Raw genomic sequence first — 87,434 nt, 5'->3', positions numbered from 1 at the left:
ACTAAGAATATACAATCATCTGCCGAAGCTTCTGAAGCGTATATTCTCCGTTCGACTTGCATGTGTTAGGCACGCCGCCAGCGTTCATCCTGAGCCAGGATCGAACTCTCACGTTTAAAAGTTTGATCAGGCTAGAACTAAGCTTGGCTTTTGTTCTGTCCGTTATTTACTAAATCTTTGTTCTGAATAAATTCTCTTGGAATTTTTCAGGGTTGCATTACTGTTTATTTGTCAAGGTGCTTTGTTGTTGTGCTCTTCAGCAGCAACTCATTTAGTATATCGCAGCTTCAGATGTTTGTCAACAACTTTTTTAAATTATTTTTTCGACTTTCTGAAGTGTTCAGTTGTCGAAAATCCGCTTATTTACTGAGGTTGTCCCCTCCGCAGCGGGTAAGACAAAGTATAGCACTACTCATTTTACAATGCAACACTTTTTTTAATTATTTATAAAACTTTTAGTAAAAGCCTCATAAATAGTGGTGTAGAGCTGCATCAGAACCACTATTGTACTGGAGATTATCTCAAGATCGGTCACATATTCTATTAAATATATGATGGCTGCAGCTTCTACTGCGCCGAGAACTGCACCAAGGAATCTGTCCATTGCTCCAAATATTGGCACGTTCCTCATCTTTTTAAAAGCATCTCCTATAGCAGTCATGATCTTATAAACCAAAAACGCTACCAGCAAGTAACCTATCTTTGGAATTATCACTCCGTAATTCTGATTAAGTACACTTCCCGCGATATTAGTCACATAGTAAACAGACGCAAATGCCGCTAAAACAGCAATAAGGCCTGCAGCTTCCGCAAACAGGCCATTATTTTTACCATATGATATTCTCCAAAGAAACAGGCAGACAACAACTATTGTCAAAACCACTTGTGAAATATCAAAATTCATATTAAATCCTTACTTTAAAGTATAAGTATCAACACTATCCGCTGTCACAAGTATAAACTTGTTTCTTAGATTTGTTGGTACCAGTGTTCTTACAGGTTCTTCAAAAACACCTGCAAACTTGTCATGTCCGTTCATATCCTTAATAACGCACTCATCCTCGTTGTAAATGATGATCTGCTTATTGCTAAATATGATCTCCGAATAATCAATATCAAAGTATGAGGTAAGCGCCAGCTCTCCTGATGTGTTATACACCTGAAGTCTATAGGTTCCTTCTTCTGTGCTGTTAGAGAAAACAAGTCCAACATATGAATCGTTAAAATACACAGATCGTACCTGTTCGCTTCCTGTAAAGCTCTCACTGAGACTAACAGGCTTTTCTTCTCCGGAATAGAACATTATCCTGTCATCCGAAACAGCAAATGCAGATGAGGAATTCATGAACTGCACATAAGGAACAACAACTCCGGGATAGTCATAACCGCTTGCATAGTTATCAATTGAGTTCTGGCCTACCGAACCAAAGTTAAAAAACGCCACGCTTGTTTTAACTGTGCCATCTTCAGGATATATATAAGAAACGCAGACAAGTTCTCCGTTTGGAGATATGCTAACGCTTATAGGATATCCACTGTCTTTCATGGTGGTCTTAAAGTTAGCTATGGCATTACCTTTAGAATCATACAGATATATCCACGTAACATCTGTTCCATCAAGCACTACTGCCACGATACCCTGGGCTGATACACAAAAATCCCTGATAGGGAGATTGGTATCAATCTCGCCCATTGCACCGCCAGAGCTGTTCACATAGATATTATGTCCGTTATAGTCTCCTACCGCCACGATATTCTGGCATGTATGAGCTATTGGGTTCTGCATCTCATAGGTCTGATTCCAAAGGACTTTGCCGCTTTCGTCCATACAACTGATACCATCTTTACTGTACTGGACTATGTTTCCGCCAAGGCCTATAACTTTGGCATCAGCGCCATTTGTTATGCCGGCTCCCTGCGAAACAGTAGCTTCAGAATACTCCTTATCTCTCCAGCTTATATATATTGCAGCCACCAGCAAAATAACAATTGCTGCAACACTTACTGTTCTGAAAAAGACCGCCAGTTTATGGTTTCTGATCTTTTCTTTATATGAAGTCTCCCTTGTAAAAGATGTTTTATCATCTTCGGTATTATTTATTTTTCCGGCATAAGCGTTAAAATCTCTTACTTCCGCCAAAGCATTTCTCCGTTAACTAATAGATTATTTAGCAAAACTGATACACAGTCTCTGTATCATATTCCTTCTCAGGACCAAATACAGGCTGAGGGAATGATGGCTGGTTTATAGAATCAGGATAGAACTGTGTTTCCAGGCAAAAACCGTTTCTAGGTACATATGTTGCACCATCTTTTGCATTATTGGCCTTAAGGAAATTACCAACATAGAGCTGGAATCCTGGAAGTGTTGTAAAGCACCTCATAGTAATTCCTGTATCCGGAGAAGAAGCTACTGCAAACTCTTTGAGAGTGCCATCTGCTCCGTCCACTACAAAGTTGTGGTCATATCCGCCTACAAATTTAAGCTGTGCATCATCAGCGTTTACATCTCTGCCGATTGTTTTGCCTTCTGTAAAATCAAATGGTGTTCCCTTTACTGAAGCAATATCGCCTGTAGGAATTGCTGCTGAATCGATTACAGGTGTGTACTCGACAGCATTAAGTTTAAGTGTATGTTCAAGAATACTTCCTGAGTTATGTCCACCAAGGTTAAAGTATGAATGGTTTGTCATATTTATAAGTGTCTTTGCATCACTTGTAGCATGGTAATGAAGAGACAGCTCATTGGCTTTTGATAAAGAAACATTAAGAGTAAATACTCTGTTTCCTGAAAATCCCATATCGCCATCTGAAGACTCTAAAGTAAATTTAACTGAATTATCACTTTCTTCGCCCTTCCATACGCGCTTATGGAATCCCTTCTCCATATCTGTATGAAGATTGTTTGGTCCGTCATTAACAGGAAGATTGAACTCTCTTCCTTCTATACTATATTTTGCATTTGCTATTCTGTTAGCTGTTGGTCCGACTGTAGCTCCAAGGAAACAGTCATTTACAAAATAGCCCTCAAGATCTGCATATCCTAAGGCAACATCTACTTTATTGCCATTCTTATCAGGAACTATAATGTTTCTGATTATGCAGCCATAATCAAGCACAACAACTTCCATATTGTCGTTGCTGATATGATATGCGTGTACCTGCTCTCCGCTAGGTGCATTTCCAACAAGTTCTTTTCTTACTCCCATGATTCTCCTCCATTTTAAGTGCGATTATAGTTCTGTTCTTCCCTCAAGCGCTCTTAAAAGTGTAACTTCATCAATATATTCAAGATCACCGCCAACCGGAACACCACTGGCAATCCTCGTAACCTTTATCCCCGTAGGTTTAACGAGTTTGCTTATATACATAGCAGTTGTTTCGCCTTCAAGGCTGGAATTGGTAGCAACGATAACTTCCTCTACATCTTCTGTCTGAAGTCTCTGCATTAGCTCCGTGAGACGTATGTCACCAGGGCCAATTCCCAGCATCGGTGAAATTGCTCCATGTAAAACATGATATACCCCTTCAAACTTTCCAGTCTTCTCATATGCTGCCAGATCTCTCGCATTTTCCACAACCATGATGGTCTTGTGGTCTCTGTTTGGATTGTTGCATATCGGGCAGATGTCATCATCTGTCAGGGTACAGCAAACTTTACAATAATGCACATTTTCACGGGCATTTGTTATTGAGTCTGCCAGCTTCTTAACCCTGTCTTTTGGAAGATTGATAATATAGAAAGCAAGCCTTTGTGCAGACTTGCCCCCTATTCCGGGCAATGAAGCCAGTTCGTCGATCAGTCGGTTAATATGTCCGCTGTATAGATCCATTAGAAAGGAAATCCTCCGCCAAGGCCACCTGTCATCTTGCCAAGCATAGCTCCACTTGCTTCTTCAGCCTGCTTCATAGCTTCGTTGACAGCTGCTACGATCATATCCTGAAGCATCTCTACATCATCAGGATCAACTGCATCAGGTGAGATAACGATGCTCTTTACTGTTTTGTTGCCAAATACAGTTGCCTCAACTGCACCGCCACCGGCTTTTGCTGTGAACTCTTTTGTCTCAAGTTCTTTCTGGCTTTCCTCCATCTGGCGCTGCATTCTCTGCGCCTGTTTCATAAGATTGCTCATGTTACCGGGCATTCCGCCGCCCGGAAATCCTCCGCGTTTTGCCATTTGTTAATTCTCCTTTTCTTCATCCTCAGTAACTATATCAAAGTTTATAGCCTGCAGATTTACATAGTTTTCTTCAAATACAACCTGTGGCTCTATGAATCTGGTCTCAAATTCAACGTGTTTCCCAAGAGCCTGATCAAGCACATCCTGCAATTCCTCAGATGATGTACCATTTGAATATTTATCTGATAACTGCTTATTGTCAAAGACAATCTGCAGAATATCGTTGTTGCCAAGACTTAACCTTGCTTTCTGAAGGTAAGTCTTCATAGGGTTTTCCATTCTGGCAAGTATCCTTGGCCAGTCATTTACAAGTCTTTTTATATCTTCAGGAACTGCCCTGTCCAGGGTTTTCTTTTGTCCCTGGGGAACAGGTTTTCCAGCCGGAACTGCTGACGCGCCGGCCACAACAGCTACCTGACCTGACTGAATTCCTCTTAAAAGCTTGGTGTTCTCCTCATCGTGCTGCTCCAAAACTCTTAATCTGTCCTCAAGAGCATCTTCAGCTTTGTCCATCTGAGGTTTACACATTTTTATCAATGTTATTTCTATTAATATACGTTTTTGTGTTGCATATCTAAGCTGTGATGACAGCTCGGAAAAAATCCTGATATATCTGAGGATCGTATCTGTATCCGCGCCTTCAGCCTGCTCTTTTAGCGCTTTCAGATTATCGGAAGAGATGTCGATAACATCCTCCATCTGATCTGATGCCTGAACAAGCATGAGGTTTCTTAGATACCAGACAAAATCATTTACAAACTGATTTAATTCTCTGCCCTGTATAACTATGTCCGCCAGAATAGTAAGTGCCTCATTGGCATCCTGTCTATAGAGGGCATTAAAAAGTCTACTGAAAACTTCCGTATCAACAGCGCCAAGGACGCCGAGCACTTTGTCGTATGTAAGCTCCTGCCCATAGTTAAAGGCAAGGCACTGATCCAGGAGACTAAGCGAATCTCTCATGGAACCATCAGCAGTTTTGGCAATGTATCTAAGGGCTCGCTCCTCCACTGTGATACCTTCAGAATCCACAACTTCACGGAGCCTTCCCTCTATGGTATCGATGGTGATTCTGTGGAAGTCATATCTCTGACATCTGGACAAAATAGTGATAGGAATCTTTTGAACTTCTGTTGTAGCCAGAATGAACATAACATATGACGGCGGTTCCTCAAGTGTTTTGAGCAGGGCATTAAAAGCGCCTGCTGAAAGCATGTGCACCTCGTCGATGATATAGACTTTTCTTTTACCCTTTGTTGGGGAGTAGGAAACCTCGTCGATGATCTCTCTGACGTTATCAACACCATTGTTGGAAGCAGCATCTATCTCTATAACATTCATGCTGTTTCCTGCTGCAATCTCCCTGCACATCTCACATTCACCACAGGGGCTTCCGTCAACCGGATGTTCACAGTTGACTGCCTTGGCAAGAATCTTCGCAACAGAAGTCTTACCTGTTCCGCGAGTTCCGCAGAACAGGTAAGCATGTCCAACTCTGTCAGATTTGATCTGATTCTTTAGTGTTGTAACTATATGATCCTGTCCTTTTACATCTTCAAAGACAGGAGGTCTGAATTTTCTGTAAAGAGCTACATAACCCATTTAAAATAACTTCCACCTATAGCAAAACTTTTATAACAATTTAATCCCCAAAGCAGACACCAAGCATCTTGGCCTCTTTTATGATGCTGGCATCCGGTGATACATATTTAAGCTTTCCTGCTATTTCAGAAAGAGGAACCTTAACGATCTCTCTATTCTTGTAAGCTACCATATAGCCATATTCTTTATTGAGAATAAGCTGACCAGCCTCTGCGCCAAGTCTTGAAGCAAATACGCGGTCATATGGATCAGGAGCGCCGCCCCTCTGCATGTGGCCGGGAACAGTTACTCTTACTTCATGTCCGCTCTTTTTCTGGATAGCTTCTGCAATTTCGTAGGAAACTGAAGGGTACTTGTAGTTTGCCATTTTTTCCTTGTACTCTTTTTTGGAAAGCTTGGCATCCTTCTTGGAGATTGCGCCTTCAGCAACCGCTATGATAGTAAATCTGCTGCCTCTCTTATCTCTTGCTTCGATAGCCTCGCAGATCTTGCCAATATCGTAAGGGATCTCAGGTATCAGGATAACATCAGCTCCTCCTGCAAGTCCTGCATTGAGGGTGAGCCATCCAACCTTGTGTCCCATAACTTCTATGATAAATACACGGCCGTGAGAATCTGCTGTGGTATGTATGTTATCAATAACCTGTGTTGCAACGTCAACAGCACTCTGGAAGCCAAAAGTCATATCAGTTCCCCAAAGATCATTGTCGATAGTCTTTGGAAGAGATACCACATTCAGTCCCTCTTCACTCAGGAGGTTGGCTGTTTTCTGAGAACCATTGCCGCCCAACACCACAAGGCAGTCAAGCTGCAGTTTGTAGTAGTTCTGTTTCATGGCCTCAACTTTATCAAGACCGTTCTCATCAGGTTCTCTGATGGTCTTAAAAGGTGTTCTGGAACTACCTAAAATAGTGCCACCCTTAGTCAGAATACCTGAAAAATCATGGGAAGTAAGCATTCTAAAATCGCCGTAAATCAGGCCTTTATAGCCATTCTTAAAACCGTAAAACTCAACTTCCTCACCACTGTGCGCAATACACTTTACAACGCCGCGCATTGCTGCATTCAAAGCCTGACAGTCGCCACCGCTTGTCAACATACCGATTCTCATCATGTGAATAGGCCTCCTTTGAATAAATATGCTAAATTGCTATTTGTAATCGCACATATCAATGACAATTATACAAAAAAATGTAGTTAATGCCAAGTAATACGCGCGCCAGCTCCCATGCTATTTTCTAGTACTTTCTTCATCATCACGCTCATAAAATGTCACCGCAGAACCCGGAATCTTTTTACTCTCATAAGCGCAATTATCAGCTCTTTTGTATAACTCACCAAAAGAATACGAGTCAGTCGGGTAATAGATGGCAGCACCAACACTGATATCTATCTGCCTTCCCTGAAGTTTCTCAATGTCCATGTCATGTATGCTGTCTATAAGACGTTTCATGATAAGTTCGCCATCTTCTTTGCTGAAAACGCCTGGCATGTAAGCTGCGTACTCATCACCACCAAGTCTCATAACGATGTCTTTTTCCCTGAACAGGCGTTTCATCCTCTCAGCTATTCCGACAAGTACTTCATCTCCAACGTCGTGGCCAAAATTATCATTTACAAGCTTGAACTTATCTACGTCAAACAAGAAGAACATTCCACCGACATTTTTCTGCAAAAGGTCCCGGATCTTTCCTTCACCGCTTCCTCTGTTATTGATTCCGGTAAGCTGATCTGTTTCAGCAAGATACTGGTACTTATCTCTGATACGCTTTTCTTCATCGATTGTCTCAGTCGCAAATATTACACTGGTGACTTTCTCGTCCTGATCCCTTTCCGCCACAATGAACCTGCCACGATACCAGATATGATCATAGTTTAGAAATTCTAATGTAAGGGTCTGTTTGCCTGTCAGTCTATCATTCAATGACGAAAAATCCATAAACTCCTTCATCATCTCATATGATCTGTCTGCTACAAATTTACCCGTAAATTCCGCAACAGTTTCACGTGCGTGATGGCGTCCTTCCTCAAGACTACTGGCAATGCTATAGTCCCTGCAAAAGATTATTTCAAGTTCGTCCTTATCCAGATCAATTCTTACAATTGTCCCGTAAATGTTCGCCACAGCGTTAAGGTCTCTGGCGTTGATAAAGGATTCATGGTCCTTATGGTACTTCCTTTGATTTAGGACAAAAGAGATAACAAGTGCCAAAAACAGTACTGCTCCCAGCAGTGATGCTGTCTTTTTCAGTTCATCCATTTCAGCATTGGCATCTGTTATAGTAAGGACATTGAGATTATACAGTAGATGCCTTTGAGATACGATAAAGTCGTCATCGTTCCACCCATCACTCCTAAGCTGATATGTACTCTTTCCGCGATTATTTCTCCACGCCTTGTAAATTTCCCGTTGACACAGATCTTCTGACGTGGCGTAATCAACTCCCATTTCATCATCTCTGGAATTACAGATAACGACACCCGAATCGTCCATTATTAGGACCGTACGCGTCTCATCTTTCCCAATAAGCTTTGTTGTCATATCCTTAAAGGTAGCGTAATCAATAGCATAAGCAATAACGCTCTCCCCATCGTCCAGGAGCTTACTTACTGTAACCACGTAATCCTGAGTCCTAAGGTTATAATATGGGCCAACAAATACATATCTTCCTGCATTTTTGACTGCCTCGGTATACCATAAACGCCCGGTTGCATCGTAAGAACTATCCGGGTTCCAATTAACACCATCCAAAAATCTTCCATTAAATACTCCAAAGACACCTCTTGATCCTGTTTTTGTGGTTATTCCAAGGTTTTCAGATTCATATACAAGATAATCCCTGATTTCTTCCTCTGAAGCGCCTTTAGCCATCATGTATTCTGCCGAAGATGCGCAGGACTTAAGGGTATTATCGATATTACCCAAATATGTCAAAAAAGAGTCCGCTATATAACTGGTGGTTTTAGCACCTCTATACTCAATATTCTTCAGATATAGGTTTTCATAATTTGAATAAACCCAAAAGAAAGCCACTAGTATTACTACCGGCCAAAAGAAAAATGGGATTATTCTTATTATCTTTTTCTTGTTTAGCATAGACCCCCTTTTATAAAACGCACTTTTACACATACATTTTATAATGTTTTTACGCATACTTCTATAACAAAACACTAATAAAAATCGAAACAAAATATAAACCAATCCATTGACGCTAGTTTGCTAAAAAAGTATAATAAAAACCGCTGCAGATATTATGCAGCGGTCATATACGGAGTTGTACCCAAGTGGTTGAAGGGTCCGGATTCGAAATCCGGTAGGTCGGCTCGTCCGGCGCAGGGGTTCAAATCCCCTCAACTCCGCTTATATATTCAGTTCTTTTGGTGAGTATTATTCTTAGATACTATTTAGAGAGATCACCATCTCAGCAGCTTCAAGCATTGTCGTTCCCGAATTCATCGCACATTTCTGCAAATACTTATGTGCCTCAGGCTCAGTCATATGATGTCTTTCCATCAGTAGCTCTTTTGCCTTGGAGATAGTCTTTTTATCAGCTTCACTTTTATTCAGTCTTTTTTGCTTTGCTCTTTTACGGGAAAGAGTTACTCCCTCAATCATCATATTTATCGTAGAATAGAGATCTGCCTTGGAGAAAGGTGATGGCAAAAACATTAGTTTTTCTCCAAAATTGTCAAAGGGCGCTTTATCAGCAGACGCAACCATGAGCATCTGAAAATACCCGGGAAGGTCCTCTGCGAGGTCTGAATAGAGCATGTCACTTAAGCGGTAGCCACATACTATGACTCCGCTTCCCAGATCCTCCATGACTGAAAGCGCCTTTACACCAGTGGTGCAGGCAATGACATTGTCATATCCGCCACGCAGCAATATGCTTTTTATGTTCTGAGCATCCTCAGGCTTTGCAAAAGCTACGATAATATTCACCCAAACTGCCTCGATCAGAAATTATTGAGATACTTATCAATTTCCCATTTTGTTACACAGGTTCTGAATTCCTTCCACTCTGCCTTCTTGGCTGTGAGCACCTTGTTGTAGATCTCATCTCCAAGAACTCCTTTTACAAAAGAGTCTGACTGATATGCATAAATTGCTTCTCCAAGTGTCAGAGGGAGGACATCGAGCTCTTTTTCTGCTCCGCCATTTCTTGTGGAAACAGCTTCAGGTGGTGTCATTTTCTTTTCAATACCATCAAGACCTGCTGCCAGCAAAAGAGCTATGGCAAGATATGGGTTACAGGTTGCGTCGGGATTTCTTACTTCAACCTGAGGATTTAGGTCAAGATCACTTGATATGCGTATAAGTGCGCTTCTGTTTGCCGAATTTGAAGACCAGGATATATCAACAGGCGCATCATACCCGGGCACTAATCTCTTATAGGAATTTACAATAGGGTTAGTTATGAGAGTCATTCCCTTTACATGATAGAGAATACCTGCAACAAACTGTTTTGCAGTCTCGGACAAGGCTCCGCTTTCATCTGCAAAGATGTTCTTTCCATCTTTATCCTCTGCAATAAAGCTCATGTGCATTCCGGAGCCACTTATGCCTTCCACAGGCTTTGGCATAAATGTGGCATAGAGGCCATGCTTTTTGGCAATAGTCTTAACCGCCATTCTGAAAGTCATGACCATATCAGCCGCCCTTACAGCTTCTTCTCCGCCAAACTGGATCTCGTGCTGAGCAGGAGCAATCTCGTGATGTGAAGATGAAATATTAAAGCCCATCTCTTCAAGGTTAAGGATGATCTCTCTTCTGACATTCTCGCCCTGGTCGAGAGGCGCAACATCAAAATATCCGGCCCTTTCCTTGGTGCATGTAGTAGGCTGGCCGTTGTCGTCGTAATCAAATAAAAAGAACTCCGGAAGCGGATTTACCTTTATGTTAAGTCCCATTCCATTAGCCTTTTCAACTACCTGTTTTAAAACGTGCCTTGGATCACCTGAAAAAGGCTTGTTATCTGCAGTGTAGACGTTGCAGAACATACGGGCCACCTTTCCTGCCTGTGGTCTCCAAGGATATATCTCAAAGCTATCAAGATCAGGATAAAGATACATATCGCTCTCTTCATTTCTGACAAATCCCTCAACAGAAATTCCATCAAAGGCATACTTGTTATCAAGAGCCTTTTCAAGTCCGCTTGAAGGAATCGCTATATTCTTGGGAACTCCGAAAAGATCGCAGAACTGGAGCCTTATAAAAGCTACATCCTCTTCATCAACAATACGTATGATATCCTCTCTGGTATACTTGCTCATTTTTCCCTCCTAACAAAAATGGCGCACAAAACAAACGATTACTCAGATCATTGTTTTGGCGCCCTTGCCACTATGGTTATTATCATATTTTCTTTTTCAGGCAGTGTCAACGAATATTTTAGAAACTATACTTCAAAACAAGTTCGCTGATAACCCTGTAGGTTCCTCTTGGAACCGAAAACTCTGTTCCATCTTCCATAACAAGTGAAGCCTTGGTTATTCTCAGGACTTTTTTAAGGTTTATCATTACGTTTTTACCCAAAAGATAAAAATACGGAACATCACCAAGGTCATCCACAAGCATTTGCATTGTGCTCCTTACAAGATAGCTCTTTTTCTCAGTCAGGATTCTCTTGTAGTGGTCCTCCGACTGAATGTAAAGGATCTCGTCCACGGGAACTCTGCTCACTTCGCCGCTATCCCTCACTGTAAGGAACTTCACTTCCTCTTCCACACAGACCCTGTCCATTGCTGAAAAGAATTCCTCCTCAAGGATAGGTTTTTCCAGATAATGCACTGCGCGGATCCTGAACGCCTCTTTGTAGAAGGCATTGGAAGTAGTCATAAATATGATATGACCGCTATTGTCACGTTTCCTTATGGTATCAGCAATTTCTATGCCATTCATCTTATCTATATATATATCCAAAAGATAAATGTCATAGCTCTCTTTTTCCATTGCCCCCAAAAGCTCTATGGATGAGTTAAAAATATCAAGCTTAAATTCCAGCCCTGACTTTGATCTTTTGTATTTTTCCAAAAGTCTGGCCGCCTCAGCAGCAGAGCTTTTTTCATCATCACATATTGCGACTCTGTACATTGCATCCCCCAATTATGTTCGTTTACGTTTTATCATGCATCGTACTCAGCGGATTCAACCACTTTTCCTGACTCCTGCTCTACTTTGCTGAAAATAACTTTCTTTGCTGCCTCATCATACTCTTTTTTGTATATATATCTGATTCCCTCTTCCACAACCTCACGGTCACCATACCACATAGGGCATTTAGAAACCAGCGGATCTGTACTTTGAGCCTCAAGCATGGCATTTGCAGCCTTTTCAGATATATTATAGGCATCATCATAAGTGTACTCAAAGTCTGCATAATCGCCGATCTCTGCGTTTTCTCTTCCGATGCTCTCAACATACTCTTCAGCGTAGCCTCGCTCCATCTTTTCAAGCTCGCTCATATCATCTTCTTCAATTGATATACATCTTGCCCACAGATCCTCAGGGAACATCTTCTTGATAGAAGGAACAAAGTCGCTTCCGTCTTCAGCCTCTTCATAACTCACGATAGTGTATTCCTTGGAATCATTCAAGACAAACGTGATAACTGTCGGAATAGCCCCGCTTCCTGCGCATTTAACAAAGTTTCCGTTTTGGAACTCATATTCACCATACATTGAAAGAACGTAGGCTTTAACCTGAGGCCCCTCTTCTTCACTGCTCATAAGGATATGGCCTTCTGCAGCAAGCTCGCCTTCGTAATAAACACCGGCATTGGACTTAAATATTGCTGATGAAATAGCATCGTCGAGAGCTGTTGGATTATCAAGGTCAACTTTGTTATAAGAAAGAGCTGAAAGCGCCTTTAATTCAAAGTCGTCGTATACACCCTCGCTACCCATAGACGGAACCACGGTTGCAATAAATGTAGGCATGTTGTCGTAGCTGATATCATCGTTTCCTGAAACTTTAATACCAGGAGTAACCTTCACCATCAGGTCATTACCTGAGTTTAAATAGTAGCTGATGTGATCACCAAGACAGATGTTTGTAACATTTCCCGGATTCTCAATACTGTAGAGCTTATTTCCGTCATAGTTAAAAGAGATAGTGCTGTCATCTGACTCTACAGAAAGCATTTCAAGAAGCTTATTCTGAACAAGAACAGGATCAACAACATAAATTATCTCAGCACCTGCTGAATCAATTGTAAAGAGATACGGAATCTCTGCATACACGCCATTTTCTGAAATAGCTTCGCCCACAAGCCACATTGTATTTTCATCAAAATCAGCATTTACCGCCGGGCATCTCCCATGTCTTACTTCAGGGAAAACTGTTTTAGTCTTACCAGATCCTGTAACGATCACTGTTCCATAGTCGTTATAGTCCTTGTTGCCCTCTCCGACACTGAGAAGATCCCACACGCTTACTTCCATGCTAAGGTCCCCGTAAACTCTCTGGAATCTGCTGTCACCAGGCAGATCTTCTATTGCCTCATCGTCAAGGATCTGAGCCATTTCACCAAAATCCTCATCTGAAATATGATCTACAGCCCATCCAAAATCCAGGGTTCCGGTAAGTTCAATAGAAGCTTTTGCAGTTTCTTCAGGCTCTGCAATGCTCTCCTCTTGTGATGAAGCATCAGTTGCACCATCTGTGTTCTCCTGCCTGCCGCAGCCAACAGCCAAAGATGATACTAAAGCTAAACTTATAAGTAATGCCAAAAATTTCTTTTTCATAATTCCCCTCTTTTCATAAACAATTAGACATCATTTCCACATGTCAGACAAAAAGTACATCATTGCTGCCCATGTATAAACTGAATAAAAATGTCCGTTATCATCAACTCCGTCTTTTAAGAGTTTACGCGCCTTTTCTTTTGTGACAAAAACAAATCCGTCAAAACATTCCTGTCCCAATGCTCCGTCCTGAGTCATTTTAGATAAGTCAGGGTCGCGCAAAACTACAGAAACAAGACCGTTACTTTCATCTGTCATTCCGGGAGTACTGAAAACAAGCGGGTTCACAACTGACATTTTGTCTATGCCACCTCTGACTGTGATTCCTGTCTCTTCAAATATCTCTCTTTTAGCTGTTTCAAGAAGCGGATTCTCTTTTGCCTTATCTTCAGGATCAACCAGTCCTGCCGGCACTCCTAAAAGAAATCTTCCGGTCGGATACCTGTATTCATAGGATAAAAGAAGCTCCGGCTCTTTTCCCTCTTTCTCAATTATTACAAAGCAGCTTACCGCATCAGGGATCATTTTTTTAAATTCTTCCTCAGTCATGGAAGCTGCAAGCTCTTCAATAGGTCTTCTGGAAGCATCGAAATAATGCTTTCCCTCTTCATAATGAAGGTCGTACAGTCTCAAAAACTTTTTGTCCAGTACTGTTTCTACCTGGTCTTTTTTAATGTTATATCCACTCATGGCAATTCTCTCTTTAATTTATTTTACGTAATAATGGCGGGCAATCCACTTGGAAAGGCCTTCAAGGCCCGGGTAAACAATACGCTCACTCATATTAAGCTGATCGAGCATATCTCTGACACGCCATCTTAATTTTTTATCAATAATATATTTGACTGTATCTTCTGTGTTGTCCGAAAGGAACTTCTCAATATCCTTGATTCCTGTTGGTACTACAGCGAAGAATGAATGCTGGTTTATTATCCTCTGATTCAGTGATGGGGGCTCGATTATTACCATTGAGGAATCGCCCATATCTGTATCATACTGTTTTAAGCTGTTTCCCGTCAGTTCTTTTAACATGTCCACAGTAAAGATGGTGGAATGCTTCCTGTTTACCGCGTACTTGTAAGGTTCAGGAAGGTGGTCAACAAGCTCTGACATATTGATCCTCCAGACCATGCAGTCATGCTTGTCCATTTCCTCAAGGTTTTCCTCTGTAGTTGCAAAGTTAAGTCCAACAAGGGCTGACTGAGTCCAGTCAAGAAGTCTTGTAGGAAGCCCGTAGTGCTGCCCGAGGATCATCTGTCTCCATACGGAATGGCCTATTGAAGGCTCATCATTTATGGCATATTTGGCAAAGTTTTCAAGTATTGCAGGCTCAAGCTGTTTTTGAAGGCCCTTACAGTTTCTGCTAAGGCTCGTGTACATCTTGAAGGATGAATCCGACATTCCACGATATACGTATGGACTTCTGTTCCTGTCAAGATCGGGCCTGTACTCCTGCTCTGTCAAAAGAGGCAACAGCTCTTCCAATGTATCTATATGTATCTCTTTTATCATCACATGTCCCTTTCAGTAATATCTCCAGTCAGAATAAGTATATCATAAAATGAAAAAACCCCACAGCATACGCTGTGGGGCATTACTTACTAAAGCAAAATTATTTAACTGTAACCTTTGTGATGTGTGGGTTAGCACCTTCGTACCAGTAAAGGAATCCTTCAACATCAACTACTGTGCCTGCTTCAAGACCACTTACAAGGTTGTAGAACTCTTCGTCGCTACCATTTAAGTAGTACTCAAGGCAGAAATCATAGTTAGCTCCATCCTTTGAAAGAGTAACATAGATGTCATCTCCAGGCTGCTCGTTCTTGAATGCAACAGACTCAACTGTCATATCCTTGAAAGATACAAGCTGGTTCTGAAGGTCAATGAGCTCATCCTTGCCAAGAAGATCTGTAGCATCCTTAGCTTCTGCTACAAAGTTACCTTCCTCGATCTCATATGTTGCATCAACGATCTCTACTTCACCAGACCACTCAGACTTAACACCAGTAACCTTGATCTTTGTTCCAGGTGTAAGCTTGTTGTAATCATCCTCTGAGCAAGCCATCTCGTAGATAAAGTAAGCGCCGTCCTGATCCTGTGTGTAGAATGTTGCCTTGTCTTCCCACCATGACTGCTTAGCCTGTACATAAGTCTCAACTACAACCTCTGTCTCAAGCTCTGCTGCTGCGAACTCAGCGTATGTCATAACGCCTTCTGACTTAGCATCATCTGCTACTGCCTCTGCTGCCTCTGATACTGCTTCTGCAGCTGCCTCTGATGCAGCTTCTGTTGCTGTCTCAACTGCCTCTGATACAGCCTCTGTTGCTGTCTCTGCAGTCTCTGTAGCTGCCTTGCTTCCACATCCTACGAATGAAAGAGCAAGACCCATTGTTAAAACTACTGCCAATGTCTTTTTCATAATATCCCTCCATTAAAAAAGTTATGAGACATCTACTATTGATGTCTAACAATACCAAACAAGGAAATTATACTAAATAATAAATAAAATACAAACACTTATTTGGTTTTATTCTTTAATTTATCTTTTAAGGCAAAAGTTCCTATAAGAACCCAGGCAATTACAAGGAGGCTTAAGAATGCCACCGATTCAGTTGGAAGTGGCCCGAGATCTTTTTTCTGGCCGCTATTTGCAGCGCCTGTGCTTCCCTGATCAAGATGATAAAGAGATTTCACTTCCTCATAGAGGTCATCAATGAATTTATCATCAACTGTTTTCTTTCTTCGAACCGCTTTGGTAACATTTTCTATAAGCTGTCCTGCCGCGTCTCTTACAGATGTGGAGCCATTAAACACCGGTGTGACAAAAGTGTTCTCAGTGTTGTTCATAAGGAGCTTCGCAGCATCTATTTTTACCTGATAATGCTCATTGTCATCAGTCCCGGCCTTGGCAATATAATCCTGATATTCAGGTGCATTCTGGGCCTTTAATGTGACAGGAACATAGCCTTCTGTCTCTGAGTAAGCAATCTGCACGTCATTAGTCAAAAGATATTGCGCAAAAAGCCACGAAGCAAGGACTTCCTGTGAGTCTGTCTTATTAAAGACACACACTGACGGTCCCTGTGAGATCATCCTGGGGTTTGACGGATCATACTGCGGAATGGTCATGACTTTTGTCTCAAAATCCACAAGCTTGTCTTCTGCAATATCAACAAGTGGCGCATCGCTTCCCATCCAGGTTGCACCTGCTGTTGAGTCAATAGCAAATATGCACTGTCCTGCATTTAAGAAGTTCGCAGGATATCCTGAAATCTTAAATGTGGAAAAAGCGCCGTTCTTTGTGTGCTCTGCTACAGTTCTAAGGATTTCTCTTGTGCTGTCATTAAAAAGTAAAATGTTCCCATCAGCATCTGAATAATCTGCTCCAAGCTGCTTAAGGCTCTGGATCATCATATTGTCTGTTGACTTATAGATAAATGGGATCATTACCTGCTGCCCGTTTATCTTGAAGGTTCCATCTGCATTTTTTTCCATGGCTTTCTCTGAAACTTCCCACACAAAATCCCAGGTAAGCGTCTCAGGAAGCTCATATCCAAGGGCTTCTACATAAGTCTTATTCACATAGCAAGCCTCAGTAGATCTCATATAGGGAATTGCATAGTGTTGATCCCCGATCATGCACTCATCCAAAAACTCAGGCACGATCTCATCAGCTCTCACTGAATCAAACTTAACCTCACTTCCGCCAAGTCCATATTTCTCATCTGCAAATAAGCCATCAAGCGGCACCACCGTATTACTTCCGGTCATATATGTTGCAATATGATCAGGATATGTGATGCAGACATTCGGTGTTGTATTAGTGGATATATTAGTTATTACATCGTTATATATCTTGCCATAATCGGTATACAGCCTCATATTTACAGTGATATTTGGATATATCTTTTCAAAATCCTCAATTGCTTTGTTGTAGATTTCTGTCTGAGTCTTGTTTGTGTCATTTTTTGCCCAGAAAGTTATTTCTATATTTTTACTCTCGTCGAAGTTCTCAGGAATCTCAAACTCATTTCCACCTTTTGAACCATGACACCCCGTCAACAAAATCATTGATAATATAGTATAAATAACCGTTCTCACTCTTATAGTCATAGTAACGTCTCCGTTCTGAAATAAACAAGGAAGTTAAGCTCTCGCTTCGCTCGCCTTAACACGTTCGCACTAGGCTCGAAAAAACCTCGCCAAGTGCTCTCAGCCCTTTGTCCCCCCTCGGGCAACTCCTTCCATGATCTTATCTCTGAAAACGAGGAACAGGACAACGAGCGGCACAGATATTACAACTACTGCGGCCATCATTGCCGGCACGTTTTCTCTCCCAAATCCGTTTTCCCTGATCTCCTGAATTCCATTGGAAACCAGGAAGTAATTCTGATCATCAGTAATAAGCCTTGGCCATACATAAGAGTTCCAGCACTCAATGACCTTAAGGATAGTTATGGTAACTATCGTAGGCTTGGAAATCGGGATCATAACCCTGAAAAGATATCTGAAATCCGAAGTTCCGTCGACCTTTGCTGCTTTATATAGGTTTTCAGGTATCTGCTCAAAATTCTCTTTTAAAAGATATATGTAGAACACTGAAGTAACTGACGGTAGTATAAGTCCCGAGAAGGTGTTCCTCATATTTAAATTTGTGATAGTAACAAAGTTTGTGATGATAACAAGTTCATTTGGAATCATCATAAGAGAGAGGAAAAGAGAAAACAAAAGGTCTTTTCCCTTAAAATCAAGCCTTGCAAAGGCAAATGCCGAAAGCACCACAACAACCAGCATCATGCCTGTGGTAACAACCGTGAAGACAATAGTATTAAAGAAATACTTTGCCAGGGGAACTGCGGTAAAGGCTGTTACATAGTTCTCAACAGTGGGACTCAAAGCTATGAACTTTGGAACATATTCAGAATTGTATGAGCTGTAGCTTTTTATGGAAGTAAGTATCATCCAGTAAAAAGGAAACAGCACTATGATAGCCCAAATTGAAAGAAGGGCATAAATTATCACATTTCTGGTTTTATTTTTCATTGATAGTACACCGTCTTTCTACTAACCATGAGATTTATGGTTGTAATTGTAAATACTATGGCAAAAAGAATGAGCGCCGCAGCTGATGCATATGATGGATAGCCACCGCTGTTTCCATAGAGCATGTCATATACATAGCCCACTATTGTGTTCATTCCTGCAGCATTAAGGTCGGTTCCAAAAAGAGCTACCTCATCGCTGTATGCCTTGAAAGCACCGATAAAACCTGTTATTACCAGATAGAAAACCATAGGGGATATCATAGGAAGTGTAATCTTGTAGAAAATTCTCCACTTTGGCGTGTCATCAACAACTGCTGCCTTGTAGTACATCTCATTTACTGATGCGAGAGCACTTGTGAGGATCAATATCTTAAAGGGCATTACGATCCATATTGTGTAAAAGCACATAACAAACATCTTTGCTGCGTAAGGACCATCAATAAAGTCAACAGATGGGCCTCCAAAAAACTGTATCAGGATGGATATAAGTCCGTCGGAATAAGCAGTCTTTTTAAAGAGGATCATAAATACCAGGCCTACCGCCAGAGTGTTGGTAACGTAGGGAAGGAAATAAACTGTCTGAAAGAAATCCCTCAAAGCCTTTATCTGACTAAGTTCAAGGGATATTAAAAGAGCGATTCCGGTAGAAAGCGGAACCGTAATTATGACTATGATAAAAGTATTCTTCAGAGCCTGGATAAAAAACGGGTCGTGGAGTACATATGAATAGTTGTAGAGTCCTGTTCCCCAGAAGCTCTGCGATGCAAAATTATAGCCTTCTTCAAATGAATAGACCAATACATCAAATAAAGGGTAAACCATAAATATACCCAAAAACAAAATTGCAGGCAAAAGACAAAGCCATGCAGTCAGGTTTTTCTTCATAGCCTTATCCTCTCTTCTGAACTTCCATCAAAAATAAATACTTTGTTTGGTTTAAGTGAAAATCTGACTTTGCCGTCATCAATCTTAACTTCATCGTCAGATGAGATTATTCCTCTTATCTTTTCACCTGTAAAATCAGGATGTGAAACAATAAGACTTGTATCTCTGCCCATTATCTCCCGGTTCACATAATCACAGGCAAAAGGTCCATTCTCATCAAGGATAAATCCTTCAGGTCTTATGGCAACATAGACGTCACCATCTTTTACGCCCTTTGCATCAAGAACAGGGGCCTCTCCAATATAAACCCTGCCCTCTTTGACCTTTCCTTTGAAAACATTTATCTGAGGTGTTCCAAGAAAGCTTGCGACAAAAAGGTTATCAGGATCATCATAAATATCCTGAGGTTTCCCCATCTGCTGCAGGACACCGGCCTTCATAACAACTATCATATCTGAAATACTCATGGCCTCTTCCTGATCATGGGTTACAAATACAGTTGTAATACCGGTCTCAAGCTGGATCCTCTTAAGCTCTTCTCTTGTCTGAAGCCTAAGTCTTGCATCAAGGTTTGAAAGGGGCTCATCAAGCAAAAGAACCTGCGGCATCTTTACAAGGGCTCTCGCAATAGCAACTCTCTGCTGCTGACCACCTGACATCTCGTTTGGACGTCTGTCCATTAGTTCTTCGATCTGAACAAGTTTTGCTGCCTCTTTTACCTTGGCATCCATTTCTTCCTTAGTCAGCTTCTTATCGCCTCTGAAGTTCTCAAGGGGGAATTTAATGTTTTCATAGACAGTAAGATGTGGATAAAGAGCATAGTTCTGGAATACAAGGCCGACGCCCCTCTTTTCAGGAGCAAGCTCTGTAACATCTCTCTCACCAAAGAAAATTTTTCCTTCCGAAGGTTTCTCAAGTCCACAAATAAGATTAAGAGCTGTACTTTTTCCACAGCCGGATGGTCCTAAAAGTCCGATGAGTTTGCCGTCAGGTATAGTAAAATCGAAGTCATTTACAGCAATTACATCGTCCTTTATTTTTTTGTTTCTGTTAGGAAATCTCTTAGTTAAGTGTTTTAAAACTATTTTCATAAATCTCCTCCTCCGCTTACATCTGATGTCTTACAACTTTATACTCATCGTTGTCCTGATAATAAGGGCACTCTGAGCGATTTCCGGACATCATGCGGTAGTAGTCATCTTCATCCATATTTACCATGCATGTATAGCATTCCCAGTCTTCATCGTATACATAATTGGCACATGTATCACAGATCATACAAAATCCTCTCTCATAGGGTTAAAGATATCCAAAAGAACTCCCTTTTCAAGGCAGACGCAGCCATGCTCAACACTGTTTGTCTTAAGCATTGTATCGCCGGCTTTAACAATTTTCTTTTCACCATCAATATTAAACTCAAATTTGCCGCTTACGACGTAAGTGATCTGAGTGTGTGGGTGATGATGAAGAGCTCCAATCGCGCCTTCTTCAAAAGTATTCTCAACGCACATAAGGTCTTTGCTGTAAGCAAGTACACGCCTTACCACACCATTTCCAAGGTCCTCTGCCTTTGCATCATCATGAAATACCCATCTTTCGTCTAGCATTAGTTTATCTCCTTTTTTAGAAATTCATTGCTTCTATATAATCACTGTCAAACTGATCCAGCTCTGCCAGCTGAATCACCTCAGAAATTTCAGTTATTCTTTTTATTTCCAAAAGAGCTTTTTCACCATCGCCCATAAGATCCTGCACCAGATATTTGATGCATCCCTTAAGAGAAGTGTTTCCCGCTGCTAAAGCTTTTGGCACCAATTCTTCAGGGAACATTTTGAGGTTCTTTATCCTGTCTATATCAATATGGGAGCCAAAGCCTCCTGAAATATAGACGCTGTCAGCATCACTTCCGTCTAAGATATTGACTATCCCCGAATAAATGGCAGCCTTGGCCAGCTGAACATTTCTGATATCACCTTGAGTTATGGTAATATCTTTTTCCCTGGTAAGAGGGTAGCCGCTGTCAAAATATTGGTCGCACAAAAGCCCCGTGTCATCCATAAGTCCGCACCTTAAGAGCTCTGCCACTGTTTCCAGGACTCCCGTTCCACAAAGACCTATAGGTTTGTCATTACCTATTATATCCAATTCGGGAAAAAAATCTCCTATATTTATATGTTTTATTGCGCCATTTATGGCAGGGACACCGCATGAAATCCCTCCACCCTCAAATACAGGGCCTGCTGCAGTTGATGTGGCATAAATCTTTGTACCGTCAAAATAAGCAATCTCGCCGTTTGTTCCAAGGTCTACCATAAGGCTCTTTTTGTCCGGGTCTTCTGCCATATCAAGGGCATATATCCCGGCTACTATGTCTGCCCCTACAAAGGCTGATATTCCGGGGAAAAGAATCACCTTATAGCCGGAAAGATCAGGGCTCAGCTCTTCTCCCGTAAAAACTTCAAGGTCAAGTGACTTTGGGCTATACGGGTATTTTCCAAGACCTGAAACGCTATAGCCTCTTAGAAGATGAAGCATTGTAGTGTTTCCTGCAATACAGATGGTGGTAACATCAGACTTTGCTTTCATCGAAAGCTCTTTTACCAGGCCACATATATCCTGGGTCACAAGCCTTTTTAAGTCATTGGCTGTCTCAGGATCAGATGCATTATCTATTCTGCTGATAACGTCCGCCCCGTACTTTCGCTGATGATTCACACATGATGCTGTGAGTGCCACTTCACCTGCCTGGTTTTTAAAGTCAAATCCCACAAGCGCCGCAGCGATAGTTGTCGTACCAAGATCAATGGCGATACCATAGGCGTCATATTTTTTATCTATGTCACCATCTATCACCTCGCTCTGAACATCTATCTGTTCGGCGTCAGAACATTTTCTTGTGCACTTATAGCAATTTCCCTTGCATCCATGGGCTTTATAGATATTTAGTTTTTTCTCGGAAATAAGTGTATTTTTCATCCACATAATTGTATCAGCATCAGTTATTTTGAGCAAAAAGAAATAGTATTTTGTTATGTTTTGTGCGAAAATAGTAAATGTCTATAAAATTATCAGACAACTATTGTTTTTCGTATGAAAGGAGAAAGTTATGGGGCTTATTCAGGCTGCACTTGTTGCAGGTGGTAATGTTTTAGCAGATCAGTGGAGGGAGTATTTTTATTGTCCGTCTCTTACAAACGACGTACTCCTTACAAAAGGTGAAAAGAAAGAAGGAAAAGGTTCAAATAAAAAGGGCTCTGAGAATGTTATTTCCAACGGCTCTATCATCGCTGTAAATGAAGGACAGTGTGCTGTTTTGGTTGATCAGGGGCAGATTACAGAAATCTGCGCAGAAGCAGGCGAATTCGTTTATGATACTTCAGCTGAACCTTCAGTTTTCTATGGCGACTTAGGCGAAAACATTGTAAACAGCTTTAAAGAATTTGCTAAACGTGTAGGTTTTGGCGGAAGTACTCCTAAAGACCAGAGAGTATATTTCTTTAATACAAAAGAGATCATCGGAAATAAGTATGGCACAGTTAATCCTGTTCCTTTCCGTGTTGTAGATACAAATATCGGACTTGACCTTGACGCAAGCATTAAGTGTCACGGTGAATACAGCTACAAGATAGTTGATCCTATCCTTTTCTATAAGAACATTTGTGGAAATGTGGAAGGTGAATACAGAAAAGATAAGCTTGATTCTCAGCTTAAGAGCGAGCTTCTTACAGCTCTTCAGCCTGCATTTGCCAAGATTTCTGCTATGGGAATCCGCTATAGTCAGCTTCCTGCTCACACAACAGAGATTGCTGATGCACTTAACGAAGTTCTTTCAGATAAGTGGACTAAGGTTTACGGAATAAAGATCTCAAGCTTTGGCGTAAGCTCAGTAGTAGCTTCTGAAGAAGATGAAAAGACAATCAAAGAGCTTCAGAGAGCAGGCGCATTAAGAAATCCTAATATGGCTGCTGCAACTATTGCCAGTGCTCAGGCTCAGGCTATGCAGGATGCTGCCAAGAACACAGCAACAGGTCCTATGATGGCATTTGCTGGTATGAACATGGCTGCGCAGGCTGGCGGAATGAACGCAAGTCAGCTCTTTAACATGGGAGCTCAGGCTCAGAATGCCGCTCCAGCTCCGGCTGCTGCCCCTGCATCTGATGCATGGACATGCTCATGCGGTGCTACTTCAACTGGAAACTTCTGCTCTAACTGCGGAAAGCCAAGACCAGCACTTAACTGGACATGTTCCTGCGGAGCTGTTAACACAGGAAACTTCTGCTCCAACTGTGGAACTCCAAGACCAGCAAACTAATTCTATGATCCATTAGAGGGAAATATGGCTTTACAAGAATATGAATGCCCCGCCTGTGGCGGGGCAATGGAATTTAATCCACATACTCAGAAATTAAAATGTCCTTATTGCGATTCAGAATTTGATGTAAAAGACTATGTTGCCAATCACAATTCTGAAAGTAGCGGAACTCCATCTGATACACAGGATGAAATGTTCATCTACTCCTGCGGATCCTGCGGAGGAGAAATACTTGCAACAGAGTCTCTTGGATCACTGAAATGCCCGTTTTGCAGCAACAATGTCGTTGTAAAGGAAAAATTCACAGGAGAATTTAAGCCTGACTACATCATTCCTTTTAAACTCACAAAAGACGATGCTGTAAAAACTTACACTGAGTATGTAAAGAAAAAAAGGCTTGTTCCAAAGGTCTTTTTAGAAAAAAATCACATTGATGAGATAAAGGGTGTCTATGTTCCCTTCTGGCTTTTTGATGCAACAGAGGAATACTCCGGCTCTTTTGAAGGAACAAAGGTAAGGACCTGGTCTGATTCTAAGTATATGTACACTGAGACCAAATACTATGACATCTCAAGATCAGGAAGCGAACAGTTCGAGAAAGTACCTGTGGATGGCTCCAAAGAAATGCCGGATGACCTTATGGAATCTCTTGAACCATTTGATCACACGACCATGGTTCCTTTTAACATGGGCTATCTTGCAGGATTTCTTGCCAATAAATACAATGTAACATCTGACGAATGCAAAGATAGAGCATTGCAGAGGATGTCTGCTTCTGCTACCGCAGATTTCAGGGCAACCATAAGCGGTTACAGTTCACTGCGGACTAAGCATGAGGACTGCAGCACCAGCAGCTCATCAAGCAAATATGCTCTCTATCCGGTCTACATTCTAAACACAACCTGGAATGACAAAAACTTCCTGTTTGCCATGAACGGTCAGACCGGTAAGTTTATAGGCAATCTTCCTATAAGCTTTACGCAGGCGCTCAAGTATTACATTCCTATTGGTTTTATCGCATCAATTATTTTTTACCTAATTTTGTATTCTACATTTTAAATTCAGAAAGATTGTTTAAGTATGAAAAAAATTAAGGGGTTTTTACTATTATCAATAACTCTTCTGATAATACCTTTATTTTGTATTACAGCACGGGCTGCTGACGAAGAGCTCTGGGACAGCTATGAAATTCCTTCCTCCAGGCAAAAAGAGCTTCTGCTTGATAAGGCAGATCTTTTAACTGATGGTGAAGAAACTGATCTGCTTGAGCTGCTTGAATCTGTCAGCCAAAAGAGGCAGTGCAACATTGTTGTTCTTACAGTAAACGATCACTCAGGCCCTGTTCAGGACTACGCGGATGACTATTTCGACTACAACGGCTTTGGAGCTGATTACAACGACAGCGGAATTCTGTTCATGCTCAGCATGTATGACAGAGAGTGGGCTATCAGCACTTCAGGAGAGGCAATTTATGCATTTACTGATTATGGCCAGGAAGAGCTTGTAGACAGTATGCTTCCATATCTTTCAGATGGAGACTATTATAGGGCATTCGAAACATATGTAAACATTTGTGATGATTACCTTGAAAGTTATGAGAATGGTTCCGCCATCGATGTAGATAACACATATCGCAGCAGAGGTAGCGGCATCAAACTGCTACTTATCAGCCTTCTGTGCGGATTTGGTTCGGCACTGATCCCTATCTTTTTTATGGGTTCCCAGCTTAAGACTGTTCACAGTAAGGCTAACGCCTCAGGTTATCAGTCACACCAGGGTCTTAACATGAGATCTCATGAAGACAGATACGTAACTACAAGAGTAACTCATACTCCTCTTCCAAAAGATAATGATTCATCAAGAAGTCACGGCTCAGGTGGCTCATCAATACATACATCAAGTTCAGGCCATTCGCATGGTGGAAGCCACGGTCATTTCTAAGAAATAAATTTTTTATCTTTTCTTTATTATCTGTATACTGTTCAAGAATTATCTCTTGGAAGTATACTATAAGTGTGATAATAGGAGAAGAATACGTGAGCGTATTAACCAGAGTAAGAACTGCTTTCCTATCGCTACTGGGCATAGCCTTAATTGTGCTCACAGTAGCGATTTTAGGAACATCAAAGTTTAATACTCCAAGCGAATTTGAGCTTGTCCAGCTGGATTCCGGCTGGACTATTTCTCGTGGCAGCGAATACCATTACATTGAGTCTTTAGTAAATTCTTACACGGGTCTTGCCAACAGAGGCGACAATATCGTAATCCGCACCAATCTCCCTGATCTTACTTCTTACACTGACGTGCCAATCGGCATCTGTTTCAGGAGTATTCTTTCTACTGTGGATGTTTATGTAGACAGCGCACTTGTATACTCATTTGGACATGACTATGTTGAGAAAGGCAAAATGGTTCCAAAGATCTACAATTTTGTTCCTCTTCCCAAAAATAGCAGTGGAAAAACTCTTCTAATACGTTTTACAGCACAGGAAAACAATGCTTTTTCCGGTTTTTCTCCGGTGTACCTTGGCACTTATAATGACATTTCAAACCAGCTTCTAGAGCCAAAACGCCTCTCTGTTGTAGTTGGTATCTTCCTTATGATGTTCGGATTTATCTTACTGATCATTTCTCCATTCATGCTTTTATCTTCAAGCAAAGATACAAGCATCCTTTTTAGCGCCACGACTTCCCTTGCCATGGGTATATATATCTTTTGTTTCAATGACTTGTTCTGGATTGTTTCTGATAATCCGTCTCTTTATACCTTCCTGGAATATTTTTCTCTTTTCATGATTCCGCCCAGTATTATCGGTTTTGTTCTCTTTAATGGAAAAGACCGAAATAAGAAAATTGTTACTTACGGATTTATGGGAAGCCTTCTGTTCGTTCTCACGGTTACAATGATGCATGTGTTCAACATCGCTCATATCTGTAATTTTGTTGTGTTATTCCATGTTACTGTCATTATTCAGGGTGTTTATATGGTAATAACCCTTAGTATGTCTTTGCGTAAACGTCTCATAGAAAAATCCGAGTTCCGTGGAGTTACCCTCTCCACTGTCTTCCTTGTAACAGGTCTTTTACTGTTTATGATCTGCGCGCAGGTAGATATTGTATTCTTTAATCTGCTCAAGTACTCTGCCGAAGGCGAGCAGTCAGCAACTATAAATTTTACAACTGTAGGTTCTCTGCTTTTTATGATATGTCTTTTTCTGAATTACTTTTATCATCGAATCGAGTACCTGAGCGAATCAAATGTAAAAGAAAAATTGGAAGGAATCGCTTATACTGACGCTCTAACAGGCATTGCCAACAGGGCAAGGTGTGAGCTCACTTTAGCAAAGCTCGACGGTAACTATACAATCATAAGTCTTGATCTTGATTATCTAAAATACACAAACGACAATTTCGGACACGCTGAAGGTGACCACCTTCTCAAAGGTTTTGCCGCTATTTTGAAAGAGAGTTTCACAGAAGCCCTCCTTATCGGAAGAATGGGCGGAGATGAATTTATAGTTGTTTTACCATACATTGATGAAGATCGCTGCGAGCGTGCCATCAAGTGTATGGTTGATTTAATGTGCTACAGAACAAGCAAAGAAGAACACATCAGATATTCCGCTTCCTGGGGCTATGCTACTAATAAAGAACTGACATTTAAAGCAGGTGCTACCGCTCAGGATGTTTATCTTTTAGCGGACACAAAAATGTACTCTATGAAAAACCAACACCACAATCAGTCCCTTGGAAGGCTCTATGATGATCTTCTAAAGAATTTCTCGCAGAAGGGAGGTAGCTCAAATGAAGCATAAACAGCATTTGATTCCTCTTATATGCGCGTTTTCAGTCCTTATTGCAATCGAGATCGTATGCCATATTTTCTTTTCATTTTCACCTAAATCTAAAATGGCACTTCTCGCAGATGGCTGGGAAATTGATATAAACGGTACCAAATATGAAGATCAGGAAATTAAGCAGTTTTATAAACTGTTATCTGCTCCTTTGGAGCGAGGGGATAAGCTAACTTTCAAGACTACTCTTCCGGATTTAGGCTTCCTTCCATTCCCGGCTATTATGTGGCGCAGCAAATACACAACAGTTGAATGTTATGTGGACGACCTTTTGGTCTATGAATATGCGCTTGATCTGTATGACTCAGTTTCTTTTATCGGTAAGCACTACAATTTCATCACACTTCCAAGAGAGTATCAGGGAAAAGAGCTGACTCTGAAGCTGACCGTATGTGAGCACAATGCTGCGAAAAATTATGAGGTTCCGCTATTTGGAAGTAATGAAGATTTAAAGGCAAAACTGATCCATGACAATATTGTAGTTATTGCAACAGGTGTATTCATGTTCATTTTCGGCATAACTTACCTGTTTATGTCACTTATTTTCTCTGCCGCTATTCCAAACAGTAAGGCCCAGATTCTGGAATCATTTCTATGTATGAATCTCGGCGCCTGGCTTTTGAGCTATTACAATCTGTTTTCACTTTTTTACAACACTCCATTGGAAACGCAGATTGAATTTTTCACGCTATATATGATAGTTCCGTATTTTTACCTGATACAGCTTTCTATACAGAAAATAACGCGAAAAGCAATGTTTTATGCTATAGCCATCATAAGCTGCATTATTCCTGCCTTTCAGTATTTGCTGCACTACGCTTTCAACATTCATCTGCGCACAACAAGGCCATTTTATTATGCCGACGCAATATTCGGTTTGGTAGTGACTATATGGTTTCTTAATAAAAACCTCAAAAAACATGATATTTCCAAGTCCGGAATGATACAGATGAATGGTATTACAGGTTTTGCGATTACTCTTTTTATCCATTTCCTGTCGTATCTTGGCGAGCTCTACAACATCAGAAGCTTGCATGTGCTTAATCGCACCATCATATGTTTTGGTTACCTTATACTCGTAGTTTCGATGTTGGCAAATTACCTTGTATTTATCACCTGGAACTATGCCCAGCGTCAGGAACATGACTCTTTGTCACACCTTGCCTATGCCGATGGTCTGACCAATCTTCCTAACAGAGCCAAGGCAGATAAAGAGCTTGAGGAGTTAAAAAATGAGACCAACGACTACTGCATCATCAGCATCGACCTTAATGGTCTAAAACTTGTAAATGATAAATTCGGTCATCCAACCGGTGACAAATACATCAAAGATTTTGCAAAGGTAATTTCTACTACTTTTGGTGAAAATGACTTCTGTGCCAGAATTGGCGGAGATGAATTTATTGCTATTGTTAAGAACTCTTCTACCAAGGACATTCCTTCAATGATCGACAGAATGATCAGCGCTCTGAATGTTATGAATGCGCTCTATTCTGAATACAAGAGAAGTGTAGCGACAGGATTTGCATTTCTTCATGAGTTTGAGGAAAACAACCCTCACGAAGTATATCTTTTGGCTGATCAAAGAATGTATGAGAATAAGAAGATCATGCACGAGCAGCTTGGTATTCATGCAAGACTGTAAAAAAAAACTGCGGAGGATTATGAATTCTTGAATGATGTATTCAAGATATTACACTCCTTCGCAGTTAAAATTTGGTATAAAGCTTTCGCTTGCAGTCTCTCCAACCTGGATAAAGCCATTGGTAAGCCCCATGTTTTCTGCATACTTTATGAGGCTGTGATATTCACTTCCACTGACTTTCCTGTCTATCTCAGGATAATCCTGTAATTCCCCATTTGGCGTAAACTGATTCATAAGACTAATGTATATACTATCTCCATATTTTTCATAGAGATATTTGATTATCATCTTGGCCTGGATAACTTTGCCGGGCATCAAAAGATGCCTTACGATAACGCCCTTCTTCATCAGGTGCTGGCCTTGTTCATCGTCCCAGAACAGGCACCCTGGCTGCTGCCTTACCATCTCATCTATTGCTGCCTTGGCAGCCTCTACATATCCCGGAGCTCTGCTGTATCTTATCGCATCTTCATTTTTGATGTACTTAAAATCCGGAAGGTAAATATCTATGAGACCTTCTAAGCTCTTTAAAGTCTCAACATTTATGTATGATGCTGTATTTAGCAAAAATGGGATTTTAAGCTTTTGGTCTTTGGCACATTCGATAGCTCTTTTCACTGTGGGGATGAACATATCAGCAGTTACAAGGTTGATGTTGTTTGCACCTTTTTCCTGTAATTCAAAGAAGATATCCACAAGCCTTTGTGGAGAGATGTATTTACCTACTTCTCCGCGACTGATCTTTTTGTTCTGGCAAAATACACAGCCCATATTGCAGCCTGAAAAGAAAACTGTCCCCGAACCGCTTGTGCCTGATATGCATGGTTCTTCCCACATATGAAGGGCGGCGCGACTCACGTGAAGCGTAGCTTTTTCTCTGCAAAAGCCTTGAGTACTTGTTCTGTCTACCCGGCAGTTTCTGGGACAAAGTGTGCAGGAGGTATATTCTTTAATTCTATTAAGATCCGACTCTATTATTGTTGATTTCATACTTTTTTGATTTATTACAGCGAAACAACCGAGCAGTAGTCTTTCCATATTTCATTTATATAGGCTTTATCGAGATGCTCTCCGATTATAATAATGGCATTTCTGCTGCTGGTAACCGGCTCTATCTTTATTTCTTTTTGCGTTGCATTTATTTCAACCTGCGCAGAATCTGAGGTTTTAACAAAGCCTTTTATTCTGATCACTTTTCCTGCTTTTTCATCATTAAGAAGCTTTGTGGCAGTTTCTTTTAAAAGCGTCTCTCCCATCTCCACATCAAAATAAAACAGTGGCTGATATTGAGAATCATCTATCTGCATCTTTGCATATGAGGAGCGGCGATATCCCGCATTTTCAATGGAGTCAAATTCATCCGGTGATAAACTATCAAAGGCTTTTGAATAAATGTCTTTTAACTGAAATCTGGCACTACAGCCATATTCTTCCATTGTTGCATTTATAAAAGCATGTATCTGATCGACATCTGTGGTTTCATCCACCTTGCTGATAAGGAGCTTTCCGGCCCATGCTATTTCTGACATAAACAAGTACTTTGATGTTCCTTCAAGAAGCAGTACTGATTCGGCGTCAACGATTGATATGACACTTCCAATCTCATACCATCTATCAAGAGGCTCATCATATAGCACATCAAAAAACTCATCAGCATCATAAATCCCCGATGGCTCAATGATCACTCTGTCGTATCCGCTCATTCCCATGGAAATGAGTTTGGTCCTAAAACGCCTTCTGTGAGCTTCTTTTCCGTCGCCTCCAACAATCATCTCAAGGTTACAATTATCCCCTAAAAGATCCTGAAGAAGAACCATGTCAATGTTTACTGCACCATAATCATTCTCAATTATGCAGATTTTTTCTCCCTTTGACATTAGGTATTTTGCGTATTCTCTTATGAATGTTGTTTTACCCGATCCAAGAAATCCGGTTATCAGATCTATTTTTACCATAGCTTTATCCCGATTATTCCGTACATACATCAGCAAAGGTGTATCTTACAACCTTCTCAATATCTTTTACCGCAACTTCCACCTGGTAGCCAACTTTTCCGGCTGAAAAGAATATTTCCTCATAGTTTGATGCACTTTCATGGATAACCGTAGGGAAGGACTTTTTCATACCTATAGGTGAGCATCCACCATGAACGTATCCTGTAAGCGGGAGCAGTTCTTTTTGAGGTATCATGGAAACTGACTTCTCTGATACTGCTTTCGCAGCTTTTTTAAGGTCAAGCTCCGCTTTTACCGGAATAACAAAAACATAGTACTGACCTGTTTTTCCCTGGGTTACAAGGGTTTTAAAAACCTTATCAGCGTCTTCTCCAAGTATCCCGGCTATTTCTTCTCCGCTAAGCCTTGCATCAGGCTCGTACATGTGACTTTTATAGGATATCTTTTTCCCATCAAGAACTCTCATTACATTTGTTTTATCGTCTTTGGCCATTAAATATCATCTCCAATTTCTCATTCAATTAGATCCAGATTCCCAGAAGCATCGATTCTAATCTCCATGTCAGCTCTTTTGCTGTGTTCGAGGCAGATCTTCACATTTGCCATATCGCTAAAATCCACAAACTTTTCAGCTTTCTCTCTTTTATTGCCGCTGGCTGTTTTTCTGTCGATCAGCCTTTTGCGAAGCATCTGGGGTTCTGCTGTCATTGAAATAGTATAGTCCGCATACTCAGAAATGTCACGCCAGCCATCATCATCAAGTAGAAGGTAATTGCCCTCAAGAAGAACTATATCGCCATCTATAGTGATTGCATCTTCAACCGGATTATGGAGCATTCTGTTGTACTCAGGCCACTTACATACAGCATTTTCTTTTAATTCTATGATTTTGTTTTTTAGCGCTTCAAGATCAAAGGTTATAGGTGCTCCCTTTATGTCAACCATAGGAATTTCTTTTCCATCAACTATAGTTGTATGAGAAGTTAAATACTCCTGCCTTCTATGGAATCCATCCATTCCCACTGCCTGTACCTTTTTGGTTGGGATGAGTTCTTTTGCCATGTATTCAAGGAAACTGACAAATGTACTCTTTCCTGCCCCTGGAGGCGCAGCAAGCATCACAAGGATGCGTCTTTTTTCTGAATCATGCAGGTCAGCCATATACTTTAAAAGCGGCTTTACTATCTCTTCTATCGTCTCATCGCTATATGCAGCATCAACATCTATTCCGTTAATGTTTACGTTATATTCCATGATATTTCCTCATCTATATATTAATATCTGAACTTTTTCTTTTCTAACATTTTTATTTTTACTATCATAATTAGTAAACAATAAACCGCCAAGTGCATACATATCAGCATCATCTCTCTTGGTTCAAAATAACTATTGCTTCCCACAGATTTGAGCCCATCAGTGATAGGCGGGAGTACAAAGTTCAAAATACTAAATGCTGATGAACAATCAATAAGTCCCTCCTTAGAGACTGCAAGCATGGAAATCGCTATTGCTCCTATTATCGCATCCCTTCTCTTTCTAAGAATTCTTGGGTGAAAAAAATCTCCTGTCATCATACCCCCGAGTCCACACATGAAAATATGTACCCCTCCACATGAAATATCTGCAAGTTCCATCTGCCTGTTAAATCTGCCATTATCCATCAAAAACAATATCGTAGGCACTAATGTCAGCACAAGTGTATAGCATAAATCCAATGTAATTAATAACAGTTCGCGCGAAAAGTAATAGCTATGAATGTCCAAACAATGCAGGAATAGCGTTTCTTCATATATATCATTCTCTTCACCATTCAAGTATATAGACAGAAACAGACATATAAAGTATATGAAAAGCGCAGACAGTAAAAAACTACTACATATACCATGCGGTGCTACAGAATACATTGCTCCGAGAAAAATCAGAGTGACAACTGTAGGAATCGTTAATGTAGAGCTTTTCTTCAGCATTTTTAACCTTAATCTATATATTTCAATCAAGTTTCTCAATCCCAACAATTTCCCAACCCTCATCGTATAGTTTTAGCACCATTTCCTTTAACACTGCTTCCTTTACCGTAATTTCATACCTATCACCATTACTTTTCATACCAAGCCAAGCTTGTAGCTTGGGGCATTTTCTAACATAGACCAAATATTGTAACTCTCCTGGGTTCTTTACTTCCATGAGTTTTCCTTTATCTATCGTATAGACCTTGTCAGACAACTCATTTATCAGCATCTTCTCATGACAAGCCATGAAGATCGTAACTCCCTTGTTCCTCAATTCATTCATTTTTGTTATAAACATTTTCTGAGAGTCTGCATCCTGACCTGAAAGAGGTTCATCAAGAAAAATCACATCCCTCGGTGCAAGAATAGCCTGAATAACTCCTACTTTTTGAAGGCTTCCCTTTGATAGTTTGTTTAATCTTGTTTTGATCATGGATTCCAAGTAGAATTCACTGATCAGTTCATTCACTAGCGAAAAATCCACTCTTTCTATCCTGGCAATGCCTTGAAGATAATCAATCATTGATATTTCCATACCTGGAAACTTTTCAGGTACATAAGCGAATTTAAGTTTCTTTTGATACACTATTTTCCCAGAGCTTAACGAAACAATGCTAGCTAATAGCTTAAGCATTGTACTTTTGCCACATCCATTATGTCCACATAATGCTATGGATTCTCCTTTGGCAAATTCATGTGAAATATTATTTATCACATACTTACCATCATATACCTTTGAGGCATTTTCAAGTGTAATTACTTTTTTGTTTAGACTCATAATTATTCTATGCCTTTAAATCATAATTATCTGGCTGCAACAAACATAAAAAATGCAAACTCTCATTTTTGGAGCTACATTCTCATGCTGTTATGTTTACCAATTCAAACTCTTCACAAATAACCTTTGCCTCTTCACTAAAAGGCATATTAATCGTTTCAAGTTCGCTCTCTAAGAATTCCTTATGAACCTGACGCCAGTATTCGAGACTCCTATCGCCTTCGCCCTCTTTATATGCGTGCTCTGCAGTTACATCCTTAAAAGGACAAATTGTAATCTTAGTTGTACGCACAATACAAACTGCATTGTCATTAGAATCAAGAATAATGCTGTACTCTCCAACCTTTGGAATTGGTTCATTTTCTACTGCATACATGTCGTAGGATGAACATGTTGCTGTTTTTGTTCCTTCGCACACAAGTGCTGCCAATTTATCTGGGGCATCAGAAAATGCCCACGCTTCGTATTCTCCTGATAATCCTGATTGTTTCCATAATTGTTCTGCTGTCATTTTTATCCCTTCTTAACTCTTACAGATTATTCGAACCTATTTCTATTCATTATTACATATTACTCCTTATTTTTTACTGACCATAATACAATTGCCACTAATGCGCCTACTATAATGGTAATAATCCCCTGTTCTCCACTGAGATATGGGACGTTTGCATTTGTACTAAGCGGCTGTAAATATGACTGGTCAACCAAATTGTGTGAAGCGTGTAATATAATTGCTGGAATAACACTGCCGCTAGAATTTCGTGACCAGCAAAATATCATTGTCAAAATCATTACTTCTATAAAGAAGCTAATTAGTCCATATATTATATTCACACTTGCCTGATATTGTCCGCTAAGAATTATAGGCATGTGCCATACCGCCCATATACTACCATTTATCAGAATAGCTTTTTTGGTTCCATATAAACGGGCCAGGATCGGGAATGCATAGCCTCTCCATCCCAGCTCTTCTCCTGCTGCAGTCACCATACTAAGAATCAGCATTGGAATAAATGCTATAAAAAGGACGCATATTCCCGGAATATCAAATGCGATTCCATTAGTAAATCTTTGCGCCAATTCATCAACACCTATTGTCGGGTCCTTCAAAATTGCCCATGAAAGCATATAAGAAGGTATAAGGTAAGCATTTGGAATCAGTATGGCCAACAGCAAATAACGTGGCTTAAACTTTTTCACTCCCAACGCATGTGCTTTAGGATAAAAGACTCTGCTACATATGATTCCGACAATTCCCGGAACCCACATGAGTATCAAAATAGTAGCCCTACATCCTGTAATTATTGTGATTCCTTCTACCACTGCACTTATTAGTAAGGTAATCACATAAAAAACAACAATACTTTTCTTGTCATTATTTGCTTCTATCATTAAAAACCTCTTTTATAAAATCATTCACATCATCTGACATCTCTTTTGCCTTTGTCCAATGCATATAATGCGAAGCATCATATGTTATGACAGATTGAATATCTGGATTCGTTATATAGGTTTCATATAGACTCTTGCTTGTTTTGCCATCATCACGTTGCTCTTTATCTGCATCATTGGTCGTAAAGAACAAAATTGGCATTGAATCAGGGTATTTCAAATCAAATGTTGCTTTTATTTTATTATCCAGATCATTATATTGCTCAATAACGTTTTTATTGGCTTCTATTCTGGCTGAAATTATTCTCTGCTCTTGCAGATTTTCTTCACTATACAGATTTGAACTATTATCTGATACAAACTGATTCTCATTCATCATTTGTAAAAGTCTTGTAAGTCCCGTTATTCTCATCAAATCCATAGCCATCGGCATATCCGCAGGGACTTCTTCTCCAAAATAGGATAACATAGCTGGCATTGTGCAATCTATGCCAACTACAGCCTCAACATATTCCGGATACTTGTTTGCAAAATAAATACTATCAAGCCCATATACTGAGTGTGCCATAAAGATATAAGGACCTTCTACGCCTGAAGCATCCAAGGCCTGTTTCAGTTCCTCACATTCATTTTCAATTGTTCTGGGCTTATCAGTAATATCACTGTAACCATATCCAAATGGCTCATATGTAATAACTCGATTATTTTTTGCAAGCTCATCTGCCAAAGGCTCAAAATCATATATTGGAGAAGTAGTTCCAAGACCAGGAAGCAGCACAATTGTATGCTCCCCTTCTCCTTGAATTTGCATGCTAATTCTTTTTCCACCCACTTCAACAAAACTGAATTGAGATGGATGATTTTTTTCCTCATCAATACAAGTAACTCTGTGATATATAAAAAACAAAACGCAGATAAACAATATCACAGCAATTACAATGCCAATTACTTTTAATATTCTATTTATAATTTTTTTCACACTAATACTCCGTTATCAGTTTTTATCCAGCAGGCCAAAATTCCTCAATAAACACTATCTCACCTGCCTCATTTCCTGTAACACGTAACTCCCCCGTACCATGCCACGAGTCTGTACTCATTCCCCACTCTCTTTCAGCAAAATTACCGTAATCAGACTTTATATCCTCTGATAGAAAAGTCTTAAAATCAACAGTGTCATATGTAAGGTCGTTATCTTTAACGGACTTTATATATTCTATCTTTGCATTTGCTGCTATTTTCACTTTAACCTGCTCATTGAATTCATGATAATCATAATCCTGTGTGTATTCCCCAGGCTCTTCTTCATCCTCTACACAAGCAAAGATATTTCCTTTACTATCCTTGCATGATTCGTCAAAGCATATTGTCAAAGAATCATTGCTCTTGGCTTCATCAACAGAATCATAGCAGCTATCTACAAAAAATTTTTTACCGTCTTGAATCTGCACACATTTAAAATCCCCCCATTCATAGGCAAGATGATCAATCTTTGGCAATTCGCATCCAACCTCGATGCTTGAAAACACCTCTTTAGTGATTACGACTGGTATCCTAACGTATGCAAAATCAAATGTACCTGTAAAGCTTCCGTCTTCGTTTTCCTCAATAGTAGAAGTATCCCATTTAAAGTGGTAGTCACAATCAGGATCAATCTTTAGAAGACCGCCATCTAAAGTTGTAAGCTTCTGAACATCATAGAGTTGATTTTCATTATCGACGTTTCCGACCCCTACATTTTCTTCAATTGTAACCTGCTCCGATTGAACAGTATTATCTGCTGCAGCTTGACCAGCTTCCGTTTCATTTGATATTTTTACCCCTTCAGCATTACTTTCTGATGCCGTGCATCCAACTAGTGATAATAAAATGCAGCCCATAAGCAATAAATTTACTATTCTTTTCATTTCAACCTCCATAACTTATTTTCACGATTGATAATGTTAGCACCCAAATGTCAAATGTGTTTTTTTACACTTAATTGGTATTTCATTACACACGCTTTGTCGTTTACTTTCAATAACTGGATTACTCAAAAAAAAGACAATCCTCCGTGAAGATTGCCTCTGTAAACATATTTATGGTTTTTACATTAATTCAAAATCATCCGCACTTTGAATGAATTATCGTTTGATTCATATTGAATGAAACCTCCCGTTTCTTCCACGAAAGACAGCACACTTTGGGTTCCGATGCCATGCCCAACTTCATTGGAGAATGGATATCCCTTTTCATTTAAAGGTACTTTTGAAGCACATGAATTCTCAATTTCTAAAAGCAGCTGCTCTTTATATACCGCTTTGATATGGATAAAACGTTTGTCTTCAGGTACATTTTTGCAGGCATTGATGGCATTCTCAAGCAAATTAGCCATTACAATTCCAAGGTGCAGATCATCCATAGAAATAGTTGCTGGAATACTAATATTAGTCTCCACCGATATATTATTCTTTTCTGCGGCATTTACATAAAACATCAGTGCCACATTGATAGTGGTATTATCACAGTATCTTTTGATTGTCCCTGGCTCCTCCGCCAACTGCTCCGAAAGATATTTCTTTGCTTCGTCCACATTCCCATCCTGAAGCAATGTCATTAAAAGCGCTTCAAAATGTCTCCTGTCATGTCGCAGTTTTCTATCCTGCTTCACAAATTCTTCTGCAAGCAACAATCTCTCCTTCATTGTTTTTGCAGCCAGCTGATATAGCTGAGCATCAGCTTTTAGCTTGTACTCTTTTTCTTTTAAATCTGTGGCATCAGAAAGCACATATATATCACCAACTACACAATAATCGTTATGTAAAACATTTTTCTCTATAACGTATATACGATTATCGAAAGTGTACTCATTATCACTAGTAATTGCCTCTGTCAGGGCCGATGGCAGATCTGCATTTGGCTCAATAATCTCAGGGAATATTTTCAATGCCAGCTTGTTGTAATACTTTACTTTGCCCACAGTATCCACAGCAATTATTCCCTCTGTCAAACCATCTATAATATAGTCCTTTGCCATTTCTATGAGGCTAAGCAGATTACACCTTACTATTGCCACATAAAGAAGTATAACCAGCACAATATTTCCTATAACAGATAGATCGAACACCTGAGAAATCGGAAGAATATGAGTGATTTGAATAATGTAAAAAATACTAAGTGATAGTATTGCCAAAGTCACAGTTCTAAAGCATTTCTTGGTAATTGGATTCTTCAATATCCTATAAGTGGAAAACAACATATAAAATCCAAAGATAATGTATAGCATTTGCATAAACATCAAAATATGATAAAAGATACCACAACCATGCTTTAGAACAAGTATGCCATTCTCATATACAGATTCAACCCAAGTGTAATAAAGACAATGCTTTCCTACTGTTAAGACCGAAATATAAATACTCGCATGCATAAAGAGCAGCACCTCTTTAGCGATTCGCGGAAAATTCACCTGGCACAATTCTATGGCAAACATAAAGAGTGTGTAGGCGATCCACACTCTCCCAGCATATGAAAACTTTACAGCCAAAACACGGGATTCTAGCGAAGTTGATTGAATCCCCAGCAAGTAGCCAATATTGTTTACAAGCATGGCCACACAGCAAAAGAACAAATACTGGTGCAGCTTTGACTTCATGTTCTTAAAAACTGTATAGCATTCCAAAAACAAAATAATGATACTGATGTAAAGAATTGAAACGACGTAGGTCTGCATTATTTTCCCTTTGTATTATTAAAGTCTATAATCCATATAAGCTGATGCTATTTCATCATAACGATTTCTAGAAACAGGAATAATCTCCTTGTTACGAAGTGCTATTTCATATTTCACCAATTTATCTATAGCTGCTATATTTACAACAATGGATTCATGGCATCGTAAAAACATGTCAGTCGGAAGTAACTCCTCGACATATTCTGCAAATCCGATTCGTAAGGTGGGAGTTGCAATTGGATCATTTGATAATAAATGGAATGTCACCTTGTGATTACTGCAATCAACATACATAATATCGCATATACGAATTGTGGCAAATCCGCCTTTGATTTTTACCGTGATTGACTGTTCATCCTCAGGCCCAATGTTAGAAATAGCCCTATTCAAAGATTGTTCCAGCTTATTTTTATCCACTGGCTTTAAAATATAATTAATAGGGCTAACATCATATGCCTCTAAAGCATAAGATTTTTCAGAAGTTGCAAAAATAATCTGGGCATTTTTTTGGGTCCAACGAACTTCTTTGGCTGCTTCTAAGCCAGTAAGCATGGGCATAACAATGTCTAAAATATAGATATTGGGATGAAAGGCCACACTCTCAGTTAGCATTAAATCTGGGTGAGTATACTTTCTCACATCTGCAACCAAATCATTTCTATTTATATAATCTTGAACAAACCCATATATTCTGTCGCAATCTGCTATATCATCATCACAAACAGCTATACGCAACATTTGAAAAATCCCCCTACTATTTATGCAAGCAAAATGGGAGCTGCCCGAATACAGACAGCTCTCAATAATAGTTATATATTATTTTCCTGATATAATCAATTCACCTGCCATACCAAAAAGTTCATCTACAGTTAATGTTGTATCGAAGGTCGTAAGACAGTAGTGAACGCCATCAACATCAAATGAAAGATTTGTGATCATCTGAGTTTCTTCCTGATCTGAACCATAGCTAATGAAGAAATGGTCATCATTTTCCATCCTGTCAATAAGTTCCTGTGATACCTGTCCTTCCATGCTAGGCGGAAGGAAAAGATATTCATCCAGGCTGTATTTTACGGCAACATCACCGACCATCCTCGTTTCCATAGACGTGTCTTCATAGCTTCTTAAGGTGCTTACCGGCTCGGCATTCAAGTAGATATCAGCCATTGCGTCTTTTGTATATGTGACGTTAACTCCTGAAATATCCGCAAGATCTGCTCCTTCCTCGTTATAATCTGACACATCAATGATTTCGGCGTTACTGAATGTAAAGCCATTGCTGAACTTTTTAACCGTAAGGACATCCATGCTGATAGTCCTTTCAAGTTTTGCCATATCCTCATATGCTGTAATCTCACTGCCAATCCTGTTGTGGCTTTCAATGCTCGAAACAATGCTACTTCCTGCAAATGCAGTAGTTCCAATGAGCATTACACATGCTACTGCAACGATACCTGCTTTCTTAAAGCTGAAACCTGCCTTCATAATCTTTCCTCCAATGTTCTGTTCTGAGTACTGCTCGCTTATCACGCGTAACATTTTTTCTTTAGCTTGTCCTGAGAAACAGAGTTCATTCATGGAGTGGTTATAAATCTCTTTTATCTGATCATTCATATGCTTCACCTTCCTTTAGTAAAAAACGAGAATTCTTAGATAATGAGTCCTTGAGCCTTTTCCTGCCTCTTGATAGATAATTGGCAACTACGGTTTCTCTTTTTCCAAGGATCTGGGCAATTTCTTTGATGGTATACTCTTCGTAATAAAAGAGGTGGATGCTTATCCTGTAATTTGCCGGAAGCTTTTTAAGCTCTTCTGTAAGAACAGACACCGGTTCCTCCGGTACAGCCCTTTCCGTTAACGCATCTAGTCCTATCGTATTTCTGAAGAAAGCACTCTTTCTCAGATCCTTGCACGCATTGATTGTAGTCCTGATAATCCAGGCTTTTTCATGCTCGCGACTATCAAATCTTTGGTGGGAGGACAGGTATTTCAGTATTACATTCTGGCAGATGTCCTCTGCATCATATGTATGGCGAAGGTAACTATAACTGATTCTAAGTATCATGTCAGCGTATGTTTCCAGTATCCGCCTTGCTTCTTTTTCCTCCATAACAAAACTCCCTTTCTGTTTTTTAGAAGGCCTTCTAACTATAATACGATTCTAACCGCAGAAATATATCACCTGAAAAAAAATTTTTTCAAAAATGTAACCATGACTTCATTACTTTTTGTGTAAAATAATAAAGCTGAACTTTTTATAGCTCAGCTTTTTTCATGCTTTGATTTCGTAGATACGTTTAATTTGCTTTCTTTCTTAGTCGTTAATTGTCGTTTGGCTTTCCGATATCCTCAATTAGACCGGTAACCAGATTCTGTAGTTCGTTTGCGCTCTTGTTGGTTATAACTGGTTTACCTGTTCTTTTTTCAACAGCAGCTCTAGCTTCTCCAGCTGCTGCACCACCTTCGTTTGCCACAATGCGGTTATCTTCAAAAGTCTCCGGTTTCTTCTCCTTTGAGATTTCTGCTGTAGTTGCCTCTGCAAGCATATTAAGCACCAGTTCCAAAGTCGACATATTATCCCTAAGATTCTCTTTCTTCAGGCCTTTGAGGTTCTTATATTGCCTTGTTGTCATTCCAGACCATGCCTTTGTAATTTCGTCTGTTAGAATAGCATACTCAACGCCCTTTTTGACTCCTCGCTTGTCCCACTCATCAGTAAGCTCTTTTCGCACCTGAATTGCCTGCAAACGTTGATTGATCCATTCTCTTGAATAGCCTTTCTTGGCATACGTTTCAAGGGCACGCTCTATTGTAAGCTCAGGATCTATTACTTCTTCCATCCTCTCTCGTCCTACCTGGGCAAGCCATAGCTTAAAGGGCTCTGCTTTCTTTGATGGAATCGACTGGATAATGCGAAGAAGCTGCTCCGCATTAGCAACATCTGTCAACCTCATTTTCCCATCCTGAGCTTTCATTTTCAACTGGTTACAATTTGTAACCAGTTCATTTCCTTCCTCTTTTATTCTCTTTTTCAGAACCTTCCAATAATTCCTGGCACCGTCTGTATCCGGCTGTTCTGTTAATATTCTGACCACATCAACAACAGAGAAATACCATTCCTCCTCTTCTTCTACCCACGCTGTCCTAATCGGCTGATTTTCAAATAACTGTATTTTATCATTCCCCATTTTTCTCATTCCTCATTATTTGACATTTTGTTCGAATGAAACGCATTATATCATCTGGCATGTCAATTTTACCATCATGTTTAATTATATAATCCTCTCCTTCAAAATAGTATTCTGTTTTGGTTGACGGTTCATACCATAACCCCCTTTCATATCAGCATTACAATATGTCTTTAAATATACCGCCAAAAGCATTGCTCATGTCCATCTGCACTCTATGCTTTCCCTTAGGATTTCGATAGACTTTAAAACCCATCCCTTTTATCACATCCAATAATTCCATGTACTTTTCAGAATCAGTCCAATACAATGTGTTCAGTCTGTTCTCCATATCTTTTATATTCGGTGCCATCGTTCGATTTCTCCTCATCCGCTCCAGCAAAACCTTCCCCCTCCAATGTCAGAGGATTTGCTTAGGTATCAAAATTTATTTTCTTATATACCATTGGTATGTGTTGATGGTATCATATTCCAATGGTATAATCAACAGATAACACCGAAATCAAATACTGTTTTCGAAGGAGTTTTCAGAAAGTATGAGTATTTCACTGAATATAAACAGATTAAAAGAGTGCAGAGAAAAACTTGGGATCAGCAAGATGGAAGCAGCCAAAAGAATGCAGCTCTCTCAACCTGCTTATCTGAGGTACGAATCAGGCGCCAGAACACCTTCTATACAGACTTTAGAAGTGATTGCTCAGGTTTTGGATACTTCCAAAGAATACCTGATGAACCTTACCGATGATTCCAGCCCCATATCCTATACCATATCAAGAGCATCAGATTCGGAACTATTCGAAATCATCAAATTATGCCAAAATCCGGAAAACGAAACGAGAAAACGGTTAATTACATACGCAAACAAAATAGCAGGAATAAGCTAAAAGAACAGACCTTGGAAAGGAGCCTCGTTAGTCCTTTTCAAGGTCTGTTACTTATGTTCTATTTAATTCTTTTAGGATAAAGCAGTTTACCTCGTGGAGGATAATCTGCTTTGCCCTATGACACATATGTCACTCGTCCAACAGTATTTTTCCTTTTTTTGCCTTTGCTTTAAGCCTTGCCATCTGTTCCTGCTCAATCTGTTGAATGCTTTTCTCAGGTGTAGGTAAATCTTCCGGCATAGTGCCACCGATTTTCTTTATGGCTGTTCTTACTTCCTTTCCAACATTGTAATGAATGCTTGTAGCATTCTCAGCTCCCTCAACTCTATCCTTGCGTAGCTTTTCTTCTGTTTGCGATATTCTGAATAAATTGGCAATCAATTCGGTACTGCCCATATAATCAAGAATCTTCTGTGTCTGTCCCAACGCGATGACTTCTTTGCGCGGGTCACCATTCTGAACGATTAAATAACATGCGTATCTTGACAACTCATAATCTTTTATCGGTTTGGACGTTGCTCCTGCATCCACGATTTTGCTGACCTCAGCAAAATCATCTAAAACACTGTGTCCACTATTCTCACAGGCAATCATCGCCCGCCCCATGCACGCAATGTGTGGTTTGAGAAAGCTATTTATAGAATCAATTTAGAATCACTATTAGAATCATTACAAAAAAAGAGCCGGGAGCAAACGCTCTCAGCACTTGATATTACTGGTTTTCTATGCACTTGCAAACCACTTGGAACCACTCACCCGTTATTCCAGTTCCCTAACTAAACCTATGTCTTAAACATTTTTTGTTAGGGTTTTCTGTTACGATTTGATTCCATTTGGGTTCAGCTGTCCATATTACATAGACTATATCAGCTAATGTTATCAAATTTTCATCACGGGAGTGTTATCAAAGCGACATTACATATATCTGACATGGATTCCACTCGTCCCACAAAGTCGGGAACACTTCAAACTCTTTAAACCCAAGGGACAAATAAAAATGATTGGTAGCATCATAATCTTCGTATCGTCCCATCTGAACCGTCTTAACCTGCATAAACGAATAACCCGCTTGCTTGGCCTTTTCTCTCGCCTGTTCAAAAAGTTTTCTTCCAATGCCCTTTCTGTGATAATCTTTCAGCACTCCCATAACACAGAGCTCAACGGTTTCTTTACCTGTTTCTTTAAGGCAAAGAAAACCTATAGGTTTATTCGAATCATACGCAGCAAAGAATGGCTGATCTGGACTTTCTTTTATGTACTGTTCTCTGGCTTCAGGAATTCCAAACCAGTCAGGTAATGCCTCTAGGATTTCTCTGGCAATTCTTTGTTTCTGATTAACTTCTTTCTCTTCTATAATTTTTATTTCTTTACTCATCATAGGCATCCCACAATTCCACAAGTATCCCTTCCTCGCATTTACCCCACATTTTCGATTTTCTAAATCATTTTCCTCTCTGAAACTGCTTGCCGAAGTTGTTAAGATAGTAACTGTACTCCTTGTGGCTCACGAAAATAAAAGCCCAGTGAGCGTTCTTCTTTTCCTTTCTCAGCAAAGCAAGATATTCTTCTCCACAGAAACTTCTGAATCTGTGATCCTCGAACATAATGATCAAAGGTTTATCTGTATACGCATCCGATTCTTCTTTTGCCTCCGCACCTGTACCATCCTCTATAAGGCGAAGAGGGATTTTCACAAGTTCAGACAGGAAAAACTCTGATCCGTCAGGTGTATCCATACCTTCATTGTCCAGATATATCCTTACCCATTCTTCACCTATACCGGCATCCGAATACTGCTTTGCGGAGTATATGGTGGGCGAATACTCCGGAAGTTTTATCTTCTTACCGTACACTATTTTCTTGATCGATTCCGGAGAGAGAAAAAACTCCTCCGCCAGTTCCATAATACCGGCACCTGCGCCATACCTGCTGCAGATGAGAGCATTTCTCTTATTCAGTTTTTCACGATAACCAGATGCTTCTCCCCAGCCCTTTGATTTTTCGCGCTTAGGTATATAGATGGCTTTTCCTTCTGCATACTTTTGCACTTCTCTCAAAAGGCTTGCTGGAAGAATATCCTTTGCATTTTCATATTTCATCTGTTCAGACCAGCCTGTTCATGCGTTCTTCCAGTTCATTTAAAGATGCGGTAATGGATTCGCAGGACTCAAGATCGTCTATGGATGCATGCCACATGAGTGTGTGCAGTCCCTTAAAATACGCCATGCACAGAAAACGTTCCTTATAGTTTTTTATATCAATCTTCTTTTTCTGGACATACTCATATAGCTTTTCCGGAACCAGTAAATATGGCTTATTCAGATCAAGAATCGCAAAATCCATTATAAAGTCCATTATACCGGCACGGCCCCAGTCTGCGCAGTAGGTTTTTCCCGAATCATCCACGATCATGTTGACAAAAAAGGTATTGTTATTTGCAAGGAATCTCTGCCCTTCGCAGTAGGGTGCATACTGCATGATCTTTGCAAATATCTTATCGAAATAATCTTTCTTGAGGAATGTTGTTTCAAACATCTGCGTCCAGTTATGCCAGTAGCCTTCCTGATCCTCGTTAAAGGTCTCACGGACAAATTCCTCGAATGTGGCAAATGGGGCTTTGTTGTCTTCGTCAAATTCCCCGTATCCGGTTATGGAGGAAACATCCGTATCGGCGACCTCAAAGATCATTTCGAAAAACTTCTCATATCCTTTTTCAAATTCTTCAACGGAAAGCTCGTTTGCACATCTGCCCTTGGGACTCATCTCTATCCGGTCTCCGGTCAGGTTTTTTATAAAAATATCTCTGTTCATTTTTATCATCCTTTCGTATCTGCTTATTTCCTGTTACTTGTATCGGCGCCTTACAAAAAGAATGATAACAGCCACCCCGGCAGCCTCATATAGAAAGAACTGTTATAACAAAACTTTACTCACCGCTTTATTGCTATCGCTGTAAACTCACCCGGGAGTTTTTCATTTTCCCATGAAGGATGTTCATCAAAACGCTCCAAAGTAAATCCGCTCCCGATGATAGAATTGATGATCTCGCTGATGGTGTACTTCCTGTAATGGCATTTCGGGATCTGCTTACGGATCTCCTCATCGTAAAACCTTGCGTGCGCCATCTCTCCTTCAAAGATATCTGTTGAGAAATAACTCATGGTTGGCTGCTGCAGCCCAAGTATATCGGAAATCTTCGTAAATGGATGGAAGTCACTGCAGATCATCTTTCCACCAGACTTTAAGAGTCCGTTCATAACGGTCATAAAAGCATCTATATCGTGGAAATAATGAAGAATCCCACCCTCCATAAAGACAACATCAAAAAAACCGGCATACTTGTCCATATCTATTTCCATGATGTCACAGACTTCATATCCAATCTTCACGCCTGCAGCTTCAGCAGTTTCCATGGCATATTTCTTATTGGCCTCGGATATATCAAATACTGTAACCTCTGCTCCCAAAAGAGCCAGTGGAATTGCCTTTTTTCCGCAAGATCCGCATATATTTGCCACCTTGACACCTTCAAAAGAATCAAAGTAGTTCGCATACTGCTTTAGCATCTTCCTGGGGTTTTCTTTATCCTTTGCAGCCCTTTCCTGCGGTGTCCCGGCGGTTCTTACCCAAAAGTCATATGCATCAAACTCCCAGGCTTTCTTATGTTGTTTACTGTATTCTTCCAAAACCGTTATCCTCCCGGCATTTTTTATGGACATTTATCCCTCAAGTTGAATTGCGCCATAACCTGCTAAACTAGATATTCTTTAATCATAGCCTTTATTATATTAGAACTGATGGCATGTTGAGAAGTCTCAAATGTCATGATCATATTTTTCCCCAGAAAGTATCCACTTTGCTCATATGACTCTATCTTACCTATGTTCTTGTTTGCATAAGATATGTTATCCATCATTCCGAAATGTTCCCATATATATTCCTTTCTAGTACGGATATTAAGGCACGTAAAATCTGGTCTTACAGTTCCAATGCCCTTAAGTGTAAATGGATATTCATACCTGTATGGAATCCCCTTTTGTTCCAGCATATTAGCTATTATCAGCTCAGATTTTGATCTTACCCGTATACCATTGTTTGAGATAAACTCTGTTACACTTTCGCTGAATCCCATTGGCTCATAGATTTCATTCTTCCAATTCTCAACATACATTTCCAAAGGTTCAATAATTGGTGTGACCAGTTTTTTCCTTGCGTCTGACATGCTTATATACACATTTTCAAGACTATTTATGTCATATAGCTTTAAAAACTGTAAAATATCATTTCTAATTATTTCAAGTTTCTTTTTAAGTGTCATTTCATAATCTCGCTGTGCAACTTTCTTTAGCTTGTCAATTTCCTCGATTCTCGCATACTTTCGTTTTTGTGTGAGTTTATCTACCCAGTAATACTGGTCTTTCCCGTTGCTCTTACTTATTGCAATACCACAATTGCTCAAGCTTTTTACCCTTAATGCATTCTTATCAATTTGGGTTATTAGAGCATCTATCTCCTGTATTTGTTTTTCCAATTCATCCTTGTAATTCTGCATCACTAAACTCCTTTTTCGAATCTACGTGACACCGCTTTATCTTTAGGCTATTATCACGTAGTTTCGCACTGATATTCTGGCATTTTACGTGATACTCCCCGTTAACAAGATTCTCCTCACGTAATTTTTTCAAAAATCTTTTCATTTCTACGTGAACCACAAGAATTAAGAGCAGTCTCTCACGTAAACAGCCTAAATATCATGCTTGTCACTACGTGAATAGTAGCTCAAAAAAGCCAATGCTCACGTAAGCCGTCTTCTTTTGCCCCTTATTTATCTATTATTTTGGGAATTACCAAGCTGTCCCAGAAAGAACAGCCATTTCAAAACGAACTTTGAAAAGAACTATCTTGAAATACAAGTGACAATATATAACAACACAGAAAAAAAGTAAAGAGATTTCTAACCGTATTGATTCCCATACGGTTATGCCTTAAGGATTAAACTCTGACGAATTCAGCCAGTATAACAACAGGGCCCTAGAAGTCGCATATATGCGCTTCCAGGGCCTGATATAATAACACTCGTTATCTTATTCTAACTCTACCGTTCCTGGTGGCTTACTTGTGAGATCGTACATTACGCGGTTAACACCTTTAACCTCGTTTATGATACGGCTCATGACTTTCTGAAGTACTGCAAATGGAATCTCTGAAGCTTCAGCTGTCATGAAGTCGACTGTCTCAACTGCACGGAGGACTACTGCGTAATCGTATGTACGCTCATCTCCCATTACGCCTACTGAACGCATATTGGAAAGAGCTGCAAAATACTGATCAGGAAGTTTCTCGAGTCCTGCGTTTGCAAGTTCTTCCCTGTAGATGAAGTCAGCGTCCTGAACAATTCTTACTTTCTCTGCTGTAACTTCACCGATAATTCGGATTCCAAGTCCAGGGCCTGGGAATGGCTGACGGAATACCAGGTATTCAGGAAGGCCAAGTTCAAGACCCGCCTTACGAACTTCATCCTTAAACAAGGAACGAAGTGGTTCGATTATCTCTTTAAAATCAACATAGTCAGGAAGTCCTCCAACATTGTGGTGGGACTTAATAACTACTGACTCTCCTCCAAGTCCTGATTCAACCACGTCAGGATAGATGGTTCCCTGCGCAAGGAAATCTACAGTTCCAATCTTCTTGGCTTCTTCCTCAAAGACTCTGATGAACTCTTCACCGATGATCTTACGCTTGCGTTCAGGCTCTTCTACGCCCTTTAATTTATCATAATAGCGCTGTGCTGCATTTACTCTGATAAAGTTGATATCAAAGTTACCGTTTGGTCCAAATACGCTCTCAACCTCATCGCCTTCATTTTTACGAAGAAGACCATGGTCTACGAATACGCATGTAAGCTGTTTTCCTATTGCTCTTGCAAGAAGCGCTGCAAGGACAGATGAATCCACACCACCGGAAAGTGCAAGTAATACCTTGCCGTCGCCAACCTTCGCACGGATTTCCTTAATTGTATTCTCTACAAAAGAATCCATTCTCCATGTTCCGGCTGTTTCGCAAATATTTCTTACGAAGTTATGAAGGATCTCTTTACCCTTTACAGTATGGAGAACTTCAGGATGGAACTGGATCGCATAAAGCTTTTTGTCCTCACAAGCGGCTGCTGCAACAGGGCAGTCAGCTGTATGAGCGATAATGTCAAATCCCGGAGCAACCTTGCTGATATAATCAAAGTGGCTCATCCATACTATAGTCTTCTCCTCTATACTGGCAAAAAGAGTATCCTTTGAGCCGTCTATAAATGTCTCAGTCTTACCATACTCACGGACAGGTGCTTTCTCAACCTTTCCACCAAGTACGTGCATCATTAACTGAGCTCCATAGCATAAACCAAGTACAGGAATTCCAAGTTCAAAGAGCTCTTTAGTATAAGTTGGAGCTCCATCTTCATAACAGGAATTTGGTCCACCTGTTAAAATAATTCCCTTGGGGTTCATCGCCTTAATCTGGTCGATAGGTGTGCGATAAGAATAGATTTCGCAGTAAACGTTGCATTCTCTGACTCTTCTGGCAACAAGCTGATTGTATTGCCCGCCAAAGTCAATTACTATAACTTTTTCTTCTGTAGCCATGCTTCCTCCATATAACAGAGTTAATAGTTACCATGTATTATCAAATATATCTTCTTACAGATATCATGGATCTGTAGTTGGCATTAGTAATCTTGATACCGGTTTTCTGAGTACTTGCGTGAACAATCTGTCCACCACCGATATATATTCCGACATGTCCACCATAATAAATAACATCTCCAGGCTGAGCATTTGCATATGAAACCTCTGTTCCATAAGATCCTTGAGCCCATGATGTTCTGGGAACCGATATTCCAAAGGCCTGATATACAGCCATTACAAAACCTGAGCAATCTGCTCCGTCTGTGAGGCTTGTTCCACCTGCTACATAGGGATTACCTACAAACTGGCATGCAAACTTCGCAATATTTGAACCAGTTGCACTTCCTGCTGCAGCGTAGCTTTTGGAAGAACCTGACGAATTATCATCATCATCGTCATCATCTGAATCTGAAGTTGTATCTGTGTATGTTGTTCCTGAAGAAGTTGTCCCGGTACCAGTAGAATAGCCGGAATTATCACCATCTTCATTTTCAGCATTGGCAGCTTCCTCTGCAGCTCTTCTTGCTTCCTCTTCTGCCTTTAGTGCTTCTTCTTTTGCCTTTTTGGTCTCTTCAACCTGCTTTTCTTTTGCTTCTATCTGTTTCTGAAGCGATGCTATACTTGATTGCTGGCTCTTTACCTGTGCTGTATAAACTGCAGCCTCCTGCTTTGCCTTGGCAAGCTTAACCTCATAATCAGCATATGTTGCCTTGTACTCAGCAAGCACTTCCTCCATATAAGCTTCTTCCTCTTCAAGCTCATATTTGGAAGTTTCAAGTTCTGCCTTTTCTTCTTCCAGCTGTTTGCCATATGCCTCAGCCTTTTCCTTGGCTGCTACATACTCTGCAAGTTTTATTCTGTCATACTCATAAAGCTGTTCAACGTATTGGGCCTTATTAAGCGCATCAGCGTAGCTTGTTGCAGTCAAAAGAATCTGCACATACGACAGGTTTCCCTTTTCGTACATAAACTTAACTCGCTGGACCATCGCTTCATAAAGGGTCTCTTCCTGCTTTTTGGCCTCATCATACTCTTGCTGTGTTATCTCGATCTGCTCTTGCGTCCTGTCAATGTCTTCCTTGATGAGCTCTATATCTGTCATAAGACCAACAATAACTGCATTGGTCTCATCAATTGCCTCTTTTGTTTCCCCTTTGGCTTCTGAGATACTGCCTATCTGACTGTTGGCATTGTTTAACTTGTTCTGGCTGTCTTTTTGTTGTGACTGGAGTGATTTCTGTTGGGACTCCAGTGCTTTCTGTTCTTGTTCAAGCTTATTCTGTTTTTGCTGTAAATCAGTACTGGTGGTAGCCCATACAGGGTCTGCCACCAGTAAACTCATAACAAGAGACATAGCTATTACTACAAAAAAACTACTTTTTTTCATACCTATCCCCCTTGCTCCTAATTAAGATTTTACTTCAATATCATTATACAACAATATTGACTTATATATGTGTCCAACTCTCAAATGATTATCAGAGTTCACAGTTACCAACTGTTCTTGGGAATGACTCAACGTCACGAATGTTACCCATTCCTGTAAGATACATTACGCAACGCTCAAATCCAAGACCAAATCCTGCGTGACGAACACTACCGTACTTACGAAGATCAAGATAGAACTGATACTCGTCCTTCTTCATTCCAAGTTCATCCATACGGCTCTCAAGAAGCTGAAGATCATCCTCTCTCTGGCTTCCTCCAATGATCTCTCCGATTCCTGGAACAAGACAGTCAGCTGCTGCTACAGTCTTTCCATCCGGATTAAGTTTCATATAGAATGCCTTGATTTCCTTTGGATAATCAGTTACAAATACAGGCTTTTTGAAGATTTCTTCTGTAAGATATCTCTCATGCTCAGTCTGAAGGTCACATCCCCATGAAACCTTGTAATCAAACTTATCATTGTGCTTTTCCAAAAGCTCAATAGCTTCTGTATATGTAATACGGCCAAACTCGTTGTTTACTACGTTGTTAAGTCTATCGATAAGTCCCTTATCAATGAACTCGTTAAAGAATGCCATCTCTTCAGGGCAGTGCTCAAGAACATAGCTGATAACATACTTAAGCATTGCTTCTGCTGTATCACAGTCGTCCTTAAGATCTGCAAAACACATCTCAGGTTCGATCATCCAGAACTCTGCAGCATGTCTTGTTGTGTTAGAATTCTCTGCACGGAATGTAGGTCCGAATGTGTAAACATTCTTAAATGCGAATGCATATGTCTCAACATTAAGCTGTCCACTAACTGTAAGGTTTACAGGCTTTCCGAAGAAGTCTTTTGAGTAATCAACTGCTCCCTCTTCAGTCTTTGGAACGTTGTTAAGATCCATTGTTGTAACCTGGAACATTTCTCCTGCACCTTCACAGTCACTTCCTGTGATAAGTGGAGTGTGAACATATACGAAGTTTCTCTCCTGGAAGAAAGAATGAATAGCATATGCAGCTACTGAACGTACTCTGAATACAGCTTCAAAAGTATTTGTTCTTGCTCTCAAATGAGGAATTGTTCTGAGGTACTCAAGTGTATGTCTCTTTGGCTGAAGTGGATAATCAGGAGTTGAAGGTCCCTCTATCTCAACTGAATCAGCCTGCATCTCAAATGGCTGCTTTGCATTAGGAGTTGCAACAATGCTACCTGTTACGATAACTGCTGCTCCTACATTGAGCTTGCTGATGTCTGCAAAGTTTGCAAGTCCGTCAGTATAAACAACCTGCAAAGGCTTGAAATATGTACCATCATTAAGCATGATGAAACCGATAGTCTTTGAATCACGAATATTTCTGATCCATCCACCTACAGTAACTTTCTGTCCTGAATACTTTTCCTGCTGTTCAAACAGCGCTCTGATATCAACTAATTCCATGGCGTCCTCCAATCTATGAAAAAGGTAAATTATTCTCCTGCTGGCTCAACGACATTAGCATTTTCTACAAGGAAGTCTAATACCTTCTCTGCCATCAAACCTTCTCTGTAAACTTCAGGGTCAATTGTTGCTCTGAAATCTTCGTATGAACTGTAAGCTGTTGTTGATGCTGTATCGTAAGCATTCTTAAGATATGCATCTATATCATCATCTGTAACTTCAATTCCTTCAGCCTTTGCAACTGCTGCAAACATAACGAACTGCTGTGTAGAATTTGTTACCATTTCTTTTAAATAATCATCACCTGAAAGAGCTGAACCTTCATTCTGGATCATCATATTAACGATATCGCTGGCTGTAAGCTGCTGTTGAACATACATTGAATACATGCTTGCGTAGTACTCAAGCTGTTCATTCTGCTGCTTAAGGTATCTGTTATAAAGCTTTTCAGGAACATCCTTAAACTCACAGTTTTCCATAACTTTTGTGAGAACTTCATTATCTACATTGTTATTGTAAGTATCCTTAGCGTCCTCTTCAAGTCCGCATCTGATGTATTCTCTTAAATCTGCAAGATTTGTAACTGCTCTGTCTTCGTAGCCTTCACCAATTTTGCTGAAATTAGCTCCAAGACCTGCTGCCCACTCATCTGTCATCTCATCTGACTGTACAGAGATGCTGTTGATTGTAACTGTGAAGATGACATCCTTGCCGGCAAGATCTGTAGCGCCATAGTTCTCAGGGAATGTAAGATTAAGATCTACTGTATCACCAATATTTGCTCCAATAAGACCGCTCTCAAAACCATCAATGTATGAGTTTGATCCAATAACAAGATCAGCACCCTGTGCTGTACCGCCGTCAAAAGCCTCTCCGCTGTCAGCATATTTACCTACATAATCGATATTTACTGTATCTCCATCCTGAACTGCTCTGTCTGTAACCTCAGTCATAGGTGGGTTGCTTGAAAAGATACTGCTGAGCTGGCTCTCAACATCTTCATCAGTAACATTTGGTGCTGCAACTTCTACTGTAACACCCTTGTACTCACCAAGAGTAACAAACTCTTCCGGGTTGATCTCTGCAAGTGTCATTGTCTCAAGGTTCTCAAGATTCTCTAAAGCTGAAATTGTAGGTGTTGTCTCTGCTGAACTATCTGAAGCAGCAACTACAGCCTCATCTGAACTAACTGAGCTGGTCTCTGACGCTGCATTTGTAGCTGTTTCTGTATTATTTTTTCCGGTGCAGGCTGTAAGTGATGCAACGACTAAAACTCCAGTCATTAATAATGCGATTTTGTTTCTCATTTCTAATTCTCCTCCAGTGAAATCGGTATAATTCCACCTTTCATAACATTTGTAAAAACAATATTTTTTATACTACCACACCTTACAAACAGATTAAAGTATTTTATTTGCTTATCTTCCTAAATAATGCTAAAATACATCTTGCTATATTTTTATTATTTGGAGGATTATATTTTGAGTACAGGGGCTATCGTTGCTATTGTTATTTCAGTGATTCTTATCGCTGCCATCGTTGCTTTGATCATAGTTGGTAAAAGAGCTCAGAAGAAGCAGGCCGAACAGCAGGTTCAGCTCGATGCGATGAAGCAGACGATCACTATGCTTATAATTGATAAAAAGAGAATGAAATTAAACGAATCAGGTCTTCCTCAGTCAGTTATTGAGCAGACACCTAAGCTTCTCAGAAGATCTAAACTTCCAATCCTTAAGGTAAGAGTTGGAAACAGAGTAATGAGTCTTATCTGTGACGAAAAGATTTATGATCAGGTTCCGGTTAAAAAAGAAGTTAAGGCTTCAGTTAGTGGAATCTATGTTACAGAGGTTAAGGGTCTTCACGGTAAGGTTCAGGCACCTGAACAGAAGAAGGGATTCTTTAAGAATCTCGTTGCCAAGGCTCAGGAAAAAGCCGGAGCTAAAATGGTTAAATAACAGTAAAAAGAAAAAGCTGGGACAGTTAAACTGTCTCAGCATTTTTTATTTCTATGATTATCATGGAATCCGACAAAACTTCGCCACCCATCTCAAGTTCATATTCAGCCATGAGTTTCATTTCCTCCTCATGTCTGATATTTATAAAATCAAAGCTTGTGGTAACTACTTTCATCTGCATTGTACCATAAGGTGTCTCATAAGCAGTGTCATACTCCAGCTCTTTTCCAAAAGCAAGCTTGGAGTTCATGTCTCCGCCCCTTGTAATCTCCATACTATTACCGTCGGATGCAATGCACACCTTGTTATGGACACATAGTTCACCGCTTCCGGTATCCTGTTTTTCATCATATTCTAATATCTTGCTTCCATCATCCAATACTTCATACATTCCCATGGAAGTTGTAACAATCTTTTCAGTCGGTTCACCTGGTCTTGAATGAATACCGGTAACATTTACATCTACATTCTTTTTCATGCAAAACACCTCAATCATTCCTCAGGATTTATTGGTCCTGATAAAAAGAGTTCTGGTGCAAGCCTGCTTTTATCTACTTCTTTTAATGCTGCCTCAGCTTTATTTTTGTCATCAAAAATAGCATAAACAGTTGGACCGCTTCCGGTCATAAAAGCTCTTATTGCACCGTTGTTTTCAAGGATGTTCTCTATTTTTCCGATTTCGTCATATTTACCGGCAGTCACAGGTTCAAGGACATTGCCGATAAGATCACACATCTCATGGATATCACCTTTTTCAATTGCTCTTTTAATACCATCAATATCAGGGTGATCCACGATTTCTTTACTATCCAGTTCTTTATATACCCAGCCTGTTGAAACATCAATTGCAGGCTTTGCAATTACTATGTAGCAATGCGGCAGGTCAGAAACCTTAGTCAGCTCCTCGCCTATGCCTTCAGCCAGCATAGTTCCGCCCATAATGCAATAAGGTATATCTGCTCCAAGATTTACTGCAAGTTTACACAGCTCATCCTTACTAAGGCCCAGGTTCCAGAGCTCATTGAGTGCGATATATGCAGCTGCGCCATCTGTACTTCCGCCAGCCATTCCGGCAGCAACGGGAATTCTTTTTACAAGATTAATATTCGCACCTTTTTTTACATTAAATTTATCCTGAAGCTGCTTGGCAACTTTGCAGATGAGATTGCTGTCATCTGTAGGAATCTTTGGTGAAGAAGCCGTCAAAACTATTTCACCTGTCTCGTTGTCTTCAAAATCCAATGTATCGAATAAATCCACGTTCTGCATTATCATGCGAACAATGTGGTAACCATCAGCTCTTTTACCTGTGACATCAAGTCCAAGGTTGATTTTTGCATACGCTTTGCGAGTTATTTTCATTAAAATCCGCTCCAATTCTACTTTTCTAAAATCTTCTCACTCATTATACATAAACTCAAGAAAAAAAATTAAAAAAAACGCTAAAGTTTTTAAAAAATCAGCCGATAAGAAGATTAGGTAAACTATAGTTTCGTTTCAGCGCGGTTTTTAGGGACCTACGCGGAAAAGGAGTTCTATATGGGCGTAAACGGAGTTACCGAGGTTACTAACAACATCGCAACCACCTATGCTTCTTCTGTCAATCCTTCTTCTGTAGAAGAAAAGAAAAAAGACGATGAAGTTAAGGTGAAAGCTGAAGCCGCTGCCGTATATGAGAAGTCAGATGAGGGAAGCGATAAGACCTCACAAGTATCTTCAAAAAATACGGACAGAACCCAGATCATTAAGCAGATGCAGGCTGACGTAGAAATGCGTAAGCAACAGCTTTTGGACATTGTCCACAAGATGATGGGCAAGCAGGCCAAAACCTATGGCATAGCTAATTCTGAAAATGACGAGGATTCTATGTGGAAATTCCTTGCAAAAGGAGATTTCACTGTAGACGCAGCGACAAAGGCACAGGCGCAGGCAGATATCGCCGAGGATGGCTACTGGGGTGTAAATAAGACCTCAGAAAGAATCCTTGATTTTGCCAAGACGCTGGCTGGCGACGACCCTGATAAGCTCGAAAAGATGAGAGATGCTTTCGAGAAGGGCTATGCACAGGCTGAAAAGACCTGGGGCGGAGAGCTTCCGGAAATTTCAAAGCAGACCTATGCAGCTGTAATGAAAGGGTTCGATGAACTCACCGGAAAAACAGACAGTGAGTAAGGACTAAGAGTTGCTAGTAATCGAAAAGGAAGAGCTACAACGGCTCTTCCTTTTCTTATGTCGGTTATTCAACTATGCCTCTGATACTGTTTATATCATCCACATTGTAGTTTCTCATATACTCTTCAATTCCATCTACAACTTTCCCTGTAAGATATGGATCATGGAAATTCATGGCTCCGACAGCTACTGCAGTTGCTCCTGCCATAATAAACTCTATGGCATCCTCTGCACTTGCTATTCCACCCATTCCTATAACAGGGATATTTACTGCTCTTGAAGCCTCGTAAACCATTCTCACGGCAACAGGTTTGATCGCAGGACCTGAGAGTCCGCCGGTCTTATTGGCAAGGGCGAATTTTCTTTTATAAATATCAATCTTCATGCCTGTTATGGTATTTATCAGAGAAATCGCATCAGCTCCTGCTGCCTCAGCTGCTTTTGCCATCTCTGCAATGCTTGTGACATTTGGGCTGAGCTTCATGATAATGGGTTTTTTGGATACTTTTTTTATCCTGCTTGTTATATCAAAAAGAGCTTCTTTCTTCTGACCAAAGGCAATGGCGCCCTCTTTTACATTAGGACATGAGACATTTATCTCAAGCATATCAACTCTTTCTTCATCAGAGAGTCTCTCAACCACTTCAAGGTAATCTTCTACAGACTTTCCGCAGACATTTACGATTACTTTTGTGTCATATTTTTTCAAAAACTCAAGGTCTCTGTCTATAAACACGTCCACTCCAGGATTTTGGAGGCCTATGGCATTTAGCATTCCACCGTATACTTCTACAACTCTGGGCGTGGGATTTCCCTCCCACGGAACATTGGCAACGCCTTTAGTAACTACAGCTCCGAGCTTATTCAGATCCACAAACTCCGCGTATTCCATTCCGGATCCGAAAGTTCCTGACGCTGTCATTACCGGGTTATTAAATTCTACTCCTGCTATCTTAACTTTTGTATTCATATCTACTCTCACAATCCTCAAATAGTTTCTTACATATCAAGATCATCTGCATCAAACACAGGTCCGTCTGTACAGATCCTGGCATTTTTCACATGAGAATGATCATCTACTTTTTTGGTCTTGCAGATGCAGCCAAGGCAGGCACCTACGCCACAGGCCATTTTCTCCTCAAGTGAAAGATACGCCTTGATCCCATTCTCCTGTGCATAAGCCTTGATTCCCCTGAGCATTGGCATTGGTCCGCAGGCAAAAATAACATCGCAGTCTATCTTGTTTTCTTTTAACGCATCAATTACATTGCCCTTGGTTCCTACGCTTCCGTCGTCAGAAGCAATGTAAAGTCTGCTGTATTTCTCAAATTCGTCTGAAAGGAATGTTTCGGAATTTCTATATCCCATTACTGTTATTACATCTGTGCCTTCTCCAAGTCTCTTAGCTGTTTCAAGAAGTGGTGGAACTCCAATTCCGCCTCCCATCAAAACAACTCTTTTTCCCTCTGCCTTTTCAAGAGGAAAGCCGTTACCAAGAGGTCCAAGGATCATCATGTAATCCCCCGGCTGATACAATGCAAATTCAGCTGTTCCGGTTCCAACTACTCTGTAAACCAGTCTGATAGCAGTCTTTTCCTTGTTTACCTCGCATACGCTGATAGGTCTGGGCAAAAGAGCTGCCTTATTTACTGTGTACACACCAACAAACTGCCCGGGACAAGTATCCTTTGCTATTTCTGTCTCAAGCCACAGATCAAAAATGCCATCTGCAAGCAACTTTTGGCTTAGTACTTTTGCTTCTTTTTTCATTTTCTTTGTCATGCTTTGTACACAACCTTTCCTCTGCATATTGTATAAATAATCTTTCCCGGTAATCTCTCACCAAGGAAGGGAGTATTTGACGATTTCGAAGCGCTCTGAACAAAGCTCCACTCTTCACCCGGGGCAAAAATAACAAGATCTGCCCAGCCGCCTTCTCTTATAGCCCCCGCATCAATCCCATATATCCTGGAAGGATTGATAGTCATTGCTTTCAAAAGCTCCATCAGACTAAGGTATCCCTTGTTAACCAACTCTCTTATACCAAGTGCAAGCGATGTCTCAAGTCCCGTTATTCCGCTTGGAGCAGCCTTTAAATCTTTTGCTTTTTCCTCTCTTGCATGAGGAGCATGATCTGTTGCGATCATTTCTATAGTTCCATCTTTTAAGCCCTCTATGATGGCCTGTCTGTCACTTTCAAGCCTGAGCGGAGGATTCATTTTTGCAAGAGCTCCGTATTTCAGCACCGCATCCTCAGTCAATGTAAAATGATGGGGTGTTGCTTCTGCATGAATCCTGATTCCTTCCTTTTTGGCATTTCTGATAAGTTCAACCGATTCCGCAGCGCTTATATGCTGAACAGTGATGCTTGCGCCTGTTTTCCTTGCTATGTCGATATCTCTTTTCACCATGGAGATCTCTGCTTCTCTTGGGGATCCCGCTAATCCGAGCTTCTCAGCCACATCTCCTGCGTTTATGCCATTGTCTGTTATAAATGAAGGATCTTCCTCATGAAGACTTATGACTTTTCCGACTCTTGCCGCTTCTTTGCAGGCTCTTTCCATAAGTTCTTCATCAACTATCGGCTTCCCATCATCAGTGAAAAGAACTGCTCCTGCGCCTATAAGTTCATCCATATTCACAAGTTCTTTTCCTGCCATGTTTTTAGTCACATTACCGCAGGTGTAGACGTTAATTCCGGTTTTGGCGCCTCTTTCCAGCACATCTTTGATAGTATCTGTATTGTCCATATGCGGGTCTGTATTTCCCATCATGACAACGCTTGTAAATCCGCCCTTTGCAGCAGCTTTTGCCCCGCTTTCGATGTCCTCTTTATAAGTAAAACCAGGGTCTCTGAAATGAACATGACCATCCACAAGTCCAGGTGCAACTATGCATCCTGCGGCATCAATTGATACCAGGGTATCTTCTGACTGCGCATCTGTCAGTCTATTTCCTGCTTCATCCTCTCTTAGCAGCATGCTCTCAGTAGCCATGTCATCGAGGCTTCCGCACATTCCAATCTTAGCGATCCTGTCTCCATCAACAAGCACGTCGCAAAGCCCGCACAATCCTGAAGCCGGATCCATCAGTTGTCCATTTTTAATCAGTAACATTTGCATCCCCTTGAATATGAATTTGTCCTTATGCTATATAATGCACTACCGGACATATGGTTTTCAAGTTAAAAATCCTCTTTCTATTTTTTATGAGCCGTGAGAAAATAGATGGTGGATTTATTAAGTACAAAAGAAAGGTAAATAATTTTATAATGATACGTTTAGTTCTCGCAGTTATATTTGTAGCGGTATTTTTAATAGTCAGTCTCCCTATTCAGGGAATCCTCTGGATCGTCGGAAAGTTCAATCCATGGGCTAAAAAGACTGCTTCACTTGCTATCGTCAGCTGGGCTTTCAATGTAGTTATTTTTATCTCCGGTGTCAAAAGAACTGTCATCGGTGAGGAAAATATTCCAAAAGACAAGGCTGTTCTTTATGTTGGAAACCACAGAAGCATTTTTGATATAGTTCTGTGTTATCCAAGAGTTCCTAATCCAACGGGATTCATTGCTAAAAAGGAAATCCTTAAGGTTCCGCTCCTTAACATTTGGATGATCTATATGGACTGCCTCTTCCTTGACAGGAAGGACCTTAAAAAGGGTCTTGAGATGATCCTTTCAGCCATCGAAAAAGTTAAGAACGGCATCTCAATCTTTATCTATCCTGAAGGTACCAGAAACAAGACAGATCAGCCACTTGGCGAATTCCACAAAGGAAGCTTTAAGATAGCTCAAAGAACTGATTGCCCCATCGTTCCTGTAGTAGTTACCCACACGGAAGATATTTTGGAAAAGCATTTTCCACTGATAAAGAGCACTCATGTGACTATCGAGTACTGCAAGCCTGTTGTTATGAGTGAGCTTTCCAAGGAAGATCAGAAAAATATCGATCAGTATGTTAAAAAGATCGTTGAAGAAACATATCTCAAGAACGTAAATTCTTGAAAAAATGGCGAGTGCTAAACTGCACTCGCCATTTTAATTAATTACATCTTACTTCCTTTTGTTCCGCCACCAAGGTGAACGCCTTCAAGGACGTTTGTCTCAAATGAATATACAACCTTATGGTTTTCTCTGTCTGCTTTAAGAGCCAGCTGTATCATGCTGTCTAAAAGCTGTTCATATTTAACTCCAAGAGGCTCCCAAAGATAGAATGAAAGTGATCCCGGAATTGTATTGATCTCATTTAAATATACTTTATTTGTTGCCATGTCGATCATAAAGTCAATTCTTGAAACTCCTGAGCATCCAAGGCAAATAAATGCGTCAACAGCCATTTTTCTGATCTGATCTCTCATCTCAGATGTGATGTCAGCAGGGATTTTTCTCTTAAGAGATGCCATTCCCTTTGAACCGCCGGTCTTTGCGCCGCCCTTAGCTGAGCCCTTTGCTCCGCCGATGTACTTATCTTCAAAGCTAAGGATATCATCAGAGTTGATAGGTTCCTCACACTCTGAAGCCTGTGCTGACTCATAGTCACCAAGAACTGAGCAATTAATCTCCTTAAGCTGAGTAATTGCAGGCTCAACAAGGATTTTCTTGGAAAATTCAAATCCAAGATCAAGAGCTTCTAATAAGCCCTCTCTGTTAGATGCCTTCTTTATACCGATACTTGAGCCAAGATTTAATGGCTTGATAATTACAGGATAATCAAACTGCTTTTCTATTTTTTCAACAAGTCCGTTAACGTCCTCGTAGTCCTTCCATGTATAGCACTTGCAGTCAAGAACAGGGATTCCGTTATCCTTTAAAACTGTCTTCATAACATACTTGTTCATACCAACTGCTGATGAAAGAACATCACATCCAACAACAGGAAGACCAAGAGTAGCAAGATAGCCCTGTAAAGTACCATCTTCTACGTTTGTTCCATGAACGATAGGGAATGCAACGTCGACCTGAGAAATAACATTATTTCCGAATTTCTTCATTGGATATCTCATAAGAGATACCTTGTCACCTTCTTTAACCCAGATAACCTGAGTACTCTTTTTCAAAAGTTCAGGAATATGTGTATATTCCTCTATCTTGTCCACATATTCTCCAACATAATAATCATTATTCTTTGTCATATAAACAGGGATAATGTCATATTTTTCCTTGTTGATACTGCCTATAGCCTGAATTGCTGAAATTATTGAAATTTCATGCTCAGTACTTTTTCCACCAAATAAAACTGCAACTTTAAGCTTCATAAACTGCCTTCTTTCCTAAAACTGTTATCATTTATTTATAATTATCCGGAAGATCATTTTCAAGCAAAATAACTTTTTCTCTTCCTGCATCTATCTCATACATAAGAGCTGTAGCTTCGCTTAGAGTATTCTTTACAAACAATCTCTCAGGATCAAAGCCCTTTTCCAGAGCTCCTGCCTTTATTGAAGCACTGTTCTTTTCTCCAACAAGAATTATGTAGTCGCAAACCTCAGCAGCCTGCCTTCCAAATTCTTTGTTGTACTCATCCTCTTTTTCACCAAGCTCAACCATTCCCGGAGTAACAAGGATCTTAACCTGGTCCTTAAAAAGAGAAAGTGTTTCAAGAGCTACCTTTGCTCCGTTTGGATTGGAGTTGTAAGCATCATCAAGTATGGATACATTACCGTGCTTATTGAGCTCAAGTCTGTGAGGAACGCTCTGAAGACGCCTTACAGCGATCTTAAGCTTGGACATTGAGATTCCAAGACTGTTGGCCGCAGCAATTGCACCAACTATATTCTCAACATTATGTCTTCCTACAAGTTTTGTCGTATATTCTGATGTCTCTCCACTTGGAGAAGTAACAGTAAAGGTTGTTCCCTGGCTGTTAACCCTGATATCTTTTGCCTGGTAATCGTTGCCATCGTTAAGTCCATAAGTGATGGCATCTTTATATTTCATATTGGCACGGATTATCTCATTGTCTCCGTTAACAAACTTAAGGTGTTTACCTTCTTTTTTGCCTTCGGCTTTTTCTTTTTCATCCACCGCATCAAGCAGCTCATATTTAGTGCTTATGATATTCTCAAGGCTGTGGAAAGTCTCAAGATGCTGATATCCAATAGATGTAACTATTCCGTCATCAGGATGAACGATATCAGTTATCTCTTTTATGTCATGAAGGTGACGAGCACCCATTTCACACACAAAAATCTCGTGAGTTGGCTTTAAATGCTCTCTTATAGTCCTTACAATTCCCATTGGAGTGTTGTAGCTTTCAGGAGTCATAAGAACGCTAAAGCCTTCTGATAAAAGTGTCGTAAGATAGTACTTAACACTTGTCTTACCAAAACTTCCTGTAATACCTATAATGCGAAGATTCTCATGTTCTCTAAGCATTCTCTTTGCATCGTCAATAAAGTACTGATTTATTCTGTTCTCTATTGGCTTATTTATAAGATTGGCAAGTGCAGGAACAAGCGGCAAAAGAGCCATGAAAAGAACCGCTGAAATTGCTGGAATTCCTGATATTAAAGCCCCAACCACAAGGAAAATTAACGCAATGACCACATAAGTGATGAATAGTCTTTTTACTCTGTCAGTAACAACAAATTTCTTTTTGGCAGGCTTGGGAAGATACGAAATAAGAAGAAATACATAGAGCGCCATCATTACCACAAATGATAAAAGCAGTACTCTTATTCCGTTTGCATCTGCTATAAGTGTGCAAATAACAGTCAGAAGAAATGCTCCGTGCGCCACAAGATTTCGTGGGATGGACCTTAAGAATCTGAAATATCCCTGAAACTGATAGCTTGATAGCTGGAGCATATGAGTGTAATACCTAAGTCCCAGCACTGCCATCACAAGAACAAGTAATAGTATTATTATATTTCCTATCATCAAAAACATGCTTTACCTCTTAATCAATGCCTAAAAAGCTTCCAAGAATCCTGTTGTAAAGATACGGATTATCAAGGAATGAGTAGTGTCCTGCGCCATTTATCACAGCAAGTCCTGCCTCCGGCATGAGCTTTTCCATTCGCTGTCCGTCAGAAAGCGGTGTCGCTGTATCTTTATCGCCCCATATCAAAAGAGCCGGCTGAGTTACTGATGGCATGTAAGGAACCAGGTCCTCATTAACTGCCATAACAAGACTCTTTCTCATAACAGGTGAAGCTGCAGCATAGTCGGCACTTCCAAATTTCTTCTGAAGTTTGTTAAGAGCATCAGGATCGATCTTTAGAATTCCGCTTTTTTCTATGAGGTTCTTATAAAAGTGATATCTCTTTGTGCGTTTCTTTTGCGCCTCGGTTTTTTCAGGAATAATTCCTGCCGAATCAGTAAGGATCACCTTTGGAATTGAAAAATCAGCCTTAATCCTTCCATCATGGATTCCGGACGCAAGCTTTATTATGATCCTGCCACCCATTGAATGTCCGAGGAATATTACCTCTTTTTCCTCCGGATAGAGCTTTTTGATAAATGCTAGAACAAAATCCACGAATGCATCAACGTTCATGGGCTCTGCCGGCTCGTCGCTCTTTCCAAATCCGGGCATATCCATTGCTACTACGTGATATTTGCTCTTGGCAAAAGCTATGACTCCGGCGAAAAGATCTATGTTAGATCCCCAACCATGGAGCATCACAAGTAATGGTCCCTGCCCTTCATCTATGTAATTTATGTTTAATCCATTAATATTTTTATTCATGACTCATCCATATTAACACCTAAGAAAGTGCCATGCAAATTAAAAGGTTGTCATTTAGATAGTAAAAAGTGGTTACTTTAAAACGCTTAGCATAAATATAAGCAGAGCATCGTTTCTCGGGTCATTTAAGATTCCGGATTTTCCGGCTTCATCCTGATAGGTCCTCTCGGTTGAATCCGTAACATAATTCATAGCATCCGGATTCATTCCCATAAGATAATGAAGATGGTTCTCTATGATCGTTGTGTATTCATGATTATATATGATGTGATCTGTAATGGTAAGGCATCTCATGTCGTATAAAAGATTCAGAAATCCTTCTTCCGACTCAAGGTCAGACACAAGATATGTACTCTCTGATGACTCATCAGCAATTTTACCAGACCTTTTCATAAGGCATTTCATGAGCTTACCGCACTGATCAACATCAACGGCCTGGCTTGTGGAAAGGTAAGTCACCGATCCGATAAAAACATCTTCATTACTGTTAAAGAGTTCATCAAAATCTGACTTTGTAAAAAATGCGTTGATCACATCTTTATAGGCATCACTGCCTGTTGCCCTATAGAGCTGAGTAGCTGCCTTAAAGGCCAGCGGGTCATCAGTTATGTTCTGATTCACCCTATAGCAGTTCCAGGCTTTATCTGCTGCCCTCAGGCAGGTTGTTGCAAATTCTGCGTCGTACTGCTGATAAAAATAACTAAATCTTGCCAAAGTAGCTGCAAAATTGATGGTTGCCTCCATTGAAACCGGGGTAACAACAACCGGATAATTTATGACATCTCCGCCCTTGCTGCTGTCTGTAAGGGCTGCCCCATGCTCTCCCCCTGTCTTATCATCCTGCATTTTGATAAGCCATTCCACTTCATATCTGACTTCATCCAAAATATCAGGAATACCATTGCCACTCTCAGGGATTCCCAGTTCATCTGTAAAGGCTTCCTCATCCATTTCATATGCTAAAAGAAAATTCTCAGCAATCTTGCTTCCAACATTAGTGTCCCTGTCTGCCTGCTCATCCATGTGCCATCCGCCTGTGACGTCGATCTGGATGCTCTCATCCTCCTGAAGTTTGGCTGCGTTTGTGTGGCAGGCACTGTGGCCACTTTCACCTGCATAATTTTCAGAAAGCGCTATTCCGCACCTGTTGTAATAGAATTTTTTGCAGGCTTCATCGAAAGTGTCCGAGACTGTGGTCTCAGCAATAGAAAAAGAATAGGATTCTCCAAGGTAATCTGCGCAAATGTAGTAACTTCCTTCTTCCACAAGATCCGTAAAATACCCAAGAGCATAGGATTCTCCAAGCTCCTCGTCATAGGTTTCTTTTAGGATAACGCCCTCGAAAGCCGGTGTACCATCCTCGATCCGATTCACAGTAAATGTTGTCGGTATTTCTTTTCCCCTAAATACTGCAACTTTATCAGAATCAGGTAAAAAACCTTTCTGATCCACCAGGATATTGGGCGTCTGGACAGGCGCCTCATAGTCAAAACTGGCTGTCTTTTTTTCACTTACTTCTATTGTACTATCACTAGAAGAAGCGCCGCAGCCTGCGGCGCTTCCTATAACAGCAGTAGCAACGACTGCTGCCAGTGTTTTCTTTTTCCCTCTCATAATAAGAAACATTATTTTACCCTGTTATAATTTATCAAGCATCCATCAAGAATAATCTGCCTCTCATCATCAGTCAAATTCCCCAGTCTCAATGAAAACTCTTTAAGTCCGTTTTCAGAAACAGCATATGCTTTAATTTCTTCACTCTTATTATATACGGCATCTCTGATTCCAGGTATAAAAATATAATCTTTATTTTTAAACGGAAGCTCTCCCTCGTCAATTATAAATGGTAACATTCCCCAGTTGATAAGGTTTGAACGATAACGCTTTGTAGCGTATTCATTGGCAATGTTAGCCCAGCCTCCAAGTACCTTCTGGCAAGAAGCAGCCTGCTCTCTGGCTGATCCGTCACCGGGTTTTACTGCAAATATTGTTGAACCAATTCCGGTGTTGGAATTATTAACATCAGAGAACTGAGCCTTTATGGTCTTTACTGCCTCTGCAAGCTCCTGATCAAGCTCTTCCATAGGAACATTTTCACGTCTCTTTATCTCCTGAGCGTATACTTCCTTAGCAAGACCCACATAAGCAGGATCTTTTCTTGAAAGTGTAAACTCAGCAAGTCCAAGAGGATTTGAACGATAAGATGATGTCTCGCCTGATGGAATAAGTTCATCAGTAGTTGTAACAGGATCATGGATCTCAGATACAACCTTCAAAAGGAGATTGTCTGTAAGGGCAACCATACTTGGCCAATCCTTGATGTTAGGTCCAAGCTGAAGCTCCACACTGTCATCTGCAACACCATGAGAATCAAATACTCTGTTTTTGTAGATAGCACTGTCAAAATGATATTTATATTTATTAAAGTCACCCACAAATTCTGTAGCAGGTGTAAGAACGCCCTTGTTTGCAGCTGTTGCAGCAATTGATCTGGCATCCATAAGAGCAACGGAAGCAATCTGTCCGCTCTGAACCTTGGAACCTTCTCTGTTAGGGAAGTTTCTGGTTGAATGTCTGATGCTGAATGCATTATTGGCAGGAGTATCGCCTGCGCCAAAGCAAGGTCCGCAGAATGCTGTCTTTAATATAGCACCTGACTCCATAATAGTTGCAGCCGCACCGTTTTTAACTATTTCCATATAAATCGGTGTTGATGCAGGATAAACGCTAAGTGTAAATCTGTCGTTTCCTATGAATTTGCCCTTGAGGATATCTGCTGCCGCACAGATATTTTCAAATCCGCCACCTGCACAACCTGCAATTATTCCCTGGTCAACCATGAACTTGCCATCTTTAAGCTTATTCATGAGAGAGAACTCAACCTTATCACCAAAGCTTACCTTTGCTTTTTTCTCTACATCAGCAAGGATATCAGCTGCGTTTCTGTTCACCTCATCAATCTCATAAACGTTACTTGGGTGGAATGGCATAGCGATCATAGGATTGATAGAGCCAAGATCAACCTTTACCAGGCCATCATAGTAGGCAACTTTTCCAGGTTTTAATTCTTTATAATCAGCTGCTCTTCCGTGGATATCATAGAAGTCCTTTATCTCATCATCGGTCTGCCATATAGATGAAAGGCATGTTGTTTCTGTTGTCATTACATCTACGCCAATTCTGAAATCAGCGCTAAGGTTCTTAACACCAGGTCCAACAAACTCCATTACTTTATTCTTTACATATCCATCGCCGAATACTTTTCCAATAATAGCCAGCGCTACGTCCTGAGGTCCAACCCCCTTCTTAGGCTCACCTTCAAGGTAAATAGCTACAACTCCAGGCATATCTACATCGTATGTCTGTCCAAGAAGCTGTTTTACAAGTTCAGGTCCGCCCTCACCGATAGCCATTGTTCCAAGAGCTCCATATCTGGTATGGGAGTCTGAGCCAAGGATCATGCTTCCGCCTGATGCCAGCATCTCTCTTGCAAACTGGTGAATTACTGCCTGATGAGGTGGTACATATATTCCGCCATACTTCTGTGCTGCTGTAAGTCCAAACATGTGGTCATCTTCGTTTATTGTTCCGCCTACAGCACAAAGAGAATTGTGGCAATTTGTAAGAACGTAAGGAATAGGGAACTTGGTAAGTCCTGAAGCTCTTGCAGTCTGAATGATTCCAACATAAGTGATGTCATGTGAAGTAAGCTTGTCGAATTTAACGCAAAGCTTATCCATGCTATCGGATGTATTATGCGCTTTCAGAATACCGTAACATATCGTATTTTCTTTTGCCTGCTCTTTAGTTACACCGTCAAAACCTTCTGCAGAAAGCTTTGCAGATGCATCATTATCATCTAAAACAAGTGTGGTTCCATTTAGTAAAAAACATCCATTTTCGTATGTTGTTACCATTGTTTTCCTCCTACCCTTTTTAACCGCTATACATGTATACAATTTTATAAGCGCTATTCTACCATAGATAAACACTACTTGGTAGGATATTTTTTAATATGAATCCAAAACTCGCTGAAGCTTTGCAGTAACTTCCTCGATTCCAGCCTCTTTTAGCTCTTGTCTGAAAATCGTCACCTCTTCTTCAGGTGTCACATCATACTGACCATAAGTTATCGCCGGAAGGTATTTGTCGAACACTTCTACTATGGATTTTATCTCTTTATTGATATCCTCTGTTGAAAAAGGAACGCTATCCCACGGGTACGAATAGGCATTTCTATCATATGTATCAATCAGATCATAATATTCATTCCAATTGTATGAGGAATCCTGGATTTCAAGGGCATCCCTTCTTCCCCACCAGAAATTCGTGACAATCTCATCTCTATCAGCATTATATCCGCTGGGCTTTTCCAATAATCCGTTTTTATTGACCTCGTATTGGACACCCTCTATTCCATAATTGATCAATCTGTAGCATCTTGGATCATTTCTTAGAAGGTCATATACCATAAGCGCTTTTTCAGGATTTTTAGATCCGCTGTAAACAGCCATTGCTCCGTGGAGAATACTGTTTCTCATCAAATTGCTGTTTTCTTCACCAAACCAGAAAAAATCCGTTTCTGCGTCAGGGATCATTACATCCATTGTAGGCTTTATTTCTGAGTAATACTTCTGTGTATGGTGCTGAACAACACTCGTATATCCAGAGAAAAACTCTTCTGTGTTATCCCCGGTAAATCTAAAGTCATCTCTCCATATACCACTTTCATCCCAATCCTTCATGAGTTTTGCATATTCCAAAAACTCATCACCTGTATAATAAGGAGAAACTATGGTTTTCAGATCATCGGTATAGGCTCCCCAGATTCCGTATGTGCTCAGTTCATAAATAGGCGCATACTTCCTTACGGACATAAGGTAGCCCAAAGTATGTATCACTGTCTTACCATCCGCATCCCAAGGCAACATATCAGGATGAGCTTTTTTCACATATTTAAGATACTTATCCAGATCTGACCATGATTTAACCCTGTCAAGCCCAGCCTCTCTGGCTAGATCTTTCCTGTATATAAATCCGTGATTTATCCACTGGGTATATTCATTCTCCGGAATCATATAAATACTTCCGTTGTATGAACATTTTTCCCATTCTTCTTTTTTTATGTTGGAATATGTTTGTGGACAGTACTCTTGCAACATATCTTTTGAAAGAGGTAAAAAGTTGCCTTTTATCGTATTCGGCCAGGCATCCAGCCAGTCGCTTCCGGTACCGACCAAATCCAGATCAACATCTCCTGAATCCAACGCAATATTATAATTTTCCAGATAGTCTTTCCAAGGAATGTAATAGATATCAAGCCTTGCATTCACTTCTTTTTCAAGAATTGAATTCAGTTCTTTTATTACTTCCTCAGTCCTTCCGTTAGATGGCTTTTCACCAATTGTTAAGTATGTAATAGTAACCGGGTTTTTGGTGTAGTCATTTTCTTTTGCTCCACAGGCTGCACATGCTATCAGCATCCCAAGAACAATTAAGCTAGTAAAAATCCTTGTTCTCACTAGAGATTTCCTTTCTGCTCCTTCAATGCCTTATTTCTTGCACGAAGTTCAACAAAAAAATCTTTTAATAGTTTGCTACACTCCTCCTTCAAAACTCCCTTTTTCACTGTAACCTGATGATTAAAATCCGGATTATTCAGAATATCCATTACAGAACCTGCGCAACCAGCTTTCGGATTTTCTGCAGCCATAATGACCTCCGGTATCCTCGCCTGTACAATTGCTCCCGCACACATCTGGCAAGGCTCCAAAGTAACATAGAGCTTACACTCCTCAAGTCTCCAATCCTTCATGACTTTAACTGCCTTTTTTATAGCTGTTATCTCTGCATGAGCAAGCGGAGTCTTGTCTGTATTACGCCTGTTGTATCCCCTTCCTATAATCCTTCCTTCATAAACAATAACGCATCCTATCGGCACCTCCCCAAGTTTATATGCCTTTTTAGCCTGCGCTATTGCAGCTTTCATATACTTATTATCTTCTTGTTCTTCGTTTATAACTCTTGATTTTGCTTGTAATTTCATAGTAGTAATTGATTTCTTTTTTTGTTATTATATGATATACATGTCATATTTTCACATGATTATTATATATTGTTTCAGAGGTCATATAAATGAAAATTTCCACCAAAGGTCGTTATGCCCTCAAAGTCATGATGGATATTGCTCTTCACGACAATGGGGAATTCATTTCACTTAAAGATATATCGAATCGCCAGAATATCACAGTTAAATATCTTGAACAGATTGTTTCTGGTCTTAACAAGGCAGGTTTTTTACTTAGTATGCGTGGAAACAATGGTGGGTACCGCCTGGCAAGAGAACCTAAAGATTGTAATATTGGCGATATCCTTCGAACTGTTGAGGGAAGCCTTACTCCTATCGAATGTGTTTCCGGTAGTGAAGGAAATCCTTGTCCATTATCGGATTCCTGTTCAACTCTTCCTTTTTGGGCCGGGCTCGATAAGGTAGTAAATGACTACATCAACAGCTATAGTCTTCAAGATTTAATAGATCAAAATTGACAATATACAAAAAACAAAGTATAGTAATAAAGCGGTTTTGTGAAGGGTGCATGTAGCAGTCCTTTTGTGCAGAATCGGGTCTTATGCAATGGAAATCTACGAACCGTGTCAGGTCGGGAACGAAGCAGCACTAAGTAGAACCTTCCATGTGTTGTAAGGTTGCCTTATTCTGCCTGAAGTCAACGTGCATGCGTCCTTCACAGAACCGCTTCTTTTTTACCTGTTTTCCAGGTATTTCATATATCCTATTACCATAAGAGCAATCTTAAATGTAAGTGCATCATCAAATTTTCTAACATCAAGTCCAGAGCTCTTTTCCAGTTTTTCAATTCTATAGACAAGTGTATTTCTATGAACAAAAAGCTGTCTTGAAGTCTCAGAGACATTAAGATTGTTCTCAAAGAATTTATTGATTGTATTTAAAGTCTCTTCATCAAGATCATCCGGAACTTCTTTTCCACCAAAAATCTCATCGATGAAAATTCGGCAAAGACTCTCAGGAAGCTGATAGATAAGTCTTCCAATGCCCAAAGTGTTATAGGCGTTTACTCTCTTTTCAGCATAGAATATTCTTCCAACTTCAAGAGCCATCTTGGCCTCTTTGTATGACTTACTCAAATCCTTAAGTTCATCCACTATAGTTCCGTAGGATACCCTTACATCGAGCATAGCCTCAGTGTTCATCATGTCCACAATTGTTGTGGCAATCTTTTGAACCTCTTCATATGTCTGAGACTTAGCAAGAGACTTTATCAATATAACGCTGTTCTCATCGACAGCAGTTACATAATCACCTGTATGTGGTGCATACATGCTTCCGAGAAGTTCCTGTGCAGTATTATCATTGGAATGCTTAACCTCGACCAAAATGATAACTCTTGGTACATTAACTTCTACCTTAAGTTTGCGTGCTCTGTTATATACATCAATAAGAAGCATATTATCAAGGAGCAGATTCTGGAAGAAGTTATTTCTGTCGTACCTCTCCTTATAGGCTACGATAAGATTCTGAAGCTGACTAACTCCAATCTTACCAACCATATATGCGTGCTCACTGTCACCTTTTGCTAAAAGAACGTAAGCCGGCTCACCTTCATCAAGTATCTTAAACAGATGAACATCTCCAATAACCTGTGAATCAACCGGAGATTGTGCAAAACTTGTAATTATTGAAATATCAAGTATATCCCGTTCAGTGGTAGAAGCTACAATATCACCATTTAAGTCCATAACACAAAGCTCAACTTTTGTAATTGCTCCTAACTCATCTATACTTCCCTTGATAGTCTGCGCAGAAATCATCTGTCTACCTCCTTGCAATATAACATAAGTATAACATAATGCATGAAAAAAAGGCTATCGCTCGCGCGATAGCCTTCCCATTTTTAATATTAGTTTGTGATTGTCTTCTCTGTCTCTTTGTCGAAGATGTGGATCTTCTCAACATCGAATGCAAACTTAACCTTATCGCCAGGTCTAGCTGTTGTACGAGAATCAACTCTAGCTGTGATAGGGAACTTATCAAGATCAAAGTACAGATAAACTTCTGCACCAAGAAGCTCGTATACGTTGATTGTTGACTCAAATACAGCCTTTGATGTGTTAACAACCATCTCTGAATCGTCAACATCTTCTGGACGGATACCGAATGTAACAGTCTTTCCAGCGTAGCCTCCCTCGATAACCTTCTTAGCCTTTGCAGGTGGAAGTTCGATTGACTGGCCAGCGATCTTGAGGCAAGCCTTGTCGCCCTGTACTTCAACTTCTGCATCAAGGAAGTTCATCTGAGGTGATCCCATGAATCCAGCAACGAAGAGGTTGCCTGGCTTATCATAGAGGTTCTGAGGTGTATCAACCTGCTGAACAACACCGTCCTTCATAACTACGATTCTTGTACCAAGAGTCATAGCCTCTGTCTGGTCATGTGTAACGTAGATGATTGTTGTGCCAAGTCTCTGGTGAAGCTTAGCGATCTCTGTTCTCATCTGTACACGGAGCTTTGCATCAAGGTTTGAAAGAGGTTCGTCCATAAGGAATACCTTAGGGTTACGAACGATAGCACGTCCCATAGCAACACGCTGTCTCTGTCCACCTGAAAGAGCCTTTGGCTTACGATCAAGGAGCTTCTCAAGGTCAAGGATCTTAGCAGCTTCTCTAACCATCTTATCAATATCAGCCTTTGGAACTTTTCTAAGCTTAAGTCCAAATGCCATGTTATCATATACTGTCATGTGAGGATACAGAGCGTAGTTCTGGAATACCATCGCAATATCTCTGTCCTTAGGCTCAACGTCGTTAACAACTCTGTCACCGATCTTAAGTGTTCCTGAAGAGATATCTTCAAGTCCAGCGATCATACGAAGTGTTGTTGACTTTCCGCATCCTGAAGGTCCTACGAAAATAATAAATTCTTTATCCTGAATCTCAAGGTTGAAGTCTTTAACAGCCTCAAAACCATTAGGATATACTTTAGTTACATGCTCAAGTGATAAACTTGCCATACCTTATATTCCTCCTAATTCATCAATAGCTTAATGCTATAAACAAGTATAGCGGCGGAGGTGTTTATTTACTATTCACTTATTTCACAAATATTTTACAATTCATTAGCAAAACTGACTAGCAATCAGGCGACTTTTCCACAATTCTGAAATATTGACGAAGAATCTAAAAATTCTATATGCAATTTGACCATTGCCTATTCGTGATAAAAGACTACCTGACCTGCTCCACGAGCTTTCGACTCTGTTAAAGCCGCTTTTGATGCAGCGAGAAGATTAGAGTATTTTTTACCATCTTTAGGAGCCACAGCTCCGCCAACACTCAAGTAAACTACTCCATCTTCATTTCCCTTCATGGTCTTGAAATCATGCGTGAGCATTACCATTGAATCAACTTGCTTTCTGATATCCTTTCCGGCACTTATATCTTTCATAAAAACAACAAACTCACCGTTGTCAAATGCGCCGACAACATCTGACACCCTGTATTTTTCAGATAGCTTTTTGGCAAAACCAACAATAACTGCATCAACACTATCTTCACCTTTTGCTATTCGCAGATCTTTTAGTCCATTAATATCGATAAGGAACATCAGGCCATATTTTCCCTCTGAGGAATCCAGATAAGAATTAATCTGTCTTTCGGTTGATTCTTCAGTCAAAAGACCTGTCTTGGTATCTCTGTCCTTCTTGTTTCTGTTTCTTTTGCTAAAAAATGTAGCTATAAGATGTCCCAAAAACAGACTTACGCAGAGAAGTACAAGAAGCACCATAACCCAAATATACATAGCATAATAATCATGAAGAGGCTCATCTAAGGCTCTGTTCATGTTCCTATAGCTGATAAGAGCTACGAGCGCACCTCCGGAAAGAGGCGCCGGTACTGTAATGATGTACCCGTAGTTAGGCATTTCTTCAAAAAATGGATTACGCTGAGCTATAGCATGCTGGAATTTGTTCTGATCAGAACCTTCCGGCAAAGCCTCCCAGATAAAATCAATGTCCGCATCATTATTGCGCAGTCTTTCTCCATACTCTGTAAGGATATGTCCTCTGACAGCAACCCACGCGCCGTAGTCGATAAGCTCCTGTTTTTCAAATATTCCTTCTGATAAACTCTCGATATTGAGAATAGATATAAGATACCCTTTGTTTTCTTGCGATAAATTCAATCCATTTACAAAGGCAACGCTTCTGCCACCAAAGGTATCTTCATTGATAACGAGCACGCCGGAGCTTCCAACATCAAATCCTCCGATAACCTGCTCAAAGAAACTATAATCAGATAAATCTACAGTTTTTCCGCGCTCATTATACCCTGCGCCTTCAGAATCACATATAAAAGATGTGTTGCTGTCGGTGCTATTCACTATATGCTCAAGCCAGCTCGTAATCACATTTTTATCTGAAACAAGATCATAGCCGGCAAGAGCCTTAGTACAGGCATCCTGATAATCACGGATCCTTATGTAATTTATATCTTTTTGGTACATCAATGAAGAAAGTTCTGAAGAGACTGTCTCATTAACATACGTGGAAATGCCATCTCTTAGCACTTCCCTGTAAGATTTAAAAACAATCCCCATAAAAACCGCAAACATAAGCACTATTGTAGCGCATGTTACCAGAGCTTTCTTCATTTGTCACCTCTAATCAAAAAAAGACAATCAGTTCTGCTCTTCCTCATCAAGCTTTTTGATAGCCGCATCGAGTTCTTCCTCTTCAGAAAGACTTTCTTCTTCCGGCTCAAAGCGCTTGAATGTTCCATTGTAGAGCATTGCATTTAAATAACTTGGTCCGGCAAATCCCAAAAGTATCAGTACCGGAACAGCTTTTAAGTCAAAGAAATAAAATACTACAAGCGGAATTCCAGAAATGATAGTCATAAGAATTGTCTTTGGGAAAGCAAGTATTGCCATAAGCAAAGAATTCTTTAAGGTTGCTGCATTTGTATTTACAAACTTGGAAAGGATTGGAAATACGTAAAGTGAAACCATATAAAGGAATGCACTCAGCGCAATGATCGCATATCTGTAAATTCCACTTAAATTATTCAGGATAAAGAAATCCAAAACAAGGATTCCGGCTATCGCAAATTTAATGATCTGAAGGATCATTCCCTGCTTAAAGTTCTCTTTGAAGGATCTGAAGTAGGTCTTTGTAATATAACTGTCTTCATCTCTTACGATTTTCAAAAGAACAAAATGCATAGCAGTACATGCAGGTCCTAAGATACTTGAGCAAATAATTCCAAATATCCATGCCCATAATACTGCGCTAAGGAAGTAGTTGTAATCAAGTTCAGCTCCATCAAAAAGAACCGGACCAAGTGCCGGGCCAAGGAAAAGAACCTGCTCAAAAATAAGTGGTATGGCAAATATCAAAGTAAGGATATTTACCCACATAACATCTGCGAGTCTTGTAAGAGCTCGCATCAAAGGACTCTCTAAATCAAAAATTTTTCCCATAAGTTAACTCCTCAAACAAAGCTTCATTGGTGTGAATCTGATGCCGTCGGCCGTCATTTCTTCAGCGACATCCTTAAATCCCCTTTTGTGGTAAAAACCAACAGCAATCGGTGCAGCATTGACTGTCAGTTCATCCACCCCCTCTTCTTCAAGAGCATACTTCGACACATATCTTACAAGCGCAGTCCCAATGCCATAATCATGGTAATCCCCGTCTACAAAAAGAAGTGATATGTGTTTCCGTTCTCTAAGAGAAATCATTCCAAGATATTTATCGTTATAAACCGCAACAAAAAGTTGATATTGCCCGGCGATAAACATCTTTCTGAGCATATCGTCATTTACAAAATTTCTGAAATTGGTTATTCCTTCTTCAGAATAATCAGGGGCGTCAAACCTTGCAAAAGTATCCCATGCAAGTTTCATCGCCCCATCCCAATCAGAATGGTAAGCACACCTTACCATTATTTTTGATCTGTCAATTTGCAGTGCCACTCTTTAACACTCTCATAATCCAAGCATACTGATCTTCGTATACTTTTTCTCTTCCAATCTCCTGCTGAAGTTCATGACGCATTCCGTCATAAATCTTAAGCTCTACATCTTTGATCTCAAGTTTATTTTTGTAAATATCGTAAAGTTTGCTAAATGCTTCTCCGTAACTTCCAACAGGATCTTCAGCACCACCTGTAATGAGAATAGGAAGGTTCTTAGGGATATCTTCCATTCTGTCAACATCCTGAATTCTTGTCAGAAGTTCAGCCATAGTCTTGAATCCGTTAAGAGTGAAAACGAAGTTACATCTTGGATCAGCAACATATTTATTAACGCTTTCTTCATTGTGTGAAAGCCAGTCAAACTTTGTCTTGTGATCAGGGATCTTCTTTAAATATCCCTTAAATGCCATGTTATTGATCATCTCAGAACGATACTTTGTTCCAAAAATAACCTGTAAAACACTTACCAAAGTGCTCAAAGACTTAACTGTTCCGCTTGGCATAGCAGCAGTTCCCTGAATTATCGCACCATTTATACCTGTGCCATAGCGTGTGATGTACTCTCTTGCCACAAAAGATCCAAAGCTGTGACCAAGGATAAATACCGGAACTCCCGGATACTCTTCCTGAGTCATCTTCTTTAATCTGTGAGCGTCACGTACAAGCACCGTTGCAGGGTCGTCTTTGCAAAAGAAACCATAGGTACCCTTTCCGGCTGCAACAGATCCGCCATGTCCTAAATGATCGTTCCCCATTACAAGTATGCCTTTTTCTGCCAAAAAGTTCGCAAACTCTTCATAACGATCAATGAATTCCTGCATTCCATGAATGATCTGCAAGATAGCTACCGGCTTATCTTCAGGTATCCATCTGACTGCATGGAGCATGGTCTGTCTGTCCCTTGATTTGTAAGTCAATTCCTCTTTGCGTACCATTGGAAAAACCTCCCCATAATTGTTTGTATACTTATATGATACCATTTATTCCAAAGCTTCGCTCGAAAATCATATTATCAGCAGATTTCTGCTCCTGATGGCATATCTTTTTCAGGTGTCATAAGGGCAAGATTTCCTTCTGCATCCTCTGCGCAAAGAAGCATTCCCTCTGACATTACTCCTGCAAGCTTAGCAGGCTTAAGGTTTACAAGAACCATTACCTTCTTGCCGACCATCTCTTCAGGAGAATAGTACTTTCTGATTCCTGATACGATCTGTTTAACCTGGCTTCCGATCTTAACCTGTGAACAAAGAAGCTTCTTGGACTTCTCAACTGCTTCACATTTGATGATTTCACCAACCTGGAACTGCATTGCTCCAAACTGGTCAAAAGTAATCTCTTCTTTTGCAGGGATATCAATAGCCTCTGCCTTCTCGCTCTCCTGTGCCTTTACAGGAGTTGCCGGAGCAAGTCCTGCCTTAGCAAGGTTCTTTGCAGCTTCAGCCTGTGTTCTCTCAAACTCTTCCTTCTGCTTCTTGGTTATCTCTGCAGCCTTCTCAAGGACATCCTTTAAATCCTTACGAGCAAAAAGCATCTCTGGATTCTCAGTAACTTTTGTATCATTCTTGCAAACGCCAAATGTACCAAGAGTATCAAAATCTCTATCAGGAGTATTAAGCTGCTCTTTTATCTTCTGTGCTGTCTCAGGCATAAATGGATCAAGAAGAGCTGCGCCAATTGAAATAGCTTCTACAAGGTTATAAAGAACTGTTGATAATCTGTCCTTTTTGCTCTCGTCTTTTCCAAGTACCCAAGGCTCTGTCTCATCAATGTATTTATTGCATCTCTTGAACAGTGCAAATATCTCTGTAAGTGCATCTGCAACTCGAAGCTCATCCATCTTTGCTTCTACTTTTGCATAGCATCCTGTTACAACAGCCTTAAGATCAGCATCTACTGCCTCTGTAACGTTCTTGTCAGCCACAACGCCGCCAAGATACTTATTGCTCATAGCAATAGTACGGTTTACAAGGTTTCCAAGTGTATTTGCAAGATCTGAGTTGAATCTTTCTACTAAAAGCTCCCATGTGATAACACCATCATTATCGAACGGCATCTCATGAAGAACAAAGTACCTTACAGGGTCTACGCCAAAGAGACTAACAAGGTCATCTGCATAGATAACGTTGCCCTTTGACTTACTCATCTTTTCACCGCCCTGAAGAAGCCATGGATGACCAAATACCTGCTTAGGAAGTGGCTCACCAAGTGCCATAAGGAAAATAGGCCAGTAAATTGTATGGAATCTTATAATGTCTTTTCCAATAAGATGAAGGTCAGCGGGCCACCACTTTTTGTACTCTTCTGAGCTGTTACCGTCAGCATCATAACCGATTCCTGTGATATAGTTTGTAAGGGCATCAAGCCATACATATACTACATGCTTTTCATCGAAATCAACTGGGATTCCCCATTTGAAAGACGTTCTTGAAACGCACAGATCCTGTAAGCCCGGAAGAAGGAAGTTGTTCATCATCTCATTCTTTCTTGATGCAGGCTGAATAAACTCAGGATGTGTGTTGATATACTCAATAAGTCTGTCAGCATATTTGCTCATTTTAAAGAAATATGCCTCTTCCTCTGCAGGATGAACAGGGCCGCCGCACTCCGGGCACTTTCCGTCCTTAAGCTGAGACTCTGTATAGAAAGCCTCACACTCAGTACAGTACATTCCCTTGTATGATCCCTTATAAATATCGCCCTGATCATAGAACTTTTTGAATATCTTCTGAACCTGTTTAACATGATCATCATCTGTTGTTCTGATGAATCTGTCATATGATGTATCCATGAGGTTCCAAAGACCCTTTATTGTGTCTGAAACCTGATCTACAAATTCCTTAGGTGAGCTGCATCCTGCCTCGATCGCTCTTGTCTCGATCTTCTGTCCGTGCTCATCTGATCCTGTCTGGAAATGAACATCAAATCCATCTCTTCTCTTATATCTTGCAATAGCATCAGCAAGCACTATCTCATAGCTGTTTCCGATGTGTGGCTTACCTGATGTATAAGCTATTGCAGTTGTAATATAGTATTTACCCTTATTCTGCATTAAATAAACCTCGTCTTTCTATATCAATTACCAGCACAAAAGCTCATAGCCTGTCTCAGTTACCAAAAGCTCTACTTCCCACTGTGCTGATGGCTTAAGATCTGCTGTATAAACAGTCCAATCGTTGTCCTCATCAATGAATATCTCGTTAGTTCCCATGTTTACCATAGGTTCAATTGTAAATACCATACCCGGAACCATGAGCATTCCTGTTCCCGGCTTACTTACAAAGCTTACAAAAGGTTCTTCATGGAAAGCGTTTCCACATCCATGTCCGCCAATCTCTCTGACTACAGTATATCCATTCTTTAAGGCATGCTGATGAACTGCATTGCCCATATCTCCGATAGGTGTCCATGGCTTAACTGCCTTAAGTCCCTCTTCAAGGCACTCTTTGGTAACATCTACAAGTCTCTTTTTCTCAGGAGAAACATCACCTATGCAAAACATTCGTGATGAATCAGAGAAATAGCCATCAAGTATAGTAGAACAGTCAACATTTATTATGTCGCCATCCTTAAGGATAATATCTTTAGATGGAATTCCGTGGCACACTTCTTCATTAATAGAGGTGCATACACTCTTAGGAAATCCCTCGTAGTTAAGATCTGCAGGGATTCCTCCCATCTTGGTAGTTGTGTTATAAACAATATCATCTATTTCCTGAGTGCTCATTCCGGCATGGATCTTTTCACCGATCTCATCCAAAACAGCCATATTTATGACTGCACTCTTTTTGATACCTTCAATATCCTTTTCAGTTTTGAAAAGACTTCTGTCAGGGATTATCATTCCCTGATGCTCGAACTGTATCAGTTTATCGTCAAAAGCAGCATGGCAACTCTTATATTTTTTGCCACTGCCGCACCAACAGGCATCGTTTCTTTCTAATCTTTTATACATAGCATTCCTTCTTCATAAAAACGATAATTTCACAAGTATAGTATGCCTTTTCAGGCTTTAACTGTCAACTTGCTGTTAACTATCTCCTTAACAGGACTGTTCCTTCTAAGGTAGTCAATCAAAAGATCCGGCATCTCATCAGGAAAGCTCTTTACTGTTTTGCTGTTTCCTATGCACGCATATCCGCCGGTACCTGTAGCTCTGTAATTGCTGGTAACAAGTGTGTATGTCTTATTGTCCTCAAGCTCAGTTCCATCAATCTTCCTTAAAAGAGTAACTCTCTCGCCGAGAGGCTTTGTAATATCCAGAACATACTCAAGTCCTGCATAGAAATCGTAGTTGTAATGCTCGATCTTAGGCTGTAAAAAGATATTTGAAATCTTAAGCTTTCCATCTTCATCGATTTCAAAATATTCAGCACATCTCTCAAGAGCCTGTTTGATTACAGCCTTTGTAACTTCTTTTACCTCAACAGTATTGGAGAACTGGTAAATTCCAAGAACGTCCCTTACTGTTATATCCTTCTTAAGTCCAAGAGGATCATTGGACAGACTAGTGCATGAGAAGTCAGCACCTGTATATTCAAGCTGCACCTGATTAAATATTGCAGCAACCTTACTTCCCTTTATGGCAACTTCAAGCTTTGGCTCAGGATCGATAGCCTTTTCAAGGCATCCGATCGGCTCATCGAGCCATTTCTGAATCTTTGAGTTGAGGTCATCCATGAAATCATGGGCTTTAGCGATTTCAGCATATTTTGCATCAGGTTCTTTTACCGGAACAAGACTTGATGTGATATCCCAGGCACCATCCTTCTTGTCAGCAAATACTTCGCAGTACTTCATAGCCTTTGCCGGTGGCTGAACACCGTAGCTGCCCTCTATGCTGATACCCTCAACAGCCATGTGCTGATGGCCTGTAAGAACAATGTCAAAACCAAGTTCTCTCATGATCTTGCATGCCTGATTCTCTGTAGTATCAGATAAAAGCTCTCCGGATGAAAGATCTTCCTCGAAGCCTCCGTGGTAAATGCAAACTGTTATGTCGCATTTATCCTTCATTATTTCAAGTTCTTTTTTTACTGCCTCAACAGGATCAGAAACCACGAGCTCTGTAAGGTGGTCCTTCTGTTCCCAGACATTAACGTATCCTGTAACAGCTCCTGTGATTCCGACTTTGGTGCCATCCTCAAGTGCATGAATCACATGCTTCTTTATTCCAAGGGCGTTTCTCTTATCCTCTACATTTGCAGAGATAAGTGTTGCATTCATAGCAGTAACAAAATCAAGGATAGCATCATAACCAAAATTAAAGTCATGATTGCCAAGTGTATAGTAATCAAGCCCCATAGCGTTAAAACCTTCTGCTGCAGGGTTGAAATCATATTCGTCCTTATGCTCTAAATAATAGGAAAGAAGAGGTGTTCCCTGAAGGGAGTCTCCTCCATCCAAAATGAGTGTATTTCCGTCTTTGGAAATTTGTGCAGCTATGCAAAAAAGCCCCGCATTCTCGGGGCAATTGGTAGCGTAGTTAATTGGATACACATGTCCATGTGTATCAGATGTAAAAATGATGTGCATTAATTAAAAAATCCTTTCATCTGCTGATTATAGCCTTGAAGTTATCTATATTCTCTGTTATGTTTCCTTTGAATATACTTGATCCAGCTACAATAACATTCGCTCCAGCGTCTATAACTTCTTTTAAATTGTCACAATTGATTCCGCCATCAACTTCCAGATCAGTTGAAAGACCTTTTTCATCTAACATTTGTCTGGTTTTACGGATCTTATCCATTGTTTCAGCAATAAATTTCTGTCCACCAAAACCTGGTTCAACAGTCATTATAAGAATCATTTCAACCTTGTCAAGATATGGAATGAGTTCGTTAACCGAAGTGCCCGGTTTTATGGATAATCCGGCTTTTTTACCATTTTTATGGATTTCATCAATTACTGCCTGTGGATTTGAGGTGGCCTCAAGATGGAAAGTTATAAGGTCTGCTCCGGAATCTACAAAATCCTTTATATACCTGATAGGATCTGTGATCATAAGATGCACATCAAAGACTTTGTCAGTTACCTTTCTTATACTTTTGATAACCGGCATACCATAGGAAATGGATGGCACAAATGTGCCATCCATAACATCAATATGAATATACTCTGCTCCGGCCTTGTCAGCTTCTGTGATCTGCTGTCCAAGCACGGTAAAATCTGCAGATAAAATTGAAGGGCTTAAAATTATCATTACTTAAGGAATTCCTTTACTGATGCGTATACACCCTCGCCGTCAAGTCCATACTTATGAACAAGTTCTGAAGCTGTTCCTGACTCGCCGAATGTATCCTGCATTCCGAGTTTCTTTACAGGAGTAGGTGCAAGTTCAGAAAGTGCATCGCATACAGCGCTTCCAAGTCCGCCTATAACGGAATGTTCCTCAACTGTTACAACTTTGCCTGTCTTCTTGGCAGATGCTGCTACAAGCTCTTTATCAAGAGGCTTGATTGTGCAGATATTGATTACTTCTGCTGAAATGCCATCTTTAGCAAGCATTTCTGCTGCACTTAAAGCTGAATCTACGCAAATTCCTGTAGCTACTATTGTAACATCTTTTCCTTCTCTGACAACATTTCCTTTTCCAATTTCAAATTTGTAATCAGGTCTGTCATTAATGATGCTGCATGCAGCACGGCCAAATCTGATATAAACAGGGCCTTCATGCTCAACTGCTGCACGTACGCAAGCCTTTGCTTCAATGTCATCAGCAGGGCACATAACAACCATTCCAGGGATTACGCTCATAAGAGCGAAATCTTCGTTACACTGATGGCTGGCTCCGTCCTCACCAACTGTGATTCCGGCATGTGTTCCACCAATCTTAACGTTAAGATGAGGATATCCTACTGAGTTACGAACCTGTTCAAATGCACGTCCTGCTGCGAACATTGCAAAAGAACTAACGAAAGGAATCTTTCCTGTTGTTGCAAGTCCTGCTGCGATACCCATCATGTTGCACTCTGCAATACCACAATCAATGTGTCTTTCAGGGAATTTCTTCTGGAAAACTGCTGTCTTTGTTGAAGCTGCAAGGTCAGCATCTAAAACTACAAGGTTAGGATACTCATCACCGAGTTCTGCAAGAGCATTACCATAACTCTCTCTTGTTGCTATTTTCTTTACATCGCTCATAGTGCTGCACCTGTCCTTTCTAATTCTTCCATAGCAAGCTTAAACTCTTCATCGTTAGGAGCTTTGCCATGCCAACCTACCTGATTCTCCATAAATGAAACGCCCTTGCCCTTAACTGTGTGAGCAATGATAGCTGTAGGCTGTCCCTTTGTATTCTTAGCTTCTTCAAAAGCTTTTCTTATTTCATCAAAATTATGACCATCAATGTTGATTACATGGAAGTTAAATGCTTTAAACTTCTCATCGATAGGATAAGGAGAACATACCTTATCAATAGGTCCATCAATCTGTAATCCGTTGTTATCTACGATTACGCAGAGGTTATCAAGTTTTCTGAATCCGGCAAACATAGCTGCTTCCCAAACCTGTCCCTCTTCAAGCTCTCCGTCACCAAGGAGTGTGTATACACGGAATGACTTGTTATCAAGCTTAGCTGAAAGAGCCATACCACAAGCTGCTGAGATTCCCTGTCCAAGAGATCCACTGCTCATGTCAAGACCTGGAAGATACTGCATGCTTGGATGTCCCTGAAGTCTTGAACCAAGTTTACGAAGAGTTGTAAGCTCCTCCTTAGGGAAATATCCTCTCTCTGCCATTACTGAGTAAAGGCCAGGAGCACAATGTCCCTTTGAAAGAACGAAACGATCGCGGTCAGCATTCTTTGTGTCCTTAGGATCGATATTCATTTCTTCGAAGTAAAGATAAGTGAAAATATCTGTTGATGACAGAGATCCGCCCGGATGTCCTGCCCCAGCTGCATGAAGTGCTGTGATAATACTTTTTCTGACTTCATTAGCTGTTTTTTGAAGTTCCTGATTGGTCATAATTATTTTTCCTTTCTATTTTTCTGCCCTCGCTAAGTGATTACTTTTGTCCATAATAAGCATTGGCGCCGTGTTTACGGTAATAATGCTTATCCTGAAGTTCTTGTGGAGCTGGCTTCACTTCCGGATTAATAGTTTCGCACCTATAGGCCATTTTTGCAACCTCTTCTGTAACTACTGCGTTATGAACTGCTTCATGCGCATCCTTGCCCCAGGTAAATACACCGTGGTTTTTGCAAAGAACTGCAGGTACAGCCACAGGGTCTTTTCCCATGCGCTCAAACTCATTCACAATAAGATGTCCTGTGTTCTCTTCGTAAGCAGATTCGATTTCTTCCTTTGTAAGACATCTTACACATGGTATCTCACCATAGAAGTAATCCGCATGAGTTGTTCCATAGCAGGGAATGCTTCTTCCTGCCTGAGCCCAGCTTGTAGCATAGGATGAATGTGTGTGAACAACACCGCCTACTTCCTTAAATGCTTTGTAGATCTCAACATGTGTAGGTGTATCGGATGATGGGTTTAATTTACCCTCAACCTTGTTGCCATTAAGATCCATAACAACCATATCGTCAGGAGTCATGGTATCATAGTCAACGCCACTTGGCTTGATAACAAAAAGACCGCTCTCTCTGTCAATCGCACTTACATTTCCCCAGGTAAAAGTTACAAGTCCATACTTAGGTAACAATATGTTTGCTTCATAAACTTTTTTCTTTAATTCTTCTAACATTTTTCTACGCTCCAATGTTTATTCTATTATCAGACCGCTAATTAATCTTCGTAATTATTGCGATAGGCTTATCAATTTATAACATTACTTTAATGAATCAACTGCTGCTCTCTCTATAGCCAGACCTGCGTTGTAATCTTTCATAAAATCGTCAAAGCCTGCAACATCTTCTTTATTTGGTTCGCAGGTCTCAACCTTTCCGCTTGCAAACACCTTATCAGCAAGATATTTTTCAAGAGTCTCACCATCGTTTTTCTGCATCATGAATCCTGCAAGGATTGCCTGTCCCCAAGGGCCACCCTCTCCAGCTGTCTCCATAAGTTTAATAGGAGTATTGAGCGCTGCTGCCATTACTCTGTCGCCAACGCCTCTTACCTTGAAGAAACCTCCCTGTCCAAAGAAGAAGTCTGCCTTAACATTTTCTTCTTTCATAAGGATGTCATTTCCTGCCTTTAGAGCACCAAGTGCAGTATAAAGATGTGTTCTCATAAAGTTAGAAAGATTGAATTTATCATCAGGTCTTCTCACAAACAGAGGTCTTCCCTCATTAAATCCTGTAATACTCTCCCCTGAGAAGTAGTTGTAAGCAAGAAGTCCGCCGCAGTCAGCATCACCTTCCATAGCTTTGCGGTAAAGTGTTCCATATAATGTGTCATCATCAATGTCTTTTCCGATTGCTCCTGCAAACTCTCTAAACAGAGATACCCATGCGTTGAGATCAGATGTGCAGTTGTTGCAGTGAACCATTGCAACCTGCTCTCCTGATGGTGTTGTAACAAGGTCAAGCTCAGGATATGCCTTTGAAAGGTCATGCTCCAAAACAACCATTGAAAATACTGAAGTTCCAGCAGAAATATTACCTGTTCTAACTCCAACTGAGTTGGTTGCTACCATTCCTGTTCCGGCATCTCCTTCAGGAGGACAAACCGGGATACCAGCCTTCAAATCTCCTGATGGATCAAGCTTTTTGGCGCCTTCTTCTGTAAGAAAACCAGCTCTTTCACCTGCAGGAAGTGACTTTGGAAGGATGTCAGAAAGTTTCCAGTCAAAAGAATATGATGCAACCAGTTCATCGAACTGCTCAACCATCTTTTTGTTGTAATCGCATGTTTTTGAATCAATAGGGAACATTCCGGAAGCATCGCCAACTCCAAGAACTTTTTCTCCTGTAAGCTGCCAATGAATATATCCGGCAAGAGTAGTAAAGAAATCAACTTTTGAAACGTGCTCTTCCTTATTAAGAATAGCCTGATAGAGGTGGGCAATGCTCCATCTCTGTGGAATATGATATCCGAAAACCTCTGTAAGTTTGTCAGAAGCTTCCTCTGTTATTGTATTTCTCCATGTTCTGAATGGCACAAGAAGGTTTCCCTCTTTATCAAATGCCATATAACCATGCATCATGGCAGAAAAGCCCATAGCCCCCACGCCCACCAGCTTAATGCCGTATTTCTTTTCAACATCATCTTTAAGACCCTTATAGCAATCCTGAAGGCCGCCCCAGATATCATCAAGTGTATATGTCCAGATTCCGTTGTCCAGCCTGTTCTCCCAACCATGTGAGCCGGATGCTATTGGATTATAGTCTTCATCTGTTAAAACAGCTTTGATTCTTGTAGAGCCGAACTCGATTCCAAGAAAAGTCTTCCCCTCTTCAATAAGCTTTTTTACGTCACCCATACCTTTTCTCCTTCTACCCCATTCTTTTACTTATATAACTAATATTTTAGTTTTTGGTAAACACAAGATAATTATATACGTATTCGCCTTTTTGTGTATATTTATTTCGCTAATTTTAAAAGAAGTTGCCCCCTTTTCGAGGACAACTTCCCACGGAAGTTTGACAGTCTAGCCTCATAAATCTTAGTTCATCATACCCCTCAAGCCCGCATAAAGACTGATATTTCAGTCTTATTTTTTTGTCAAATTTTATCACTTTATATGTGGCTATATGTAGCTATGTATGGTATAATAAGGGTTGGAGGATATAAGTATGAAACTAACAGTAAGCAAATCCAAAAACTCTGCATCATTCTATGTTCAGAAAACTATCAGAAAGTCAAACGGCTCTGTCACAACTGTTACCGTAGAAAAGCTTGGCAACCTTGATGAAGTAAAGGCAAAAGCCAAAGGGCAGGATCCTTACGCCTGGGCACAGGAATACGTC

General features: G+C 40.3%; 83 protein-coding genes, 1 tRNA gene, 1 other RNA gene and 2 pseudogenes. 13 read left to right on the top strand and 74 right to left on the bottom strand.

The window, feature by feature from the left end:
- Positions 1–436: 436 nt before the first annotated feature.
- The 8 genes from C4S54_RS14290 to C4S54_RS14255 form a co-directional block, all read right to left on the bottom strand.
- Positions 437–904 (bottom strand): CvpA family protein, encoded by a 468-nt coding sequence (locus C4S54_RS14290; RefSeq protein ID WP_103870115.1) that lies wholly within the window; start codon positions 902–904, stop codon positions 437–439.
- Between the two features lie 9 nt (positions 905–913).
- Positions 914–2,140, bottom strand: coding sequence for a DUF5711 family protein (locus C4S54_RS14285; RefSeq protein WP_103870114.1), 1,227 nt, complete (start codon positions 2,138–2,140; stop codon positions 914–916).
- A 28-nt stretch (positions 2,141–2,168) separates the two neighbouring features.
- Positions 2,169–3,209: an aldose epimerase family protein gene (locus C4S54_RS14280; protein WP_103870113.1), complete on the bottom strand. Its 1,041-nt coding sequence runs from the start codon at positions 3,207–3,209 to the stop codon at positions 2,169–2,171.
- A 24-nt stretch (positions 3,210–3,233) separates the two neighbouring features.
- Positions 3,234–3,833, bottom strand: coding sequence for a recombination mediator RecR (gene recR / locus C4S54_RS14275; protein ID WP_022775781.1), 600 nt, complete (start codon positions 3,831–3,833; stop codon positions 3,234–3,236).
- On the bottom strand, positions 3,833–4,180 hold the full coding sequence (locus C4S54_RS14270) for a YbaB/EbfC family nucleoid-associated protein (RefSeq protein WP_022775780.1): 348 nt from the start codon (positions 4,178–4,180) through the stop codon (positions 3,833–3,835). Before C4S54_RS14270 ends, recR begins: the two co-directional genes overlap by 1 nt.
- A gap of 3 nt (positions 4,181–4,183) precedes the next feature.
- Complete coding sequence (gene dnaX, locus C4S54_RS14265; protein WP_103870112.1) at positions 4,184–5,785, bottom strand: DNA polymerase III subunit gamma/tau; 1,602 nt, start codon at positions 5,783–5,785, stop codon at positions 4,184–4,186.
- A 40-nt stretch (positions 5,786–5,825) separates the two neighbouring features.
- Positions 5,826–6,899 (bottom strand): 6-phosphofructokinase, encoded by a 1,074-nt coding sequence (locus C4S54_RS14260; protein ID WP_103870111.1) that lies wholly within the window; start codon positions 6,897–6,899, stop codon positions 5,826–5,828.
- Positions 6,900–7,016: 117 nt separating this feature from the next.
- Positions 7,017–8,882 carry a sensor domain-containing diguanylate cyclase gene (locus C4S54_RS14255; RefSeq protein ID WP_160110777.1) on the bottom strand — a complete coding sequence of 622 codons (1,866 nt, stop codon included), beginning with the start codon at positions 8,880–8,882 and terminating at the stop codon, positions 7,017–7,019.
- A 174-nt stretch (positions 8,883–9,056) separates the two neighbouring features.
- Here C4S54_RS14255 and C4S54_RS14250 point away from each other — a divergent pair.
- A tRNA-Ser gene (locus C4S54_RS14250) sits at positions 9,057–9,145 on the top strand.
- Between the two features lie 34 nt (positions 9,146–9,179).
- Here C4S54_RS14250 and C4S54_RS14245 read toward each other — a convergent pair.
- From C4S54_RS14245 to C4S54_RS14185, 14 genes are all read right to left on the bottom strand, one after another.
- A complete protein-coding gene (locus C4S54_RS14245; RefSeq protein ID WP_103870109.1) occupies positions 9,180–9,728 on the bottom strand; it encodes an ANTAR domain-containing response regulator in 549 nt (182 codons plus the stop codon).
- Between the two features lie 14 nt (positions 9,729–9,742).
- On the bottom strand, positions 9,743–11,059 hold the full coding sequence (gene glnA, locus C4S54_RS14240; protein ID WP_103870108.1) for a type I glutamate--ammonia ligase: 1,317 nt from the start codon (positions 11,057–11,059) through the stop codon (positions 9,743–9,745).
- Positions 11,060–11,177: 118 nt separating this feature from the next.
- Positions 11,178–11,879 (bottom strand): LytR/AlgR family response regulator transcription factor, encoded by a 702-nt coding sequence (locus tag C4S54_RS14235; RefSeq protein WP_103870107.1) that lies wholly within the window; start codon positions 11,877–11,879, stop codon positions 11,178–11,180.
- A gap of 32 nt (positions 11,880–11,911) precedes the next feature.
- Positions 11,912–13,531 (bottom strand): hypothetical protein, encoded by a 1,620-nt coding sequence (locus tag C4S54_RS14230; RefSeq protein WP_103870106.1) that lies wholly within the window; start codon positions 13,529–13,531, stop codon positions 11,912–11,914.
- Positions 13,532–13,561: 30 nt separating this feature from the next.
- On the bottom strand, positions 13,562–14,221 hold the full coding sequence (locus C4S54_RS14225) for an NUDIX hydrolase (RefSeq protein WP_103870105.1): 660 nt from the start codon (positions 14,219–14,221) through the stop codon (positions 13,562–13,564).
- Positions 14,222–14,239: 18 nt separating this feature from the next.
- Positions 14,240–15,043, bottom strand: a complete 804-nt coding sequence (locus C4S54_RS14220) for an FRG domain-containing protein (protein WP_074891116.1) — start codon at positions 15,041–15,043, stop codon at positions 14,240–14,242.
- A gap of 100 nt (positions 15,044–15,143) precedes the next feature.
- Positions 15,144–15,950, bottom strand: coding sequence for a hypothetical protein (locus C4S54_RS14215; RefSeq protein ID WP_103870104.1), 807 nt, complete (start codon positions 15,948–15,950; stop codon positions 15,144–15,146).
- A 98-nt stretch (positions 15,951–16,048) separates the two neighbouring features.
- Positions 16,049–17,644, bottom strand: coding sequence for an ABC transporter substrate-binding protein (locus tag C4S54_RS14210; RefSeq protein ID WP_103870103.1), 1,596 nt, complete (start codon positions 17,642–17,644; stop codon positions 16,049–16,051).
- Between the two features lie 99 nt (positions 17,645–17,743).
- Positions 17,744–18,574: a carbohydrate ABC transporter permease gene (locus tag C4S54_RS14205; protein ID WP_022775764.1), complete on the bottom strand. Its 831-nt coding sequence runs from the start codon at positions 18,572–18,574 to the stop codon at positions 17,744–17,746.
- Positions 18,571–19,461 (bottom strand): carbohydrate ABC transporter permease, encoded by an 891-nt coding sequence (locus C4S54_RS14200; protein ID WP_022775762.1) that lies wholly within the window; start codon positions 19,459–19,461, stop codon positions 18,571–18,573. The genes C4S54_RS14205 and C4S54_RS14200 overlap by 4 nt, the downstream gene beginning before the upstream one ends.
- Entirely contained in the window at positions 19,458–20,552 is a 1,095-nt protein-coding gene (locus C4S54_RS14195) for an ABC transporter ATP-binding protein (RefSeq protein WP_103870102.1), read from the bottom strand. The genes C4S54_RS14200 and C4S54_RS14195 overlap by 4 nt, the downstream gene beginning before the upstream one ends.
- Before the next feature lie 16 nt (positions 20,553–20,568).
- Complete coding sequence (locus C4S54_RS16145) at positions 20,569–20,739, bottom strand: DUF6472 family protein (RefSeq protein ID WP_022775759.1); 171 nt, start codon at positions 20,737–20,739, stop codon at positions 20,569–20,571.
- Complete coding sequence (locus C4S54_RS14190; RefSeq protein ID WP_022775758.1) at positions 20,736–21,068, bottom strand: cupin domain-containing protein; 333 nt, start codon at positions 21,066–21,068, stop codon at positions 20,736–20,738. The genes C4S54_RS16145 and C4S54_RS14190 overlap by 4 nt, the downstream gene beginning before the upstream one ends.
- 16 nt (positions 21,069–21,084) lie before the next feature.
- Positions 21,085–22,443: an ASKHA domain-containing protein gene (locus C4S54_RS14185; protein WP_103870101.1), complete on the bottom strand. Its 1,359-nt coding sequence runs from the start codon at positions 22,441–22,443 to the stop codon at positions 21,085–21,087.
- Between the two features lie 124 nt (positions 22,444–22,567).
- Here C4S54_RS14185 and C4S54_RS14180 point away from each other — a divergent pair, with 124 nt between their 5' ends.
- From C4S54_RS14180 to C4S54_RS14160, 5 genes are all read left to right on the top strand, one after another.
- Positions 22,568–23,773: an SPFH domain-containing protein gene (locus tag C4S54_RS14180; RefSeq protein WP_103870100.1), complete on the top strand. Its 1,206-nt coding sequence runs from the start codon at positions 22,568–22,570 to the stop codon at positions 23,771–23,773.
- Positions 23,774–23,797: 24 nt separating this feature from the next.
- A complete protein-coding gene (locus C4S54_RS14175; protein ID WP_103870099.1) occupies positions 23,798–24,832 on the top strand; it encodes a hypothetical protein in 1,035 nt (344 codons plus the stop codon).
- A 21-nt stretch (positions 24,833–24,853) separates the two neighbouring features.
- On the top strand, positions 24,854–25,714 hold the full coding sequence (locus C4S54_RS14170) for a TPM domain-containing protein (RefSeq protein WP_103870098.1): 861 nt from the start codon (positions 24,854–24,856) through the stop codon (positions 25,712–25,714).
- Positions 25,715–25,809: 95 nt separating this feature from the next.
- Positions 25,810–27,588 (top strand): GGDEF domain-containing protein, encoded by a 1,779-nt coding sequence (locus C4S54_RS14165; protein WP_103870097.1) that lies wholly within the window; start codon positions 25,810–25,812, stop codon positions 27,586–27,588.
- Complete coding sequence (locus tag C4S54_RS14160; RefSeq protein ID WP_103870096.1) at positions 27,578–29,272, top strand: GGDEF domain-containing protein; 1,695 nt, start codon at positions 27,578–27,580, stop codon at positions 29,270–29,272. Before C4S54_RS14165 ends, C4S54_RS14160 begins: the two co-directional genes overlap by 11 nt.
- A gap of 48 nt (positions 29,273–29,320) precedes the next feature.
- Here C4S54_RS14160 and C4S54_RS14155 read toward each other — a convergent pair whose 3' ends face one another.
- The 16 genes from C4S54_RS14155 to C4S54_RS14080 form a co-directional block, all read right to left on the bottom strand.
- The gene (locus C4S54_RS14155) at positions 29,321–30,262 is read right to left on the bottom strand and encodes a radical SAM protein (protein ID WP_103870120.1); all 942 of its coding nucleotides are present in this window, start codon (positions 30,260–30,262) and stop codon (positions 29,321–29,323) included.
- Positions 30,263–30,276: 14 nt separating this feature from the next.
- On the bottom strand, positions 30,277–31,227 hold the full coding sequence (locus C4S54_RS14150; RefSeq protein WP_103870095.1) for a GTP-binding protein: 951 nt from the start codon (positions 31,225–31,227) through the stop codon (positions 30,277–30,279).
- A gap of 13 nt (positions 31,228–31,240) precedes the next feature.
- Positions 31,241–31,720: a Cys-tRNA(Pro) deacylase gene (gene ybaK / locus C4S54_RS14145; RefSeq protein WP_022775745.1), complete on the bottom strand. Its 480-nt coding sequence runs from the start codon at positions 31,718–31,720 to the stop codon at positions 31,241–31,243.
- A gap of 20 nt (positions 31,721–31,740) precedes the next feature.
- Positions 31,741–32,481, bottom strand: a complete 741-nt coding sequence (locus tag C4S54_RS14140; protein ID WP_103870094.1) for a nucleoside/nucleotide kinase family protein — start codon at positions 32,479–32,481, stop codon at positions 31,741–31,743.
- 20 nt (positions 32,482–32,501) lie between these two features.
- The gene (locus C4S54_RS15885; protein WP_146060002.1) at positions 32,502–32,888 is read right to left on the bottom strand and encodes a hypothetical protein; all 387 of its coding nucleotides are present in this window, start codon (positions 32,886–32,888) and stop codon (positions 32,502–32,504) included.
- A 328-nt stretch (positions 32,889–33,216) separates the two neighbouring features.
- Entirely contained in the window at positions 33,217–34,014 is a 798-nt protein-coding gene (locus C4S54_RS14130) for an ATP-binding cassette domain-containing protein (RefSeq protein WP_103870092.1), read from the bottom strand.
- Between the two features lie 82 nt (positions 34,015–34,096).
- Entirely contained in the window at positions 34,097–34,525 is a 429-nt protein-coding gene (locus C4S54_RS14125; RefSeq protein ID WP_103870091.1) for an ASCH domain-containing protein, read from the bottom strand.
- 59 nt (positions 34,526–34,584) lie between these two features.
- Complete coding sequence (locus C4S54_RS14120; RefSeq protein WP_103870090.1) at positions 34,585–35,406, bottom strand: CPBP family intramembrane glutamic endopeptidase; 822 nt, start codon at positions 35,404–35,406, stop codon at positions 34,585–34,587.
- Entirely contained in the window at positions 35,390–36,385 is a 996-nt protein-coding gene (locus C4S54_RS14115) for an alpha/beta hydrolase (RefSeq protein WP_103870089.1), read from the bottom strand. Before C4S54_RS14115 ends, C4S54_RS14120 begins: the two co-directional genes overlap by 17 nt.
- A 22-nt stretch (positions 36,386–36,407) precedes the next feature.
- Positions 36,408–37,313: a hypothetical protein gene (locus C4S54_RS14110; protein ID WP_103870088.1), complete on the bottom strand. Its 906-nt coding sequence runs from the start codon at positions 37,311–37,313 to the stop codon at positions 36,408–36,410.
- 185 nt (positions 37,314–37,498) lie between these two features.
- On the bottom strand, positions 37,499–39,118 hold the full coding sequence (locus C4S54_RS14105; protein WP_103870087.1) for a histidine kinase N-terminal 7TM domain-containing protein: 1,620 nt from the start codon (positions 39,116–39,118) through the stop codon (positions 37,499–37,501).
- Positions 39,119–39,136: 18 nt separating this feature from the next.
- Positions 39,137–39,856 (bottom strand): LytR/AlgR family response regulator transcription factor, encoded by a 720-nt coding sequence (locus C4S54_RS14100; protein ID WP_103870086.1) that lies wholly within the window; start codon positions 39,854–39,856, stop codon positions 39,137–39,139.
- A gap of 78 nt (positions 39,857–39,934) precedes the next feature.
- Positions 39,935–40,732 (bottom strand): hypothetical protein, encoded by a 798-nt coding sequence (locus tag C4S54_RS14095; RefSeq protein ID WP_103870085.1) that lies wholly within the window; start codon positions 40,730–40,732, stop codon positions 39,935–39,937.
- Positions 40,725–41,228, bottom strand: a complete 504-nt coding sequence (locus C4S54_RS14090) for an RNA polymerase sigma factor (protein ID WP_103870084.1) — start codon at positions 41,226–41,228, stop codon at positions 40,725–40,727. Before C4S54_RS14090 ends, C4S54_RS14095 begins: the two co-directional genes overlap by 8 nt.
- Positions 41,229–41,439: 211 nt before the next feature.
- Positions 41,440–42,306 (bottom strand): BRO-N domain-containing protein, encoded by an 867-nt coding sequence (locus tag C4S54_RS14085; RefSeq protein ID WP_330405694.1) that lies wholly within the window; start codon positions 42,304–42,306, stop codon positions 41,440–41,442.
- A gap of 160 nt (positions 42,307–42,466) precedes the next feature.
- The gene (locus C4S54_RS14080; protein WP_103870082.1) at positions 42,467–42,658 is read right to left on the bottom strand and encodes a hypothetical protein; all 192 of its coding nucleotides are present in this window, start codon (positions 42,656–42,658) and stop codon (positions 42,467–42,469) included.
- Between the two features lie 184 nt (positions 42,659–42,842).
- On the opposite strand from C4S54_RS14080, the gene C4S54_RS14075 reads away from it, so the two are divergent.
- On the top strand, positions 42,843–43,190 hold the full coding sequence (locus tag C4S54_RS14075; RefSeq protein WP_103870081.1) for a helix-turn-helix domain-containing protein: 348 nt from the start codon (positions 42,843–42,845) through the stop codon (positions 43,188–43,190).
- 129 nt (positions 43,191–43,319) lie between these two features.
- Here C4S54_RS14075 and C4S54_RS14070 read toward each other — a convergent pair whose 3' ends face one another.
- The 10 genes from C4S54_RS14070 to tig form a co-directional block, all read right to left on the bottom strand.
- Positions 43,320–43,784: a hypothetical protein gene (locus C4S54_RS14070; RefSeq protein WP_330405693.1), complete on the bottom strand. Its 465-nt coding sequence runs from the start codon at positions 43,782–43,784 to the stop codon at positions 43,320–43,322.
- A gap of 310 nt (positions 43,785–44,094) precedes the next feature.
- Positions 44,095–44,565 carry a GNAT family N-acetyltransferase gene (locus C4S54_RS14065; protein WP_200821081.1) on the bottom strand — a complete coding sequence of 157 codons (471 nt, stop codon included), beginning with the start codon at positions 44,563–44,565 and terminating at the stop codon, positions 44,095–44,097.
- A 67-nt stretch (positions 44,566–44,632) separates the two neighbouring features.
- The gene (locus C4S54_RS16405; protein WP_330405692.1) at positions 44,633–45,289 is read right to left on the bottom strand and encodes a CD3324 family protein; all 657 of its coding nucleotides are present in this window, start codon (positions 45,287–45,289) and stop codon (positions 44,633–44,635) included.
- 4 nt (positions 45,290–45,293) lie between these two features.
- Complete coding sequence (locus C4S54_RS14055) at positions 45,294–46,001, bottom strand: hypothetical protein (protein ID WP_103870079.1); 708 nt, start codon at positions 45,999–46,001, stop codon at positions 45,294–45,296.
- A gap of 119 nt (positions 46,002–46,120) precedes the next feature.
- Positions 46,121–46,876 carry a class I SAM-dependent methyltransferase gene (locus C4S54_RS14050; RefSeq protein ID WP_103870118.1) on the bottom strand — a complete coding sequence of 252 codons (756 nt, stop codon included), beginning with the start codon at positions 46,874–46,876 and terminating at the stop codon, positions 46,121–46,123.
- A gap of 65 nt (positions 46,877–46,941) precedes the next feature.
- Positions 46,942–47,742, bottom strand: a complete 801-nt coding sequence (locus C4S54_RS14045; RefSeq protein ID WP_103870078.1) for a hypothetical protein — start codon at positions 47,740–47,742, stop codon at positions 46,942–46,944.
- A gap of 532 nt (positions 47,743–48,274) precedes the next feature.
- Positions 48,275–49,825 carry a glutamine-hydrolyzing GMP synthase gene (guaA, locus tag C4S54_RS14040; RefSeq protein ID WP_103870077.1) on the bottom strand — a complete coding sequence of 517 codons (1,551 nt, stop codon included), beginning with the start codon at positions 49,823–49,825 and terminating at the stop codon, positions 48,275–48,277.
- Between the two features lie 40 nt (positions 49,826–49,865).
- Positions 49,866–51,254: a C40 family peptidase gene (locus C4S54_RS14035; RefSeq protein WP_103870076.1), complete on the bottom strand. Its 1,389-nt coding sequence runs from the start codon at positions 51,252–51,254 to the stop codon at positions 49,866–49,868.
- Positions 51,255–51,345: 91 nt separating this feature from the next.
- The gene (gene asnS / locus C4S54_RS14030; protein ID WP_022772384.1) at positions 51,346–52,737 is read right to left on the bottom strand and encodes an asparagine--tRNA ligase; all 1,392 of its coding nucleotides are present in this window, start codon (positions 52,735–52,737) and stop codon (positions 51,346–51,348) included.
- Between the two features lie 29 nt (positions 52,738–52,766).
- Entirely contained in the window at positions 52,767–54,044 is a 1,278-nt protein-coding gene (gene tig, locus C4S54_RS14025) for a trigger factor (protein WP_103870075.1), read from the bottom strand.
- Positions 54,045–54,218: 174 nt separating this feature from the next.
- Here tig and C4S54_RS14020 point away from each other — a divergent pair, with 174 nt between their 5' ends.
- Positions 54,219–54,692 carry a hypothetical protein gene (locus tag C4S54_RS14020; protein ID WP_022772381.1) on the top strand — a complete coding sequence of 158 codons (474 nt, stop codon included), beginning with the start codon at positions 54,219–54,221 and terminating at the stop codon, positions 54,690–54,692.
- 25 nt (positions 54,693–54,717) lie between these two features.
- Here the strand turns inward: C4S54_RS14020 and C4S54_RS14015 are convergent, their stop codons facing one another.
- Both C4S54_RS14015 and ispE read right to left on the bottom strand, forming a co-directional pair.
- Positions 54,718–55,170: a DUF1934 domain-containing protein gene (locus C4S54_RS14015; protein WP_160110776.1), complete on the bottom strand. Its 453-nt coding sequence runs from the start codon at positions 55,168–55,170 to the stop codon at positions 54,718–54,720.
- Positions 55,171–55,184: 14 nt separating this feature from the next.
- Positions 55,185–56,054 (bottom strand): 4-(cytidine 5'-diphospho)-2-C-methyl-D-erythritol kinase, encoded by an 870-nt coding sequence (gene ispE, locus C4S54_RS14010; RefSeq protein ID WP_103870073.1) that lies wholly within the window; start codon positions 56,052–56,054, stop codon positions 55,185–55,187.
- A gap of 177 nt (positions 56,055–56,231) precedes the next feature.
- On the opposite strand from ispE, the gene C4S54_RS14005 reads away from it, so the two are divergent.
- Positions 56,232–56,864 (top strand): hypothetical protein, encoded by a 633-nt coding sequence (locus C4S54_RS14005; RefSeq protein ID WP_103870072.1) that lies wholly within the window; start codon positions 56,232–56,234, stop codon positions 56,862–56,864.
- Between the two features lie 64 nt (positions 56,865–56,928).
- Here C4S54_RS14005 and C4S54_RS14000 read toward each other — a convergent pair whose 3' ends face one another.
- From C4S54_RS14000 to C4S54_RS13990, 3 genes are read right to left on the bottom strand one after another with little or no spacing between them, the layout of a single operon-like run.
- Positions 56,929–57,834, bottom strand: coding sequence for a dihydroorotate dehydrogenase (locus C4S54_RS14000; RefSeq protein ID WP_103870071.1), 906 nt, complete (start codon positions 57,832–57,834; stop codon positions 56,929–56,931).
- Positions 57,835–57,863: 29 nt separating this feature from the next.
- A complete protein-coding gene (locus C4S54_RS13995; RefSeq protein ID WP_103870070.1) occupies positions 57,864–58,646 on the bottom strand; it encodes a dihydroorotate dehydrogenase electron transfer subunit in 783 nt (260 codons plus the stop codon).
- Entirely contained in the window at positions 58,643–59,980 is a 1,338-nt protein-coding gene (locus C4S54_RS13990; protein WP_103870069.1) for a dihydroorotase, read from the bottom strand. Before C4S54_RS13990 ends, C4S54_RS13995 begins: the two co-directional genes overlap by 4 nt.
- Before the next feature lie 155 nt (positions 59,981–60,135).
- On the opposite strand from C4S54_RS13990, the gene C4S54_RS13985 reads away from it, so the two are divergent.
- Positions 60,136–60,867 carry a lysophospholipid acyltransferase family protein gene (locus tag C4S54_RS13985; RefSeq protein ID WP_103870117.1) on the top strand — a complete coding sequence of 244 codons (732 nt, stop codon included), beginning with the start codon at positions 60,136–60,138 and terminating at the stop codon, positions 60,865–60,867.
- 41 nt (positions 60,868–60,908) lie between these two features.
- On the opposite strand, the gene C4S54_RS13980 is transcribed toward C4S54_RS13985, so the two are convergent.
- From C4S54_RS13980 to tadA, 7 genes are all read right to left on the bottom strand, one after another.
- Positions 60,909–62,117, bottom strand: a complete 1,209-nt coding sequence (locus C4S54_RS13980) for a D-alanine--D-alanine ligase family protein (RefSeq protein WP_103870068.1) — start codon at positions 62,115–62,117, stop codon at positions 60,909–60,911.
- 31 nt (positions 62,118–62,148) lie between these two features.
- Positions 62,149–63,750: a Mur ligase family protein gene (locus tag C4S54_RS13975; RefSeq protein WP_242973830.1), complete on the bottom strand. Its 1,602-nt coding sequence runs from the start codon at positions 63,748–63,750 to the stop codon at positions 62,149–62,151.
- Between the two features lie 10 nt (positions 63,751–63,760).
- Entirely contained in the window at positions 63,761–64,552 is a 792-nt protein-coding gene (locus tag C4S54_RS13970; RefSeq protein WP_103870067.1) for an alpha/beta fold hydrolase, read from the bottom strand.
- A gap of 72 nt (positions 64,553–64,624) precedes the next feature.
- Positions 64,625–66,178 (bottom strand): glycoside hydrolase family 9 protein, encoded by a 1,554-nt coding sequence (locus C4S54_RS13965; RefSeq protein WP_103870066.1) that lies wholly within the window; start codon positions 66,176–66,178, stop codon positions 64,625–64,627.
- Complete coding sequence (locus C4S54_RS13960) at positions 66,178–68,469, bottom strand: hydratase (RefSeq protein WP_103870065.1); 2,292 nt, start codon at positions 68,467–68,469, stop codon at positions 66,178–66,180. The genes C4S54_RS13965 and C4S54_RS13960 overlap by 1 nt, the downstream gene beginning before the upstream one ends.
- A gap of 93 nt (positions 68,470–68,562) precedes the next feature.
- Complete coding sequence (locus tag C4S54_RS13955) at positions 68,563–70,074, bottom strand: extracellular solute-binding protein (RefSeq protein WP_103870064.1); 1,512 nt, start codon at positions 70,072–70,074, stop codon at positions 68,563–68,565.
- Entirely contained in the window at positions 70,074–70,598 is a 525-nt protein-coding gene (tadA, locus tag C4S54_RS13950; RefSeq protein ID WP_103870063.1) for a tRNA adenosine(34) deaminase TadA, read from the bottom strand. Before tadA ends, C4S54_RS13955 begins: the two co-directional genes overlap by 1 nt.
- 89 nt (positions 70,599–70,687) lie before the next feature.
- Here tadA and C4S54_RS16450 point away from each other — a divergent pair.
- Both C4S54_RS16450 and ffs read left to right on the top strand, forming a co-directional pair.
- Positions 70,688–71,074: pseudogene (locus C4S54_RS16450) on the top strand (RrF2 family transcriptional regulator); the annotation flags it as partial.
- Positions 71,074–71,314: signal recognition particle sRNA large type (gene ffs / locus C4S54_RS13940), an RNA gene on the top strand. The pseudogene C4S54_RS16450 and the gene ffs, both read left to right, overlap by 1 nt.
- On the opposite strand, the gene C4S54_RS13935 is transcribed toward ffs, so the two are convergent.
- From C4S54_RS13935 to C4S54_RS13870, 14 genes are all read right to left on the bottom strand, one after another.
- Positions 71,315–72,400 (bottom strand): PucR family transcriptional regulator, encoded by a 1,086-nt coding sequence (locus tag C4S54_RS13935; protein ID WP_103870062.1) that lies wholly within the window; start codon positions 72,398–72,400, stop codon positions 71,315–71,317. It lies immediately after the preceding RNA gene.
- Positions 72,401–72,489: 89 nt separating this feature from the next.
- Entirely contained in the window at positions 72,490–73,599 is a 1,110-nt protein-coding gene (locus C4S54_RS13930; protein ID WP_022772361.1) for an ABC transporter ATP-binding protein, read from the bottom strand.
- 197 nt (positions 73,600–73,796) lie between these two features.
- Positions 73,797–75,239 (bottom strand): GGDEF domain-containing protein, encoded by a 1,443-nt coding sequence (locus tag C4S54_RS13925; RefSeq protein WP_103870061.1) that lies wholly within the window; start codon positions 75,237–75,239, stop codon positions 73,797–73,799.
- A 27-nt stretch (positions 75,240–75,266) separates the two neighbouring features.
- The gene (locus C4S54_RS13920) at positions 75,267–76,067 is read right to left on the bottom strand and encodes a YesL family protein (protein ID WP_022772359.1); all 801 of its coding nucleotides are present in this window, start codon (positions 76,065–76,067) and stop codon (positions 75,267–75,269) included.
- 3 nt (positions 76,068–76,070) lie between these two features.
- Positions 76,071–76,493 (bottom strand): GNAT family N-acetyltransferase, encoded by a 423-nt coding sequence (locus C4S54_RS13915; protein WP_103870060.1) that lies wholly within the window; start codon positions 76,491–76,493, stop codon positions 76,071–76,073.
- 52 nt (positions 76,494–76,545) lie between these two features.
- Entirely contained in the window at positions 76,546–77,499 is a 954-nt protein-coding gene (locus C4S54_RS13910) for an alpha/beta fold hydrolase (protein ID WP_103870059.1), read from the bottom strand.
- Positions 77,500–77,576: 77 nt separating this feature from the next.
- On the bottom strand, positions 77,577–79,613 hold the full coding sequence (gene metG / locus C4S54_RS13905; RefSeq protein ID WP_103870058.1) for a methionine--tRNA ligase: 2,037 nt from the start codon (positions 79,611–79,613) through the stop codon (positions 77,577–77,579).
- Between the two features lie 27 nt (positions 79,614–79,640).
- The gene (locus C4S54_RS13900; RefSeq protein WP_103870057.1) at positions 79,641–80,516 is read right to left on the bottom strand and encodes a methionyl aminopeptidase; all 876 of its coding nucleotides are present in this window, start codon (positions 80,514–80,516) and stop codon (positions 79,641–79,643) included.
- A 50-nt stretch (positions 80,517–80,566) separates the two neighbouring features.
- Positions 80,567–82,096 (bottom strand): bifunctional metallophosphatase/5'-nucleotidase, encoded by a 1,530-nt coding sequence (locus C4S54_RS13895; RefSeq protein WP_103870056.1) that lies wholly within the window; start codon positions 82,094–82,096, stop codon positions 80,567–80,569.
- 16 nt (positions 82,097–82,112) lie between these two features.
- Positions 82,113–82,766 carry a ribulose-phosphate 3-epimerase gene (gene rpe, locus C4S54_RS13890; protein ID WP_103870055.1) on the bottom strand — a complete coding sequence of 218 codons (654 nt, stop codon included), beginning with the start codon at positions 82,764–82,766 and terminating at the stop codon, positions 82,113–82,115.
- Complete coding sequence (locus C4S54_RS13885; protein WP_022772350.1) at positions 82,766–83,707, bottom strand: transketolase family protein; 942 nt, start codon at positions 83,705–83,707, stop codon at positions 82,766–82,768. The genes rpe and C4S54_RS13885 overlap by 1 nt, the downstream gene beginning before the upstream one ends.
- Positions 83,704–84,531, bottom strand: coding sequence for a transketolase (locus C4S54_RS13880; protein ID WP_103870054.1), 828 nt, complete (start codon positions 84,529–84,531; stop codon positions 83,704–83,706). Before C4S54_RS13880 ends, C4S54_RS13885 begins: the two co-directional genes overlap by 4 nt.
- A 40-nt stretch (positions 84,532–84,571) precedes the next feature.
- Positions 84,572–85,267, bottom strand: a complete 696-nt coding sequence (locus C4S54_RS13875; RefSeq protein WP_022772347.1) for an L-ribulose-5-phosphate 4-epimerase — start codon at positions 85,265–85,267, stop codon at positions 84,572–84,574.
- Between the two features lie 84 nt (positions 85,268–85,351).
- Positions 85,352–86,947: a xylulokinase gene (locus C4S54_RS13870; protein WP_103870053.1), complete on the bottom strand. Its 1,596-nt coding sequence runs from the start codon at positions 86,945–86,947 to the stop codon at positions 85,352–85,354.
- 313 nt (positions 86,948–87,260) lie between these two features.
- On the opposite strand from C4S54_RS13870, the pseudogene C4S54_RS16470 reads away from it, so the two are divergent.
- Positions 87,261–87,434 (top strand): annotated as a pseudogene (locus C4S54_RS16470) (IS1634 family transposase); the annotation flags it as partial.

Source organism: Butyrivibrio sp. Su6 (assembly GCF_900108105.1).
Taxonomy (GTDB): domain Bacteria; phylum Bacillota; class Clostridia; order Lachnospirales; family Lachnospiraceae; genus Butyrivibrio.
The sequence above is the reverse complement of the archived record's forward strand: the minus strand, read 5'-3'. Positions and strand labels throughout refer to the sequence as shown.

Excerpts from the sequence above, each read along its gene's own strand:
- C4S54_RS14290 (WP_103870115.1), bottom strand. The coding sequence starts at position 904 with ATGAATTTTGATATTTCACAAGTGGTTTTGACAATAGTTGTTGTCTGC.
- C4S54_RS14280 (WP_103870113.1), bottom strand. The coding sequence starts at position 3,209 with ATGGGAGTAAGAAAAGAACTTGTTGGAAATGCACCTAGCGGAGAGCAG.
- recR (WP_022775781.1), bottom strand. The coding sequence starts at position 3,833 with ATGGATCTATACAGCGGACATATTAACCGACTGATCGACGAACTGGCT.
- C4S54_RS14270 (WP_022775780.1), bottom strand. The coding sequence starts at position 4,180 with ATGGCAAAACGCGGAGGATTTCCGGGCGGCGGAATGCCCGGTAACATG.
- dnaX (WP_103870112.1), bottom strand. The coding sequence starts at position 5,785 with ATGGGTTATGTAGCTCTTTACAGAAAATTCAGACCTCCTGTCTTTGAA.
- C4S54_RS14260 (WP_103870111.1), bottom strand. The coding sequence starts at position 6,899 with ATGATGAGAATCGGTATGTTGACAAGCGGTGGCGACTGTCAGGCTTTG.
- C4S54_RS14255 (WP_160110777.1), bottom strand. The coding sequence starts at position 8,882 with ATGCTAAACAAGAAAAAGATAATAAGAATAATCCCATTTTTCTTTTGG.
- glnA (WP_103870108.1), bottom strand. The coding sequence starts at position 11,059 with ATGAGCAAGTATACCAGAGAGGATATCATACGTATTGTTGATGAAGAG.
- C4S54_RS14235 (WP_103870107.1), bottom strand. The coding sequence starts at position 11,879 with ATGTACAGAGTCGCAATATGTGATGATGAAAAAAGCTCTGCTGCTGAG.
- C4S54_RS14230 (WP_103870106.1), bottom strand. The coding sequence starts at position 13,531 with ATGAAAAAGAAATTTTTGGCATTACTTATAAGTTTAGCTTTAGTATCA.
- C4S54_RS14225 (WP_103870105.1), bottom strand. The coding sequence starts at position 14,221 with ATGAGTGGATATAACATTAAAAAAGACCAGGTAGAAACAGTACTGGAC.
- C4S54_RS14220 (WP_074891116.1), bottom strand. The coding sequence starts at position 15,043 with ATGATAAAAGAGATACATATAGATACATTGGAAGAGCTGTTGCCTCTT.
- C4S54_RS14215 (WP_103870104.1), bottom strand. The coding sequence starts at position 15,950 with ATGAAAAAGACATTGGCAGTAGTTTTAACAATGGGTCTTGCTCTTTCA.
- C4S54_RS14210 (WP_103870103.1), bottom strand. The coding sequence starts at position 17,644 with ATGACTATAAGAGTGAGAACGGTTATTTATACTATATTATCAATGATT.
- C4S54_RS14205 (WP_022775764.1), bottom strand. The coding sequence starts at position 18,574 with ATGAAAAATAAAACCAGAAATGTGATAATTTATGCCCTTCTTTCAATT.
- C4S54_RS14200 (WP_022775762.1), bottom strand. The coding sequence starts at position 19,461 with ATGAAGAAAAACCTGACTGCATGGCTTTGTCTTTTGCCTGCAATTTTG.
- C4S54_RS14195 (WP_103870102.1), bottom strand. The coding sequence starts at position 20,552 with ATGAAAATAGTTTTAAAACACTTAACTAAGAGATTTCCTAACAGAAAC.
- C4S54_RS16145 (WP_022775759.1), bottom strand. The coding sequence starts at position 20,739 with ATGATCTGTGATACATGTGCCAATTATGTATACGATGAAGACTGGGAA.
- C4S54_RS14190 (WP_022775758.1), bottom strand. The coding sequence starts at position 21,068 with ATGCTAGACGAAAGATGGGTATTTCATGATGATGCAAAGGCAGAGGAC.
- C4S54_RS14185 (WP_103870101.1), bottom strand. The coding sequence starts at position 22,443 with ATGTGGATGAAAAATACACTTATTTCCGAGAAAAAACTAAATATCTAT.
- C4S54_RS14180 (WP_103870100.1), top strand. The coding sequence starts at position 22,568 with ATGGGGCTTATTCAGGCTGCACTTGTTGCAGGTGGTAATGTTTTAGCA.
- C4S54_RS14175 (WP_103870099.1), top strand. The coding sequence starts at position 23,798 with ATGGCTTTACAAGAATATGAATGCCCCGCCTGTGGCGGGGCAATGGAA.
- C4S54_RS14170 (WP_103870098.1), top strand. The coding sequence starts at position 24,854 with ATGAAAAAAATTAAGGGGTTTTTACTATTATCAATAACTCTTCTGATA.
- C4S54_RS14160 (WP_103870096.1), top strand. The coding sequence starts at position 27,578 with ATGAAGCATAAACAGCATTTGATTCCTCTTATATGCGCGTTTTCAGTC.
- C4S54_RS14155 (WP_103870120.1), bottom strand. The coding sequence starts at position 30,262 with ATGAAATCAACAATAATAGAGTCGGATCTTAATAGAATTAAAGAATAT.
- C4S54_RS14150 (WP_103870095.1), bottom strand. The coding sequence starts at position 31,227 with ATGGTAAAAATAGATCTGATAACCGGATTTCTTGGATCGGGTAAAACA.
- ybaK (WP_022775745.1), bottom strand. The coding sequence starts at position 31,720 with ATGGCCAAAGACGATAAAACAAATGTAATGAGAGTTCTTGATGGGAAA.
- C4S54_RS14140 (WP_103870094.1), bottom strand. The coding sequence starts at position 32,481 with ATGGAATATAACGTAAACATTAACGGAATAGATGTTGATGCTGCATAT.
- C4S54_RS15885 (WP_146060002.1), bottom strand. The coding sequence starts at position 32,888 with ATGGATAATGGCAGATTTAACAGGCAGATGGAACTTGCAGATATTTCA.
- C4S54_RS14130 (WP_103870092.1), bottom strand. The coding sequence starts at position 34,014 with ATGAGTCTAAACAAAAAAGTAATTACACTTGAAAATGCCTCAAAGGTA.
- C4S54_RS14125 (WP_103870091.1), bottom strand. The coding sequence starts at position 34,525 with ATGACAGCAGAACAATTATGGAAACAATCAGGATTATCAGGAGAATAC.
- C4S54_RS14120 (WP_103870090.1), bottom strand. The coding sequence starts at position 35,406 with ATGATAGAAGCAAATAATGACAAGAAAAGTATTGTTGTTTTTTATGTG.
- C4S54_RS14110 (WP_103870088.1), bottom strand. The coding sequence starts at position 37,313 with ATGAAAAGAATAGTAAATTTATTGCTTATGGGCTGCATTTTATTATCA.
- C4S54_RS14105 (WP_103870087.1), bottom strand. The coding sequence starts at position 39,118 with ATGCAGACCTACGTCGTTTCAATTCTTTACATCAGTATCATTATTTTG.
- C4S54_RS14100 (WP_103870086.1), bottom strand. The coding sequence starts at position 39,856 with ATGTTGCGTATAGCTGTTTGTGATGATGATATAGCAGATTGCGACAGA.
- C4S54_RS14095 (WP_103870085.1), bottom strand. The coding sequence starts at position 40,732 with ATGAATGATCAGATAAAAGAGATTTATAACCACTCCATGAATGAACTC.
- C4S54_RS14090 (WP_103870084.1), bottom strand. The coding sequence starts at position 41,228 with ATGGAGGAAAAAGAAGCAAGGCGGATACTGGAAACATACGCTGACATG.
- C4S54_RS14085 (WP_330405694.1), bottom strand. The coding sequence starts at position 42,306 with ATGGGGAATGATAAAATACAGTTATTTGAAAATCAGCCGATTAGGACA.
- C4S54_RS14080 (WP_103870082.1), bottom strand. The coding sequence starts at position 42,658 with ATGGCACCGAATATAAAAGATATGGAGAACAGACTGAACACATTGTAT.
- C4S54_RS14075 (WP_103870081.1), top strand. The coding sequence starts at position 42,843 with ATGAGTATTTCACTGAATATAAACAGATTAAAAGAGTGCAGAGAAAAA.
- C4S54_RS14070 (WP_330405693.1), bottom strand. The coding sequence starts at position 43,784 with ATGATTGCCTGTGAGAATAGTGGACACAGTGTTTTAGATGATTTTGCT.
- C4S54_RS14065 (WP_200821081.1), bottom strand. The coding sequence starts at position 44,565 with ATGAGTAAAGAAATAAAAATTATAGAAGAGAAAGAAGTTAATCAGAAA.
- C4S54_RS16405 (WP_330405692.1), bottom strand. The coding sequence starts at position 45,289 with ATGAAATATGAAAATGCAAAGGATATTCTTCCAGCAAGCCTTTTGAGA.
- C4S54_RS14055 (WP_103870079.1), bottom strand. The coding sequence starts at position 46,001 with ATGAACAGAGATATTTTTATAAAAAACCTGACCGGAGACCGGATAGAG.
- C4S54_RS14045 (WP_103870078.1), bottom strand. The coding sequence starts at position 47,742 with ATGCAGAATTACAAGGATGAATTGGAAAAACAAATACAGGAGATAGAT.
- guaA (WP_103870077.1), bottom strand. The coding sequence starts at position 49,825 with ATGGCTACAGAAGAAAAAGTTATAGTAATTGACTTTGGCGGGCAATAC.
- C4S54_RS14035 (WP_103870076.1), bottom strand. The coding sequence starts at position 51,254 with ATGAAAAAAAGTAGTTTTTTTGTAGTAATAGCTATGTCTCTTGTTATG.
- asnS (WP_022772384.1), bottom strand. The coding sequence starts at position 52,737 with ATGGAATTAGTTGATATCAGAGCGCTGTTTGAACAGCAGGAAAAGTAT.
- tig (WP_103870075.1), bottom strand. The coding sequence starts at position 54,044 with ATGAGAAACAAAATCGCATTATTAATGACTGGAGTTTTAGTCGTTGCA.
- C4S54_RS14015 (WP_160110776.1), bottom strand. The coding sequence starts at position 55,170 with ATGAAAAAGAATGTAGATGTAAATGTTACCGGTATTCATTCAAGACCA.
- ispE (WP_103870073.1), bottom strand. The coding sequence starts at position 56,054 with ATGAAAATAACTCGCAAAGCGTATGCAAAAATCAACCTTGGACTTGAT.
- C4S54_RS14005 (WP_103870072.1), top strand. The coding sequence starts at position 56,232 with ATGGGCGTAAACGGAGTTACCGAGGTTACTAACAACATCGCAACCACC.
- C4S54_RS14000 (WP_103870071.1), bottom strand. The coding sequence starts at position 57,834 with ATGAATACAAAAGTTAAGATAGCAGGAGTAGAATTTAATAACCCGGTA.
- C4S54_RS13995 (WP_103870070.1), bottom strand. The coding sequence starts at position 58,646 with ATGACAAAGAAAATGAAAAAAGAAGCAAAAGTACTAAGCCAAAAGTTG.
- C4S54_RS13990 (WP_103870069.1), bottom strand. The coding sequence starts at position 59,980 with ATGTTACTGATTAAAAATGGACAACTGATGGATCCGGCTTCAGGATTG.
- C4S54_RS13985 (WP_103870117.1), top strand. The coding sequence starts at position 60,136 with ATGATACGTTTAGTTCTCGCAGTTATATTTGTAGCGGTATTTTTAATA.
- C4S54_RS13980 (WP_103870068.1), bottom strand. The coding sequence starts at position 62,117 with ATGAAGCTTAAAGTTGCAGTTTTATTTGGTGGAAAAAGTACTGAGCAT.
- C4S54_RS13975 (WP_242973830.1), bottom strand. The coding sequence starts at position 63,750 with ATGTTTTTGATGATAGGAAATATAATAATACTATTACTTGTTCTTGTG.
- C4S54_RS13970 (WP_103870067.1), bottom strand. The coding sequence starts at position 64,552 with ATGAATAAAAATATTAATGGATTAAACATAAATTACATAGATGAAGGG.
- C4S54_RS13965 (WP_103870066.1), bottom strand. The coding sequence starts at position 66,178 with ATGTTTCTTATTATGAGAGGGAAAAAGAAAACACTGGCAGCAGTCGTT.
- C4S54_RS13960 (WP_103870065.1), bottom strand. The coding sequence starts at position 68,469 with ATGGTAACAACATACGAAAATGGATGTTTTTTACTAAATGGAACCACA.
- tadA (WP_103870063.1), bottom strand. The coding sequence starts at position 70,598 with ATGAAATTACAAGCAAAATCAAGAGTTATAAACGAAGAACAAGAAGAT.
- C4S54_RS13935 (WP_103870062.1), bottom strand. The coding sequence starts at position 72,400 with ATGATTTCTGCGCAGACTATCAAGGGAAGTATAGATGAGTTAGGAGCA.
- C4S54_RS13930 (WP_022772361.1), bottom strand. The coding sequence starts at position 73,599 with ATGGCAAGTTTATCACTTGAGCATGTAACTAAAGTATATCCTAATGGT.
- C4S54_RS13925 (WP_103870061.1), bottom strand. The coding sequence starts at position 75,239 with ATGAAGAAAGCTCTGGTAACATGCGCTACAATAGTGCTTATGTTTGCG.
- C4S54_RS13920 (WP_022772359.1), bottom strand. The coding sequence starts at position 76,067 with ATGGGAAAAATTTTTGATTTAGAGAGTCCTTTGATGCGAGCTCTTACA.
- C4S54_RS13915 (WP_103870060.1), bottom strand. The coding sequence starts at position 76,493 with ATGAAACTTGCATGGGATACTTTTGCAAGGTTTGACGCCCCTGATTAT.
- C4S54_RS13910 (WP_103870059.1), bottom strand. The coding sequence starts at position 77,499 with ATGGTACGCAAAGAGGAATTGACTTACAAATCAAGGGACAGACAGACC.
- metG (WP_103870058.1), bottom strand. The coding sequence starts at position 79,613 with ATGCAGAATAAGGGTAAATACTATATTACAACTGCAATAGCTTATACA.
- C4S54_RS13900 (WP_103870057.1), bottom strand. The coding sequence starts at position 80,516 with ATGTATAAAAGATTAGAAAGAAACGATGCCTGTTGGTGCGGCAGTGGC.
- C4S54_RS13895 (WP_103870056.1), bottom strand. The coding sequence starts at position 82,096 with ATGCACATCATTTTTACATCTGATACACATGGACATGTGTATCCAATT.
- rpe (WP_103870055.1), bottom strand. The coding sequence starts at position 82,766 with ATGATAATTTTAAGCCCTTCAATTTTATCTGCAGATTTTACCGTGCTT.
- C4S54_RS13885 (WP_022772350.1), bottom strand. The coding sequence starts at position 83,707 with ATGAGCGATGTAAAGAAAATAGCAACAAGAGAGAGTTATGGTAATGCT.
- C4S54_RS13880 (WP_103870054.1), bottom strand. The coding sequence starts at position 84,531 with ATGACCAATCAGGAACTTCAAAAAACAGCTAATGAAGTCAGAAAAAGT.
- C4S54_RS13875 (WP_022772347.1), bottom strand. The coding sequence starts at position 85,267 with ATGTTAGAAGAATTAAAGAAAAAAGTTTATGAAGCAAACATATTGTTA.
- C4S54_RS13870 (WP_103870053.1), bottom strand. The coding sequence starts at position 86,947 with ATGGGTGACGTAAAAAAGCTTATTGAAGAGGGGAAGACTTTTCTTGGA.